This is a genomic window from Paenibacillus glufosinatiresistens, assembly GCF_031470375.1.
Taxonomy (GTDB): Bacteria; Bacillota; Bacilli; order Paenibacillales; family Paenibacillaceae; genus Paenibacillus_AQ; species Paenibacillus_AQ glufosinatiresistens.
In genome coordinates, this window is sequence record NZ_JAVFHT010000001.1 from 519,045 (window position 1) to 632,192 (window position 113,148).

At 59.0% G+C, this 113,148-nt stretch carries 111 protein-coding genes, 1 pseudogene and 1 riboswitch (2 of these 113 running past the window's edge); of the genes and pseudogenes, 78 read left to right on the forward strand and 34 right to left on the reverse strand.

What is annotated here, in order from left to right; genetic code table 11:
- The 5 genes from RBI05_RS02350 to RBI05_RS02370 all read left to right on the forward strand — a co-directional run.
- A protein-coding gene (locus RBI05_RS02350; RefSeq protein ID WP_310549987.1) for a DAK2 domain-containing protein crosses the window boundary here: on the forward strand, window positions 1–462 show its final stretch. 1,314 nt of this gene lie to the left of the window's left edge; the window shows 462 of its 1,776 coding nt (coding positions 1,315–1,776); its start codon lies beyond the left edge, outside the window; the stop codon is at window positions 460–462.
- 30 nt (window positions 463–492) lie between these two features.
- A complete protein-coding gene (locus RBI05_RS02355) occupies window positions 493–1,353 on the forward strand; it encodes a DegV family protein (RefSeq protein ID WP_310549988.1) in 861 nt (286 codons plus the stop codon).
- A gap of 13 nt (window positions 1,354–1,366) precedes the next feature.
- The gene (gene recG / locus RBI05_RS02360) at window positions 1,367–3,418 is read left to right on the forward strand and encodes an ATP-dependent DNA helicase RecG (RefSeq protein WP_150458424.1); all 2,052 of its coding nucleotides are present in this window, start codon (window positions 1,367–1,369) and stop codon (window positions 3,416–3,418) included.
- Between the two features lie 69 nt (window positions 3,419–3,487).
- Window positions 3,488–3,775, forward strand: a complete 288-nt coding sequence (locus tag RBI05_RS02365; RefSeq protein ID WP_150458607.1) for a stage VI sporulation protein F — start codon at window positions 3,488–3,490, stop codon at window positions 3,773–3,775.
- 166 nt (window positions 3,776–3,941) lie between these two features.
- A complete protein-coding gene (locus RBI05_RS02370) occupies window positions 3,942–4,289 on the forward strand; it encodes a DUF2500 domain-containing protein (RefSeq protein ID WP_310549989.1) in 348 nt (115 codons plus the stop codon).
- Window positions 4,290–4,298: 9 nt separating this feature from the next.
- Here the strand turns inward: RBI05_RS02370 and RBI05_RS02375 are convergent, their stop codons facing one another.
- Window positions 4,299–5,252 (reverse strand): C40 family peptidase, encoded by a 954-nt coding sequence (locus tag RBI05_RS02375; protein WP_310549990.1) that lies wholly within the window; start codon window positions 5,250–5,252, stop codon window positions 4,299–4,301.
- Window positions 5,253–5,489: 237 nt separating this feature from the next.
- On the opposite strand from RBI05_RS02375, the gene RBI05_RS02380 reads away from it, so the two are divergent.
- The 10 genes from RBI05_RS02380 to RBI05_RS02425 all read left to right on the forward strand — a co-directional run bounded on the left by RBI05_RS02380 (window position 5,490) and on the right by RBI05_RS02425 (window position 14,780).
- Complete coding sequence (locus tag RBI05_RS02380; RefSeq protein WP_310550074.1) at window positions 5,490–6,524, forward strand: ABC transporter substrate-binding protein; 1,035 nt, start codon at window positions 5,490–5,492, stop codon at window positions 6,522–6,524.
- A gap of 23 nt (window positions 6,525–6,547) precedes the next feature.
- Complete coding sequence (locus tag RBI05_RS02385) at window positions 6,548–7,465, forward strand: ABC transporter permease (protein ID WP_310549991.1); 918 nt, start codon at window positions 6,548–6,550, stop codon at window positions 7,463–7,465.
- Entirely contained in the window at window positions 7,449–8,243 is a 795-nt protein-coding gene (locus tag RBI05_RS02390; protein ID WP_310549992.1) for an ABC transporter ATP-binding protein, read from the forward strand. The genes RBI05_RS02385 and RBI05_RS02390 overlap by 17 nt, the downstream gene beginning before the upstream one ends.
- Before the next feature lie 131 nt (window positions 8,244–8,374).
- On the forward strand, window positions 8,375–9,169 hold the full coding sequence (locus RBI05_RS02395) for an SDR family oxidoreductase (RefSeq protein WP_150458428.1): 795 nt from the start codon (window positions 8,375–8,377) through the stop codon (window positions 9,167–9,169).
- Window positions 9,170–9,404: 235 nt separating this feature from the next.
- Window positions 9,405–10,109, forward strand: coding sequence for an MgtC/SapB family protein (locus RBI05_RS02400; protein WP_150458429.1), 705 nt, complete (start codon window positions 9,405–9,407; stop codon window positions 10,107–10,109).
- A gap of 106 nt (window positions 10,110–10,215) precedes the next feature.
- Window positions 10,216–11,214, forward strand: coding sequence for an aldose 1-epimerase (locus tag RBI05_RS02405; protein ID WP_310549993.1), 999 nt, complete (start codon window positions 10,216–10,218; stop codon window positions 11,212–11,214).
- A 123-nt stretch (window positions 11,215–11,337) separates the two neighbouring features.
- Window positions 11,338–12,009 (forward strand): TraX family protein, encoded by a 672-nt coding sequence (locus RBI05_RS02410; protein WP_310549994.1) that lies wholly within the window; start codon window positions 11,338–11,340, stop codon window positions 12,007–12,009.
- A gap of 69 nt (window positions 12,010–12,078) precedes the next feature.
- Window positions 12,079–13,605, forward strand: coding sequence for a copper amine oxidase N-terminal domain-containing protein (locus tag RBI05_RS02415; protein ID WP_150458432.1), 1,527 nt, complete (start codon window positions 12,079–12,081; stop codon window positions 13,603–13,605).
- A 253-nt stretch (window positions 13,606–13,858) separates the two neighbouring features.
- Complete coding sequence (locus RBI05_RS02420) at window positions 13,859–14,488, forward strand: nitroreductase family protein (protein ID WP_310549995.1); 630 nt, start codon at window positions 13,859–13,861, stop codon at window positions 14,486–14,488.
- A 97-nt stretch (window positions 14,489–14,585) separates the two neighbouring features.
- Window positions 14,586–14,780 carry a DUF2188 domain-containing protein gene (locus tag RBI05_RS02425; RefSeq protein ID WP_150458434.1) on the forward strand — a complete coding sequence of 65 codons (195 nt, stop codon included), beginning with the start codon at window positions 14,586–14,588 and terminating at the stop codon, window positions 14,778–14,780.
- 87 nt (window positions 14,781–14,867) lie between these two features.
- Here the strand turns inward: RBI05_RS02425 and RBI05_RS02430 are convergent, their stop codons facing one another.
- Entirely contained in the window at window positions 14,868–16,052 is a 1,185-nt protein-coding gene (locus tag RBI05_RS02430; RefSeq protein ID WP_310549996.1) for a peptidylprolyl isomerase, read from the reverse strand.
- A 198-nt stretch (window positions 16,053–16,250) separates the two neighbouring features.
- Entirely contained in the window at window positions 16,251–16,589 is a 339-nt protein-coding gene (locus RBI05_RS02435; RefSeq protein ID WP_150458436.1) for a hypothetical protein, read from the reverse strand.
- 187 nt (window positions 16,590–16,776) lie between these two features.
- On the opposite strand from RBI05_RS02435, the gene RBI05_RS02440 reads away from it, so the two are divergent.
- Complete coding sequence (locus tag RBI05_RS02440) at window positions 16,777–17,880, forward strand: lactonase family protein (protein ID WP_310549997.1); 1,104 nt, start codon at window positions 16,777–16,779, stop codon at window positions 17,878–17,880.
- Between the two features lie 58 nt (window positions 17,881–17,938).
- On the opposite strand, the gene RBI05_RS02445 is transcribed toward RBI05_RS02440, so the two are convergent.
- A complete protein-coding gene (locus RBI05_RS02445) occupies window positions 17,939–18,160 on the reverse strand; it encodes an RNA chaperone Hfq (protein WP_150458438.1) in 222 nt (73 codons plus the stop codon).
- A 230-nt stretch (window positions 18,161–18,390) separates the two neighbouring features.
- On the opposite strand from RBI05_RS02445, the gene RBI05_RS02450 reads away from it, so the two are divergent.
- From RBI05_RS02450 to RBI05_RS02460, 3 genes are all read left to right on the forward strand, one after another.
- A complete protein-coding gene (locus RBI05_RS02450; protein ID WP_310549998.1) occupies window positions 18,391–19,410 on the forward strand; it encodes an FUSC family protein in 1,020 nt (339 codons plus the stop codon).
- A 135-nt stretch (window positions 19,411–19,545) separates the two neighbouring features.
- On the forward strand, window positions 19,546–21,900 hold the full coding sequence (helD, locus tag RBI05_RS02455; RefSeq protein WP_310549999.1) for an RNA polymerase recycling motor HelD: 2,355 nt from the start codon (window positions 19,546–19,548) through the stop codon (window positions 21,898–21,900).
- A 61-nt stretch (window positions 21,901–21,961) separates the two neighbouring features.
- On the forward strand, window positions 21,962–23,254 hold the full coding sequence (locus RBI05_RS02460; protein WP_310550000.1) for an MFS transporter: 1,293 nt from the start codon (window positions 21,962–21,964) through the stop codon (window positions 23,252–23,254).
- Window positions 23,255–23,493: 239 nt separating this feature from the next.
- Here RBI05_RS02460 and fsa read toward each other — a convergent pair whose 3' ends face one another.
- Window positions 23,494–24,153: a fructose-6-phosphate aldolase gene (gene fsa / locus RBI05_RS02465; protein WP_310550001.1), complete on the reverse strand. Its 660-nt coding sequence runs from the start codon at window positions 24,151–24,153 to the stop codon at window positions 23,494–23,496.
- 242 nt (window positions 24,154–24,395) lie between these two features.
- Here fsa and RBI05_RS02470 point away from each other — a divergent pair, with 242 nt between their 5' ends.
- From RBI05_RS02470 to RBI05_RS02485, 4 genes are all read left to right on the forward strand, one after another.
- Window positions 24,396–25,136, forward strand: a complete 741-nt coding sequence (locus RBI05_RS02470; protein ID WP_310550002.1) for a metallophosphoesterase family protein — start codon at window positions 24,396–24,398, stop codon at window positions 25,134–25,136.
- A gap of 82 nt (window positions 25,137–25,218) precedes the next feature.
- Window positions 25,219–25,803 carry an O-acetyl-ADP-ribose deacetylase gene (locus RBI05_RS02475; protein ID WP_310550003.1) on the forward strand — a complete coding sequence of 195 codons (585 nt, stop codon included), beginning with the start codon at window positions 25,219–25,221 and terminating at the stop codon, window positions 25,801–25,803.
- A gap of 1 nt (window position 25,804) precedes the next feature.
- Window positions 25,805–26,479, forward strand: coding sequence for a ribose-5-phosphate isomerase RpiA (rpiA, locus tag RBI05_RS02480; RefSeq protein WP_310550004.1), 675 nt, complete (start codon window positions 25,805–25,807; stop codon window positions 26,477–26,479).
- 95 nt (window positions 26,480–26,574) lie between these two features.
- Complete coding sequence (locus RBI05_RS02485; protein ID WP_150458445.1) at window positions 26,575–27,015, forward strand: GNAT family N-acetyltransferase; 441 nt, start codon at window positions 26,575–26,577, stop codon at window positions 27,013–27,015.
- Window positions 27,016–27,204: 189 nt separating this feature from the next.
- Here the strand turns inward: RBI05_RS02485 and RBI05_RS02490 are convergent, their stop codons facing one another.
- Complete coding sequence (locus RBI05_RS02490; protein WP_150458446.1) at window positions 27,205–27,876, reverse strand: tetratricopeptide repeat protein; 672 nt, start codon at window positions 27,874–27,876, stop codon at window positions 27,205–27,207.
- A 184-nt stretch (window positions 27,877–28,060) separates the two neighbouring features.
- On the opposite strand from RBI05_RS02490, the gene RBI05_RS02495 reads away from it, so the two are divergent.
- Window positions 28,061–28,219: a hypothetical protein gene (locus RBI05_RS02495; RefSeq protein ID WP_191089574.1), complete on the forward strand. Its 159-nt coding sequence runs from the start codon at window positions 28,061–28,063 to the stop codon at window positions 28,217–28,219.
- A 67-nt stretch (window positions 28,220–28,286) separates the two neighbouring features.
- On the opposite strand, the gene RBI05_RS02500 is transcribed toward RBI05_RS02495, so the two are convergent.
- Window positions 28,287–28,496: a hypothetical protein gene (locus tag RBI05_RS02500; RefSeq protein ID WP_150458447.1), complete on the reverse strand. Its 210-nt coding sequence runs from the start codon at window positions 28,494–28,496 to the stop codon at window positions 28,287–28,289.
- Between the two features lie 277 nt (window positions 28,497–28,773).
- On the opposite strand from RBI05_RS02500, the gene RBI05_RS02505 reads away from it, so the two are divergent.
- From RBI05_RS02505 to RBI05_RS02515, 3 genes are read left to right on the forward strand one after another with little or no spacing between them, the layout of a single operon-like run.
- Window positions 28,774–30,504, forward strand: a complete 1,731-nt coding sequence (locus RBI05_RS02505) for a cache domain-containing sensor histidine kinase (RefSeq protein WP_310550005.1) — start codon at window positions 28,774–28,776, stop codon at window positions 30,502–30,504.
- A gap of 34 nt (window positions 30,505–30,538) precedes the next feature.
- Window positions 30,539–31,885, forward strand: a complete 1,347-nt coding sequence (locus RBI05_RS02510) for an ABC transporter substrate-binding protein (protein WP_310550006.1) — start codon at window positions 30,539–30,541, stop codon at window positions 31,883–31,885.
- 17 nt (window positions 31,886–31,902) lie between these two features.
- The gene (locus tag RBI05_RS02515; RefSeq protein ID WP_310550007.1) at window positions 31,903–33,501 is read left to right on the forward strand and encodes a response regulator; all 1,599 of its coding nucleotides are present in this window, start codon (window positions 31,903–31,905) and stop codon (window positions 33,499–33,501) included.
- A gap of 158 nt (window positions 33,502–33,659) precedes the next feature.
- Here RBI05_RS02515 and thiE read toward each other — a convergent pair whose 3' ends face one another.
- From thiE to RBI05_RS02545, 6 genes are all read right to left on the reverse strand, one after another.
- Window positions 33,660–34,403, reverse strand: coding sequence for a thiamine phosphate synthase (gene thiE, locus RBI05_RS02520; RefSeq protein WP_310550008.1), 744 nt, complete (start codon window positions 34,401–34,403; stop codon window positions 33,660–33,662).
- Entirely contained in the window at window positions 34,396–35,319 is a 924-nt protein-coding gene (gene thiD / locus RBI05_RS02525) for a bifunctional hydroxymethylpyrimidine kinase/phosphomethylpyrimidine kinase (RefSeq protein WP_310550009.1), read from the reverse strand. The genes thiE and thiD overlap by 8 nt, the downstream gene beginning before the upstream one ends.
- Complete coding sequence (thiM, locus tag RBI05_RS02530) at window positions 35,316–36,131, reverse strand: hydroxyethylthiazole kinase (protein ID WP_310550010.1); 816 nt, start codon at window positions 36,129–36,131, stop codon at window positions 35,316–35,318. Before thiM ends, thiD begins: the two co-directional genes overlap by 4 nt.
- Window positions 36,132–36,230: 99 nt before the next feature.
- The gene (locus RBI05_RS02535) at window positions 36,231–37,343 is read right to left on the reverse strand and encodes an ABC transporter substrate-binding protein (RefSeq protein ID WP_310550011.1); all 1,113 of its coding nucleotides are present in this window, start codon (window positions 37,341–37,343) and stop codon (window positions 36,231–36,233) included.
- Complete coding sequence (locus RBI05_RS02540; RefSeq protein ID WP_310550012.1) at window positions 37,340–38,176, reverse strand: ABC transporter permease; 837 nt, start codon at window positions 38,174–38,176, stop codon at window positions 37,340–37,342. The genes RBI05_RS02535 and RBI05_RS02540 overlap by 4 nt, the downstream gene beginning before the upstream one ends.
- 103 nt (window positions 38,177–38,279) lie before the next feature.
- Window positions 38,280–38,380, reverse strand: a riboswitch (TPP riboswitch).
- A gap of 75 nt (window positions 38,381–38,455) precedes the next feature.
- Window positions 38,456–39,142, reverse strand: coding sequence for an S-layer homology domain-containing protein (locus RBI05_RS02545; protein ID WP_310550013.1), 687 nt, complete (start codon window positions 39,140–39,142; stop codon window positions 38,456–38,458).
- Window positions 39,143–39,335: 193 nt separating this feature from the next.
- On the opposite strand from RBI05_RS02545, the gene RBI05_RS02550 reads away from it, so the two are divergent.
- Both RBI05_RS02550 and RBI05_RS02555 read left to right on the forward strand, forming a co-directional pair.
- A complete protein-coding gene (locus RBI05_RS02550; protein WP_310550075.1) occupies window positions 39,336–39,806 on the forward strand; it encodes a Fur family transcriptional regulator in 471 nt (156 codons plus the stop codon).
- A gap of 87 nt (window positions 39,807–39,893) precedes the next feature.
- Window positions 39,894–40,298: a hypothetical protein gene (locus tag RBI05_RS02555; RefSeq protein ID WP_150458456.1), complete on the forward strand. Its 405-nt coding sequence runs from the start codon at window positions 39,894–39,896 to the stop codon at window positions 40,296–40,298.
- Between the two features lie 260 nt (window positions 40,299–40,558).
- Here RBI05_RS02555 and RBI05_RS02560 read toward each other — a convergent pair whose 3' ends face one another.
- Window positions 40,559–41,353 carry a helix-turn-helix domain-containing protein gene (locus RBI05_RS02560; protein ID WP_310550014.1) on the reverse strand — a complete coding sequence of 265 codons (795 nt, stop codon included), beginning with the start codon at window positions 41,351–41,353 and terminating at the stop codon, window positions 40,559–40,561.
- Window positions 41,354–41,520: 167 nt separating this feature from the next.
- Here RBI05_RS02560 and RBI05_RS02565 point away from each other — a divergent pair, with 167 nt between their 5' ends.
- Window positions 41,521–42,288, forward strand: coding sequence for a sugar phosphate isomerase/epimerase family protein (locus tag RBI05_RS02565; RefSeq protein WP_310550015.1), 768 nt, complete (start codon window positions 41,521–41,523; stop codon window positions 42,286–42,288).
- Between the two features lie 53 nt (window positions 42,289–42,341).
- On the opposite strand, the gene RBI05_RS02570 is transcribed toward RBI05_RS02565, so the two are convergent.
- Window positions 42,342–43,262 carry a DMT family transporter gene (locus RBI05_RS02570; protein WP_310550016.1) on the reverse strand — a complete coding sequence of 307 codons (921 nt, stop codon included), beginning with the start codon at window positions 43,260–43,262 and terminating at the stop codon, window positions 42,342–42,344.
- 161 nt (window positions 43,263–43,423) lie between these two features.
- Between RBI05_RS02570 and pdxR the strand changes: the two genes are divergently transcribed.
- From pdxR to RBI05_RS02625, 11 genes are all read left to right on the forward strand, one after another.
- Window positions 43,424–44,863, forward strand: a complete 1,440-nt coding sequence (gene pdxR / locus RBI05_RS02575) for a MocR-like pyridoxine biosynthesis transcription factor PdxR (protein WP_310550017.1) — start codon at window positions 43,424–43,426, stop codon at window positions 44,861–44,863.
- Between the two features lie 15 nt (window positions 44,864–44,878).
- On the forward strand, window positions 44,879–45,841 hold the full coding sequence (locus RBI05_RS02580; protein ID WP_310550018.1) for a phosphotransferase family protein: 963 nt from the start codon (window positions 44,879–44,881) through the stop codon (window positions 45,839–45,841).
- A gap of 87 nt (window positions 45,842–45,928) precedes the next feature.
- Window positions 45,929–46,996 carry an ABC transporter ATP-binding protein gene (locus tag RBI05_RS02585; RefSeq protein ID WP_150458462.1) on the forward strand — a complete coding sequence of 356 codons (1,068 nt, stop codon included), beginning with the start codon at window positions 45,929–45,931 and terminating at the stop codon, window positions 46,994–46,996.
- 181 nt (window positions 46,997–47,177) lie between these two features.
- On the forward strand, window positions 47,178–48,617 hold the full coding sequence (locus RBI05_RS02590; RefSeq protein ID WP_408638276.1) for a glycoside hydrolase family 43 protein: 1,440 nt from the start codon (window positions 47,178–47,180) through the stop codon (window positions 48,615–48,617).
- Between the two features lie 132 nt (window positions 48,618–48,749).
- On the forward strand, window positions 48,750–49,541 hold the full coding sequence (locus RBI05_RS02595; RefSeq protein ID WP_310550019.1) for an exodeoxyribonuclease III: 792 nt from the start codon (window positions 48,750–48,752) through the stop codon (window positions 49,539–49,541).
- A 3-nt stretch (window positions 49,542–49,544) separates the two neighbouring features.
- A complete protein-coding gene (locus tag RBI05_RS02600) occupies window positions 49,545–50,774 on the forward strand; it encodes an aminopeptidase (protein WP_310550020.1) in 1,230 nt (409 codons plus the stop codon).
- A gap of 190 nt (window positions 50,775–50,964) precedes the next feature.
- The gene (locus RBI05_RS02605) at window positions 50,965–51,975 is read left to right on the forward strand and encodes a FecCD family ABC transporter permease (protein WP_310550021.1); all 1,011 of its coding nucleotides are present in this window, start codon (window positions 50,965–50,967) and stop codon (window positions 51,973–51,975) included.
- Window positions 51,972–52,979, forward strand: a complete 1,008-nt coding sequence (locus RBI05_RS02610; protein WP_150458466.1) for a FecCD family ABC transporter permease — start codon at window positions 51,972–51,974, stop codon at window positions 52,977–52,979. The genes RBI05_RS02605 and RBI05_RS02610 overlap by 4 nt, the downstream gene beginning before the upstream one ends.
- Before the next feature lie 408 nt (window positions 52,980–53,387).
- Window positions 53,388–54,299, forward strand: a complete 912-nt coding sequence (locus RBI05_RS02615) for a glycoside hydrolase family 43 protein (protein WP_310550077.1) — start codon at window positions 53,388–53,390, stop codon at window positions 54,297–54,299.
- A 156-nt stretch (window positions 54,300–54,455) separates the two neighbouring features.
- A complete protein-coding gene (locus RBI05_RS02620) occupies window positions 54,456–55,385 on the forward strand; it encodes an MBL fold metallo-hydrolase (RefSeq protein ID WP_310550022.1) in 930 nt (309 codons plus the stop codon).
- Window positions 55,386–55,446: 61 nt separating this feature from the next.
- Entirely contained in the window at window positions 55,447–55,800 is a 354-nt protein-coding gene (locus RBI05_RS02625) for an antibiotic biosynthesis monooxygenase (RefSeq protein WP_150458468.1), read from the forward strand.
- Window positions 55,801–55,946: 146 nt separating this feature from the next.
- On the opposite strand, the gene RBI05_RS02630 is transcribed toward RBI05_RS02625, so the two are convergent.
- Both RBI05_RS02630 and RBI05_RS02635 read right to left on the reverse strand, forming a co-directional pair.
- Window positions 55,947–56,852, reverse strand: coding sequence for an aldo/keto reductase (locus RBI05_RS02630; protein ID WP_310550023.1), 906 nt, complete (start codon window positions 56,850–56,852; stop codon window positions 55,947–55,949).
- A 138-nt stretch (window positions 56,853–56,990) separates the two neighbouring features.
- Window positions 56,991–57,401, reverse strand: a complete 411-nt coding sequence (locus tag RBI05_RS02635) for a hypothetical protein (protein WP_310550024.1) — start codon at window positions 57,399–57,401, stop codon at window positions 56,991–56,993.
- Between the two features lie 150 nt (window positions 57,402–57,551).
- On the opposite strand from RBI05_RS02635, the gene RBI05_RS02640 reads away from it, so the two are divergent.
- Entirely contained in the window at window positions 57,552–58,436 is an 885-nt protein-coding gene (locus RBI05_RS02640; RefSeq protein WP_150458471.1) for an aldo/keto reductase, read from the forward strand.
- Between the two features lie 120 nt (window positions 58,437–58,556).
- On the opposite strand, the gene RBI05_RS02645 is transcribed toward RBI05_RS02640, so the two are convergent.
- From RBI05_RS02645 to RBI05_RS02665, 5 genes are all read right to left on the reverse strand, one after another.
- Entirely contained in the window at window positions 58,557–59,582 is a 1,026-nt protein-coding gene (locus tag RBI05_RS02645; RefSeq protein WP_408638283.1) for a siderophore ABC transporter substrate-binding protein, read from the reverse strand.
- A 32-nt stretch (window positions 59,583–59,614) separates the two neighbouring features.
- Entirely contained in the window at window positions 59,615–60,382 is a 768-nt protein-coding gene (locus RBI05_RS02650; RefSeq protein ID WP_150458472.1) for an iron ABC transporter ATP-binding protein, read from the reverse strand.
- The gene (locus RBI05_RS02655) at window positions 60,379–61,326 is read right to left on the reverse strand and encodes an iron chelate uptake ABC transporter family permease subunit (protein WP_310550026.1); all 948 of its coding nucleotides are present in this window, start codon (window positions 61,324–61,326) and stop codon (window positions 60,379–60,381) included. Before RBI05_RS02655 ends, RBI05_RS02650 begins: the two co-directional genes overlap by 4 nt.
- Window positions 61,319–62,278, reverse strand: a complete 960-nt coding sequence (locus RBI05_RS02660) for an ABC transporter permease (RefSeq protein WP_310550027.1) — start codon at window positions 62,276–62,278, stop codon at window positions 61,319–61,321. Before RBI05_RS02660 ends, RBI05_RS02655 begins: the two co-directional genes overlap by 8 nt.
- A 113-nt stretch (window positions 62,279–62,391) precedes the next feature.
- Entirely contained in the window at window positions 62,392–63,939 is a 1,548-nt protein-coding gene (locus RBI05_RS02665) for a helix-turn-helix transcriptional regulator (protein ID WP_310550028.1), read from the reverse strand.
- Between the two features lie 224 nt (window positions 63,940–64,163).
- Here RBI05_RS02665 and RBI05_RS02670 point away from each other — a divergent pair, with 224 nt between their 5' ends.
- From RBI05_RS02670 to RBI05_RS02680, 3 genes are all read left to right on the forward strand, one after another.
- On the forward strand, window positions 64,164–65,321 hold the full coding sequence (locus RBI05_RS02670; RefSeq protein ID WP_310550029.1) for an alpha/beta hydrolase: 1,158 nt from the start codon (window positions 64,164–64,166) through the stop codon (window positions 65,319–65,321).
- 22 nt (window positions 65,322–65,343) lie between these two features.
- A complete protein-coding gene (locus tag RBI05_RS02675) occupies window positions 65,344–65,865 on the forward strand; it encodes a WYL domain-containing protein (RefSeq protein ID WP_310550030.1) in 522 nt (173 codons plus the stop codon).
- Between the two features lie 73 nt (window positions 65,866–65,938).
- Window positions 65,939–66,355, forward strand: coding sequence for a VOC family protein (locus tag RBI05_RS02680; protein WP_150458477.1), 417 nt, complete (start codon window positions 65,939–65,941; stop codon window positions 66,353–66,355).
- Window positions 66,356–66,421: 66 nt separating this feature from the next.
- Here RBI05_RS02680 and RBI05_RS02685 read toward each other — a convergent pair whose 3' ends face one another.
- The 5 genes from RBI05_RS02685 to RBI05_RS02705 form a co-directional block, all read right to left on the reverse strand.
- Window positions 66,422–67,828 carry a serine hydrolase gene (locus RBI05_RS02685; RefSeq protein ID WP_310550031.1) on the reverse strand — a complete coding sequence of 469 codons (1,407 nt, stop codon included), beginning with the start codon at window positions 67,826–67,828 and terminating at the stop codon, window positions 66,422–66,424.
- A 401-nt stretch (window positions 67,829–68,229) separates the two neighbouring features.
- Window positions 68,230–68,427, reverse strand: a complete 198-nt coding sequence (locus tag RBI05_RS02690; protein ID WP_150458480.1) for a hypothetical protein — start codon at window positions 68,425–68,427, stop codon at window positions 68,230–68,232.
- 282 nt (window positions 68,428–68,709) lie between these two features.
- Complete coding sequence (locus RBI05_RS02695; protein ID WP_310550032.1) at window positions 68,710–69,558, reverse strand: sulfurtransferase; 849 nt, start codon at window positions 69,556–69,558, stop codon at window positions 68,710–68,712.
- 94 nt (window positions 69,559–69,652) lie between these two features.
- The gene (locus RBI05_RS02700) at window positions 69,653–70,030 is read right to left on the reverse strand and encodes a PilZ domain-containing protein (RefSeq protein WP_310550033.1); all 378 of its coding nucleotides are present in this window, start codon (window positions 70,028–70,030) and stop codon (window positions 69,653–69,655) included.
- An 84-nt stretch (window positions 70,031–70,114) separates the two neighbouring features.
- Window positions 70,115–70,405, reverse strand: coding sequence for a hypothetical protein (locus tag RBI05_RS02705; RefSeq protein ID WP_223879874.1), 291 nt, complete (start codon window positions 70,403–70,405; stop codon window positions 70,115–70,117).
- Between the two features lie 215 nt (window positions 70,406–70,620).
- On the opposite strand from RBI05_RS02705, the gene RBI05_RS02710 reads away from it, so the two are divergent.
- Both RBI05_RS02710 and RBI05_RS02715 read left to right on the forward strand, forming a co-directional pair.
- Window positions 70,621–72,255, forward strand: a complete 1,635-nt coding sequence (locus tag RBI05_RS02710; RefSeq protein ID WP_310550034.1) for a sensor domain-containing diguanylate cyclase — start codon at window positions 70,621–70,623, stop codon at window positions 72,253–72,255.
- A gap of 176 nt (window positions 72,256–72,431) precedes the next feature.
- Window positions 72,432–73,232, forward strand: a complete 801-nt coding sequence (locus RBI05_RS02715; RefSeq protein ID WP_310550035.1) for a glycoside hydrolase family 73 protein — start codon at window positions 72,432–72,434, stop codon at window positions 73,230–73,232.
- 134 nt (window positions 73,233–73,366) lie between these two features.
- Here RBI05_RS02715 and RBI05_RS02720 read toward each other — a convergent pair whose 3' ends face one another.
- Together RBI05_RS02720 and RBI05_RS02725 are read right to left on the reverse strand one after the other, a co-directional pair.
- Entirely contained in the window at window positions 73,367–73,975 is a 609-nt protein-coding gene (locus RBI05_RS02720; protein WP_310550036.1) for a hypothetical protein, read from the reverse strand.
- A 30-nt stretch (window positions 73,976–74,005) separates the two neighbouring features.
- The gene (locus RBI05_RS02725) at window positions 74,006–74,191 is read right to left on the reverse strand and encodes a hypothetical protein (RefSeq protein WP_150458487.1); all 186 of its coding nucleotides are present in this window, start codon (window positions 74,189–74,191) and stop codon (window positions 74,006–74,008) included.
- A gap of 520 nt (window positions 74,192–74,711) precedes the next feature.
- Between RBI05_RS02725 and rsmD the strand changes: the two genes are divergently transcribed.
- Window positions 74,712–75,314 carry a 16S rRNA (guanine(966)-N(2))-methyltransferase RsmD gene (gene rsmD / locus RBI05_RS02730; protein ID WP_310550037.1) on the forward strand — a complete coding sequence of 201 codons (603 nt, stop codon included), beginning with the start codon at window positions 74,712–74,714 and terminating at the stop codon, window positions 75,312–75,314.
- Window positions 75,298–75,822 carry a pantetheine-phosphate adenylyltransferase gene (gene coaD / locus RBI05_RS02735; protein WP_310550038.1) on the forward strand — a complete coding sequence of 175 codons (525 nt, stop codon included), beginning with the start codon at window positions 75,298–75,300 and terminating at the stop codon, window positions 75,820–75,822. Before rsmD ends, coaD begins: the two co-directional genes overlap by 17 nt.
- Here coaD and RBI05_RS02740 read toward each other — a convergent pair.
- Window positions 75,788–77,020: a nucleoside recognition domain-containing protein gene (locus RBI05_RS02740; RefSeq protein WP_310550039.1), complete on the reverse strand. Its 1,233-nt coding sequence runs from the start codon at window positions 77,018–77,020 to the stop codon at window positions 75,788–75,790. The two genes, coaD and RBI05_RS02740, sit on opposite strands and share 35 nt — an antisense overlap.
- Before the next feature lie 185 nt (window positions 77,021–77,205).
- On the opposite strand from RBI05_RS02740, the gene RBI05_RS02745 reads away from it, so the two are divergent.
- Window positions 77,206–78,243 carry a SepM family pheromone-processing serine protease gene (locus RBI05_RS02745; RefSeq protein WP_310550040.1) on the forward strand — a complete coding sequence of 346 codons (1,038 nt, stop codon included), beginning with the start codon at window positions 77,206–77,208 and terminating at the stop codon, window positions 78,241–78,243.
- Here RBI05_RS02745 and RBI05_RS02750 read toward each other — a convergent pair.
- Window positions 78,233–79,459, reverse strand: coding sequence for a nucleotidyltransferase (locus tag RBI05_RS02750; protein WP_310550041.1), 1,227 nt, complete (start codon window positions 79,457–79,459; stop codon window positions 78,233–78,235). The genes RBI05_RS02745 and RBI05_RS02750 overlap by 11 nt on opposite strands.
- A 139-nt stretch (window positions 79,460–79,598) precedes the next feature.
- On the opposite strand from RBI05_RS02750, the gene RBI05_RS02755 reads away from it, so the two are divergent.
- From RBI05_RS02755 to RBI05_RS02840, 18 genes are all read left to right on the forward strand, one after another.
- Window positions 79,599–80,117 (forward strand): YceD family protein, encoded by a 519-nt coding sequence (locus tag RBI05_RS02755; protein ID WP_150458492.1) that lies wholly within the window; start codon window positions 79,599–79,601, stop codon window positions 80,115–80,117.
- 59 nt (window positions 80,118–80,176) lie between these two features.
- A complete protein-coding gene (gene rpmF, locus RBI05_RS02760; RefSeq protein ID WP_019911234.1) occupies window positions 80,177–80,350 on the forward strand; it encodes a 50S ribosomal protein L32 in 174 nt (57 codons plus the stop codon).
- A gap of 240 nt (window positions 80,351–80,590) precedes the next feature.
- Window positions 80,591–81,196 (forward strand): transcription factor FapR, encoded by a 606-nt coding sequence (gene fapR, locus RBI05_RS02765; RefSeq protein WP_150458493.1) that lies wholly within the window; start codon window positions 80,591–80,593, stop codon window positions 81,194–81,196.
- Window positions 81,180–82,169, forward strand: a complete 990-nt coding sequence (gene plsX, locus RBI05_RS02770) for a phosphate acyltransferase PlsX (RefSeq protein WP_310550042.1) — start codon at window positions 81,180–81,182, stop codon at window positions 82,167–82,169. Before fapR ends, plsX begins: the two co-directional genes overlap by 17 nt.
- A gap of 8 nt (window positions 82,170–82,177) precedes the next feature.
- On the forward strand, window positions 82,178–83,167 hold the full coding sequence (locus tag RBI05_RS02775) for a beta-ketoacyl-ACP synthase III (protein ID WP_310550043.1): 990 nt from the start codon (window positions 82,178–82,180) through the stop codon (window positions 83,165–83,167).
- Window positions 83,168–83,241: 74 nt separating this feature from the next.
- Window positions 83,242–84,177 (forward strand): ACP S-malonyltransferase, encoded by a 936-nt coding sequence (gene fabD, locus RBI05_RS02780; RefSeq protein WP_310550044.1) that lies wholly within the window; start codon window positions 83,242–83,244, stop codon window positions 84,175–84,177.
- Between the two features lie 38 nt (window positions 84,178–84,215).
- A complete protein-coding gene (fabG, locus tag RBI05_RS02785) occupies window positions 84,216–84,965 on the forward strand; it encodes a 3-oxoacyl-[acyl-carrier-protein] reductase (RefSeq protein WP_150458497.1) in 750 nt (249 codons plus the stop codon).
- 54 nt (window positions 84,966–85,019) lie between these two features.
- Window positions 85,020–85,253 carry an acyl carrier protein gene (gene acpP / locus RBI05_RS02790; RefSeq protein ID WP_025334828.1) on the forward strand — a complete coding sequence of 78 codons (234 nt, stop codon included), beginning with the start codon at window positions 85,020–85,022 and terminating at the stop codon, window positions 85,251–85,253.
- Between the two features lie 232 nt (window positions 85,254–85,485).
- Window positions 85,486–86,724 (forward strand): beta-ketoacyl-ACP synthase II, encoded by a 1,239-nt coding sequence (gene fabF / locus RBI05_RS02795; RefSeq protein WP_150458498.1) that lies wholly within the window; start codon window positions 85,486–85,488, stop codon window positions 86,722–86,724.
- 12 nt (window positions 86,725–86,736) lie between these two features.
- A complete protein-coding gene (gene rnc, locus RBI05_RS02800) occupies window positions 86,737–87,441 on the forward strand; it encodes a ribonuclease III (RefSeq protein ID WP_150458499.1) in 705 nt (234 codons plus the stop codon).
- 124 nt (window positions 87,442–87,565) lie between these two features.
- Window positions 87,566–91,135, forward strand: coding sequence for a chromosome segregation protein SMC (gene smc, locus RBI05_RS02805; RefSeq protein WP_310550045.1), 3,570 nt, complete (start codon window positions 87,566–87,568; stop codon window positions 91,133–91,135).
- Between the two features lie 66 nt (window positions 91,136–91,201).
- The gene (locus RBI05_RS02810; RefSeq protein WP_150458501.1) at window positions 91,202–91,786 is read left to right on the forward strand and encodes a GNAT family N-acetyltransferase; all 585 of its coding nucleotides are present in this window, start codon (window positions 91,202–91,204) and stop codon (window positions 91,784–91,786) included.
- Window positions 91,787–91,829: 43 nt separating this feature from the next.
- A complete protein-coding gene (gene ftsY / locus RBI05_RS02815; RefSeq protein WP_150458502.1) occupies window positions 91,830–92,822 on the forward strand; it encodes a signal recognition particle-docking protein FtsY in 993 nt (330 codons plus the stop codon).
- A 361-nt stretch (window positions 92,823–93,183) separates the two neighbouring features.
- Window positions 93,184–94,647, forward strand: a complete 1,464-nt coding sequence (locus RBI05_RS02820) for a circularly permuted type 2 ATP-grasp protein (protein WP_310550046.1) — start codon at window positions 93,184–93,186, stop codon at window positions 94,645–94,647.
- Between the two features lie 33 nt (window positions 94,648–94,680).
- Window positions 94,681–95,634, forward strand: a complete 954-nt coding sequence (locus RBI05_RS02825) for an alpha-E domain-containing protein (RefSeq protein WP_310550047.1) — start codon at window positions 94,681–94,683, stop codon at window positions 95,632–95,634.
- Window positions 95,631–96,494, forward strand: coding sequence for a transglutaminase family protein (locus RBI05_RS02830; protein ID WP_310550048.1), 864 nt, complete (start codon window positions 95,631–95,633; stop codon window positions 96,492–96,494). Before RBI05_RS02825 ends, RBI05_RS02830 begins: the two co-directional genes overlap by 4 nt.
- Before the next feature lie 112 nt (window positions 96,495–96,606).
- A complete protein-coding gene (locus RBI05_RS02835) occupies window positions 96,607–97,416 on the forward strand; it encodes an SDR family oxidoreductase (RefSeq protein ID WP_310550049.1) in 810 nt (269 codons plus the stop codon).
- A 122-nt stretch (window positions 97,417–97,538) separates the two neighbouring features.
- Window positions 97,539–97,925: a DnaJ family domain-containing protein gene (locus RBI05_RS02840; protein WP_310550050.1), complete on the forward strand. Its 387-nt coding sequence runs from the start codon at window positions 97,539–97,541 to the stop codon at window positions 97,923–97,925.
- An 85-nt stretch (window positions 97,926–98,010) separates the two neighbouring features.
- On the opposite strand, the gene gluQRS is transcribed toward RBI05_RS02840, so the two are convergent.
- A complete protein-coding gene (gene gluQRS, locus RBI05_RS02845; protein ID WP_310550051.1) occupies window positions 98,011–98,997 on the reverse strand; it encodes a tRNA glutamyl-Q(34) synthetase GluQRS in 987 nt (328 codons plus the stop codon).
- 187 nt (window positions 98,998–99,184) lie between these two features.
- Between gluQRS and hrpB the strand changes: the two genes are divergently transcribed.
- From hrpB to RBI05_RS02860, 3 genes and pseudogenes are all read left to right on the forward strand, one after another.
- On the forward strand, window positions 99,185–101,701 hold the full coding sequence (hrpB, locus tag RBI05_RS02850) for an ATP-dependent helicase HrpB (RefSeq protein ID WP_310550078.1): 2,517 nt from the start codon (window positions 99,185–99,187) through the stop codon (window positions 101,699–101,701).
- A gap of 156 nt (window positions 101,702–101,857) precedes the next feature.
- Window positions 101,858–102,373 (forward strand): annotated as a pseudogene (locus tag RBI05_RS02855) (general stress protein); the annotation flags it as partial.
- Window positions 102,374–102,850: 477 nt separating this feature from the next.
- A complete protein-coding gene (locus tag RBI05_RS02860; RefSeq protein WP_150458510.1) occupies window positions 102,851–103,216 on the forward strand; it encodes a helix-turn-helix transcriptional regulator in 366 nt (121 codons plus the stop codon).
- A 78-nt stretch (window positions 103,217–103,294) separates the two neighbouring features.
- Here RBI05_RS02860 and RBI05_RS02865 read toward each other — a convergent pair whose 3' ends face one another.
- Window positions 103,295–103,861 (reverse strand): TraR/DksA C4-type zinc finger protein, encoded by a 567-nt coding sequence (locus RBI05_RS02865; RefSeq protein WP_310550052.1) that lies wholly within the window; start codon window positions 103,859–103,861, stop codon window positions 103,295–103,297.
- Between the two features lie 173 nt (window positions 103,862–104,034).
- Between RBI05_RS02865 and RBI05_RS02870 the strand changes: the two genes are divergently transcribed.
- The 6 genes from RBI05_RS02870 (at window position 104,035) to RBI05_RS02895 (ending at window position 111,061) form a co-directional block, all read left to right on the forward strand.
- On the forward strand, window positions 104,035–104,406 hold the full coding sequence (locus RBI05_RS02870; protein WP_150458512.1) for a DivIVA domain-containing protein: 372 nt from the start codon (window positions 104,035–104,037) through the stop codon (window positions 104,404–104,406).
- A 95-nt stretch (window positions 104,407–104,501) separates the two neighbouring features.
- Window positions 104,502–107,168: a CHASE3 domain-containing protein gene (locus RBI05_RS02875; RefSeq protein WP_310550053.1), complete on the forward strand. Its 2,667-nt coding sequence runs from the start codon at window positions 104,502–104,504 to the stop codon at window positions 107,166–107,168.
- A gap of 78 nt (window positions 107,169–107,246) precedes the next feature.
- Window positions 107,247–107,771 carry a cysteine hydrolase family protein gene (locus RBI05_RS02880; RefSeq protein ID WP_150458514.1) on the forward strand — a complete coding sequence of 175 codons (525 nt, stop codon included), beginning with the start codon at window positions 107,247–107,249 and terminating at the stop codon, window positions 107,769–107,771.
- Between the two features lie 134 nt (window positions 107,772–107,905).
- Window positions 107,906–109,042, forward strand: a complete 1,137-nt coding sequence (locus RBI05_RS02885) for a zinc-dependent alcohol dehydrogenase (RefSeq protein ID WP_150458515.1) — start codon at window positions 107,906–107,908, stop codon at window positions 109,040–109,042.
- 85 nt (window positions 109,043–109,127) lie between these two features.
- Window positions 109,128–110,108, forward strand: coding sequence for a DMT family transporter (locus tag RBI05_RS02890; RefSeq protein WP_310550054.1), 981 nt, complete (start codon window positions 109,128–109,130; stop codon window positions 110,106–110,108).
- A gap of 65 nt (window positions 110,109–110,173) precedes the next feature.
- Window positions 110,174–111,061, forward strand: a complete 888-nt coding sequence (locus tag RBI05_RS02895; RefSeq protein WP_310550055.1) for a class I SAM-dependent methyltransferase — start codon at window positions 110,174–110,176, stop codon at window positions 111,059–111,061.
- A gap of 106 nt (window positions 111,062–111,167) precedes the next feature.
- Here RBI05_RS02895 and RBI05_RS02900 read toward each other — a convergent pair whose 3' ends face one another.
- Entirely contained in the window at window positions 111,168–112,139 is a 972-nt protein-coding gene (locus RBI05_RS02900) for a LysR family transcriptional regulator (RefSeq protein WP_310550056.1), read from the reverse strand.
- A 238-nt stretch (window positions 112,140–112,377) separates the two neighbouring features.
- Between RBI05_RS02900 and RBI05_RS02905 the strand changes: the two genes are divergently transcribed.
- Window positions 112,378–113,148: the 5' portion of a phosphate ABC transporter substrate-binding protein PstS family protein gene (locus tag RBI05_RS02905; protein ID WP_408638284.1), read on the forward strand. Its footprint extends 147 nt past the window's final position; 771 of the gene's 918 nt are visible here — the first part of the coding sequence; it begins with the start codon at window positions 112,378–112,380; the stop codon falls past the right edge of the window.

Below are 113,148 nucleotides of genomic sequence, written 5' to 3' on the forward strand. Positions count from 1 at the left end.
AAGGATCTGCTGGAAGGAGAGCGCGAAATCACGGTTCTCCCGAGCAAGAGCATTCCGCAAGGCATCGCGGCTGCGTTCGCATTCCATGAAGACCAGCCGGTCGAAGTGAATGCTGATGCCATGCTGGATGCCATCGCCCATGTGAAGTCCGGACAGGTCACCCATGCCGTCCGCGATACGGTCATCGATCAGATGGAGATCAAGGCAGGCCAGTACATCGGCATTTCCGGCTCCAAGATCGTCGCCGCCGATTCCGATCTGCTTCAAGCGAGCCAGGCTCTGCTGAGCGTGATGCTGGAGACCGGCGAGGAGATTGTTACGCTCTTGACCGGCGAGGATGCGCAGGATGCAACGACGGAAGCGCTGGCTGCCTGGCTGCAGACGGAATATCCGGATGTGGAGCTTGAGATTCACGAAGGCGGCCAACCGATCTATTACTACCTGTTCTCGGTTGAAGCTTAAGATACCGGGAGCTTGAAGGGAGGAAGTTTTGTGAGTCGAACGGTCATCGTTACAGACAGCACGTCCGACATTCCGCCGGACCTGGCGAAGGAATACGGAATCGAGGTAGTGCCCCTTGCCCTAATGTTCGGCGACGAAACTTACCGCGACGGGGTAGATATGACGCCCGAGGAGTTCTATGAGCGGCTGCCCCGGACGGCCCAGCTGCCGACAACGTCGCAGCCGTCCCCGGTCGAATATATGAAGGTCTACCAGGGGATTATGGCCCGGAATCCGGGATGTTCGATTCTCTCCTTCCACATCTCGTCCGGACTCAGCGGAACGTACCAATCCGCGCTTCTGGCCAAGTCGATGCTGGAGGAGGAAGGCGAGCGCATCAGCGTGGTGGACAGCCTGTCGGCTTCGTACGGCTTCGGTTTTATGGTGGTGCATGCTGCGCGGCTGGCTGCGCAAGGGCTTGAACCGGCCGCGATTCTGGAGTCGGCCGAGCAGCTCCGCCAATTCCGCAAGCTGTACTTCCTGGTCGATACTCTGGAATATCTGCAAAAAGGCGGCCGGATCGGCAAAGCCTCCGCCTTTCTCGGCACTCTGCTGAACATCAAACCGATTCTCTCCATCGATCAGGAGGGCATTATTTACGCGGTAGAGAAGGTCAGAGGCCGCAAGAAAGCGGTCGCCCGCATGATAGAGCTGTTCAAGAATGACTTGAAGGGCATGGATACGGTCAACGCGGCCGTCGGCCATACCGCGGAACCCGACTCCGCCAGAGAGTTCCTGGAGGAGCTCTCCCGGCATTTTACGGTGAAAGAGAAAGTGCTGACGAATGTCGGACCGGTCGTCGGCAGCCATGTCGGCAACGGGACGCTGGCCGTATTCATCTGGCCCGCCTGAGTAGGAGATGAATATGACGCTTACTTTGAATGATATCGAAGTCAGAGCCATCGCTGGCGTGAGCGCCTCCAAGCAGGAGGAGCTTCACGCCTTTGGCATCTTTACGGTGAAAGACCTGTTGGAGTACTATCCGTTTCGTTATGAGGATTACCGCCCCAAGACGCTCTCCGAGGTGAAGCACGGGGAGAAAGTGACGGTGGAGGCGAAGGTTATCGGTCTGCCGGTGCTTCAGCGGTACGGCGGGAAGTCGCGTCTGAGCTGCAAAATGGTTGCCGGCCCCTGGATGTTCACGGCCACCTGGTTCAACCGGCCGTTCGTCCGGGATCAGCTTGCCGCCGGCCGGGACGTGGTGGTCACCGGCAAGTGGGACCAGAAGCGTTCGCAGATTACGGTGACAGACCATGAGTTTCCCGACCGCGGAAGCGTGAAGACCGGCACGCTGCAGCCGGTCTATTCCGTCGGCGGGAAGATCACGCAGTCTTGGCTGCGCAAGACCATTCTCCAGGCGCTGGAGCAGTACGGCGCGATGATACCGGAAATTCTGCCGCAGTCGATTTTGCGCAAATACGATTTGATGCCCCGCAGCCGCGCCATCGCGACGATCCATATGCCGGAGGATACAAGCGACGGCTCGGCCGGACGGCGGCGGATGGTCTATGAAGAATTGTTCCTGTTCCAGCTCAAGGTTCAGGCCTTCCGCGTGCTGAACCGGGGACGCATGGACGGGGTGGTGCATACGGTGGACAACGCTACCGTCCGCCAGTTCGTCCGCAGTCTTCCCTTTGAGTTGACCGATGCCCAGAAGCGGGTGGAACTGGAGATTCTCCAGGATATGCGCTCTCCGTACTGCATGAACCGGCTGCTGCAGGGAGATGTCGGCTCCGGCAAAACCGTGCTTGCGGCGATCGCTCTCTTCGCCACGGTCCGTTCCGGATTCCAGGGGGCGCTGATGGTGCCCACCGAAATACTGGCCGAGCAGCACCTCCGGTCGCTGCAGCGCATGTTCGAGCCGTTCGGCATCACGGTGGGGCTGCTGACGGGCAGCGTGAACGGGCGCAAGCGCAAGGATCTTCTGGCTTCGCTGCAGATGGGACTGACCGATGTCGTGGTCGGGACGCATGCGCTGATTCAGGAGGATGTGTTCTTCCGCGATCTCGGACTCGTCGTGACCGATGAACAGCATCGCTTCGGGGTCAATCAGCGCAGCATTTTGCGGCGCAAGGGTTACAATCCCGATGTGCTGACGATGACGGCGACGCCGATCCCCCGGACGCTGGCTATTACTGTATTCGGCGATATGGATGTCTCGACGCTGTCGGAGCGTCCGAAAGGCAGAGTGCCAATCTCCACGTACTGGGCCAAGCCGGGGCAGATGGACCGGGTGATCGGGCTCGTTCGGCGGGAGACGGAGCAGGGGCGGCAGGCCTACATGATTACGCCGCTGATCGAGGAGTCGGACAAGCTGGATGTGCAGAATGCGATTGATCTGCACATCACGATGACCCAAGCGCTTCCCACAGTGCGTATCGGACTTCTGCACGGCAGAATGACGCCTTCGGAGAAGGATGAGGTCATGCGCCGTTTCTATTCGGGCGAGATTCAGGTGCTGGTCTCCACGACAGTGGTCGAGGTCGGCGTCGACGTCCCCAACGCTACGCTGATGGTGATTATCGACGCCGACCGGTTCGGACTGTCCCAACTTCATCAGCTTCGCGGACGGGTCGGACGCGGCGAGCACGCTTCGTTCTGCGTTCTGGTCGCCGATCCGAAATCGGAGATCGGCAAGGAGCGGATGATCGCCATGACGGAGACCGACGACGGCTTCGAGGTCTCGCGCCGCGATCTGGAGCTTCGCGGGCCGGGCGACTTCTTCGGCACGAAGCAGAGCGGCCTGCCGGAGTTCCGTCTGGCCGATATGACGGCCGACTTTGACGTGCTGGAGCAGGCCCGCGGCGATGCCGCGGAGCTGCTGAGAGACGGCCATTTCTGGACGTCTCCGGAATACGCGCCGCTGCGCGATTTTCTGCAGCGCGAGCAGATTTTTCAGGGAGATCTGATGGACTGATGGCACAGGTGCCCGCCTTCCCGCATAGAGTAAGAAAGACTGGATATGACGGGAGGTAGCTGCATGAATATGAGTTATCAGCAGTACGGCATCAGCACGCAACTGGTGGAGCGGATCAAGACGAAGATGAAGAATCCTCCGACCAAGGAACGGATCAAGGGTCTGGTGAACGGGCTGGGCAAGCAGGAGCTTCAGGATGCTGCGGTGGTGCGCAGACTGGTGCGCAACGCTTCTTCCATATTGGGCGAACGGCTGACGGCCACCCAAGAGGAAGGCATCGTCCGGTTCGTAATCGCCCAGAAGATCGATCCGAAGAATACGTTTCATTTGATTCGGCTGTGGGGGATGTTCCGCTAGTCTGACGAAGCGTAGAATGTGAACCGATCAAGCTGTTCCCTTCAGGATTTCGGTGCGAATGAACCGGTCCTGCCGGGGAATGGCTTTTTTGGCATCCACGATTTGGAAACTCTATCCTGTAGAGTGCGTATAGAAGGGTGCGAGAGAACGAAAGGAGAGGGTGAAATTGGTTATTAAATTGGTTTTTGTATTGATTATCCTGTTTCTGGTATTTTGGCTCGGAGCGCTGCTGTATAACCTTGTAAGGGGCCTCCGAAGATGGTCGTTCAACAATGCCAGTCCGCTTGAAGAGGTGTTCTGCACAGCGGTAACCAGACGAGCCCGGGTAACGGGAGGTGCGTATAACCGGCCGAATCATACGGATTACTTCATTACGTTCGAAATGGGAGACGGGCAGCGTCTGGAGCTGAGAGTGCCCGACGAAGAATACGGTGGAATTGTAGAAGGCGACAGAGGCGTTCTTACGCATAAAGGAACGCGCTTCAAAGGCTTCCGCCGCCATTCTGCCGGGTGAAGGCGAAAGCTATATAACCCGCTGCATATGCAGCACCACATTGCTCCAGTAGCCGCTGTCCAGCTTGCTGATCTGGACGCCGGGATCTCCCCAGGTATGGATGAACTGGCCGCCGCCGATGTAGATGCCGACATGTCCGGGCACGGCGTCGCTCTCGAATCGGCCGGGAACGGTGAAGAAGATCAGATCGCCGGGCTTAAGATCGCTGCGCTGCACCCGGGTTCCCCGGTTATCCTGATCGCGGGCAAGCCGGGGAAGACTGACTCCGAACTTCTTGAAGACATGCTGGGTGAACGAGGAACAATCAAATCTGTGGGATACATCATATGGCTCGGCCCCGAAATCATAAGGAACGCCAAGGAATTGTTTGGCATAGGCGACGAGTTCATTCGCCTCGGAAGAAGAAAGGCTCTGAATGCGTATGGTTCCGCTGTCCGATCCGGCAGATGTGCCTCCGGCGTTTCCGGATGGGCTTCCGCTTGGCAGCGGCGAGGAGCTGCCCTCGCCTTCGGTCGGCGTATCAATGGCGATCTCGCCGCTCTTCGGGTCCCAGCCGACTACCGTCCGGAACAGCCGGGACATGGACTCGGGCGTCATGTATACAATGCCTTCCAACCGCTCCGGCGGCTGGGGAAGGGTAAGAGGTTCACCCATGGACTGCGCCGACGTGTCACCGGGCTTCAGGCGGAACATGACGTCCGTGTATCCGATGAGCACCTCGCCGCTCTGACTCTCCTCCATCCGGTAGCCGAGCGACCGGACGGCGGGCTTAAGCGGCAGCAAGGTCTGGCCTGAGCCGTCCCTGATAGAGCTGCGCTCGGTGTAGGACTGGATGACAGGCCCGGTTCCAGGGGAAGTGGTGGGCACCGGTTCGGCTGAACGGGTATTGCCGCAGCCCGCGGCGGCCGAAAGAGATACCGCTGCGACCAGGCAGCCGGCGGCAAAGCCATACATAGGTTTCATGGGACACTCTCCATCTTGAGCGGATTTGTACGGAGAGTATGACCCAAAGCAAGTGAAATTATGAATTGACGGAACTTGCGGGCGCCGTTACTATTAGTTTATTAACCGCTGGTAAGCAGTCTTCGCGTCCTTTTCGCTTTAATGCGAAGAAGCGACAGCGCATCTTCGCGATTATTGGGTTAAGCGAAGAAGCGAATTGCGTACGGACGGTAACCACAGGAGAAGGGGAGTCGGATGATGAAGACAAAGAGAACGGTATGGAGTCTGGCGCTGGGCCTGCTGCTCATCGCCAGCAGCGGTTGCGGCAACAATGAGAACAGCGGCGCGGCATCAGGCAGCGCTGCACCGAAAGCGAAGACCTACAAAATCGCCATTGCACAGTATGTGGAGCATCCGTCGCTGGATGCCACCCGGGAGGGCATCCTTGCGGCGCTGAAGGATGCCGGAATTACGGAGGGAGAGAATCTGACCGTCGATTACGAGAATGCGCAGGCGGATTCTTCCAATAATCTCTCCATCGCACAGAAGCTGGCCGGCGACAAGAACGATCTGGTCATCGGGATTGCTACGCCGACTGCCCAGGCATTGGTCCAGAGCCTGGGCGACAGCACGCCGGTCTTGTTCGCCGCCGTAACCGATCCGGTCTCCTCGAAAATTGTGAAGGACATGGAGCATCCCGGCGGACAAGTCTCGGGAGCGTCCGATACGAACCCGCAGGCCATCGTCCGCCTGATGGATTTCATCGCCGCCAACTTCCCGAATGTGAAGAAGCTGGGCGTTGTGATCAATGAGGGGGAACCCAATGCCGTAGTGATGGCTGACCAGGCCAAGAAGGCGCTGGCCGGACATGGCATTGAGCTGATCAAGGCGCCGATCACGAACACCTCCGAGGTCAAGCAGGCCGCGGAATCCCTGGTAGGACGAGCCGATGCTATCTACATTACGCTGGATAATTCGGTAGTCAGCGGGGTGGACAGCATCATCCAGGTCGCGAACAAGAACAAGCTTCCCTTCTTCTCCAGCGACCGCGATACCGTGGAGAGAGGCGCTCTCGCTACAGTCGGGTTCAAGTATTTCGATCACGGCTACCAGGTTGGCGAAATGGCCGCAGACGTCCTGAAGAACGGCAAGAAGGTCGGGGATATGCCTGTGAAGATGCAGGAGAAGCTGGACCTGATTCTGAATTTGAAAGCCGCCGAGGCCCAGGGCGTCAAGGTGACGGATGCCATGAAGGCGGAAGTGGCCGATCAGACCAATAATCTTATTCAATAGCAGGCTGAAGGGAGCGGCGCGTCATGTTCGATTCAATACGGGGAGCGGTAGAGCTTGGCCTTCTGTACGCGTTTATGGCCCTCGGCGTATATATCACCTTCCGGATTCTGGATTTTCCCGATCTGACGGTAGACGGGAGCTTCGCCACCGGCGGAGCCATTGCCGCAGTACTCATTGCGCACGGCTATTCGCCCTGGCTGGCCACGGCAGCCGCCCTGGCCGGCGGCCTGCTGGCGGGCCTGTGCACCGGTCTGCTGCATACCAAGGGCAAGATCAACGGGCTTCTGTCTGGCATCCTGATGATGATCGCTCTTCATTCCATTAACCTGCGAATTCTCGGCCGTCCCAATGTGTCCATCATGGGCGAGCCCTCCGTGCTGGATACGCTCCATCCGCTGTATGCGATGCCCTTCGCGGTGCTTGCAGTCAAGCTGCTGATGGACGGCTTCTTCAAGACCGACCTCGGTCTTGCGCTGCGGGCGACCGGAGACAACGGCCGCATGATCCGCAGCCTTGGCGTCAACACCGACTTCACGAAGGTGATCGGAATCAGTCTGTCCAACGGACTCGTCGCTCTCTCGGGCGCGCTGATTGCCCAGTCTTCTTCCTTTGCCGATTCTTCGATGGGGATCGGGATGATCGTCATCGGCCTGGCTTCGGTCATTATCGGCGAAGCGATCTTCGGTTCTTCCACCGTGTTCCGGGCCACGCTTGCTGTGATTCTGGGCTCGGTGGTCTACCGTATTGTGGTCGCTCTGGCCCTTCGGGTGGAATGGCTGGAAGCTTCGGATCTGAAGCTGATTACGGCACTGATCGTGATTGCGGCGCTGGTATTCCCCACAATCCGGCGGCACTATAAGTTCAAGAGCAGCGCCCGCAGACGAACTGCGGAGCTGTCGGCCGGAATGGGAGGAGGTGCGGGCCATGCTGAGATTAACTAATGTGACCAAGCTGTTCAATCCCGGAACCCCCGATGAGAAGATTGCATTGCTTGGACTTCATCTGCATTTGGCTCCCGGCGATTTCGTAACGGTCATCGGCAGCAACGGGGCCGGCAAATCCACCCTGATGAATCTCATTTCGGGGGCGATGCAGCCGGACGGCGGGGAAGTGGAGATTGAGGGGAAGAATGTAAATTCCATTCCCGAGCACCGCCGGAGTCCCTGGATAGGCCGTGTCTTTCAGGACCCCATGGCCGGCACTTCGCCGCATATGACCATTGAAGAGAATCTGGCCATGGCGTTCATGCGCGGACGGCGGCGGGGATTGTCGCTGGGGATCGGACCGAAGCGACGGGCCGGCTTCAAGGCCGAACTGGAACGGCTTGGCATCGGTCTCGAGAACCGGCTTGGCGCGAAGGTCGGACTGCTCTCCGGCGGCGAACGGCAGGCGCTCAGTCTGCTGATGGCGACGTTCACAAGTCCCCGCATTCTGCTGCTGGATGAGCATACGGCTGCGCTTGACCCGGCCCGCGCTGAACTGGTTACGCAGCTGACGGATACCATTGTCGGCGATTTGAAGCTGACGACCCTGATGGTGACCCATAATATGGAGCAGGCCATTCGCCTGGGCAACCGCCTGATTATGATGGATAAAGGACGCATCATCCTTGACCTGGATTCGGCGCGGAAGAAGAACCTCAGCGTCGAGTCGCTGACGAGCGAATTTGAATCGATCAGCGGACACCGGCTGACCGATGACCGGATGATGCTCGGCTGAACCGCTCCTCTAGCGTCAGCTGTGCGATTCATCCTCCTGTCCGGACGTTTAAAAAGGTAGGGAAGCCTTGACTGCTCCGCCTGTAAGATCAGCGGCGGAGCCGGGCGTGAGACGACAAGGAGGATGCACCCATGACAGAACAGAGGCTCGCAGGCAAAGTGGCGGTTATCACCGGCGGAGGATCGGGGATCGGCAAGGCATCGGCGCTGGAGTTCGGAAGACACGGCGCCAAGGTTGCCCTGCTGGACCGGACGCCGGACAGCGCCGAGAAGGTGAAGAAGAGCATTGAAGAAGCGGGCGGAACCGCTATGGTGGTGGAATGCGACATCGAACGACCGGAGATGGTCCAACAAGCCATCGACCGCGTTGCCTCCGAATGGGGGCGGCTGGACATTGTATTCGCCAACGCAGGCATTAACGGAGCGATGGCGCCAATCGAGACCATGGATATGGACGATTGGAACCAGACCATCCATATTAATCTTCGCGGCACGTTCGCGACGGTTAAATATGCGATTCCGCATCTGAAGGCGGCGGGCGGAGGCAGTATATTGATCACGAGCTCGATTAACGGGAACCGCGTATTCTCCAACATCGGCTTCTCGGCGTACAGCACCACCAAAGCGGGCCAGGTGGCCTTCATGAAGATGGCGGCGCTGGAGCTGGCGCAGTTCGGCATTCGCGTCAACGCGATCTGCCCGGGTGCGATTACGACCAACATCGACCAGAATACCTTCCCCCAGGAGGATCTGGAAGAAGTGAAGATTCCCGTAGAGTTCCCGGAAGGCGATCAGCCTCTGGAGAATGGCCCGGGCAAGCCGAAGCAGGTGGCCAAGCTGGCCTTGTTCCTCGCTTCCGATGATTCCGATCATATTTCGGGAACCGAGGTCTACTGCGACGGGACGGAGTCGCTGCTTCACGGATAAACCCGGCAGGAAGCCTCCTTGGAGATCACGCCTGACAAGGCCTTGACCGATGGTCATGATTCGGCGACAATTTGCATAGGATAAAAGGCGCCGACATCCTCTCCTCGGATCGTCCCCGTCATTGAAGCGGCCGGTCGTCCTGCACAGCAGGCGCCCGGCCGGTTTTTGCATGGGCGGGCAAAACGCGTTAGGATTCCGATTCTATTCCAACGAAGGTGATACTGGAGGCTGTATCATGGAAGTGCACATTGACTCAACAATCAAACTGCTGGTTGCCATGCTGTTCGGGCTCTTTATCGGCATTGACCGTCAGCTCAAGCAAAAACCGCTCGGCATCCGGACCAGCATGGTCATCAGCATTGCAAGCTGCCTGGTTACCCTGGTCTCTATTCATGCATTCGACAAGTTCGCGGGACCGGAGCACCCGAATATGGACCCGATGCGTCTGGCCGCCCAGATCGTCAGCGGCATCGGCTTTCTCGGCGCGGGGGTTATTCTGCGGCGCGGAGGAGACGCCATCTCGGGCCTGACCTCGGCTGCGCTGATCTGGACGGCTTCCGGCATCGGCATCGCGGTAGGCGCCGGATTCTATGTGGAAGCGGCCGTGGCCGTCATTCTGCTGATGTTCGCCGTCAACGCCATTCCGAACCTGATCCGGGCGGTCGGACCGCAGAAGCTGAACAAGCATGATGTATCTTTGAAGATTGTCATGGAAGCGAACGAAGCGCTGAGCGACATTATCCGCAGAATCGAGAACCGGGAGAAGGTTCCGCGGTCCAAGGCCCGGGTCATCCGGCGGATGAAGATCAAGGATCTGGAGGATGGACGACAGATGCTGGACATGGTGGTCTCCGCGCCGGATCATCATTTTATCGCCCAGATCTATTACGAGGTCAAGAATATTGAATATGTGATCAGCGTGGAAGTCGAACAATTGTAAGGGATTGCTTGCAGCCCGGCAGAGCGCGGTGCAATCCGGCCGGGTTTATGTTAATCTAGTAGACGGTGAAAGCATTTTCAACTATAGAATTGAGAGGGTAGAGACTATGGAATTAAGAGCATACGAAGGCATGTATGGAGACGAAAAAGCCATCTGGCTCGAGGCCGGCGACTATGTGGCAGCCATGATTCCGCGCATCGGCGGCAATCTGATTGCCTTCCGGGATGTATCCAAGGATTACCGTTTTCTGCGCGAGCCCGGCGGCGATAACATGGAGGATTTCCGGGACAAGCCCGGCATCTACGGCATCCCGGTGCTGTTCCCTCCGAACCGCTATGAGGATGGCAGCTTCCCTTGGAACGGCGGCGCGTACAGCTTCCCGGTGAATGAGGAAGAGACGGGCAACCACCTTCACGGATTCCTGCATATTACGCCTTGGACCGTTGAGGAATTCGGGACAACGGCCAGCGAGAGCTATGTCATCGTTTCGGTCACCATCGACGAGAACCATGAATCCTACGCCTACCTGCCGCACCGCTACACGGTACGCCTGCGGTATTCGCTGAGCCGGGACGGGCTGTCCCAACATCTTCTGGTGCGCAACAACGGCGACGAGGCGATGCCGTGCCTGCTGGCCTTCCATACGGCGGTCAATGCGCCGTTCGCCCCCAAGAGCACGGCGAAGGATTACCGGGTTAAGGCGACGATCGGACAGCGCTGGGAGCTGGATGAGCGCATGCTGCCTACCGGTTCCTATCAGCCGCTGACCAGCGAGGAAGAGAAGCTTAAGGGAGAAGGCGTCAATCCGTTCTTTGCCCCGATGGACAACCATTACACCGCCGTTCCCCAGAACGGACGCAACCGGATGGAGCTGACCGATCTGAAGGAAGGCATCACACTGGTCTATGACGTGGGAACGTCTTACAAGCAGTGGATGATCTGGAACAACCAGGCTACGGAAGGCTTCTTCTGCCCGGAACCGCAGATTAATCTGGTCAATGCCCCCAAGTCCCAGCTGCCTGCCGAAGAGATCGGTCTGTTCGGTCTGGAGCCGGGAGAGTACTGGGAAGAGACTGCCCGATTCTATGTCAAAAACGCCAAGTAGGCGCGGGCAAACGCCGATAAGCGATTTGCCTGTACGACAGCCCGGCCGCGCAGCGGACCGGGCTTTTGGCTGAGGACCGATCTTTGATATAATCGGTCTATCTTTGGTTCGGGAGGCCTTTCCTTGCAGATTATCGCGATGCTTACCATGCTGATCGACCATATCGGCCTCATCTTTTATCCGGGCGAACCGGGCTGGAGGGAAGTGGGCCGGCTGGCTTTTCCCATCTACTGCTATGCGCTGGTTCAAGGTCATCTGCACACCTCGTCAAGGCCGCGCTATTGGCTCCGGCTGCTGCTGATCGCCCTGCTGGCCCAGATCCCCTATCAGCTCGCGCTGGTGCCCGGCGGACTGAACGTGGTGTTCACCCTGCTTGCTTCCGGCCTGGTGCTCGCTCTGCTGGATACGCTGCCGCCGAGCCCGTGGCTTCGGCTTGGAATAATCGCAGCCGCTTGCTGGCTGATGGATCTTCTCCCCATGGATTACAATGCCTACGGGCTGCTTCTGGTTCTGGTCTACCGTTATTTCCGCGGCTATCGGCTGATCGCAGCTCATCTGGGACTCAATCTGGTCTACTTCTTGCTGGGCTGGCATGGACAGATGCTCAGTCTGGTGCCAACCTTGGCGATGGTTCTGGCACCGAGCGCTTGGAGCAGGCTGGAAGGATGGCGCGTTCCGCGCGGGGTGTGGTGGTCTTTCTATCCGGTCCATCTGCTGCTGCTGGCAGGAGCGAAAGCAGCGTCCGGCAGGCCCCTCCCTGAGCTGGAATGGCCGCACGAGCTGCTATTCTGGTGATTTACAAAACCTTCCTCACTTGAGATAATGGATTATCTTTAAAATCGTTACAGGAAAGGGAGAGGATTATTGAAGAAGCTGAGGAGACAATGGAAAGGGCTGTCCGCCCTGCTGGCGCTGGTCATGATACTGGCGGGCTGCCAGAGCGCCGCCGGTCTGGATGTGACCAAAGCTCTGCTGGGCAACCTGGATGTGCGCTCTTCCGAGAGCAGTCTGACGCTCACCGTCAAGGCTGATCCGGCAGTGGGGATCGATGAAGACAGCCGGCGAGCGGTAGAGCTGATCAATTCGCTCTCGGTGCGGCTGGATACGGTGAAACGGCAGGAGAACGGCGAAGTGTCGGCAACAGGCAGCCTGGGGCTGAAGAATTACCGTGTTCCGTTCCGCATGTATTTGAATAACGAGGTCATGGCGATTCTTCCGGAGGGTGCGCGGCATCCGTATTACATAGCGCTGGCGGATGCGCAGGAGCAACTCGGGGGATGGAAGCCCGATGCGAAGAAGACGGAAGAAATCGGCCGGGCGCTGACTTCGCTCGTTGTCCGCAATCTTCCGAACCCGTCCGTATTCTCGGTTACGCCGGTGACGGAGAATGTGTACGGCCGCTCGCTCTCCTTGGCCAAAATTCATGGAGAGGTAACAGGCGACGAACTGCCCGCCCTGCTGAAAGGGTTCCTGAAATCGGTTTCTAAAGACCCGGAAGGCTTGAATCAAGTGGTCGGTGGCTTGTACGACTACCTGCTTCCGCTGCTCAAGCAGGAAGCTGTATCGAAGGAGCTGGACAGTATCGGTCTGAGCGGGATTCCGCTCGATAACAAAGAAGAAGTGGTAGCGGTTCTGCAGGATGCGCTGAAGCTGGGCCTGGACTCATTGATTCTCATGTACGACAAGGGGAAGGAAGAGTTGTTCAAGAACACGCCGGAGCTCAATACGGTGCTGTCGAAGGATACGAAGCTGTCCGCAGATCTGTATGTGGACTCCGGCCTGCATGTGCGCAAGGAAGCGTACCTTCTGCATATCGCCCTGCCGGGCAATTCGGAATTGCCGCTGCGATCCCTTGAAATCTCGGCCGAGAGCCAGGTGTGGAATTTGAACGGGTCCGACTCGGCGATTCAGGCGGATGCGATTGCAACCGATGGCGGATTGGAGCTGGGAGCGGAGGAGCCGACGCCGGGCACTCTGCTGCGCAATCTGGACAGCCAGTCGGATTTATACCGTCTCCTGAAGGGTGAGATGGGACTGACGGCGCGCACGCTCTATGTGGACCCCGTCTATGACGATTATTACGAGACCGTCAATGTGAAGGGAACCCTCATGATTCCGATCCGCTATCTGGCGGACGATCTGGATGCAACCGTTCAGTGGGACGCGGGGAGCAAGACCATTACGGTAACCGACGATGTATACGGGTCGACGCTGGTCTTCAAGCCCGGCGCCAAGACAGCCGTGATCGACGGCCGGACGGTATCGCTGCCTGTTCCGGTATTCTTCGATGAATACGGAACCGGATATGCTCCGCTGCGGACGCTGGCTGCCGGTCTGCACGCCGAGATTAAGACGGATGAAGAAGGCTGGATTGTGGTATCTCGTAAGTAGAACGCGGCCCGAATAATAGCTTACAGCAGTGACCGCGGTGGAAGCGGAACTCGAATCAGGCTCCCGGCTGAAGAGGCCGGGAGCCTGATTTGCATGCGGAAGATCGGACAGCCGATTACGCCATGTATAAATCCGGGTAAGCAAGCGACAATAAAAAAGAAAAACGGCTATTCCAGAAACAGGTTGCGTTGCAGGAAGAAATGTTTTAAGATATAAAAAAGTAAGTTGCTAAATATTAAGGAGGTAATTAACCATGAACGAGTACACGCTGAGCCAGGAATTGAAATCCGCCGATTATCTGAAAGCTGTTCAGGCAAGACGTTCCGTCTATGCGATCACCAAGGAATCCCCGGTATCCGATGACCGGATCCGGGAAGTCGTGGAACAGGCTGTTCTGCATTCTCCCTCGTCCTTTAACTCGCAGAGCGGAAGAGTTATTGTTCTGCTGGGCGGGGAGCACGACAGACTGTGGGATCTGACCACGGAGACTCTTCGCAATATCGTGCCTGCCGAACAGTTCGAAGGCACAGCGCAGAAGATGAACTCGTTCAAGTCCGGATACGGCACGGTGCTCTTCTTCGAAGATGAAGCCGTTATTCAGGGACTTCAAGAGCAGTTCGCCCTGTATGCCGACAATTTCCCGGTATGGGCCAACCAGTCCTCCGGTATGCTGCAGCTCGTGGTCTGGACGGCGCTGTCCGCCGAGGGACTTGGCGCTTCGCTTCAGCACTATAATCCGCTGATTGACGAAGAAGTCAAATCGACCTGGAGCCTTCCCCAGAGCTGGAGACTGATTGCCCAGATGCCGTTCGGCGGTGTAGGAGCCGCTCCGGGCGAGAAGCAGTTCCAGCCGGTTGAAGAACGCGTACGGATCGTGAAGTAATTACGTTCACGGATTGTGGTTCACCCCGCACAGGGACTGGCTAATTAGAGTATAACGCCGGAATTGCCTTAGCAACCCTGTGAGAGGAGGAAGCTTCATGCCATGGAACAAGGAGAATTACCCGGATTCCTTGAAGAATTTTACCGCACCGGTGCGCAATAAGGCGGTCGAGATTGCCAATGCGCTGCTGGAAGAAGGATATGAAGAGGGGCGCGCGATTGCCATCGCAACGTCCCAAGCCAAAGAATGGGGAGAGAATCACGACCAACCGGTTCGCCGGAAGGAGGATTAGCCTCCTGTTCGCTCGGCAGAAATCAAAAAGAGGAAGAGCCCTGGGCTCTTCCTCTTTTTGTACCGGAACGTTGTCCGGCTGCTGCGCTTACTTGGCGGCTGCTGCGCTTGCGCTCGGAGCAGCGGACGCGGCCGGGGAAGCCGACGCGGCCGGAGCGGCGGAAGCTTCCGCCTTGTCGGTCAGCGTATTCTTGATCTTGGACTTGCTCATGAGATCCTGAAGCCAGGTAGAGGACTTCTCCTGAACCTTGTCGGAGATCAGCGTCTCGCGGATTTCTTCTTTCTTCTCAGCCAGAGTCGCTTCATGGGCGTCCTTGTGGTCAGTGACCTTGATAATGTGATAGCCGTAGTCTGACTTCACCGGCTCGCTGATTTCGCCTACCTTCATTTTGAAGGCGGCATTGGCGAATTCGGCTACCATCGAGCCGTCGTTGGCGAAGAAACCGAGGTCGCCGCCTTTGGAGGCGGAACCGGTGTCGCCGGATTTGGTTTTGGCCAATTCGGCGAAATCGGCACCATCCTTAAGCTGCTTGTAGATGGCATCCGCTTCTTCCTTGGTCTGCACGAGGATATGGGAGGCCCGGACCTCTTCCTTGTTGCCGAGCGACTCTTTGTTCTCGTTGAAATAGTTCTGGATGTCTTCGTCGGTGACTTTGATCTGCGGAGTCAGAATCTTGCGGAGCTTCACCTGGGAAGGAATCTGCTCCTTCAGGTTGGCCAGCGTCATTCCGCTCTGACTCAGCGCATTGTTCAGCGCTTCTTCGCCGCCGAGACGGTCCGTGATCTTCTTAAGTTCTTCCTCAATGTCCGCGTCGGTCACGGTTACCTTGGCCTTCTCGGCTTCCTGATCGATCAGTCTCTCGGAAATCATGGACTGGACGATAGACTTCAAATTGTCTTCGCCGGCCGTCTTCTTCAGTTCATTATACAGGTCTTTCTCGGTAATCTTCTCTCCATTCACGCTGGCTACGGTTGTGTCATTGTCAGCTTTCTGGAAAGGGGGGTAGATCAGCACGATCACCAGGGCAACGGCCAGAATTGCCGATACAATCATCCAGCCCATGCCTTGACGGGAAGGTCTCGGACCCTTGGGAGGCGCAGAATTACCGCCGTCCACCTTGTTCATCACCGGTACAGGGTTCGCTTCGTGGCTGGAACCCGCTCCCTCGAAGACATCGGGGGAAGCGGCAGTGCTTGTCCCGGCATTCTGTTCGTCTTCCGGTGTAACTCCGTTCTCCTGATGATCGTTCTCGTTGAAATCCTTCTTGTCCATTATAATAATGACTCCCTTCAGAAATAGGTGTTGCCTGTCCTTTATACAACTTTACCAGAAAATGAGGCTTCAAACCTTAAGAAAGTATAAAAATACAGACCGGGGCGTTTAAGACATCCTTAAGCAAAACGGCAAAAGCCGGAAGGAACGGGAATCCCGTCCGCTTCCGGCTTCAATCCCGCAACCAGGCGAAGCTGTTCAAGCAAGGCGTCCATTCAGCAGATGAAGAATCTGCTCCTTCTTGCGTCTGGGAATCCGTACCCGTTTGGCATACCAGCCCTTCTCGCCGAAGTACACGCAATCGTCCTCAATGGTTGAAATTTTGTTGAGGTTGATGTAGCAGCCGGACTGGACATAGAAGTACGACGGATTAGACAGAAGGCGGCTCAATTGCTCGGCAGTCATTCTTTTTCTGATATTGTAGTTTCTGCCGTGAAAGATAACCTGGTCATGGTCTCCGACCTTAAAGAACAGAATGTCCGTTTCCACCTCGAAGTCCTCATATACATTTCTGGCCTCCAGCAGAATGCTGCTCATTCGTGTTCCCCCTTTTAAAAATAGTAAAAACTCACTGTCTTGTTAGCGCTTTCATTGTATCACAGCGTTTTGACCTTGAAAAGACTTATTTTTAAAATATTATGGATAAAGTTCCAAAGGGATTTGTCACAGCCCACGAAAAACGGTAAAGTAAAACAAGCAAACTTCATACAAGGAGGCATATGTCTTGAACGATACATCTCAACTGCTGCTGTTCATCGGTTCGTATGCGTCGGAGGAGGAAGAGGGGGTTCGCATCTTCCGTTTCAACGCCGCGGCCGGCGGCACGCTGGAGCCTTCAGCTTCGGCCGGGGGCATCTCCAACCCTACCTTTCTCGCAGCGGACCCCGAGCGCCGGCTGCTCTACGCCATCGGGGACCGGGCGAACGGCGAGGGCGGCAAAGAAGGACTGGTAGCGACGTATGCCTACAGTGCGGACGGAGGGGAACTGACCGAGCTTGGACGCGCCGGAACGATGCCTGCCCATGGCCGGGAACAGACCACGACCTGCCATATCTCCCGGGACCCGAGAGGCCCTCATCTGGCGGTAACCAGCTATCACGGAGCCCGGATCGGCCTTATGGCACTCGATGAGAACGGAGTGGCCGGACAGCTGCTGGATACTGCTGTACATACGGGACGGGGAACCCACCCGGAACGCCAGGACCGTCCGCATCCGCATTCCGCCATCTTCAGTCCGGACGGACGCTTTATGCTGGTCTCCGATCTTGGCCTCGACCTGATCCGGACTTACGAGATCGACGAGGCGGCGGGGAAGCTGATGCTTCGGTCCGAAGCGGCCGTTCATCCCGGAGCGGGACCGCGTCATTTGGCATTTCATCCCGGCGGACAAGCGGCTTATGTAATTAATGAAGTGGATTCGACCATTACTTCATTCCGTTATCACGCCCGGGAGGGACAGCTGGAGGAAGCGAGAACGGTAAGCACGCTTCCCGCTCTCTATACCGGGGACAACATATGCGCGGAGATTGCCGTATCGCCCGATGGCCGTTATCTGTACGGCTCGAACCGGGGACATGACAGTATCGCAGTATTTGAAATCGGCGGAGAGACGCTGACAGAGCTTGCGGCGGTCGGTCATGTGCCGACCCATGGCGGGCACCCCCGGCACTTTGCCCTGACTCCGGACGGAGGCTTCTTGATTGCTGCGAATCGGGACGCCAATCTTCTGGCCGTCTTCCGGATAGAGAAACCCAGCGGCATTCCGGTGTTCACCGGCCATACCGCAGCGGTATCCAGACCGGTCTGCGTCGTGCCGATTCAGCTCTAGTCCCGGACACAAAAAACACCGGACAACAAAGTCCGGTGTTTTTTGTTGAGGGGCCCGATCAGCGAAGCGATACGGGTCTCAGCGGAACGATGGTGGACACCGCCGATTTAAAGAGCACGCTCTGTTTGCCGTCGGCCTGGCCTTGCAGTGTGATCGTATAGGCATCGTAAGAAATCATGCGGCCCTGAATTTTGACGCCATTGGTAGTGAAGACGGTAACGGGCACTTTGGTGCTCACGAACTGGCTTAACATACGTTCCTGCAGCTTTCCACTTTCCACTCGGCAGCACTCCATCTTTGTAAGGGTATAAGATTCCGTCTTGAAAGGAATTCATCAGGATATGATTCCATTATACCACGGCCGCAGCCGGGCTGGAAATTAAAGAGGGGACCGGGCGGCCGGCGATTTGCCGGGACGCGTTAAACCCGCAGCCTCTTTGGGGTAATAATGTCAAGTAGCGGCAGGCCGGAGAGTCGGCAGCCTGGCGCGCACACGGGAGGGGAGTGAATATGACTTTCGGCGCACGCGTTCTCAAGACCGGTCTTGCGGTCACCTTAGCTTTATATCTGTCTACTTTATTAAAGTTCCCTTCGCCGGTCAGCGCCGGAATTGCGGCGATCTTCGCGATGCAGCCGTCCATTTACCGGTCCTGGCGGCATTTTCTGGAGCAGGTTCAGTCCAGTACCGTCGGCGCCATCATCGCGCTCGGCGCCGGCGTGCTGCTGTCGAACGAACCGCTCATTGTCGGGCTGGTCTGCATTCTTGTCATTATGCTGAGCATGAAGATGAACCGTTCCGATACCATCGGCCTGACGCTCGTAACCGTCATCTCGGTCATGGAAGCGTCCGGTCAATGGCAGTTCGCGCTGAACCGGTTCCTGATGCTGATGACCGGGATTGTGTCGGCGTTTGTCATTAACGTTGCCGTGTTTCCGCCCAAGCCGCGCAAGCAGTACATCAACCAGCTTCAGAATGTATTCAACAGTCTGTCGCTGCTGCTGCGGACTTCCATATCCCACGAAATGAAGGAGAGCGTGTTCCGCGATCAGAAGAACGGGCTGGAGAAATCGATCCGTTCGCTCACCGATAAATATGCCTTGTTCGAGGAGGAGCAGAAGAAGCTGAAGCGTCCGAAGCTCAGCCAGACCAAGCAAATGGTCGTGTACAAGAACCTGCTGAATTCGCTGCAGAGAGGCTACGAGGTGCTGGATGCCATCGACCGACATTATTTCCAGTCCGAACGGGGCGAAACCACCGACATGCTCTTCGACAGCCATCTGGAACAACTGATCCGGTATCACGAGCATATCTTGCTGAAGTTCGAGAACAAAATCAAGCCCGGCGTCTCGGAGACGGAGCCGCTGGAAGCGGCCAACGACGCTTTTCTGGAGCGGGCGATCCTCAACTATACGGGACCGGAACAGCTGCGCCTGTCCATTGTGGCGGGCGCCATCTACGATTATGGCTATCAGCTGGAGAGGCTTGATAAGGTGGCGGATCAGATCAACCGCGCGGAAGAGCGGGACTGAGACGGCGGCCTTCCAACAGCTCCTGTCCCTTGCCTAGTCCGGATGGGCAGGCATATAATTGGTAAATAATAATGGATTAAATAGTAGATTTTTGCACGCTGGTTAAGGTGTGTCAACCTCAAAGGGGATGTAACCATGTCCATCAGTGAGAAGGAATGGAAGAACGAACAGGAACGCGTTCGGCGCGTTACGGGGATTTTGGCGGGACATATCCGTCACCTGTCCGAAGAACTGGGATTGCACCGGACCGACGTCGTCGAGCTGCGCAAGGATTTCTGGGAAGAGGTTACGGTCAATTTCAGCAGCCCGGATGATCTGGGCGAGACCTCGACCAGCCTCCGGCAGCAGGCTCAAGTGCTCTCGGAAAGAGAACGCCATCATCTTCAATCCAGCAAGGCCCTGAAGAAATACCGCAAGCTTGTCGTTTCGCCTTATTTCGGGCGGGTGGATTTTGCGGAGCGGGAGGGGGAAGAAGCCGAACCGATTTATCTCGGTATCGGATCGCTGATGGAGGATGACGGCACGTTCCTGATCTATGACTGGCGGGCTCCGATCTCCAGTCTCTATTACGACAGCGCGCCCGGACCTGCGGTCTATACAACGCCGGTCGGAACCGTTGAAGGCGTCATGCGTCTGAAGCGGCAGTACGTGATTGGCGACGGGGTCATTCACGTTATGTTCGATACCGGGATGACCATCGGCGACGAGTTGCTCCAGCAAGTGTTGAGCCATACGGCCGATGACCGGATGAAATCAATCGTCGCTACGATTCAAAAGGAGCAGAATGCCATCATCCGCAATGACAGCAGCCGGATGCTGGTGGTTCAAGGTGCCGCCGGCAGCGGCAAAACCTCGGCGGCTCTCCAGCGGGTCGCCTACCTGCTCTATAAATACCGGGACAGCCTGCAGGCCGACCAGGTGCTGCTCTTCTCGCCGAACCCGCTCTTCAACAGCTATGTATCGACGGTTCTGCCCGAGCTTGGGGAAGACAATATGCAGCAGACGACCTTCCAGATGTATCTGGAGCATCGGCTGGGACGCGAATTCCAGCTGGAGGATATCTTCAGCCAGACGGAGAGCTTGCTGAATGAACCGGACGGAGAAGCGGCGGACACGCGCAGGCAGGAGATTGCCTATAAATCGTCCGTGCCATTTTTGCGGGCCATCCGGGCCTATGCTTCGCAGCTGGAGAGCGAGGGAATGCGCTTCAAACCGCTTGTCTTCCAGGGCAAGACGGTGGTAAGCCGGGAAGAAATGGTCCGGCGGTTCTACAGCTTTGATCCTTCGATCCGGCTGGCGAACCGGATTGATCTGATGATCGGATGGCTGCTCAAGCGGATTGCGGAATTCGGCCATGAAGAACGCGGGGCGGAATGGGTGGAGAATGCGATTGAACTGCTCGATTCGAGCGAGTACCACCGCGCCTATCAGACTCTTCGCCGCAAGCAGCACGGCAAGGACCAGTCCTTCAGCGATTTTGACGAGGAGAAGGATATTCTCTCCCGTTATATTGTCAGCCAGCGGCTCAAGCCGCTGCGGGGCTGGGTCAAGCGCAGCCGGTTCGTGGATGTCAAGGACCTGTACGCCTCCCTGTTCCGGGATCGGGAAATGATGGAACGCCTGAACGGCGAGGCACTGCCGGAGCGGTGGGAGGCCGTCTGCCGCCGGACGCTGTATGCGCTGGAACAAGGAGAACTCGCTTACGAAGATGCCACGCCCTTTCTGTATTTGAAGGAACTGAGCGAGGGCTTCCGGACCAACACGCAGATCCGCCATGTCTTTATAGACGAAGTCCAGGATTATTCGCCGTTCCAGCTGGAATTCATCCGTCGGATCTTTCCCAGGGCGAAGATGACCGTGCTCGGGGATCTCAATCAGGCTATCTATGCGCAGGGCGAGACCCTCGGCGATCTCGGCGGATTGGTCGGCATCTATGGCCCGGAGAATACCGAAGTGATTTCACTTACAAAAAGCTACCGTTCCACTTACGAGATTGTGGAGTTTACGCGCCGCATGATTTCCGGAGGCGAACGGATTATTCCGTTCAACCGCAGAGGCGACGAGCCGCAGGTGATAGAGCTTCACGGACGCGGGGAACTGCTAAGCGCCGTAGAAGCCGACATCCGGGACCTGCATGAACGGGGCTATGCCTATGTGGCGGTAATCTGCAAAACGGCGAAAGAAAGCGCGGAAGTGCATGAGGCGCTGAAAGACCGGCTTCCGGTGCGCCTGGTGACGAAGGAGACGCCGAATTTTCAGAAGGGAACCCTCATTCTGCCCGCTTATCTGGCCAAAGGAGTGGAGTTCGACGCCGTCTTGATCTGGGACGGATCGGCGGAAGCCTATTCGCGGGAGAGCGAAAGGAAGCTGTTCTATACGGCTTGCACCCGGGCCATGCACGTTCTGCATGTGTACTGCGACGGGCAACCGAGCCCGTTCCTGCCGTCCCCGGCGAAGGAAAAGGCGGGAACCCGGGGAGATCAAGTATAAAGCGACCGGAATCAACCAAACTAAAGGAGGTGCGACGAACTCAGACAAAGGTGGTCCGACCATGAAAAAACACAAGTGGGAGCTGCTTGCGCTTTCTTCCATACCGCTGATCATGACGCTGGGCAATTCCATGCTGCTGCCGGTCCTGCCCCAAATTGCCAAAGAGCTGTCCATCAGCTCCTTCCAGGTCAGCATGATGATTACGGTGTACGGGATCGTGGCCATTATCCTGATTCCGGTTGCCGGCTACTTGTCCGACCGGTTCGGCCGCAAAGCCGTCATCCTTCCGAGTCTGATCATCGCCGCGCTCGGCGGCGCCGTGTCGGCGGGAGCAGCCTGGTGGCTGGAGGGGAACGCCTCCTATGCGGTCATTCTGGGCGGCCGGTTCCTGCAGGGGATCGGGGCGGCAGGGGCTTTTCCCATCGTCATTCCGTTTGTCGGAGATTTGTTCAAGGAAGAGGAAGAGGTCAGCAAGAATCTCGGCATTATCGAAACCTCGAATACGTTCGGCAAGGTGCTGAGTCCGATTCTCGGGGCGCTGCTGGGCATCTGGATCTGGTTCGCGCCCTTTCTGGCTATCCCGGTGCTGTGTCTGCTTTCTTTTGCTCTGGTGCTGTTTCTGGTGCGCAATCCGAAGAAGAAAAAGAGCGGAGAGGACCTTCCTTCGTTCCGTGAGTTCGTCAAGGGAATTGCCGCCATTCTGAAAGAGAAGGGGCGATGGCTGTACTCGATCTTTGCCATCGGCTGCATCTGCATGTTCGCCACCTTCGGCGTTCTGTTCTACCTGTCGGAGACGCTGGAGAAGCGGTACGGGATGCACGGCGCCACGAAAGGGCTCGTCCTGGCCATTCCGCTTGCGCTGTTATGCCTGTCTTCTTACGGGGCCGGCAAATTGATCGGCGAGAACAAGCCGCGGATGAAATGGCTGGCTTTCGGAGGAATGGTTCTGCTGACGGGGGCCATGCTTCTGGCGGGAATCAGCAGCGGGGTCTGGTATGTGCTTGCCATGCTCAGCGTAGCCGGCATCGGGATCGGAACGGCGCTTCCCTGCATGGACGCCCTCATTACGGAAGGCATCGACAAGGAAATGCGCGGCACGATTACCTCGCTCTACAGCAGCATGCGCTTCATCGGCGTCTCTCTCGGTCCGCCCGTAGTGTCGCTTCTGATGAAGGGCGGACATTGGGCCCTCTTCGGAACGATGGCAGCGGTTGGCCTGATCGGCGGCCTTCTCGCTCTTCTGGCCATCCGGCCAAGCAAAGATAAAGGGAAAGGCAGGAGCGGCGGAAGCCAGGGCAGCAGGTTCCACCGGCGTCATCCGGCTCCGGGCCGGAGGGCGCGGGCAATGCGCTGAGGTCCCGGAGAACCGGGAGATGTATATCCGGCGGGATGGAGAACGGGTATGGACCCGGAAGTAGACCGGAGAAATCATACCGTTTAGTTAGACAAGCCGACAGCCGCGGTCCTCTAAGGGGGAACGCGGCTGTCGGCTTGATGGCCCGCAGGGGGAAGCAGGAGAGATGCAGGAGAGATGCAGGAGAGAATGGCCGCTGAAGCCGGGGAAATTCTCCCCGCGTTTGGGCTGCCGGTTCTTCAGCTCTGCTTGGCCGCCTGCGGAACGCTCTCCCAGTCCTTCAGGAAGCGGGCGATGCCGATGTCGGTAAGCGGATGCTTCCACAGCGACGGAAGAAGGGAGCCCGGAATGGTCGCAATATGGGCGCCGGCGAGAGCCGCCTGTTCAACGTGCGCAATGCTGCGGATACTGGCCGCGATAATCTCGGAAGCCAGACCGTAGTTGGCAAGAATGGTCTTCAGTTCGCGGATCAGCTTCATGCCGTCGACGCCGATGTCGTCGAGCCGTCCGACGAACGGGCTGATGTAGGTCGCTCCCGCCTTGGCCGCCATCAGTCCCTGGGTTGCGGAGAAGATCAGGGTCACATTCGTCTTAATGCCTCTCTTCGTCAGTTCATAGCAGGCTTCCAGCCCGTCTTCCGTCATGGGCAGCTTGATGACGACATTCGGCGCCCACTCGGCAATCTCATAAGCTTCTTCAAGCATCTGGGCCGCTTGCAGTCCGATGACTTCGGCGCTGACGGGTCCGGGAACGATTTCTACGATCTCTTTGATGACGTCCTTGAAGAGACGGCCTTCCTTCGCGATCAGGGACGGGTTGGTGGTCACGCCGTCGACCAGACCGAGCTTGACAATGCGCTTGATTTCTTCAATATTGCCGGTGTCCAGGAAAAATTTCATGATGAACGTATCCTCCCTTTGTGGCATGTATTGGTAAATCCTGCTGACAGATTCATTATGGGACAAGGGTTGCAGAGATTCAACTGTTATTTTGAGTATTTCAAAATAACTTTTATAGAATCGGCCGCCAATGGCCTGCCGGACGGCGGAATGCGATTGGCCCGGCCTGTCCCCGGGTATTACGTTGTAACGGAGAAGGAAGCACAAGCCCGTCTCCAACTCAGCGGAAGGCGGTGATCCGGATGCAGCGGGTCGCGATTATTTCAGATATACACGGCAATGTGCCGGCGCTGCGGACGGTTCTGAAGGATATCGGCAGCCGCGGCATCGGCCGGGTTCTCTGTCTGGGGGATATGGTCGGGAAGGGACCGCAGCCGGCGGAAGCGCTGGATCTGGTCCGCGAACATTGCGGGGCCGTGGTCGCGGGCAACTGGGAGGCGATTGTAGCCGACCCGGAGCAGCAGGAAGCGGACGAGCCGGCGCGCTGGCAGGCGGAGGCGCTGGGCCGGGAGCGTCTGGCCTGGATTGCCGGGCTCCCGTTCGCGCTGGACTACCTCGTAGGCGGGAAGAAACTCCGGCTGTTCCATGCTTCGCCGGACAGCGTCTATACCCGCGTCCAGCCGTGGGCGCCGGAGAAGGACCGGCTGAGGCAGTTCGCCGAATCCCGGGCGCTTGCCCAGGCCGGCTGCACGGGGCGCCCGGACCTGGTCGGCTATGGCGACGTGCATCACGCTTTTATGCAGACGCTGCAGCGCCGGCTGCTGTTCAATGCCGGAAGCGTCGGTACCCCGCGGGATATGCCGCTCGCCTGCTACTGCATTCTGGAAGGCGAGTGGGATTCGGATCAGGAGGCCCCGGCTTCGCTGCAATTCGTCCGGCTTCCTTATGACATTGCGGAGGCCGCCCGGATTGCCCGGTCCTCGGATATGCCGGGACGGGACATCTATCTGCGCCAGCTGACGACGATGCGGCCCGGAGGCTGAAGTTCGGCCTTTTGTGCACGTTATCGTTCTGGTATAGTATAGAACGTCAAGAACCGATTGTCCTGGGAAGGCGGGAGTCGAAGTGAGAGTGGAGATTAAGGGAACGGGCATTGAAGCGATCCGGGGCGACATCACGGCCTGGGGAGGCGACGCCATTGTCAATGCCGCCAATTCGGGATTGTTCGGCGGAGGCGGCGTGGACGGCGCTATTCACCGCGCAGGGGGGCCGGCAATTGCTGAAGAGTGCGCCGAAATCCGGCGCAGGCAGGGCGGCTGTCTGCCGGGCGAAGCGGTCCGCACCGGACCCGGCCGTCTTGGCGTGCGCCATCTGATACATACGGTGGGACCGATCTGGAAGGGCGGCAGCGCAGGCGAGCGGGACATTCTGGCGCGCTGCTACCGCAGCAGTCTGAAGCTGGCGGCGGAACTCGGAGCCCGATCGGTTGCTTTTCCCAACATATCGACAGGCATTTACGGCTTTCCGAAGGACGAAGCCTGCGGCATTGCGCTTCGCACGGTCGCCGATTATCTGGCAGCGGCGGAGGAGGAGACACGCCCGGAGGAAATCGTCTTTATCTGCTTTGAGGCGGATAATCTGGCTCTCTACGAAGAGCAGATGAAGCCTTTCAAGCAATCAGCAGACCATAAGGGTAACAGGGGGAAATGAGATGAACACGAAGCAGATGGCGGCGGAACAAGCCGTTCAGTACGTGCAGGACGGGATGAAGGTTGGACTGGGTACAGGTTCAACCGCTTACTGGGCGATCGCCAAGCTCGGCGAACGCGTGGCGGAAGGGCTGCGGATCACGGCGGTCGCAACATCGGTAGCTTCCGAGGAGCAGGCGCGCGGACTGGGCATCCCGCTGCTTGGCTTCGGCGAGATCGGACGGCTGGACCTGACGATTGACGGAGCGGACGAGCTGAACGACCGTCTGGAGTTGATCAAGGGCGGCGGGGGCGCGCTGCTGCGCGAGAAGATCGTCGCGATGAACAGCGACCGTATGATTGTGGTCGCGGATGAGAGCAAAGCGGTGCCTAAGCTGGGCCGGTTCCCGCTGCCGGTCGAGATCGTGCCGTTTGCCTGGGAATGGACGCTGAACTCCATCCGGGCTCTGGGCTGCACGCCGGAGCTCCGCAAGAGCGGCGACCAGCTCTACCGGACCGACAACGGCAATTATATCGCCGACTGCCGGTTCGGCGAGATCGCTTCTGCCCCGCAGCTGGCGGACGCGCTTTCGCGCATTCCCGGCGTGGTCGAGCACGGGCTCTTCATCGGCATTGCCAGTCTGGCGGTTATCGGCCACAGCGACGGCCGGATCGAAGTGAAGGAGCCCGCCGTCTGAATGGCGGGCCCCCTTAAGGCTGCGGACCGGGACATTCGCTGCCGGGAATGGTATACTGTTTCTTCTGGAAAGAGAGAAGAAGGAGGCTTTTTACAATGTTGGTTGATTTGATACCGAGACTCGAAGAGCCGGTTATCCCGGAACTGCTCGGGTATGCGGTGGCGGGCGAGCCCGAGCTGCTGCGGCAGGCTGGGCTCGATTATGCGGGAAGCGATGACTTGCGGCTGGCGGGCTGGGAGGAAGACGGAGTCGTGGTCGGTCTGGTCGGCTACGAGGAGACGGAGGACGGATCGCTCGTGATCCGGCACATCGCCGTTCTGCCCGAGAACCGGGGCCGGGGCTACGCCCGGGGCATGCTGCTGGAGCTGATGCTGGAGCGCAACCCCAGGTTTGTTCTGGCGGAGACGGGCGACGAGCTGGCTGCCGACTTCTACCGCCGCCTTGGATTTATGGTCTATTCGCTGGGAGTCAATCCTGCGGGTGTGGAGCAGTTCCGCTGTGTCTATGAAGTGGAAGAAGCTCAGGACGAGGATTAACAAGGGAGCCAGGATGCCGGAAGAGCCGATGGAGAGATCGCGCGGAACCGTCCAAGTTAATGCCGTGCGGCGCTTTCGCGGCGACAAGAGCGCCGGCGGTGAAGATTCAGCCCTCAAGATGTAGCGTTTCGCCTGCAAAAAGTCCTGTCCGGCATGCCGGACAGGACTTTTTTGGGATTACTGCCGGACTCAGCGCAGACCGGCGAACCAGCTGCGGAGCGCCCAGCCCCGCTCCTGACGTTTCTTGTAGCGGGGCAGCGACCGGTAGACAGCTACCGACTCCCTGAACGACCGCTTGGCTTCTCCGGAATTGCCGAGTGTCCGGTACATCGAGCCCAGCAGGTAGTAGGACTGGCTGGAAGAGGAATGAACGGCTTGAAATTCATGAAGATAGCGCATCGATTTATCGCGGTCCGTATGGCGGAAGGCTTCGGCAAGGCGAAGATAAGGCTCGCCGTAACGGGATTTCGGGTTCAGCTCAAGACCTTGAAGGACCCGGCGTTCTCCCTCTTCCAGCCGGCCCAGCTTCAGATCGACCATACCGAGATCGACCCAGTAATCGGCGGACTGCTCATAACGGTCTTCAATGCCGGCGAGCAGCTCCCGGGCCTCGGCATACTTCTTGCGCTCGGCAAGCAGCCGGGCCAGCTCGTACCGGGAAGAAACGTCATTCGGATTCATCGAGAGCGTGCTGCGCAGCCGGGAGATTTGTCTTCCCCGCTTAAAAGGACGCACAATGCTGGGGAAGATGCCGACATAGCGGCGGTCCAGAATATAAAGAATGGCGATGAGAATCAGCAGCGCCAGAACCGGGTTGCCAACCAGATTCCATAGAAGCACAAAACCAATGAACTTACCCAATCCGACCCCTCCAGAATCAATATGCGCCCATAATACCACAAAAAAGGAAAAAGGCCGACCGGGAAAATTAAATCTAAAATTTTATAAATTTTTTCACTCAAAATTGTTTAGGACTGGAAACCTTGGGGTAAGTATGAGAAAACATTGCGTTTGACGCGCAGCCAATCGAAGGAGGAAGGTTGAAGTGAGCATGACTGTACATAACCTGATGGCATTCAATCAGCAATACTTTAGACCCGTACCCCCTCTCGCTCCCAAGCGTGAGAACGCAGACGAGAAATCGCAGAGTTTTCAAGCCATCCTGAATGAAAAAATGAACGCGAACGCCTCGCTTGCCCGTTAAGGGGCAGGTTCGGGCCTTATATCGCCAAACAAAGGGGCCGTCTCAAAAGACGGCCTCTTTGTTTGGGTTATTTCACTTCGAAGAACTCGCAGCTTCGCCGCGAATAATAAGTCAAGTCGCTGACGCGGTTCTGAATGATAATGTCGGAGTCGGTAAAACGGACGACGGTACCTCCGGAGAGAACGAGATGGTCGTTCTCGAAGACCCGGACGGGCAGCCGGCGGTCCATCGCTTCCTGGAAGTCGCTGTCGTTCAGCAGCGGACGGTTAATGGGCATGGAACGGTTGCTCCTTTTCTGATAAGAATAGTACCAGTATACACCGGAAATATTTCCACCCCAAATCGGAAGTTTGCCTCGTCGGCGGACTTCCGGTTTTGCTCTAGACTGGAGAAGGAGGACTGGCTCCGCCGAACCCGGCTGCTGCGCGTGAAGGCTCGCCTTCCAAGGGGCAGCCGCAGGACCGGGTGCCCGCCGCAGGAATCCGGCTTTCTTGCGGCGAATAGATTAACCGGGATAGAATAGAACGCTTACAATACCGGAAGGGAGACGGGGAATGAAGCTTCGCCGCAAAATTCTGTTCGCCATTATTCTGCTGGTCTTCATTCCCGTCATTCTTATGGGAACGGTGACGTATATCAGCTTCTCGAACGCCATGGAGAGCAAATCGAGCAATTTCTACTGGATCTCGCTGCAGGAAACGGACCGCAAGCTGGGGTTCGCTCTGGGCGAGATTTCGTATGTTACGAATTCCGCGATCCTGCAGACACCCATTCAGCAGGCGCTGAAGCAGCCGGGTTATGCACTTACATACGACCGAAAGCAGGATATCAACAATCTGCTGATCAATCATGCCATGGTCAGCTCGTTCAGCCTGTTCGGCAAGGACCGGACGATCTATCAATACAACAATGCTTCGTTGTCCTTTGCCGATCTGAAGAAGCAGCCCTGGTATGAGGCCATGATTCGGGCGGAGGGCCGCCCGGTCTGGTCGGGACCCGGGGAGAACGGTTCGGCGGCATCCGGGCAATCTGTTCTGATTCAGGCGCGGGTCGTCAAGGATTACTACTCGCTGGAGGATATCGGTTATCTGGTCGTCTATGTCAAGCCTGAGCTGCTGGATCAGATCATGTGGGAGGCTGCGACCCTCAAGAAAGGCGATATTCTGCTTGTGAACCGCCAGGGCAATATCGTCTTCAGCAAGTCGGGTGAACATTTGGGGGAGCAGACCGCTTTTCCGTTCCTGCAGAGTGGATATAAGCGGGAGAAGGATCATTATATCGACCGTTACCAGAACGAACGATCCCTGATTACTTATCTGCCGTCCGAGAATGCCGACTGGTACCTGACCGCCATTACTCCGATGAACCTGATTACGGCGGAGACGGCGCCGATCCGCAATATCGCCATTGCGCTCAGCCTGATCTCGCTGCTGTCGGCCTTTCTGTTCGACCACTATTTCGTGAGGAAGCTGATCGCGAGCATCAGCGGCGCAGTGGCGGGCATGAAGCGGGTGAAGCAGGGAATCTTTCTGCCGATAGCGAGACCGGAGCCCGCGAACGACGAGAGCGATCATCTGATCGACGGCTTCAACCGGATGAGCGACCAAATTCAGAGCCTGCTGCAGCAGGTGGAAGCCGAGCAGCTTCGGAAGAAAGAAGCGGAGATGCAGGCGCTGATGGCCCAGATTAATCCGCATTTCATCTATAACTCTCTGGAATCCATCAATTCAATGGCGGTTCTGCACGGCAATCGGGATATCAGCCGGATGGTCGTTTCGCTCGGCAAGCTGCTGCGCATCAGCATCAGCCAGAACCAGGAACTCATCCCGCTCGGCATGGAGATGGAGCATGTCCGGCATTACCTGGATATTCAGAAATTCCGGTTCGAGGACAAGTTCTCCTACTCCATCGCGGTAGAACCGGAACTGAAGACGTATATGACCCAGAAGCTGATCGTGCAGCCGATCGTCGAGAACGCGCTGTATCATGCCATTGAGCCGATGGAATCGCCCGGCACGATCGACATCTCCATTCGGCAGGCCCCGGGCGGGGATCTGCTTATCCTGATCGCCGACAACGGCCCGGGATTCGATCTCTCCGCACTGTCCGAGGTCTGGGAGAAAGACAAGAGCGGGCAGAAGAAGTACAATGACCGCGGCGTAGGCCTGAGAAATGTCCATGACCGGCTGAACCTGCGTTTTGGCCCGGTCTACGGCATTATGATCTGCTCGTCGCCGGGCTGCGGTTCGGTGATTCGGCTGCGAATTCCCTGCGTTCTTCCCTAAGCGGCCGAATATGAACAAGGAAGGAGGCTAGGGTATGAAATGGTTGTCAAAGTGGGGATGGCTCGCGGCCTATGCGGTGCTGATGACCGGAGCGGTCCTGGTGATTGTCCGGGGGGAGTCGGCGCCTGCCGAGCCCAATCCGCCGGACAAAATCACGCTGAGTTTCCGTCATTTCTGGGTGAAGGAACATGACCGGTCTCTGCTGGAAATCTTTGAGCAGACCGTCGAATCATTTCAAATGAGCCACCCCAATATCAAGATCAGTGTCGAAGGCATCGACCAGACCACACACCGGGAGCAGCGGCTCAAGGGAGAGATGGTCACGGGCACGCCTCCCGATATGTTCGTGCTCTTCGGGGGGGCCGAGATCGAACCTTATGTCCGCTCGAACCGGCTTGCGGATCTTACCGGCTTTCTGCGGGAGAACGGCCTGGAGCACCAGTTCAAGGACCTGCAGCTCTGGACGTTCGGCGGGCATGTCTACGGGCTGCCGATTGAAGGCAATGCCGAGCCGCTCTACTATAATCAGGCGCTGTTCAAGCTGCTCGGCATTGCGCCGCCGCAGACGCTGGCGCAGCTCGACGAGGCGATTGTGCGCCTCAAGGCGGCCGGATATATTCCGTTCGCCCTCGGCAACGAGGACAGATGGCCTGCCGGCATTTTTGCCCATTATCTGCTCGACCGTTACGCAGGACCCGAACCGATTCGGGGGATTGCCGCAGGCGTGCAGGGGGCTTCCTTCCGCAATGATGCCTATCAGTCGGCTTATGCGCATCTGGAGCGGTGGATTCGGGAAGGCGCCTTCAGCCCGGATGCGAATGCGCTCTCTACGGAAGGAGCCGTCCGCCAGTTCACGAGCGGGCAGGCGGCCATGTACCTGAACGGGAATTGGGACATCAATCTGTTCGGCGGAATGGGTGCGGCGGAGAACTTCGGGGAGCAGGTCGGAGTTCTGCCTTTTCCGGCTCTGCATGAGGGCGGAGAGCGATCCGTAGCCGGCGGCTATACGATCGGGATAGGATTGTCCTCGAACTTGTCGGGCGCCAAGCTTGAGGCGGCGCTGGATTTCATGAAGGCTTTCTACACAGAGGAAGTCCAGAACCGGATCGTCTACGAAGGACGGCGCATCCCCTCTATGGAGGTAGCGTTCGATCCCGATCAGACCGGACCGGTCTTCGCGCAGGTGGCGCGTATGCTGGCCGATAGCCCGGACAGCTTTGTGCCGTATGACAATATGCTGTCGCCCGAGGTGAAGAAAGCCTTCCTGAACGGCCTGGGGGGGATGCTGGACGGGACGGAGAATGCAAGACAGGCGCTGGAGGAGACCGAGCAGGCTTCGGTGCGGTACTGGCAGCTGATACGAAGCTCGGGAATGCCATAATGGAGGAGGGAACAGTGATGAGAACGCCCGTGGAACGCGGAACGGAACGGTATAAAGCGCTGCTCGTAGACGATGAGCCCATCATTCTGCGGAGCCTGAGGGCCGCCATTCCGTGGGAGGAGCTGCGAATCGGAATTGTCGGCGAGGCCAGGAATGGCGAGGCTGCACTGAAGCTGATTGAAGAGACGGCGCCCGATATTGTCATCAGCGACATCCGGATGCCCGGAATCGACGGGCTGTCGCTGATGCGCGAAGTATTGAGCGCGAACGACCGCCTGCTGTTTATCTTTATCAGCGGATACGGCGAATTTGAATATGCCCGCGAAGCGCTGCGGATGGGGGCGTTCGATTATCTGCTGAAGCCGATCGATCACGACGAGCTCGAAGTCATGCTGGAGAGAGCGGTGGAGAAGCTGGATACCCGGCGCGAGAACGATCAGCTGCTGCACTCCGCCCGGGCGCTCTCGGAGCTGGCGCGGGAGCGGCTGTTCGCCGGACTGATCGAAGGCCGTGACGGACCGCTGCAGCAATTGAAATGGCTGGAGCGCGGCGAACTGGAGGACAGCTATTTCCTGATCGCCGTTCAACTGGACGGCTATGCCGGCTTGGGCAGCGCATGGACGGACGAAGAAAAACGTCTGTGGCTGTTCGCCATCCGCAACATTCTGGAGGAATGGTCAACGGGCTGGCGGGGCTTGGCCCTGTTCCCCTACCACGGAGGAGAATGGGTGCTGCTGTTCCCCGGAGCCAATCCGGGTACCCGCGAAGAGGTGGCGGCGGACCTGATCGAGACCATCCGCCGGTATGCCAAGCTGAGCTGCTCGGCGGGCATCAGCCGGGAGCATGCCGGGCTCGGACAGCTGTCCACCGCTTACGCCGAAGCATCCAAGGCGCTGGTCCGCCGGTTCTACGACGGTCCCGGACGCGTCTATGCTCCGGTGGAAGAGCGCGGAGCAGCGGGATCGGCCGCTTACCCGATGGATGCGGAGCGGGAGCTTGCGGAGAGTGTCCGCCAGCTGGACGCCGCACGGCTCCGGAACGGGCTGAACCGGTTCCGGGAGGCGCTGTCGGCCGCTTCGGCAACCCGCGAACAGGCGGAACGCCATTTGACGGAGCTGCTGGTCGTGCTCTACCGGGGTCTGGAGGAATGGACCGGCTCTTCCCCGGGGTCTCCGGATGTGCTGCTGGACAGACTTCGCAGGCTGGGGACGCTGGATGAAATGATGGCCGAAGCGGCGGCGGAGCTGACGGCGGCGATTGCGTCGGCCGTCCATACTGTGCCGAAGGACGATCCCCGCAGTATCGCCGACAAGGTGCGGCGGTTCATCGAATCGAGCTACAGCAAGGAGATCGGCGTGGAAGAAGCCGCAGAGGTAGCGGGCTTGTCCGTCAGCCATTTCTGCACGCTGTTCAAGAATACGACCGGTTATACGTTCTTGGAGTATCTGACCCACTGCCGGATCGAGAAAGCCAAATATCTCCTTACGAGCAGCGAAGTAAAGGTATACCGGATTGCTCCGCTTGTCGGCTATCAGGACCCGCGCTATTTTGCCCAGGTGTTCAAGAAGGCTACTGGAAAGACGCCGACGGAATACCGCGAGGCCGGAACTTCCTGAATGAACTGAACGGCCTGAACGAGCTGAATGAACTGAACGAACCCCAAAATAAAAGAACAAAGCCCTGATGAGCGGGACTTTGTTCTTTTTGTTCATTCCTTAAGGACGAAATTAAGCCGCTTCAGCCTGGCCGCCATGACCGCTCCGCAGGGCCTCCATCAGCGGCCACCGCCGTACAGGCGGGCTAACTCGGCCGCGGCCCGCCGGGGATTCTCCGCCGCAGCGATGGCGGAGATGACGGCCAGTCCGTCCGCTCCGGCTGCAAGCGCGGGGGCGGCATTGCCCGCCGTCAGTCCGCCGATGGCGGCCATCGGAAGGTCCGGCTCATACCGCCGCAGCGCGGACAGAAGCCCGGGGCCGCAGGCGGGCTTCGCGTCGGGCTTCGATCCGGTGGGGTAGACCGGCCCGACGCCGATATAATCGGCCCCGTCGGCGGCAGCCCGGCGGGCCTCTTCCGGCGTGTGCGCAGACACGCCGAGGATGGCGGCGGGACCGAGCCGCTGCCGCAGCCCGGCGGCAGGAGCATCCTCTTGGCCGACGTGGACGCCGTCGGCACCGACGGCGAGCGCGAGTTCGACGTCGTCGTCGACCAGGAACGGCACGCCGCTCGCCCGGCAGATCGCCCGCAGCTCGCGGGCGAGCCGGAGAAGGGGCGGCCCGGTGAGGGCGCCCGCTCCTTTTTCCCGGAACTGGAACAGGGTGACGCCGCCGGTGATCGCTTCCCGCAGGACGTCTGCGGGCGGACGGCCCCGGGTATCGGCGCTGCCCATAATGAAGTAGACGCGAAGAAGCGGAGCGATCTTACCCCTGCTCCAGCGGCGGGCGAGTTCCCCGGAGGCCCCGAGTTCTGCCACCTCCGGGCTGTCCGGACTGGTGAAGAAGCGTTCGGAGAACTCAGACATGCTCTTCGCGCTCCCTTCGGGCCATTCGGCGCTTGTAGGCAAAATGATTGGTCGGCCCGTGTCCGCTCCCAAGGCCGAGCCCGTCTTCGATCGCCGCCTGCACGAACGCCTTGGCGGCCGCTGCGGCCTCCGGGACCGAAGCGCCTCGCGCCAGTTCGGCGGCGAGGGCGGCCGAGAAGGTGCAGCCGGTGCCGTGCGTATGCCGGGTGGCAATCCGTGGGCTCTCCAGCCGGAGGAACCCGCTGCCGTCATAGACGAGATCGACCGCCCGGTCTCCGTCTTCCTCGGCGTGTCCGCCTTTCAGAATGACGAACCGGCTCCCGAGGGAGTGAATGGCGGCCGCGGCCCGCTCCCGGTCGGCGAAGCTGCGAATCGGGAAGCCGGCGAGCAGCTCGGCCTCCGGGACATTCGGCGTCACGGCCAGCGCAAGCGGCAGAAGCTGCCGCCTCATCGCTTCCAGAGCCTCTTCGCGCAGCAGGCGTGCGCCGCCCTTGGCCGTGATGACCGGATCAACGACGAGCTTCTTCCATCCGTACCGGACAGCCCGTTCGGCGACCGTCTCGATAATCTCTCCGCTGAACAGCATTCCGGTCTTGACGGCATCCGGAGGGAGGTCGGCAGCGACCGAATCCATCTGCATGCCGACCTGTTCCGCCGCTACCGGAAGCACGCCCTGAACGCCGAGCGTATTCTGGGCGGTAATGGCGGTCAGCGCGGACGTTCCGTAGACGCCGAGCTCCTGGAACGTCTTGAGGTCGGCCTGGATGCCGGCTCCGCCGCCGCTGTCCGATCCGGCTATGGTGAGAGCGACCGGGACCGAGCAGGCATCGGCTATTGATCCGCCGGAGCCGAGGGCACCGCCTAGAGGCAGGCCGCTCTGCATCTCCCGGCATTCATGGTGACCATCCCGGTTCATGGCGTCACCCGGTCCACCTGCTCGCGCTCGCGGATGAGCGCCAGCTCCCCGATGCTGCCGGATTGCAGGGTGGACAGCCGGTTCAGAAATTCAATCTGGAAGCTGCCCGGCCCCAGATCGGCCGCCGCCTCGGCGGCGAGGGAAGCGGCGGAGCCGTAGAAGGCCGCGGCCTCTGCGGCCGCCTCCAGGACGCCGCCTCCGGCAACAGCCGCGAAGGCGCCGATGACGGCGCTCAGCAGGCAGCCCGTGCCGGTTACGCGGGTGAGCAGCGGATGACCGCTCCGGATAAGGAGCGTTCGCTTGCCGTCCGTTACGACATCCTCCCGTCCGGTCGCGATCACGACACAGCCGTAGAGGCGGGCAGCGCGTTCAGCGGCCGGAACGATGTCTCCCGCACTCTCTCCGGCATCCACTCCCTTGCTGGCCCAGGCTTCTCCGGCAAGATTCGCAATCTCTGCCGCATTGCCGCGGATGGCCGCAAGCTTAAGACTGCGGGCCAGCAGGGAAGCCGATTCGGTCCGGTAGGCCGTGGCGCCGGCACCTACAGGATCAAGCACGACCGGAACGCCGCTCCGGTTCGCGGACTGGCCGGCGCGCAGCATGGCTTCCAGCGAGAGCTCGTCCAGCGTGCCCATATTGAGCACGACGGCCCCCGCCATCGCGGCGGCTTCCTCGACTTCGGGCAGGCCGGCAGCCATGAAAGGGGAAGCGCCGATAGCGAGCAGACCGTTCGCGCTGAAATTGGCGACAACAATATTCGTGATGTTGTGGACAAGCGGGTTGACTTGTCGAACTTGATCCAGGTAAGACATGGGAAATCCTCCTTGTGAATAAGTTGAGAACCTGTTTGCGTTGCAAGAGCGTAATTCTGCCGCAGAGCGAGAAGCGAGAGGGTACAGAGAAGGGCAGGCTCACGGAGCAATCAGGCGATTGTCGGAACCGGCCTCCTTCGGGTCGATATTTCCGGGCAGCAGCTTCCGGTCTTTAAGCCAGCTCCCGATCGGGTCCCAGGATTCCGGGCCGAGGTAGCCGTAGGGCTCGTCTCCGAAATCCATCAGCGGCAGCAGCAGGGCAAGGCTGGCCCGCTCAATCTCCGGATCAAGCGGAGCGGCGGTCTCCTCATGCTTCAGCAGAATCGCCAGCGCTTCCTGCGGATGGCCTTTGACATAGGCCTGTCCTTCCGCAGCGGCGGCGAGAAACCGCCGGATCACTTCGCCGCGTTCGGCCAGGGTCTGCTCGCTGGCGGCGAAGACCAGCTCGGCATAATCGGGTACGCCGAAATCCGCCGGATTCAGCGAGAGAACGGGACAATGCTGCTTGTCCAGCAGCAGCTCTTCGTGGTTGACAAATCCGCCGATTACGGCATCGGTCCGTCCGGTGGCGAGAGCGGGAATCAGGTCATAGCCGACATCGACCAGGTTCAGCCGGGAAGAGTCGCCGCCGTCCGCTTCGACCATGGTACGGAGCATGGCGTCATAGAGCGGAATAGAGGAATACCCGATCGTCCGGCCAGGAAGCTCTCGGGGCCGTGTGATTCCTTCTTCATCTGCCCGGATCAGCAGCCGGTTCAGCGGATGGCGGACAACGGCGGATACCGCTTTGACGGGAACGGACGCCCCCCGCGCCATCAGAACCTGCGGCTGATAGGTCAGAGCGAGATCGACTTGGCCGGCGGCGGCCAGTCTCAAGGCATCGTTGGTTTCAGCGGGCATCCGCAGTTTGACTTTCAGATTCCTGTCGGCAAAATAACCGTTCTCCTCCGCCGCATAAAGAAACGAATGCACCGCGTTCGGATACCAGTCCAGCATGACGGTCAGCTGGTCGGGCCGGGACCTGCTCTCGTCCGCCGATCCCGGCCGGGCGGCATCCGCCGCGTTCTGGGCGCTTGCCGGATCGCCCTGAACCGCTGCGCCTTGAACCGCTGCACCCGTCATCCGGCCACAGCCTGCTGCGGCCAGCAGGAGGCCAAGCACCACGGCTAGGAGCAGCGGGCCGCCTCCCGAACTCCTCAATCTTGAATTCATCCTCTCATCTCCTTGTAATCTTCTATCCGCCCAAGGCTGCTTCTCCGGCAGATGACAGCTTCCGCCAGCCGGACAGTCAGCAGCAGCGAGAGGCCCAGAGCGGCAAGCAGCACGACGGCGGCGAACATATCGGCGCTTCGGAGGCCGGAAGCCATACGCCGGCAGTAGAAGCCGAGTCCCCGGCTTCCGCCCAGCCATTCCCCGATTGTAGCTCCGATTACGCTGTAGACGGCGGCCAGCCGAAGACCGCCGAAGAAAGCAGGAAGGGCGGCCGGAATCTCCGCCTTGATCAGAACCTGGCGCCGCCTCGCCCCCATCGCCAGCATCAGCCCGCGATATTCGCTTCCTGCCCGGCGGATTCCGTCATGCAGCCCTGCCATGATCGGATAGAACGCCGTCAGCAGCACCACAAAGGCTTTGCTCCACAGCGAATAGCCGAACCAGAGAATGAACAGAGGCGACAGAGCGACAAGCGGAATCGTCTGGCTGAAGACGAGCAGCGGATACAGCGCCTTCTCCAGCGCGGGACTAAGCGCCATTCCGAGTCCAAGCGCCATTCCGGCGACCAGAGCCAGGAGAAGGCCAACCGCCGCTTCGCCGAGCGTAGCGGGCAGATGGACCATGAACAGCGGCCCGGCTTCCTGGGCCAGTGCGCGAAGAACGGCGGTCGGAGGCGGCAGGATGTAGGCTGGGGTTCCCGCCGCCCGAACTCCGGCTTCCCAGACGGCAAGTCCCGCCGCAACCGCCAGAAGCGGGGGGATGAACGTCTTGCTTAGCGGCGGCCTCTCGCGTTGTCCGGGAGGCGGGGTTCTGAGCTCCGGATCCGGATTCATCGAATTTCCTCCTTTCAGACCCAACAAAAAACCCGTCCGCTTCACAGGGAAGTGGACGGGTTCATGAAGAGAACGGCGAAGAAACGCGCGCTTTCAATTTCATCGAATCCTCGTATCACTTCCCTACGCTGGTATGATCCAGATCAGGTTCCAAGGGTCCGGCTCTCGCCGTCTCAGTCCACGCGGACTCCCCTAGTGAAGAACGGGTCTATTTGATTTTGGGATAAAATGCCTCTCGACTATATCACGCCGGAAGCCGAAGAGGCAAGATAGAAAGATTCAGGAGTTGTCGGCTGCGGCGGGAGCGGGATGCTGGCGGAGATAGTCCAGGGCATCATAGAGCATAACCGCCGCTTCGCCGCGGCTGATCTCCCGCTTCGGGTCGAACCGGCCGCTGCTGTCGAGCTGCGTAATGCCGTATTTCAGCGAACGGACTACGGCGCCCTGATACTCGGGCGTCAGGCTGCTCTCATCGGCAATGCCGGAAGGCTTCACGTTGATAAGAGGCAGAGACCCCGCCTGTTCCATTCCCCGGACGAGCAGGAAGGTGAACTGCTCCCGCGTCAGCCTGGACGCGGGATCGATGTCTTCGGGCACGGGGACGCCGTTATGATAGACGCCGAGGAACGCCTCCGTATACCATTGGCCGTCCAGTACTTTCGTGAAGACCTGCGCGGCCTTCGGCTCCTGGATGAACCGGATGGCGTCGAGACTGAACTGGAAGCCCCCGGCGATCAGTTGTATGCCTTGTGCGGCGGTGAGCGGAGCCTTTGGCGCGAAGCTTTGGGCGTTCATGCCCTGAATGATCCCTTTCGAATGCAGCGATTGGATTTTGTCGCTGCCTTCGGTTGTTCCCAGATCTCCGAACGGGGCGGCAGCCGCGTACAGGGACCCGGCCACGGAAAGGCTCAGGAGAGCGGTGAGCGCAAGCGAAGCGAAGGTTATCGAGCCTGCTTTCTTTTTCATCCTATTAACCCCTTTCATTCAGACGGTTGAGGAATCTGATGTCCGTATAAACGATTCAGGAGGAATAAAGGTTGCAGGCGGGAACGCCTCCTCCTTTTCAAGAGCCCAAATATTTGATATTATTACTATATGATAATTATTATAATTAAGAATCGGCGGCTTAAGCGGCCCGGAGAGGATGGTGCGATCCTTGATGACCATGAGTGATATTGCGGCCCAGTTCGCCGCCAGACAATATAAGCTGACTTCCCAGCGCGAAGCCATTGTTCGGGTTCTGCTGGAGAATGAGACGGAGCATCTTACGGTGGAGGATATCTATCTGAAGATGAAGCCCGACCATCCCAATCTGGGCATGGCCACGATTTACCGGACGCTGGATCTTTTGTCCGAACTGCATATTGTCGAGAAAATGAATTTCGGGGACGGCCCTGCCCGCTACGATCTGCGCGGGGGAGGGCAGGGACATATGCACCACCACCTGATCTGCGAGGATTGCGGAGAGCTGACGGAGATCAAGGAAGACTGGCTGGCAGAGCTGGAAGCGCGTCTGGAACGGGAGTACGGCTTTCTGGTGACTGATCACCGGCTGGACTTCAAGGGACGCTTCAAGACCTGCGAGCGGCATGACTGCCGATCCGCCCGAACCGGGCGGCAAGTGGGCTGAGATCTTCGCTGCGCGCTTCGGGTATACGGATTAATGACCGGGCAATTCGGTTATAAAAGGAGTACAACCACGAGGGAGTGATGCTCGATGAAGAACCGAACGAAATCCTCTTATATTGCTGTACTTACTGCTGCTCTCCTGCTGACGGTACCAATTGTATCCGGAGCCAGCGCCGCTTCCCCGGGCACCGCTCCGGCCGGCAAGGTTGCCGCCGCGAAGCTGCAAGCGCCGCTACCGCTGAAGCACGGGTCCGGCATTTATAACGGGCTCGCCGACGGCCACACCGTCGAGATCGACGTCTACGGCGAAGCGACCTCTTTTCAGTTCAGCGATGAATTGAAGGCCGCGGCAGCCTCACTGGAAGAAGGGGAGACGGTGGATTATGTCTATACCGAACGGCGATTGGCCGGACGGCCTGAAGTCAGATTGCTGACGCTTGCAGCCATCAAGGTTCGCAGCCTTGACGGGGACGGAGACGCTCCGGTACACTGACAGGTGTAAGCTGAAGCGGGACCCATAGGAGAGTGAGAGAAGAAATGGCAAGAACGAAGAGCCGCAAGGCGCTGCTGCAAGCGCAGCGGCAGGGCGGATGGAGTCCGGTGATGAACCGGAGAACGAACGGGGATTACGCCGATATTTCCCAGCATGTCCGGGTGAAGCCGGATAAGCGGGCACAACTGAACAAAGCCATGCGGAAGGAGCGGATCACTTATGATGACGCTCCTTTTTGCTGCCCGGATTTTCTTTTGCGTCTAACGGACGGATTCCCGGTAACGGGCCGGAGATACGCCGTATCGGCGGCGGAAGAGCCGGAAGAAGTAGGTATAATTTGCGAATCCGCAGGTCTCCGCCACCTGCTCCAGCGGCATCGGGCTGTACATCATCCGCTCCTTCGCCATTTCCAGCCGTACCTCATTCGCATACTGAATAATGGTTAGACCGTAAGCCTCCTTGAAGAGCCGGACGGCGCGCGAGACCGACAGACCGGTATGGGCGGCCACTTCCTCCAGGCGCACGACGCCAGCAGCATGCTCTTCGATATACTGCTTCATTCCCCTTGCTGCGGCTTCCGAAGAATGGGCCGGCGGCGCTTCCTCCGAAATCCGGTCAATCTCCATGCACAGAATCTGCAGATAGGAAGCCGAGATGTCGGCTGAATAGGCGGAGTGCCGCCGCTGCTCCTGCACGAGGGTGCGGAACAGTCCGGCAATGGCTCCGTCGGCCGGAACAGACTGAAGAGAAGGGCGGCTCGCCCTGTCCCGCCACGCATCGAGCCACGGTCCTTCCGCGAAGATGAAGAAGTCCCCGCTGGCTGTAAGCCCCGGCTTGCGCTGCGAATGCTCGATAATCAGCTGATAAGGCTCTCCGGGACAGATGACGAGCAGATCCCCTGCATACATGGGAGCAGAGGAGCCTCCGATCAGGGTAGAACTGGTTCCTTCGGTCTGAAGCCGGAAGAGATAATAAGGCAATCCTTCGGGAACGGAATACTGGAATTTCTTGCGGTGCAGCGAGAAGCCCGCCGACAGAACGGTACAAGCCGGCATGATCCGGTAGCGCCTCCTTGAGTGAATGAAATAGGAGCAGATTGTTCAGGTTGAAATCAGATTCTTCATTCTATTATAACCGCTTTCATATTACTATGGGAAGGAAGACGGATCAGTTGCTCCGTCATTCGGCATGTATATTGTTCAGGTGAAGGAGTGTAGCGCGGGTGCTGAAGATTGGATTGCAGCTGTATACGCTGCGGGAGCAGCTTGAAGAGGATTTTGAAGGGACCCTCCGCCAAGTGGCGGCTATGGGATATGCCGGGGTGGAATTCTTCAACTATTTTGGACGGAGCGCCGGGGAAGTCAAGGCGCTGCTGGACGAGACGGGGCTTGTGGCCGTAGGCGCCCATCGTCCCTATCAGGCGCTGCTGAACGACACGGAAGCCGAAATCGCCTATAATCAGGCCATCGGCAACCGCCGCCTGATCATCCCCTTTCTGTCGGAGGAAGAGCGCGATTGGGCGGCCGTCATCGCGAATCTGAAGATCATCGGCGAACGGGTCAAGGCGCAGGGCTCTCAGCTGCTCTATCATAATCACGATTTCGAGCTGCTGGAACGGTACGAAGAACAGACGGCCTTCGATGCCATCTATGCCGGAGTGCCGGCCGATGTGCTTCAGGTCGAAATGGATACCTGCTGGGTGCATCATGCGGGATACGATCCGGTGGCCTACATGGCGGCTTACGCCGGCCGGCTGCCGATCATCCACCTGAAGGATATGAAGAAGAATCCGGACGGAACTGCGGAGACCGTCGTTCTCGGTGAAGGCGAAGTGGATCTGCCGTCCATTCTGTCGGCCGCCGAGACGCACGGTGTGGAGTGGGCCGTTGTAGAACAAGACTTCTGCAGCCGTTCGCCGCTGGAGAGCGTTCGCGACAGCATGGCCTGGCTGAAGGGTTACGCCGGGAATGAAGGCCAACTCCGGGGCTGACGGCAGCACGCGGAAGAAGTTGCGGCAGGAAGGAAGCAGAGCCGGCTCCGGGATCACCGGGGCCGGCTCTGCCGCGTTCCGGGGAGAGCGCCGAGCATCCCTATGCCGGCCATCACCACGGCTCCGCCGGTCCATTGATAGACATTGACCCGCTCCCCGAGCAGCAGGGCGGACAGAATCATCGACGTCAGCGGCAGAAGGCCGGAGAAGGCCGCTACCGTGTAGGCGTCGCAGCGGCGGACGCCTGCATAGAAGAGCGTGAAGGAGAGCCAGGTCACGATCCACCCGTACCAGGCGAGAGCCGCCCATTCCTCCGCTCCCAGAACCTGCAAGGAGCGGACCGGGTGCTCCAGGGAAGCGGGCAGGAGGCAGAGAAGGAAGGCCATCGCGGCGACGAGCAGCGCCTGTATGCCCGGACGAAGTCCCTCCAGGGAACCCGCGCCGTATTTGCGGGCGAGGATGTTGAAGGTAGCCTCGCTCGCAGCCGCGGCCAGTACGAAGGCATTTCCCGCGAGATGCTGAAGAGAGATTCCGCCGGGCTGCAAGCCCGCTCCCTGCAGCAGCGCAATGCCGGCCGCCGCCGCAGCGATGCCGACGATTCGCCGGGCGGTGAGCTGCTCGCGCAGGAAGAGCCAGGCCAGCAGCGCGGTTATCGCCGGGGCGGCGCCGGTAAGAATCCCTGCCTCGGCGGCGCCGGTAGATTGCAGGCCCAGGAACAGCAGCGCCCGGAAGAGAACGATGCCGAGCAGCGCCTGCATGACAAGCATGCGCCAGTCGGCGGCGCGAAGACGGCGGGCCGTGTGCAGGAAGGCCCCTGCCCGCAGAGGCAGCGCTGCGGCCAGAAGCAGCCCGAGGCCGGCGGCGGCAAGAGTGAAGGGTTCGAGCTCGCCGGCAAGCAGCCGGCCTGCGACGGGCGAGGTGCCGGCCAGAATGAAGGCGAGCGCCAGAACCGGTCTGCCGTTGTTCTTATTCATAGTGAAGTGTCCTTCCCGGAGGGCCCTTCCGTACCATTAACGATTCGTTAGTAGTATTATAGCAACCCTGCTGGTATGCTTGAAGCGCCAGTTGAAGCGGTTATTGACCGGACCAGTTGGAGCAGTCATGAAAAGCATGATTAAAGGAAGGAGAGACGCCGGTGTGGGACATTGAGCTGAAGCCTCAATCGGAGACCGGCCTGTCCGTGCAGATCTTTCGGTCCTTCCGGAACCGGATGCTCTCGGGCCGCATTCAAGCCGGAGAAGCGCTGCCCTCGACCCGGGAGCTGGCCCGGAGTCTCGGCGTGTCGCGGAATACGGTCACCGAGGCGTACGAACGGCTGGTTGCCGAAGGGTATGCGGTAACCTCCCAGGGCGCTCCGACCCGGGTGGCGGAAGGTCTTCGGACGGAGCCGGGCCGAGAAGAGACGGAAGAAGAGGCGCAATCGAAGCCGGCGGACGGCCTTCCGGACTGCGCAGCGGAGGCAGCGGCGCCGCTGAAATGGGATTTCAAGACCGGACAGCCGGATTTGACCCGGTTCCCGTGGAAATCCTGGACCCGGGCGCTGCGCGAGGCCCAGGGGACGCTGAGCCCGGCCGGGTTCGGCTACGGAGACCCGCAGGGCTACGGTCCGCTGCGGACGGAAATCGCCGGCTGGCTGCTGCGCAGCCGGGGCATAGAGGCCGACCCGGCGGACATCTGTATTACTTCGGGTTCAACCCAGGCACTCTACCTGCTGGCCGGGATTCTGCATAAGGAAGGATGTCCCTTCGCCCTCGAAGATCCCTCCCATCCGGGCATCCGCACCATCATGCAGCTCGGCGGGCGGCCGGTGCACTGGATGCCGGTGGATGACCGGGGCGCGCGGGTTGATACTCTGGAGGGCAAGCCGCTCTCGGCGGTCTATGTAACCCCGTCCCACCAGTTCCCGCTCGGAGGAATTCTGCCGGCAAGCCGAAGGGCATCCCTGGTAAGAATGGCGGCCGAAGGCAGCTATTATGTAATCGAAGATGACTATGACAGCGAATTTCGCTACCGGGGCGCGCCTGTAAGCCCGCTGTATGAAATGGACCCCTCCCGGGTCGTCTATGTCGGCACTTTCAGCAAAACCATGTTCCCTGCCCTGCGAATCGGCTTTGCGCTGCTTCCTCCTTCTCTCAAGAGCCGGTGGCTTCACCGGCGGACTTTCCTCGACGTGCAGAGCCCCCTGTTGGAGCAGGCTGCGCTGGCGCTGTTCCTGCGCGAACGCCTGCTAGACCGCCATGTTCGCCGGATGCGCCGCATTTACGGAACTAAGAGACAGACTCTGCTCACCGCGCTGGAGACGGCGTTCGGGGACAACGTCCGGGCGCAGGGGGAAGCCTCCGGCCTGCACACGGCGGTCCGCTTTCCCGAAGGGACGGACGCCGAGGCGCTGGAGGCGGCCTGCCGGAAGGAAGGGATCGGCGTTTACGCGCTGACGCGGTATGCTGCCGTCTGCGGGGAAGCGGACCGAAATACGCTGCTGCTCGGCTACGGCCATCTGGAGCCTGAAGCCATCCGGGAAGGAATAGCGGCCCTGGGCGCGGTCTATGTCGGTATCCGGGCTTATCACGATTGATGAAGGAGAAGAAGGATGGAGAGCCATACGAAATCAAGAATCGGCTTTGATCTGCAAGCCGCGCTGGTGGAATCGAGCCTGGGAAGAGACAAAGGCCTGCTGCTGAAGTCGAAGGAGCTGACCGGCGGGTATTTCAACTCCGCTTATGAGGTTGCGCTGACCGACGGTTCGGCCCTGATTCTAAAAATCTCGCCCATGGACGGCATCGCCACCATGACCTATGAGCGGGACATTATGCGCGCCGAAGTCGCGGCGCTGCGGCTGATGGCGGAGACGGGCACGGTGCCCGTTCCGCGGGTGCTGGCCTACGACGACAGCCGGCGGCGGCTGCCGGCGGATTATTTTATCATGGAGAGAATCGACGGAACGCCGTACAATGACCTCAAAGGGAGCTTGACCGCCGAGGAACGGGCCGCCATCGAGCGCGAAGCGGGACGGCTGAACCGGGCGATCAACGAAATCGGGGGCGAACAGTTCGGACTGTTCGGAGGGCAGGGACCGACAGGAAGCTGGCGGGAGACCTTCGCCTGGATGATCGGCATGGTACTGGAGGATGCGGACCGCCTCGGCGGCTCGCTGCCGATGCCGGTGGAAGAGGTGCGGCGGGCCATAGAGGAACGTCTTCCGCTGCTGGATGCGGTCACGGAGCCACGGCTGGTGCACTGGGATCTGTGGGATGGGATTATTTTTGTAAAAGACGGACGGATCGCCGCGCTCATTGACTGGGAGCGGGCGCTCTGGGGCGATCCGCTGATGGAGTATTACTTTCGCTATCTGGAGAATTCGCCGGCATTCTTCGAGGGGTACGGCAGCTTCTGCAATTCCCCGGATGAGCTTCGCCGACGGAAGCTGTACGATTTCTATCTGGATCTGATTTATTATGTAGAATGCTTCTCCAGAAAGTACGAGAGCCGGGAGCATCTGGAGTGGGCGATGGACACCATTAAGAACGGCTGGGAGCGTTTCCTGCAATCTTGACTTGTATTTGGACCCGCTTTTTGTCTATACTATTGATAATTATTATCAATATTAACTTTCTACGATAGAGCGGAGATGGAGACAAGAATGGAACGCCTGCTAGAAGTCAAAGATTTAGCCATATCCTTCCATACGCGCGGCGGCGAGGTTCAGGCCATCCGCGGCGTCAGCTTTCATGTGGATAAAGGGGAGACGCTGGCGATCGTCGGCGAATCGGGCTCGGGCAAGAGCGTCACGTCCCAGGCGTTGATGAAGCTGATTCCCACGCCTCCCGGCCGTTATAAGGGCGGAAGCATCCTGTTCGACGGACAGGAGATCATTACGAAGAGCGAGAAACAGATGCAGTCCATCCGCGGCAAGGAGATCGGTATGATCTTTCAGGACCCGATGACGTCGCTGAATCCGATGATGAAGGTCGGCAAGCAGATCACGGAAGTGCTGCACAAGCACGAGAACATGTCCCGCGGAGCCGCCGTCAAACGCGGCATTGAGCTGCTTAAGCTGGTCGGCATTCCGTCACCGGAGCGGCGGTTCCAGCAGTACCCGCATGAATTCAGCGGCGGGATGCGGCAGCGCGTCGTCATCGCCATGGCGCTGGCGGCCAACCCGAAGCTGCTGATCGCCGATGAACCGACCACTGCGCTGGACGTTACCATTCAGGCCCAGATTCTCGATCTGATGAAGGAACTCCAGAAGAAGATCGGAACGTCGATTATCTTCATCACACATGACCTCGGCGTTGTGGCAAGTATGGCCGACCGGGTAGCTGTCATGTATGCCGGGCAAATTGTCGAGATGGGAACGGTCGAAGAGATCTTCTACGATCCGCGCCACCCGTATACCTGGGGTCTTCTCGGCTCCATGCCGAGCCTCGAGAGCAAAGGCTCCATGCTGACGGCCATCCCGGGAACGCCGCCCGATCTCATCAAGCCGCCCAAGGGCGACGCCTTCGCCATGCGAAGCACGTATGCCATGGCGATTGACTATGAGAAGGAGCCGCCACTGTTCAAGGTGTCGGATACGCATTATGTCAAGTCCTGGCTCCTGCACCCGATGGCTCCGGCCGTAACCCCTCCGGACGCGGTTCTCAAGAAGCATCGCAAGCTGCCGGGAACGTATGAGCAGCCGGTGCAGGTCGACAACTACTTTGAATAATCAGGTTCTTAAGCGTGCGGTCTCTCTGGAGGCCGCACTTTTTTTGGTGGAGAGAGCAGCAGGGAGCTAAATTTATATTTAGTAATACATGAAACAAAACATATACATCTAAATAAAAGTATTGACGAACCCGCCATCCCGGGCGCAAAATGTAAGGGTATACATATGGAGGTGGACCCTTGTGAAGAAACCTGCGTTCGGCGCTCTGGCCGTTCTGCTCCTGCTTGGCGCCTGCTCGGGGCCGGCCGGCAACCAAGGCGGCGGAGAAGCGCCGTCTAGTCCCGAATTTACCAACGTGTCGGTGCATGACCCGTCCGTAATCCGGGTGAAGGACACGTATTATGTGTTCGGCTCGCATCTGACGGCTGCCAAGACTACAGACCTGATGAACTGGGAGCCGATTGCATCCGGTGTGCATGACGGGAACGCGCTTATTCCGAACGTCACCACCGAACTGGAGGAGACGCTCTCCTGGGCGCAGTCCGATACGCTCTGGGCCCCGGATGTCATTCAGCTGGCGGACGGCAAGTTCTACATGTACTACGACGCCTGCCGGGGCGATTCCCCGCTGTCGGCGATGGGGGTCGCCGTTGCGGATTCCATCGAGGGCCCTTACCGGAACAAGGGCATTATCCTGAAATCCGGAATGACCGGCATTTCGGATGACGGCACGGTCTATGATTCCACCCAGCATCCGAATGTGGTGGACCCCGATGTGTTCTTTGACAAGGACGGCGGGCTGTGGATGGTCTACGGTTCGTACTCCGGCGGGATTTATATCCTGAAAATGGACCCGGCCACCGGCCTCCCGCTGGAAGGGCAGGGCTATGGAACCAAGCTGCTGGGCGGCTATCACGCCCGGATCGAAGGCCCGTACATGCTCTACAGCCCGGAGACGGATTATTACTACCTCTTTCTCTCCTATGGCGGCTTGACTGCCGACGGCGGGTACAATATCCGCGTTGCCCGGTCGAAGAATCCGGACGGACCGTTCGAGGACGCGGAAGGCCGCAAGATGGCGGAGGCGCAGGGGACGCCGGGGCAGCTTTTTGACGATCCCGCCTATGCGCCTTACGGAGTCAAGCTGATGGGGAATTTCGAATGGTCCGCGGAAGGCGCGAAGAATCCGGACGAGACGCTGGGATACGTATCGCCGGGTCGCAACTCCGCCTATTACGACGAGAAGACAGGACAGTATTTCCTGATCTTCCACACCCGCTTCCCCGGCAGGGGAGAAGAGCATGAAGTCCGGGTGCACCAGCTCTTCATGAACAGCGAGGGCTGGCCGGTGGCGGCCCCGGAACGTTACAGCGGAGAGAAGATCGGCCGTTATAAAGGGAAGCAAATTGCCGGGTCGTACCAGTATATAAGCCACGGCAAGGACATTACGGCTGACCTTGTCGCCTCCCAGGCGATAAAGCTGAACGAAGATGGGGCAATCTCCGGTGCCGTCTCCGGGACCTGGGAGCTGACCGGCGGGCACGGTGCGCGGCTGACTATTGACGGCAACGCATACGACGGGGTATTCGTCCGGCAGTGGAACGAGCGGACGCAGCGCATCGGAATGAGCTTTACCGCCGTGTCCAGAGAAGGCGTAGCAGTCTGGGGAAGTTCCTTCTAGGTGTTGCCCGCTGGATTCAAAAGACCGGGGAGACAGCTCCCCGGTCTTTTGGCGTTTCTCTTCCGGCAGGCAAATTGACATCTCCCGCATCAAAGGGAATAATGTCTAGAGGACAAGGGGGAACCGAAAGACATGAAGCTGGTGTCATGGAACGTCAACGGCCTCAGGGCCTGTGTGAACAAGGGATTCAACGACTATTTCGCCGCCGCCGGCGCGGATGTGTTCTGCGTGCAGGAGACGAAGCTTCAGGAGGGCCAAATCCGGCTTGAGCTTGGCGGGGAATACCGGCAGTACTGGAATTATGCCCACAAAAAGGGCTATTCGGGTACGGCGGTGTTCACACGATTGGAGCCGCTGTCTGCGGCTTATGGCATGGAGGGCATGGAAGAAACGGAAGGCCGCGTGATTACGCTGGAGTTCGACTCCTTCTACCTGGTCAATGCCTATTCGCCCAATGCCAGACGCGACCTCTCCCGGCTTGCGTTCCGGCTGGAATGGGAAGACCGGTTTCTTGAACATCTACTGCGGCTGGATGCCGTCAAACCGGTGATTGTCTGCGGCGATCTGAATGTCGCCCACCGGGAGATTGATCTGAAGAACGCGAAGGCGAACATCGGCAATTCGGGCTTCACGGACGAGGAGCGGGGCCGGATGACCCGATTGCTGGAGTCCGGCTTCATTGATTCCTTCCGGCATTTGAACCCGGATACAGAGGGTGTCTATTCCTGGTGGAGCTATATGCCCAAGGTGCGAGAGCGGAACATCGGCTGGCGGATCGACTATTTTCTGGTGTCAGGCCGCCTTGCGCCCTCGATTGCCGGAGCAAGCGTCGATTGTCAGATTATGGGCAGCGATCACTGCCCGGTGGTGCTGGAGCTGGATCTTCCGGCGACGGTCGTACCCGCAACTAAGAAGGAGGAGTAAAGAATGAAAGATTGGAATACGATGCTGGAACGCTACGCCCGTCTGGTCGTCAAGGTGGGCGTGAATGTCCAGCCCGGTCAGGTGCTGATGGTGCATGCGCCTTTGGAGACGGCGGAGCTTACACGGAAGATTGTGGCAAGCGCTTATGAAGCCGGAGCCAAATATGTCCTGGTGGACTGGGAAGACGAGCAGACCAGCCGGATCCGGTTCGAGAAAGGCCCGGACGAATCGTTCGATTATTATCCGAAGTGGCAGGCGGATATGCTGGAGAAGTTCGCGGAGGAAGGCGGCGCAGCGCTTCATATCAAGGTGCCGAATCCCGATCTGTACGACGGAATCGACTCGGAGAAGGTCTCCCGTTCGGTCAAGGCGGCCGCGGTGCTTCGCCAGAATTATCAGGCCTATACCCGCAACAACCGGATCAGCTGGGCGCTCATCAAGGCGCCGACGGCGGCTTGGGCTAACAAGGTCTTCGCGGATCTTCCCGAAGAAGAGCGGATTCCCGCTATGTGGGAAGCCATCTTCCGGATGAACCGGGTGGATACGCCCGATCCGGCGGCGGCATGGGAGAAGCATCTGGAACGGCTGCGGCAGAGCGAAAGGAAGCTGAATGCCAAGCGCTACCGGAGTCTGCATTACCGGGCCCCGGGAACGGATCTGCGGGTCGAGCTGCCGGAAGGCCATATCTGGCGGGCGGCGGGCGGATTTAACGACCGGGGTGTGCATTTTGTGGCCAACATGCCGACCGAGGAAGTCTACTCGATGCCCAAGCGTACGGGCGTGAACGGTACCGTATCCAGCACGCTGCCGCTGAACCTGAACGGACGGCTGGTCGACGGCATCCGCCTGACCTTCAAGGACGGGCGGGTGGAATCCTATGAGGCCCGCAGCGGCAAGGAGCATTTGACTTCCCTGCTGGCGACTGATGAAGGCGCATCCTATCTCGGAGAGGTAGCGCTGGTGCCGCATAATTCGCCGATCTCGCAGATGAACCGGGTCTTCTACAATACAGGGATCGATGAGAATGCTTCCTGCCATTTTGCGCTTGGAAGCTCCTACCCGGTCAATCTGGAAGGGGGCGCCGGAATGAGCCGGGAAGAGCTGCTGGAACGGGGGGCGAACGTCAGCCTCACGCATGTGGACTTCATGATCGGCTGTGCGGAGCTGGATATCGACGGCGAGCTGCAGGACGGCACCTGGGAGCCGGTGTTCCGCGCCGGGAACTGGGCCTGATTCTCCTTCCTTCGTTTGACCTCAAGCCGGACGGACGCTCACTCACGGGCGCTCCTTCCGGCTTATCGGCATGGTGTTGAGGGCTGCGCTATCCGCGGACGAAGAAAAAAGTGGACAATTCCCGGTTTTAACGTAATAATGAGAATCATTATCATACATAATGGATGACGTTTTTTTACAAGGGGAATTTATGGATACGACCAAACGACTCCAACACTCATTTCTGTTCCAGCTGCTGACGGCGCTTGCCGTACTGCTTCTGTCCTTCGCCGTGTCGCTTGTTCTGGGCGCGCGCACGACCAGTCTGCATGAGGCCTGGATGGCGCTGACCGGCGGCGGAACCGGCGACAATGCCACCATGATTCGCGAAATCCGTCTTCCGCGCATCGCCGCCGGACTGCTCGTAGGCGCTGCCCTGTCGGTTTCGGGCGCTATTATGCAGGGGCTGACCCGCAATCCGCTGGCCGATCCCGGCCTGCTCGGGATCACCTCAGGCGGCACTGCGGCCATTACCGTGGCGCTGGCTTTGATGCCTTCGATGACCTACCTTGGCCTTACGGGCGCCTCCTTCATCGGAGCGGCCGCGGGGGCCGGTCTGGTCTTTGGCCTGGGGCAGCTGTCCCGCACGGGGCTGTCGCCGCTCCAGCTTGTGCTGGCCGGCGCGGCGGTCTCCGCGCTGCTGATCGCCGTTACGCAGGGCGTCGGCTTAATATTCCACGTCTCCAAGGATGTGACGATGTGGACGGCCTCCGGCCTGATCGGAATCGCCTGGGCGCAGGTCCGGTCGGTTGCGCCGGTCATTGCGGCAGGCATCGCGGGAGCGCTGCTGCTCTCCCGCCAGCTCTCGATCTTAAGCCTGAACGAGACGGCTGCGACCGGACTCGGCGTCAATGCCGGACGGGTCAAATTCGTTCTCTATCTGCTCGTCGTGCTTCTGGCCGGCGCCTCGGTGGCGTTGGTCGGCAATATGGCGTTCCTCGGACTCATGGTGCCGCATATCGTCAGGGCGGCGGCGGGGACGGATTACCGTCGTATACTTCCGCTGTCGGCAATTGCGGGCGCGGCCTTCATGGTGCTGGCGGATACGCTGGGACGAATGATCAACGCTCCGTTCGAGACGCCGCTTGTGGCGATTGTCTCCATGGTGGGGCTGCCGTTCTTTCTTATCATTGTGCGCAAAGGGGACAAGCTGCTGTCATGACTACAACCGGCTGGATAACCAAATACCGTCTTCTCCTGGCGGGGCTGGGAGTGCTTCTCCTCGCGACGCTGCTGGCCGGTATGGGCATAGGAAGCGCCTCGGTATCGTACAGCCGCATCCTGCCGACCTTATTCGGGCACGGGAGCTTCAAGGATGACTTTGTGCTGTTCTCGGTTCGGCTTCCCCGGATGCTGGTTACGGTGCTGGGCGGGATGGCGCTTGCCCTGTCCGGGTCGGTGCTCCAGGCCGTAACCCGCAACGATCTGGCCGATCCGGCGCTGGTGGGCATCAATGCGGGAGCGGGAGTAGCAGTGGCTGTCTTCTTCCTGTTCGTGCCGGTTGAGGCGGCCTCGTTCGCCTATATGCTGCCGGCCGTAGGCTTCGCCGGCGGCCTTGCCGCCGCCGTGCTCATCTATCTGCTGTCCTACTCCCGGGAACAGGGCATTCAGCCGATCCGGCTCGTTCTGACCGGAGTAGGCTGCTCGCTGGCCTTGAACGGAACGATGATTGTCATCATCTCATCGACGGACCAGCGCAAATTCGATTTTATCGCGAACTGGCTGGCCGGCAGCATCTGGGGGACAGACTGGCCGTACATCGGAGCGCTTCTGCCCTGGCTGGTGCTGCTGATCCCCTATATTCTGTATAAATCGAATGCGCTCAACCTGCTGGCTCTCGGAGAGCCGGTGACCGTAGGTCTGGGTGTGCCTGTGCAGCGGGAACGGCTTCTGCTTCTGCTGGCGGCGGTGGCCCTCGCTTCGGCGGCGGTCTCGGTTACCGGCTCGATTTCCTTCGTCGGCCTGATGGCGCCGCATATTGCCAGATCGCTTGTGGGCCCCCGGCACCAGCTCTATGTGCCCGTGTCGGTGCTGACCGGCGGCTGGCTGCTGCTGGTCGCCGACCTCATCGGCCACAATGTGGGCGATGCGGGGGGCATACCCGCCGGAGTCGTTGTGGCGCTGATCGGCGCGCCTTACTTTGTATATCTGCTGCTGCGGAAATAACGCAGCGGGCAGGAGGCGGCGGCTTCCGGAGCCGCCGGTTATCGCTATCGAAAGGCGCTGCAGCGGCGGCGCCTTTTTATTTTTAAATAAACTAAAATAAAAAACGGATTAACTGGAAGGAGAGTAGAGTAGTAAAGATCAATAATATAGAGTCAAGCTGAACAAAAAAGATATTGACATGGAAGAACAAAAGACGTAATTTTAATTCGGAATTAATGATTTAATTAATTCCTAAATAAATGTGCGCAGGGAAGGAGGGAAACGAGCGCATTACCGGACCATTATGTAAGCGGTAACATAGAGAGGAATCGTTATGGAGCTGACAGGGAATCCATCACACTTCGCCCAGGAGAGTGATTGCTAGTGTCCAAAGTCCGCAGAACGAAGTATGCCGCCTGGCTGCTCGCCATGTTCCTGCTGGTCTCATCCGCTTTTCCCGCTTCCGCCGCAACCTGGTCTCTGACCGGAGATACCAATGTGCATGATCCCGCCTACATCAAGGAGGGCAATACGCACTGGGTCTTCAGCACAGGCTCGGGTCTGCAGGTTCTCTATTCAACCAATGGCACCCATTTTGTTCGCTCGCTTCCGATCTTCGCTTCCGAACCTTCCTGGTGGGATGCCTATGTGCCGAACCATCCGAATCTCGACGTATGGGCGCCTGATATTTTCTATTCCAACGGCACGTACTACCTGTACTATTCCATCTCCACCTTTGGTTCCAAGGTATCCGCAATCGGACTGGTCACGACGAACTCGATTAGTGGCGGGGTCTGGAAGGATCAGGGGATGGTCATCAGTTCGAACGATGCTTCCAGCTACAATGCCATTGATCCCAATCTTATGCAGGATGCCAAGGGGAACCTGTGGATGGTGTTCGGTTCGTGGAGCAACGGCATCTATGTTACGGCCATCAGCAAATCCACGATGAAGTCCACAGGCAACGCCTACCGGCTTGCGACGAAATCGGGCGGCATTGAAGGCGCCAGTCTTGTCTACAACAGCAGCACGGGCTATTACTATCTGTTCGTCTCCATCGGGGCCTGCTGCCAGGGGGTGAACAGCACCTACCAGATTGCCGTCGGACGTTCTGCCAGTGTAACGGGGCCCTTTTACGCCAAAGACGGAACAGCAATGAAGGACGGCGGCGCAACGGTGATCGACAGCGGGAACGCCTACTGGAAAGGACCGGGCGGCCAGGACATCTCGGGAACGAACCTGATTGTTCGGCACGCTTACAGCGTTGCCGAGAATGGTGCGCCGAAGCTGCTTATCAGCGATCTGTACTGGGATTCGAACGGCTGGCCTTACTTTAATTAGCTCATCCTTCATACACCGGCGGCCGCAGCGCGGCCGCTTTTTGGCGTGATGCTGCACGCGGCAGAGGGAAGCTTTATTTCTCACAGACAATCTTGGACGTCCCGAATAACATTGAAACCATTCATCCGGCTAGCGGATGGGAAGGGAGCCGTAGAAATGAGGAACTCACCCTATTTTGAATGCCATTCTCTGGCGGACGGTGTCTATGTGCTGGAAGCCAAGCGAGCGTGGGGAGCCATGAGCAACGCCGGTGTTATCGACATGGGAACCTATACGCTTGTCTGGGATACGTTCAATACGCCTGCCGCAGGCGCTGACCTGCGCTTGGCGGCGGAAGAACTGACCGGCAAGCCGGTCAGGTATGTGCTGAACAGCCATTGGCACGGCGATCATGTAAGAGGCAACCAGCATTTCAAGGATGCCGTCATTGTCTCGACGACACGGACCCGAGCGCTGATGTTGTCCAGACAGCAGGAATGGCTCTCACGGATGAGCGCCCTTCTACCCCAATTGGAGAGGGACATTGCCGATCTGCGGCGTGGCGCCGCAGACGGCGCCGAAGCGGGGAAGGACACTCAGCTTGAGATGCTGGAGGACCTCAAGCGTTCTATTATGGAACTGGAGATTACGCCGGCTGCGTTAACCTTTGAATCGGCCCTCCATCTTTACGGCGGGCGTAGAATGGCTTCCTTCATCTCGGTGGGGGCCGGACACACCGAATGTGATGCTGTGCTCTACCTGCCCGAGGAGTCTATTCTGTTTACCGCCGATCTGACGCCTGTTGGCAACCATCCGCTGCTGGTGGACGGGAACCCGGCCTCCTGGCTCGAAGCCTTGGACCGGTTGGAGACTTACGGTGCGCAAAGGATTGTGCCGGGTCATGGCCTGGTTGCTGACGGAGCCGCTGTGCATGTCACACGGACGTATATCCGTGAACTGACGGAATACAGCCGAATACCGGCAGATGTACGAGAAGAGAAGATGCCGGATCAGTACGCCGGATGGGCCGCGGCGGAGAATTATACCCGCAATCTCACTTGGTTGAGAGAAAGAGAAAAGGGAAGTCAATCAGAAAGAATAGATTGAAGTTGATAATCATTATCATTTATAATGATAATGAAATCATTTTGCCGGGAGGAATGCTCGAGTGTTTATTGTAATGAGAACAACCATCGTCGATGCCGGATTCAGCGACAGAATTGTCGAGCGGTTCCAGGCGCCGGGTCCTCTTCAGGAACGGGACGGGCTGTTGGATATTTCCGTAATGGTGAACCGGAAGGCGAAAGAGACGGAAGAAGTCGTTACGATGATCCGCTGGGAGTCGGAGGAAGCCTGGAAGAATTGGGAGAAGAGCGAAGAGCATATTCAAGGGCACCGGAATAGCCGGGGCCAGCAGCCGCTTGAATTCATCCGGTCTGTAGCGGTTCAGATGTACAACGTCCGCATGGTTAAGGAAGGTAAGGCTTTCGGGTCGGGGTCGGCGCGGCAAGCCGCAGAATGAGCGTCGGAGCCGACGTCCGTCCGGCTCTGGTCAGACAGCAGTCAAAGAAGAATGAAGAAGGGTTCCGTCCCGCCGGTATCGGCGGCTCGGAACCCTGTTTGTGCTCTCGGCCCTGCTTCGGCACTACAAGTCCGGGCACTCGGCCGCTATCGGTGCTGCCGATAGCGGTTGGCCTTGCTGACGCTTCGGATGAAGGCCAGCTCTTCCTCGCTCAGCGGCGGGCAGTCTGCCGCCGAGAGGTTCTGCAGCAGCTGCTCCCGCGAGCTGGCGCCGGGTACGATTGCGGCAACGGCCGGATGGCCGAGCGGATAGCGCAGAGCTACCTGTGTCAGATTGCGTCCGCTGGCGGCAAACTTCTCTTCCAGCACCGTGCGCAGCGTCTTCAGCTCATCCAGCTCATAATCGGGAACGCCCTTCAGCGGTTCCCGTCGGGCGGCCAGAGCGCCGCTGTGCAACGGCCCGCGTCCGATGACCCGGATGCCCCGCTGCTGAAGCAGAGGCAGCACCTCCTCTTCGGCGCGCCGGTCGACGATGCTGTAGGGATTCATCACGCTGACGATCCCCGACCGCGCCGCATATTCGCGGATAACGTTCGGGCGCAGGGAAGAGATCGCATATTCCCGGATCAGTCCGTCCCGTTTCAGCTCCTCAAAAGCTTCGATCGTGTCTTCGATCGGATCGTCCATCGTCCCGCCGTGAAGCTGGTATACGTCGATGTAGTCGGTTCCGAGCCGGCGGAGACTGTCGCGTACTGCCTTGCGGATATAAGCTCCCGAAGGGTCCCAGACCCAGCCTTCCTGTCCCGGAATCCGGCGGTTGCCGACCTTGGTCGCAAGGATCACCTGATTGCGGCGGCCCTGAATGGCGCGCCCTACCAGCTCCTCATTGCGGCCGCTGTCGTAGAGGTCGGCGGTATCCAGCAGCGTAACTCCGCGGTCCAGCGCTTCATGGATGAGAGAGACGGCCTGCCCCTCCTCGGTTCCAAGCGACATGCAGCCCAGCCCGATCTCGCTGACTTCGATGCCGGATGCGCCCAGACGGTTCTTCTTCACGATTCATCGCTCCTTGTGTTTTCCAATCTTCGGCTATTCTCTTCTTCATTATAGCATGAAACAGGAGAGCCCCTGACGGGAGCTCTCCTTAACTGAGCGAAGAAGACTTGCGGTTCGGATGCGGCTTGTCCGAACGGGTCAGCGGGCGATGGAGGTGGCGCTAAGCGTTACCGGACCAACCACATAGGCCGTGCCGGGCGTCTGGCGCTCGATGGATACGGCATAGTCATGAGGCCCGGGTGCGACGTTCTGATCAATGTGCTGAATGGTGATAACGGCGAATTCATTGTAGAATTCCTCCACGGTGTAAAGCGCATAGAAGATTGTCTGCGAATCCCGCAGGAAGCGGAGCAGCACATTGGTGGAAGCGTCGCCGGCCTGAACGCCGACGGTTGCGACAAGCTGAACGGCATTGGGCGCAGCAGAGACGTTGACTCTGGCGAAGGCCAGACCGACGCCGGCCGGAGCCAGAGGGACGGGAGTGACAGTGCTGTCCGCCGTAGTAACCGGCGTGGGAACGGATGAGGCAAAATCAACAAGACGAGCCATGTTGGATCACTTCTCCTTTTCGTTGGGATACGATAATATATGAATAAGAACTGGTAATGATAGAGTCAAATGGAAGGCAGCAGCAGCTGATTTTTGGAAGAAGCAGGCGAGAAGAGCAGCAGACATTAAGGCTTAAGGAGAGGAATCAACATGCAACTGCGTCCTTACGGAACAACGGACATGAAAGTCAGTATTCTCGGATTCGGCGGGGCTGAAATTCGGAACTCGGACCAGGCGACCGCCGACCGGCTGCTTCACAGCGCGCTCGATGCCGGTCTGAATATCATTGATACCGCGGAATGCTACGGGAACAGCGAAGAGCTGATCGGCCAAGCCCTCTCGGGACGGCGAAGCGATTACTATCTGTTCACCAAATGCGGGCATACCGCGGGTCTGGAAGGAGCCGACTGGGACCCGGTTATGCTGCGTGAGAGCATCGACCGCAGTCTGAAGCGTCTGAACACGGACTATGTCGATGTAATCCATCTGCATAGCTGCACCGAGGAGATTCTTCGGCGGGGCGAAGTCATTCAGGTGCTGCAGGAAGCCAAGCAGGCCGGCAAAACGCGCTATATCGGCTACAGCGGCGATCACAACGATTCCCGCTACGCGGTCGGGACCGGCGTATTCGACAGTCTGGAGACTTCTATTAATATCGCCGATCAGGAATCCGTCGCCATTATTGCAGAAGCGGCCCGGAAAGGCATGGGCGTAACCGCGAAGCGGCCGATTGCCAATGCCGCATGGGCTTTCGATTCCTTCAATGAGGATGACTACCCTTACGTCTATTGGAGACGCCTTCAGGAGCTGAAATACGATTTCCTGGGCGATGTTCAGGAGGGGGTAAGCGTCGCGCTTCGCTTCGCTCTGACGGTTCCCGGAGTCAGTACAGCCATCGTCGGTACGCGCAACCCGGACCGGTGGGTCCAGAATGCGAAGCTGCTGGAGCAGGGGATGCTCCCGGAGGAGCAGTACCGGAGCATTACCGCCCGCTGGGCGGAGACAGCCGGACCGGACTGGGTCGGCCAGCGTTAATCCGGTTAGGGGCACAGCTTCAAGCTAACCGCTTCAATAAAACAACGGACTGCCGGAAAGCCGGCAGTCCGTTGTTTTTGCCATTCTATAAAAGCAGAGAGATAACGCTCATACGGCCGGTTACTTCAACGCGGCTGCAACCTCGTCAACCATAGCGGCGACCGACTCAAGGCCGCCCCCGGACAGATACCAGTAATTGGCATCCAGATAGACAATGTGGCCGTTCTTATAGGCATTCGTTCCTTTGACCAGCTCATTCTCGACGAGTTCCTTGGAGGCCGGGGCGTCTCCCGACATGGCCGCGCCGCGGTCTATGACGAAGAGATAATCCGGGTTCTTCTCGGCGACATACTCGAACGTGACGCTCTGCCCGTGCGTCGAAGCTTCAATGTTCGCGTCGGCTTCCTTGAATCCGAAGACATCATGGATCATGCCGAACCGGGAACCGGAGCCGTAGGCGCTGATATTGCCCTCATTGGCCAGAATAATCAGCGCATTCTTGCCTTCCGCGCTGACCTTGTCCTTGAGCGTCTGAATGGAGTCCTCCACCTTCTTCAGCTCCGCTTCCACTTCTTTCTCCTTGCCGAAGATCCGGCCGAGTGTTTCGGTATTCTCTTCAAAAGAATCCATATAGCGCGCGGAATCGACACCCATGAAGACCGTCGGGCCGAGCTTGGACAGCTCCTCGTAGTAGTCCGATTGTCTGCCGGAGATCAGGATCAAATCCGGGTCAATCGCGCTGATCTGCTCCAGATCGGGTTCTTTCAGGCTGCCGACATTGGCATAGTCCTTGCTCTCGTATTTGCTCAGGTAAGGAGGGATGTTAGCTTGCGGTACGCCGGCAACTTCGACGCCGAGCTTGTCCAGGGAATCGAGAACGCCGAAGTCGAAGACGACGACCTTCTGCGGATGATGCTGTACGGCAGTCTCGCCAAGCTGATGCTTGATGGTCAGCTCCGCCGGTGCCGCGCTTGCGGCCGGAGCGGCAGAGGAGACCGGAGAAGAAGCCGGAGAAGCCGCTGCGGCCTCTGCCTCGCCGCCCGCTTCGTTGTTGTTGCCGCAGGCTGTCAGCGCCAGGCCAAGTAAGGCTGCAAGCGCTCCTTGTGTCCAACGTTTGCTTTCTGATCCGTTCATCGTCATTTTCATTGTCACCATAACCCCGCCTTTGTCTGATTCGTTTAAAAGGATGCGGCAAAATACACGCCGATTCGTTGTCCCCGGATATTCTCCACCGGAATGTCCATCTCATAGATCTCCCGAAGGGCTTCGGGAGAGATCATTTCCTCCGCTGTGCCTTCCCTCACCACCTTTCCGTGCTTCAGCGCCACAATCCGGTCGGAGTAGCAGGAAGCGAAATTAATGTCATGCAGCACGATGACGACCGTCTTGCCAAGCTCGCCCGACAAGCGGCGAAGCACCTTCATAATCTGGACGGCATGCTTCATGTCCAGATTGTTCAGCGGCTCGTCCAGCAGCACATAATCCGTATTCTGGGCCACCGTCATGGCGATATAGGCCCGCTGGCACTGCCCGCCGCTGAGCTGATCGAGATAGCGGTCCTGCAGTTCCTCCAGCCCCAGATAATGAATCGCTTCGTCGATGGCCGCCCGGTCCGAAGCGTTGAGCCGTCCTTTGGAATAGGGGTAGCGGCCGAAGCTGACTAGTTCCCTGACCGTCAGTCGGACGCCGATCTGGTTGGTCTGCTTCAGGATGGAGACCCGTTTCGCCAGCTCCCCGCTGTCCCAGCGGTCAATCTCGCGGCCGTCGATCAGCACCTCTCCGGAATCCTTGCCGCTCAGCCGGCTCATCATCGACAGCAGCGTGCTCTTGCCGGCGCCGTTCGGACCGATGAAGCTGGTTACCTGTCCCTTGGGAATCGTTAGCGACACATCGCTGACGACAGGTCTGCCGCCATAGCGCTTGGTTACATTTCGGATTTCAATCATACGCGGTTCTCCCTCAGCAGCAAGAATAGAAAGTACGCGCCCCCGGCAAAATTGACGATTACGCTGATCGTAGTCGAGAAGGTGAACACCCGCTCGACCAGCAGCTGGCCGCCGGCCAGCGCCGCGATTGCGGTCAGAATCGAACCGGCCAGCAGCGGGCCGTGCCGATAAGTCGCCAGCAGCGGGTAGACAATGTTCACGACCAGAAGTCCCAGGAACGTGATGGGACCGACCAGCGCGGTCGAGAGCGAGACGAGCACGGATGCGATGACGAGCTGTCTTTTGACGGTCCGGTCATACGGGACGCCCAGGTTCAGCGCATGCTCCCGGCCCAGCGAGAGCACATCCAGCACGCGCAGATCGCGGAGTCCGTAGAGCAGCGTGCCGAATATGACGGCAATCGCCAGCGGCAGCAGGTCGGTATTGACCCGGTTGAAGCTCGCGAACATGCGCCCCTGAAGAACAAGGAACTCGTTCGGATCAATCAGCACCTGCATGAAGGTGGACAGGCTGCCGAACAGGGTGCCCATCACCAGACCGACCAGGAGCAGCAGATAGATGTGCCGGGCTTCCCCTTTGAACATGAGCCGGTAGAGCAGGCCGACGAAGAGCAGCATGCACCCCGCCGACAGCAGGAAGTTCAGCTCTGGGGAAGTGACAAGCCGGCTGGCCGAGCCGAACACGAAGACGACGAACGTCTGGACCAGCGTGTACAGCGAATCCAGGCCGATGATGCTCGGCGTGAGAATGCGGTTGTTCGTCACCGTCTGAAAGATCAGGGTGGAGTAGGCGATGGCCGCGCCCGTTACCGCGATGACGGCGATCTTGGACAGCCTGAGCGGGAAGATATAGTCCCAGCGGCCGACCCGGTCGGTGAACAGAAAGAGCGAGATCAGCGCAAGAGAGAGCAGCGACAGCAGGCTGATTTTGACCGCGTTATTCATAGACCCTTCTCCTTAGAAGCAGATACAGAAAAATCCCGCCCCCCACGACCCCGACCGTCAGGCCGATCGGAATCTCGTAGGGATAAATGACGACCCGGCTCAGAAGGTCGCAGCCGAGAATGAACACGGCGCCGAGCAGGGCGGTGTGCCCCAGGCTCTTCTTCAGATGATCGCCGTGCAGAATCGAGACGAGGTTCGGAATAACCAGCCCGAGGAACGGAATGGTGCCCACCGTGATCATGACGACCACCGACACCAGCGACACCAGAATGAGTCCGATATGGACCACCTGCTTGTAGTTCAGGCCCAGGTTGACCGCGAATTCCTCGCCCATCCCGGAAATCGTGAATTTGTCGGCATAGATATAGGCAATTGCCACGAGCGGAATACTGAGGTATAGAAGCTCGTAGCGCCCGCTCATCACCAGCGTGAAGCTCCCCTGAAGCCAGGACGACAGACTCTGAATCAGGTCATGCTTATACGCCAGGAAGGTGGTGAGCGAGCTGATCATATTGCCGAACATGAGACCGACCAGCGGAATCAGCACAGCGTCCTTCAGCCGGATCCGGTCCAGCAGCTTCATGAACAGGAAGGTGCCGGCCAGGGCAAAAGCAAAGGCGATCAGCATCTTCGCCATAGGCCCCGTGCTGCCGAACAGAAGCATGGAGACCAGAATGCCGAGCCTTGCGGCATCGTCGGTGCCGCCGGTCGTCGGCGAGACGAATTTGTTGCGGCTGATCTGCTGCATGATGAGTCCGACCACGCTCATGCTGATACCGGCGACGATCAGACTGATCAGCCGGGGAACCCGGCTGACCCACAACACCTGAAGCTGGCTGTCGCTCAGACGGAAGAGGTCCTGCGGGCGGATCTCCCTGACGCCGACGAACAGGGAAGCGGCGGACAGAAGCAGCAGGGCGGCTGTCAGAACCTTGGTGTTGAATATGCGCACAGGGACACCTCGCTGCCGTTATGTATTCTCATTGATAATCATTATCAACATGTTTATTACTATACCGGAAACTTCCCGGCAAGTGGCATGGACATTTCTGCAAAAGGGATGGATTATTCCATCTGCCGGAGAAGTTGCTCCAGCGCTTGGCCCAAGCAGCCGGCATTGGACTCCGGCTCCGATTCGCAGGGAAGGAAGAGGCAGTGCCATCGGCCATGCGGCGCAAGAACGCGCCACTCCTGTTCCAGAGCGGCCAGCCGGCCTTGACCGGCTTCCGGGGGAACCAGCACAATCAGATGGCAGCCGCTTTGCCCGGCCCATTCGGCCAGACTGCCTGCCGGGCAGACTTCCATGGGCCGGGGGCGCAGCGGCGGAGCCACTCCAAGTTCTTCGTAGAAGAGGACGCTGAGCTTATGGCTTCGCCTGCCATAGACGGCCATGCCATGCGGACAGGCTTCGGCGAGCACAGCCGGTTCGCTGCCCCAGCGTTCGCGGAGACGCTTCCTTGCATTCTCCGCCATCGCTTCGAACAGCCCCGTCCAATGCTCGGCAACCGGTGCAAGCTCCAGCCAGGCGGCGGCTTCGGCCAGACGCCTCCTCCAAGGATCTTCGGGGCGTAAGATCAAGGTGGGGGCAACGGCTTCCAGCTCACAAAGCACCGCATCGGGTACCGGACCGCTCAAGATGCGGTCGGGAGCGGTCCGCCGCAGCTGTTCAAGCGCTTCCTCCGCCGGCGCGGTCCCTTCCACATCGAGCGTTAGACAGGGCGCGAGACCGAGCGGGGCGAGGTCGCCCGAGAAGACGGGAGACAGTACGGCAATCCGGCGGCGGGCGGCCTGTCTGTAGAGGCTCGGAGGAAGACCGAGCTGCTTCTTGAATACGCGGCTGAAATAATGCTCGTCCGCATACCCTGCGGCGTGCGCGGCTTCGGCGACGGAAGCGCCGTATTCGGCAAGGAGGCGCATGGACGCCTGAAGACGCGCTTCGGTCGCGAATTGAAGCGGGCTTAAGCCGACCTGCCGGCGAAAGGCCCGGTAGAAGCGGCCGGAGCTCACGCCGGAGGCCTGCGCCAGTTCTTCGATATCCATGACCTCGTGGCAGTGCTTGACGATATGTTCCCGGACATGGCGGACATAGGCCTGCAGGTCGGAGCCGGCCGCCTTCGGCTGCCGGACAGCGTCCATGAAGCCGGAGAGAATCAGGTATAGATGCGATTGCAGCCGGTAATGCTGGGCGAAATCCCCGGGAGTGCAGCCGCGAGTAAAATCGGACATCCAGATGCCGGCCTGCGGCATCCGGAACGAGCGAATGCGCTCCATGGCCAAATATTCGCGCTGAAAGCTGCGGATGGCCTCCAGGGTGCCTTCCGGCCCCCGGATAATAAAGCGGACCAGCAGCGCTTCACCGGCGCGCCCGCCGTCATTGCCCAGCGTGCAGGAGCAGCCCGCCGGCACCAGCATGAATTCGCCGGCTGCGATATCGTCGGCAAGGCGCGACGGGCCGCCCTGCAGGGCGGCCTTCAGCGGAATGCCGGCCGCGTACAGCACAGCGGCTTCGCCCGGGGCCGGCGACCACTCCCGCCGGCTCCGGGCGGGAAGGAGAAGCTTCTCCGTCCCCTGGTAGGAGAAGATCAGTTCATGCATGGCTTGGGCCGGAACCATGAGGGTCGGAAGCCTCCTTTTCAAGATAAATGATAATGATTATCATTGTTAACGAAAACCGGACGGATTGCAAGCACAGGTAATGCCAAAGAGAGGGGCGCAGGGCAGACAGGGACCAAAATGTGAAAGTTTTTGGAATCGTTTTCCTCCGTTTCTATTCCTGATATAATAGGTTCTTGTAACCTGTGAAAACGTTTGAACAACTTAGGAAGCGAGGGAATGGAATGGTTAAAAGATGGATGTGCAGGCTAAGCTGCCTGGGGCTGGCCACCTTATTTATGTTAGCGCTTACGGCTTGTAACGGGAATAACAAGGAGTCCACCGGTGCGCAGCCTTCGGCAACCCTGAAGGCAAGCCCGGCTGCGGCTGCGGCCAAAGGCACCGTGAGCATCGAGAAGCTTGGGGAACGAAGAATCTTTGTGTATCTGCCGCCCGGTTATGACACCGATACAGACCGTTATCCGGTCGTGTATATGAACGACGGCCGGAATGTGTTTCACACCGGCACCAGCTCTTTCAATAAAGAGTGGCTGGTTGACCAGAACGTGGACCAGCTTGTCGGAGAAGGCAAGATGGAGAAGGTCATTGTCATTGCGGTTGATGCAGGGGAAGGAAACGACCGGGGAAATGAATATGTTCCTTTTGCCAATGATAAAGTCCTTTCAGATGGAATCGGAGCGGAGAAATTCACCCGTTTCTTCCTGGACACGGTAATTCCTTATGCAGATTCAACCTACCGGACGATCCCGGACAGGGACCACCGCATGATTATAGGATCGTCCTATGGCGGTGTGCAGGCGTTCTGGATGGGCTATCACCATCCCGAGACATTTTCGATGATCGGGGCGATGTCGCTCCCTATATGGGTAGCTAACGGACCCGCCTATGAAGCGTGGGCGAAAGAGTCCGGGAAGCCGGATGTGAAGATTTATCTGGACATGGGTGCGAAGGAAGAAATGGGTATTGATCCTCTGGTAGATATGCTTATGGCTAAGGGATTTCAATACGGAAAAGATTTATTCTATCTGATGGACCCTGCGGGGGTGCATGATGAGACCTCCTGGTCCAGACGCGTACATAATCCGCTTATCCTGTTCACCGGGAAGGCAGCCGGCAGACCGGTCAAGCTGGAAGTTAGCCGCTATCTGTCCTACACGATGACAGGAACGTTCCACCGGATCAATCCGGTCGTTACGATGGAGAATGGAATGGAATATTCCGTACCTTCCGAAGCTTCCTATAAGGTGCTGAATCCCGAAGTGGGACGGGTGGAGCCGTCGGGAATCGTGACTTTCCTGAAGCGGGAGAATCTGCGGGTGGAAGTGACGTATCAAGGGTTGACCCAGTCCTATGAGATGGCTCCTGCGTTTGACTTGAAATAGCATGAATCTGTAAATTACGGGTATGAACAAAACCGATCGTATGCTGGCCATTGTACTGGAGCTGCAGCGCAGGAGAATCGGCATGGCGGATTCGGCGGAGAGCCGTCACAGCGAACGGACCGCCGCTCCCTGCGGGCTTGCCCTTGTGGAAGGTTCCTGGATGCTTGTGGCGTGGTGCGATCTGCGCCAGGCCATCCGTCATTTCCGGCTGTCCCGCATGAAGGATTTGATTGTACTGGAGGATCGGTTCGAGCTCCCGGAAGACTTTGACTTGAAGAAGTACACGCCTTCCGATGACCGGAACATAGAAGTGCGTCTGCGGTTTAATCTTGAGGCCGCAGACCGGGTGAAGGAATCCGGCTATCCGTACTTGGAGGAAGTGGAAGAGCATCCTAACGGGCTGGATGCGGTCCTTCGTGTTCGCCGGCTGGACGATCCGGTGTCCTGGGTGCTGGGCTGGGGCTCGGACGTCCTTGTGTTGGAACCGGAGTCCTTGCGGGCCCGGATTCGGGAGGAAGCCCAAAGAATAGTTAAACGCTACTGACATAACGTTGTCAGTAGCGTTTTTTATAATGGGTATGTCAAGACAAAGAAGAAAAGGAAGGATGATATCGGATATGAACTTTGCTTCAGCAAGAATCATTACGGACCACGTGGATCGTCTTGTCGAGTTCTATGAGAAAATTACGGGAGTCAGCGCCCAGCGACCCGCACCCGTATTTGCTGAATTTGTTCTGCCTTCATGCACTCTGGCTATCGCCCACGCCCAGACGGCGCAGCTGTTCGGCCCCGGTTCTGTGGAGGCCGGCAGCAACCGCACTGTCATTCTGGAGTTCCGCGTTGACGATATCGAAGCCGAGTTTAGACGCTTGCAGCCCTGGGTCGACGATTGGGTCTTGGACCCGACGACAATGCCCTGGGGGAACCGTTCGATGCTGTTCCGCGATCCCGACGGCAATCTGCTTAACTTCTTCGAGCCGGTGAGCAAGGAGGCGAAGAGACGGTTCTCATCCCGCGAGAACCTCGGCCGGTAAGCAGCAAGCCCGCGCCAGGCGCGGGCTTCTTCGTGCTTGCTATCCGGCTTATGAGGCCGCTTTTGGTTAATTGGTTTTGGAATCGTTCGAGGCTTTGGAAATCGTCCAGAGCCCGGAGAGGATTTCAATGGCATCGGCATAAGTTGTCGCACCTGAAGGCTGGAAGGTGCCGTCAGCATAACGGCGGATTTTGTTCAAGAAGGATGCTTTCAGAATGGATGCTTGGGCCCAGCTTGGCACTTCCGAACGATCTTTGTAAGATAACTCTGCTAATTCCGTATTCACTGTACCATGCAGTAGTTCGTAGGCACGAATGAACATGGTGGTCATCTCCGCTCTCGTAAGGATCGTATCTCCCTTGAAGCTGTTGTCAGACAACCCGTAAATGATTCCTGCTTCACGTGCGGCGCGGATATCGTCATAGAACAGACTGGCGGGTGCGACATCAGAGAAGGTCTTGCCTTGCGGTGAGGCTTTAAGACCAAGCTCGCGAGCCAATAAGGATGTGAACTCGGCTCTTGTTACAGGTCTTCCCTCATTAGCGGCATTATCCGCTGCCAATTGATTATAAACGGCTTTTGCAATTTGCTGCACAACCGGATTGCCTAGTGCCTGGGCCTGGTCGAAATCATCTGTAGTCGTAACCTCGGTCATTACACTGATCGCCAGCTCGCGTCCGGGCAGGAGGAAGTAGCCGGCGTCATGGGTAACATTCGCATTCTCACCGGTTTTGTGGGCGATGGGGGCATCAGGTAGAGCAGTCCCGAATTTCGTGTTAACCTCCTGCGCGGCCATCCAGGTTATAATCTGGTTCCGGGATGCGGTGGTCAGGAAGGTTCCGTCATAGATTTTCTCCAGAAGCGTAACTAAGTCCGCGGCATTGATATAGTTATCCTGTTCCGGTGTCGGAGCAGAAGCGAACATTTTACGTCCCAGGTGCATAACCTTCAAGCCGAGCTTATCCATCAGGGCTTGTACCTTGTCCAGACCGACAACGTCAATGAGTACATTGGTGGCTGTGTTATCCGATTGTGTAATCATAAGCCGGGCCAAACGTTCAAGCGTCACCTCTTTCGGAAAACTCTCCTTTTGGAGAGAGCCTGTCCCACCTACTACATCGGCAGGTTCAACTGTGACTGTATCGCTTAACTTGAGAGTTCCGTTATCGACTTGCTGCATAAGCGCGGATACCAGGGCCATCTTTATGGTACTGGCGGGTTTGTATGTATCGTCTTTTCCGAGCACCATTCCGTCGTCCGCATACGAACCGCTCAAATCCTCCATCCCGACGGATACACGTATACCGTCTTTCCAGGCCTTATCAATAATGGGTTGTACGACTCCGGCAATTGCGGATAAATTGGCAGCTGTGGCATTTGCAGAGACTGTGGCCGGTTGAAATCCGGGCAGAAGCGAAACCGTAAGGAGAGAAGTAATGAGTGTGATTTTGAAAATAGAGGATTTGTTGGTCATGGTTAGTCTGGGCTCCTTTGAGTCATTCTGTAAACAATGTAAAGTATTCTTACATATTTGGCGACGGATACAACGAAAATATATATCGATGTCAGTTTTTATTACAAATTTTAAAAGTGCGATGAAAACGATTAAATGCGCGTTTATCTCCAAAATTCTCGCTTTTTGATGAGATCGCTGACAAATATAAATTTTAAATGAATGGAGCGGTATGGTATAAATATACAGCCGGTCGATAACCTCCCGCAGTCCGCTAAGCAGACTTGTCAGGCGCCAGGGTAGGGAGGGAGATTCTGACCTTGTCGTCGTTAAGGATTAAAAAAACAAAGCCCGCAATCAATGCGGGCTTTGTTTGGTATAGATGGTGCGGCCAACCAACTTCTCGGGCGGCCGCTGAGGTCTTAATTTTGACGTTTAATTACTTCCTTGTCTCGAACTCCATTCAATTCATGTTCATTCTGATGAAGTTCCTTAATCATATTCTGGAACATATGGGCTTCTTGACGATTGAGTCCGTCACGGTTATCCTTCAGTACCCAGTTTTCGACCGTTTTCTTCAGAATTTCACTCTTCCGTTCCAACATTTCCGTATAACTCAATGTCCTTCATCCTTTCTGATTCCGTGATTCAGCCGCTTTATGAACTTGGTTTACCTGTCAGTTCGTTCGTGTAATCTCACATACGACGTAACTTTTACCATTATACCGGAGATTCTGATCGAACCCAACGCGTATACACTGTATTCAGAAAAGGTGAGGAGGACTCCGAATGGAAGAGAGGTCCTGAGCGGACGGCTTCGAAGAAATGCGGCCGGATGCTCCGGGATGCTAGCCGTTGCTCGCTTATCTAACAATTGATTCACATCCAGAACCGGACAACTCTTATGCTTCTCCAGTCGCCACCGGGTTCTCCTCATACGAGATCCAGTCACTCCAGCTTCCGCCGTACAGCCGGACCTTCTTGAAGCCAATCCGCTTCAGGGCAAGCGCGTTCGGGCAGGCGGAGACGCCGGAGCCGCAGTAGACGATAACTTCTCGGTCTTTGTCCAATCCGGAGAAATGTTCATTAAGCTCCTCCGCACTCTTGTAACTGCCGTCTGCATGCTGCGTGTCTTTCCAGAAATAATTCACTGCACCGGGGATATGGCCTGCTTTCTTATCCATAGTCTCGTTCTCGCCCCGGTAACGGTCGTTAGCCCGGGAGTCGATCAGGACTGCGCCGGAAGCGGCTCCTTCCGCGGAGATTGTCCGGATCTCCCCGATTTCTGCCAGCAGCTCGGGCCGGGGAGCAGGCTCATAGCTGGCCGGGATGGTTACCGGCCGGTGATCGGTGACAGGGAAGCCGGCAGTCTTCCAGGCGCTGTAGCCTTGATCCATGACACAGGCCTGTTCATGTCCGAGATATTGAAGCAGCCACCAGAGGCGGGAAGCGTAGAGGCCGCCCTGATCGTCGTAAGCGACAACGAGGCTGTCCCGGGAAATGCCTGCCCGCCCGAGCGCTGCCGCAAGAGATTCAGGGTCCGGCACCGGGTGGCGTCCGCCGTGTTCGCCCACGGGAGCGGACAGATCCTCGCCCAGATGAAGGTAGACGGCACCCGGAATATGGTCCCGGAGATAAGCGCCGCGTCCCTCTTCGGGATCGGCGAGATTGAACCGGCAGTCTGCAATGACAAGTCCAGGCTCATACATGCGGGCCAGGAGCCAGCGGGGAGTCACGATCGGATCATTCATAAGAAAGCCTCCTTATTATAGAAAGTGATGGCCTGAACAAAGGCAGAAAGACAGCAAAAAAGGCGGGTGGATTCCCGCCTTTTATCCGGCTGCCTTAACGGCTCGCGTCGGAGCCGAGTGTCCACTGCTCCAGCTCGCGCATGAGAATATCTTCTTCTTCATCGGTGAGGTCAAGCCGGATGCCGTATTGATATTCACCGATTCCGTACATCCAGCCCCAGCGGACACTTCCCTCAAAAGCGAGCATCTGGTCGTTCAGTTGGAAGTGGATGGTGATCTTTGTATCCCCGGAAGTGAATCTTACGTTCAGTGAACTGCGTACCTTGCAGCCGGAACGGCTGATATCGAGCAGAACACCCGGGGTTCGCTTGCCCGCGCCCGGGCCCGGATTGCCGGCAGGGACTTCAAGCCAGCATTCGATTGGCTGGTTCATTACATAACGGAATGGTTCTTTTCTGCTGGCAGCGCCCATAAATTCCCTCCGCCCGTTTTTAGTCATTATAAACGAAACGGACAGAGCAGGACAATGCGAACGCTCTTTCGAATTGCAAAAAATTCAGCCGATTGCATACAGGGACGCCATGCAGTCCACGAACATGCGGTTGTACTCGGAGCGGCTGAGGTCACGGGAGCAGGCGATATCCCGGCCAAGGAATTCAAACCAGGTGATTTCCGTGCCGTCTTTTTTGTAGAGAAACCGTTCGTTCTGAAGGGCAAATACCTCGTTGCCGTAATCGGGAACCTTCTCGTACGCCAGCGGAACTCCTTGTTTCTCTGCAACCAGGGTAGCGAGCAGAATCAGCATTTTGAACGGGTCGTCGTACATTTCAAATTGTTCCTCGGCCACCATTGTTCACTCCTTCGCAAGCTTGGAATCCGTCTTGATTATAACGCGGCGGAAGCCGGATGACAGGGCATCCCGGCGAAGTCAGGATGATTTTGCTACAACTCAGCATATTTCCCAAGATTGCTGCCCGCCGGGCGTGGCGCGCCCTTCATAAATCAAGGCGAATCACCGATAAAGGAAGCATGAGATCTGTTTTAGTATAAGGAGAATGCGAATTGTTTTTTAGACTCCGGTCTGTCTTTGCGGGGGCTTTCGCGGTCATCATCATTCTGTTGACACTGCTGCTCAGCTGGGTGATCGGCAGCGAAGCGACCCGTTCGTCCGAAACCAGCGTCGGTCAGTCCTTGTCCGAAGTCGCCTACCAGATGTCGGAGAGCCTGGACCAGTTCATGTGGGCCCGGGCCGGTGAAATCGAAACGATCAGCCGGCTTCAAGCGTTCCAGCAGCCGGTTGATCCCAATGAAGTGACGGCCCTGTTGAACCAGCTGAAGCAGAGCCTCTCGGTTTTTACCTGGGTTGGTTATCTGGATACCAAAGGCAAGGTGACGGCTTCGACGGACAATATTCTGCTGGGGCAGAATATCAGCCAGCGCCCGGTATTTCAGGAAGGAATGAACGGTCTGTATGTCGGGGATGTGCACGATGCGGTTCTCCTGTCCAAGTATCTGCCCAATCCGGACGGGGAGCCCTTGCAGTTCGTCGATGTCAGCGTTCCGGTCTATGGGCCGGACAATGCCAAGGTCGGCGTGTTGGCGGCGCACTTAAGCTGGGAATGGTCGCGCCAGGTGGAAGAGTCGATTATTTATCCGCTTCGCCAGCATACGAAGAATGTCGAGGTGTTCGTGGTCAGCCGGTCGGGCCATACGATTCTGCTCGGTCCCAAGGAACGGGTCGGCCGGAAGATGGACCCGGAGACGATGCTGCAGGCTCTGAATCTGGGGAATTCGTGGTTCGTCGAGAAGGATAACGGAAGCAGAACGGGATATTTGACCGGTTATGCCCGCAGCAACGGCTATTTGGATTATCCCGGCCTTGGATGGACTGTTGTCATCCGCCAGCCGGCGGATATCGCTTTTGCCTCCATCCAGGAATTGAAGCGGACGATTGCCCTGTCGGGAATCAGCGTCTCGGTTCTGTTCGCTATCGCAGGCTGGTTCCTGGCCGGCTGGATCGTCGGTCCGCTGCGGCGAATCGCCGCAGCCGCGGATGAATTGAGCTCGGGTACGGCAGTGGAAATTCCGAATCAGTCCCGCATTCGCGAAGTCCGCCACCTGTCGGATTCCCTGCGCAATCTGATCGCTGCGCTGACGCATACGGAGACCGAACTGTTCCATATGTCGGATGCGGCTCGCCACGACCCGCTGACCGGGCTGCCCAACCGGATGGCGCTGGATGATTTTCTGGCGCATGCGGTCAGCCGGGCGAAGCAGAACCACAGTACGCTCACGTTTCTGTATCTGGACCTGGACGGGTTCAAGAGGGTGAACGACGCCAGAGGGCACGCAGTCGGCGACAAGCTGCTTCAGGAGGTGGCGTTCCGGCTCGTGGAATCCACCCGGGACAATGAGATTGTCACGCGGATCGGAGGAGACGAATTCGTCGTCGTTCTTCATACCTCTCTGCAAAAACCGATGCAGGAAGCCGAGACGGTCGCCAAACGCATTATCGATGCGATCAATCGTCCGTTCCTGATCGAGAATCAGCCGATTCAGATCGGCTGCAGCGTCGGAGCGGCCATCTGGAGCCCCGATTCGCAGGACACGAGCGAGACGCTGCGGCTGGCCGACGAGGCGCTCTACATTTCCAAGCGGAGCGGCAAGAACCGGATCACCTTCGAGAGCGCTTCTTGAGAAGAGAGCCGTGAAGACCATAAAGACAGGAAGGGCGTCCCGAAAGGGCGCCCTTTTTGCGCATCTGTTCCTTCCGGCCGATTAATGGCGTGCCATCCGCACAGGCTGCCGGAGAAGGACGTGCATTTACTGGTAGAGGAACGTGAAGAATGATGCTATACCGAGGGGGTTGGAAGATGAAGCCGGCTTCATTTATCGCCAAGCTCGCGCCGTATGCGATGCAGGATATGATCCGGACGGGAGTGCCCGCATCGCTGACGATTGCGCAAGGCGCACTGGAATCGGCCTGGGGGGCCAGCGGCCTTGCGGCCAGAGCCAACAATCTGTTCGGCATCAAGGGGAACGGACCGGCCGGAAGCGTAACGATGGCGACCACCGAATATGTGAACGGCCGGGCCGTTACGATCAATGCGGCCTTCAAGGCGTATCACAACTGGGGAGAAGCGGTATCGGACCATTCAGCGCTGCTGGTGAACGGAACCTCCTGGAACCGGAAGCAGTACGCGGCTGCGGTTGGTACCGACGGCCGATCTGCCGCAAGGGCGGTTGCGGCGGCGGGATATGCCACGGACCCCAATTATGCGCAGCAGCTTATTCGTCTGATCGACACGTATGATCTGGAGCAATACGATGCCAAGGCGGAGGAGGAGAACGGGATGTCGGCAGAAGACCGAAAACGGCTGGCCGAGCTGGAGAAGCGGCTGGCAGAAATGCAGGAAGGCCTGGCTGCTCTCGGGCAGAGCCGGGATACGCTCAAGGAAGCGCTGAACGAGCAGGGCAACACCCTCAAGCTGGTGCTGGAACGGTTAGTGGCTCTGGAGGACAAAACGTCGATGGAGGTCCCGAATTGGGCGGCAGCAGCTGTCAAGAAGGCTGTAGCGGCCGGGCTGATCGACTCGCCTTCGGGAGCGAGCTATGACTTCTACCGGATTCTGACCGTTCTGAACCGGGCAGGTCTGCTGGCCGGAGATCATTAGAGGATTTTCGGTTTTTTGACAAAAAACTGCCGATTTGGCGATTCATACCCGGAATGCGGGGGTAGTTATTAACATGACCCCCCCTTTTCATTATAGCTTTGGACGCTGCCGCAGGCAGGGTCCCTTTTTTTGCTTCAAGACTTGTCCGAAATCAGAATGAACCGCTCCGCAAAAGCGTTTCTTCCTTCAGGAGTAGCCCAAGCCGGTTCGATGTCTTGGACATTCGGACTGCTTGAATCAAAGCTCTTGAGGCTTCCCTGGGTAATGGACAGCAAATAAAGGGCTTGACCGGGTCCGTGTGCATAGATTTCTATCGTAGCCGTGACCGGGAACTGTCTGAACAGAGAAGCGGACTGCTGCATCAGCAGGCTGATCAGGGAGTCCCTGGACTTGAAGAGACGGTTGTATTCCGGCTCGGCGTCGGGGAGATGCGGATGAGCGAGGGCATAGTTCTGGTAATCGGCGTAATAGCGGATTTCAATCCGGTCGGCATCCGTCTGAAGACGCTCAATGAATCGGGAGGAAGGCAGGGTGGACAGAAAAGCGCAGACTTCGCTGTAGATGAGCGGCAGCCGGTCCGGCGGAGCCGGAGAAAGGGAGGCGGCGGGAATGGACCCGCCAGGAAGGGAGGAGGACAGCGAAACTTCCGGCTGCCGGACGGCGCCGATCAAATGGACCGCGCCCCACAGGACGACCAGACACAGACCCAGCTGCCGCCAAAAGCGGGAAAACCAATGTTGCATTGAACCTCATCTCCTATCCGGAATGCAGGCTCAGGGAAGCAGACGTTTGATAGTCCAGGCCGGCAGCACCAAAGTATCGGTTCCGGTAAGGACCGTCAGCCTCTCGGTTCCATCGTTATAATCGCATATTCCGCGGTAGGTTTCGCCGCTGACCAGGTGAACGGTGACAGGCTGCCTCCGCTGCATGGCTTCTCTGATTTCTTTTTGTATGTGCATTCCATATCATCCTTTTCGCAAGCACCCGCTAAAAGCTGTTTTATTATCTGTCTTATTAGTAACTTAAACGATTCTTTCGCATTTTAACTTGCAGCAGATGAAGTTCCTGTCCATTTCATAAAGAATTTTAAGCAAGTTCGCTGAAAAATTCAATCTTTGTTCGTCATAAAGAATGAAATCTATCTATTTCATAGTCTGCTCTGCCGATTGGCCAACCATTCCCGGAGGGTTCGCGCAAAAAATCGGGGCCCTCTTGCGAGAGCCCCTTTCATGGGAGAGGAGAAACCGGACGAAGGGCTTATGGGGAAGCGTAAGCTGGCTTCGCGGTTATCTGCGGCACCCCGTGAAGGATGCCGTTGATAGTATCATTGCCTCCGGACCGGCAAGGTATACCTGGCCTGCATCTTTTTTTTATTTAGCGCCGGGTTTGTGATACCATAGGCTCATGGCAGAAGCAGGACGAAGGCGTACAGCCGGCGTATGCGTATGCAAAGGTCTAAACAGAACGGGAGAATTCAGCATGAGAGTGGTATCGGGCACTGCCAAGGGCAGACCTTTAAAAAGCGTACCCGGGACGGGGACGCGCCCAACGACCGATAAGGTCAAGGAAGCGGTATTCAGTATGATCGGTCCGTATTTTGAGGGGGGAGCGGCGCTGGATCTGTTCGCAGGGACCGGCGGCTTGGGCATCGAGGCTCTCAGCCGCGGAATGGAACGCGCCGTCTTTATAGATATGGAGCCGCGGAGCATTGAGACGATTCGGGCGAATTTGAAGGCAACCGGCATGACGGAGCGGGCCGAGGTGTACCGCAACGACGCGGTCCGGGCGCTGGCAGCGCTGGAGAAGCGCGGCCGGGCGTTCGATCTGGTCTTTCTGGACCCCCCTTACCGGATGAAGCACGGACACGAGCTGATGGCTTCGATGGACGCCAAGGGTCTGCTCGCCGCAGACGCCGTCATTGTGCTGGAGCATGAATCGGATTATGAGTATCCGGAGACCCTTCCGGGCTTTGAGCGGATCCGCCACAGCAAATACGGAGAGACGGCCATCTCGCTGTACCGCTATGCCGGGGAGAAGACGGAAGGAACCCCAGAGGAGGAGCAGAATGAAGCCGGAGAATAGAAAAGAACGGATCGCCATCTATCCGGGAAGCTTCGATCCGGTAACGCTGGGGCATCTCGATATTATTAGACGGGCGGCCAAGCAGTTCGACAAGCTGATTGTCGCCGTGCTGAACAATCTGAGCAAGAATCCGCTCTTCTCCGTACAAGAGCGGGCCGATCTGCTGCGCCGGACGACGGCGGATATACCGAACGTCGAGATTGATACGTTCCGCGATCTTCTCGCCAATTATGCGAAGGAGCGGGAAGCGCAGGTGATCGTCCGAGGCATTCGGACGGTAACGGATTTCGAGTACGAGCTTCAGATTGCGACGATCAACAGCAAGCTGAACCCGGACGCGGAGACGATCTTCATGATGACTCATCCGAAATACTCCTATCTCAGCTCCAGCGTAGTGAAGGAGATCGGGCATTTTGGGGGCCATTTGTCCGCTTTTGTAACCCCGGAGGTCGAGGAGGCGGTCCGCGCCAAGTTCAGGGTCTCCGCTGAAGGCGGCCCGCAAGACTGAGCGCCCCCGAGAGCAGCAGCATCCCGAGGATAAGAATGGCGAGAAGGAAGCCCAGCCGGGGCAGCCATTCCAGTGCGCCGTGCAGGGAGCCGTTGCCGGTTCGGGCGCCGGGGGAGAAGACCGAGGCGGCAGTAGGAGACAGGGGAACCACTGTCCGGAGCAGGAGCAGGAAGATGGCGGCAAAAGCGGCGTGCAGGAGCCGATGCAGCGCAAACGCGCGGTAGCGGACCGCGATTCCTGCCCTGCGGAGCGCGGCCAGGGATTGCAGCTGGGCGCTGAGCCCGCTCCAGCCGAGCGCGGCGGCGAGCAGCGCCATCGGCCACATGCCGGTGGCCCCACCGGCATAGCCGGCGGCCGCTTCGGCGATCCGCTGGGCGCCGAGATGGACCTCCAGCGCGGCGGACGCCAGCGCGCCGGGCAGAACCGGAACGGCGGTCCGCACAATATGGACCGCCACGGCAAAGGCGATGATGAAGCCGCCGGCCATCATCAAGCTCTGGACGGCGGCGGCGACGGAATCGCCGAGCAGCCGTCCGAACGGGCGGCCGTCGCGCGCCCGTGCCTCGGCGGCGGCGTTCAGAGCCCGCCGCGCCGTTCCCGGGGGCCGGGGCGCGGCCGGGCGCCCGCCGGGTGAGCCGGAGCGGCCTGAACGCCGGGGCCGCTCCGGCTTGGAGCTTCGCCGGGCCAGCACGGCCCCGGCGGCCAGGCCGGCCAGCCAGTGGCCGGCCAGCAGCAGGTACCCGGCTGCCGGGCTGTGCAGCAGGGCAGTCCCGGCCACGACCAGAACCGTGACCGGGCTGGCATAATGCGAGAGGGCCGCCAGCCGGGCGGCCTCTTCCTCGCTGAGCAGCTCCTGCCGTCTCAGCTCGGCCGCGCTGAAGGCGCCGGCGGGACAGCCTGCGGTCATGCCGAGCGCCAGGCCCCAGCCCGCGCAGCCGGGCAGGCGGAAGACTCTGGTCATGAGCGGTTCCAGAAGGACGCCGGCGGCGTGAACGGCTCCCGAAGCCGCCAGCATCTCCGACAGCATCAGAAAAGGCAGCAGCGCGGGGAAGACAACGGTCCACCACAGCTCGAGCCCCTGAAGCGACGCTTGAAAAGAGCTGGCCGGCGATGCCACGATGGCCGCGGCGAAGGCGACGGCAAGTCCGGCGGACAGGTAGGGGGCCCAGCCTGCGGACCGGGGCGGTCTGGCAATCATGTTCGCTTCCACCTCTTCATAGCCTGGAATAACGGGCAGGCCGCAATTTGGGATTCCCGGAATTTATCATCGGAATCTGTAATTATACTATCCTCATCCTATGCGGGACGGGCAGGGCTCATGCCTCGTAAAAGCTGTCCTGAGAATTGGGGTTCAATGCTGAAGCGGAAGGAGGAGAACTTAGCGTGAGACCCATTAAGCGCCGCACGGGCATGCGAATGGCGCTCTATCTGTTCACGGTCGTTGTGCTCATCTATGTGATTATCTTCATGGATACGCCTTATGTCGTGTACCGGCCCGGCAGCGCTTCGGAAGTGGCGCCGATGATCCGGGTGGAGAATGCGGACCCGGCGGAGCGCGGCACCTTCATGATGACAACGGTATCGGCTAGCTATGCCAATGTAGCGCTGCTGGCCGTGTCCTGGTTCGATTCCAATGCGGAGATCATCAAGAAGAAGGAGCGGCTCGGGGATCAGAGTGAAGCGGAATACGCCGCGGAACAGGTCTACTACATGAGCAGTTCCCAGTCGAACGCGGTGGAGGCGGCTTACAGCGCTGCGGGAGTCCCTTATAAAGATGTGCCGGAATATACTTTTGTCTTCTCCGTGCCCGAGAAGGGCAATCAGACCAAGCTGCGTCCCGGCGACAAAATCCTGGCAGCCGACGGAGATGCCGTTCGTTCACCCGATGATCTTACAAAAGCGCTGGCCGGACACGGAATCGGCGACCGGATTGAAATCACCGTCGGCCGGGGAGCGGAGAAGATCGACGAGGAAATCACCCTGGTGCCGATTCAGAATAAAGAGGACGCCAAGCCGAAGCCGGGTCTGGGCGTTACCATTGGAGCGATCCAGAAGGTGGAGGCTGCCGAGCAGGGAAGAGGCGTGCAGTTCACCAGTACGGAGGTCGGCGGCCCGTCGGCCGGACTCATGTTCACGCTGGAGATCTACAACCGGCTGACGCCCGGAGATCTGTCCAAGGGTTACCGGGTCGCCGGAACCGGTACGATGGATGCCGAAGGAACGGTGGGGGCCATTGGAGGAATTGCGCACAAAATCGTAGCGGCGGACCGTAAAGGCGCCGATTTCTTCTTCGTGCCTGCGCGGAATTACGACGATGCGAAGAAGAAGGCGGACGCCATCGACACGCAGATGAAGCTGATCCGGGTGGACCGGCTTCAGGATGCGCTCGATTATCTGAAATCGCTGCCGGTCAAATCCTGACCGGCGGCTCCAGGTAATCGGCGAACAGGCTCTCTCTTCCGGGCGCGCCGAACCCGGCGGCATAGGCCATGGAGGCCTGCCGGTCCAGCAGAAGCTCCGGCTGGCCGCCGGCGGGGAACTGCAGCACGACGGGCAGCGCTGCCGCGTGCTTCATCTCTCTCAGCAGGCTGCGCCCGCTCTCGCGGAAGCCCAGCACCCGTATATATTGGGGACCCCGGGCCAGAAGCTCCGGCGAGAGGGCCTCTCTGGAATGGTTCAGCAGAATATGCAGCAGCATGCGCTGGAGCCGGGTCCGTGTGTAGCGCTTGGCTTTGAGGGCATCCAGAAGCCCGCCGACGCTGAACACCGGCAGCAGCGGCAGAACCCGGCGAAGCCGGTGTTCCAGGCCTTCATTGACGTCCTGAATGCCCGCCAGCTCGGAATCGGTGCGGACGGCCAGCTGGTGCAGCAGGCTTCGCCCGTAGCACTCCCAATGCATCGGGAAGCGCCCCTGCTCTCTTTCCCGTTCGAGAATATCGAGGACATAATCCGGCATATAGCCCGCCGCAGCCGAAAGGTCTCCGTCCGTCAGCAGCTTCCGGACGGCGGTTGCGCTGGCGATCGAAGCCCCGGGAACCGCGGAATCATGGAACCCGGCGCCCCGGCGGGGGATGGTCAGCGGCCGGATCTTCGCCCCCAGTCTGCGGAGCGCGATGAGATAATGCAGGCCCAGCGCATTGTTGGAGCCGCGAAGCAGCTCGCCGGCGCTGCTTGTCCCGCTGCCGAGAACGGTCTGGACGGCGGCGCTGTAGGCTGCGGGAAAGCTCATCCCCCGGCCGAGCAAGGCCGCGAGCTCGCTCTGGAGCTCCGCGTCTTCCAGGACAAGCCGGTCGGCAAGGGCTTCCAGAGGTCCCAGGTCTCCGCTCTCGGTGCCGAAGCAGAAGCTGTCCACAATACCGGCGGCGGCCAGAACGGCGACAGCGCCGTAGCCGAACCACTCCGCGGGCTGGACTGCATAGGCGACCGGCAGCTCCAGCACGAGGTCCGCCCCCATGCGGAGCGCCATCTCGGTCCGGGCTCGCTTGCCCGCAATGGCGGGTTCGCCCCGCTGGGTGAACGGACCGCTCATGACGACTACGGCGCGGTCTGCGCCGGAGACTGTTTTGGCTTCAAGAAAATGGTGGACATGCCCGTTATGCAGCGGGTTGTATTCGGCAATAATTCCTACTGTCGTCACTGAACATTCACTCCGTTACGTTCTGGTTATGTTCTCATCATAAGCCGATGCTTTCTCTGAAACAATATCAAGGATAAAAGGTTGACAAAGAGCGGAAAGAGTAGGTATAATAAATTTTGTTTGTTTGGAGTGATTTGGTATGAAGTTTTACTTTCGCAAAATTGCCAATGCCGATGGCGCACTGCCGATTCACGGCGACGTGGACGTCAGCGCGGCTGTGAAGGGACGCAAGGACATTGTGGCTGTCTCGCCGATTAAGGCGGACCTGAATGCGCTGCCCGCCGGGACCGATCGGGTGTCGGTGGCAGGGAAGCTTCACGGAGAGGTAGACATGCTGTGCGCGCGTTGCCTGAACCCAGTCAAGACCCATCTGGACATTCCTTTTGCCGAGACCTTCAGATGGACGAAGCAGGCCGCCGAACCGGCGGAGGAAGAAGAGGATGAGGAACGGATTGACGTTTCGGAAGAAATGGTGGATCTGGAACCTTATGTGGAAGAGAGTTTCCTGCTGCACCTGCCGCTCTCGGTATTGTGCGCGGACGACTGCCGCGGCCTCTGTCCGACTTGCGGCTCCAACCTGAACGAAGGCGGCTGCGATTGCGACAATGTGGTAATCGACCCTCGGCTTGCCGGGTTGAAGGATTTTTTCAAGAACTGAGCAGATGAACCAACACACCGCCGAACAGGCGGGTTGACTTGAATAAGGAGGTGGAACACATGGCAGTACCTCAACGTAGAACGTCCAAGACACGCCGTGACAAGCGTCGCACTCACTTCAAACTGGTTGTGCCGGGCATGGTGAAATGCGAGCAGTGCGGAGAACTGAAGCTGGCTCATCACGTATGCAAAGTGTGCGGAACGTACAAGGCTAGAGAAATCATCAAGCAATAGTCTTCAGCCCGGTTGGCGGCGCTCTTCTCCTTTTGGGAGGGGGCGCCGTTTTTGATGTTATCGTCCTTTACAGCTTAAGGCTGAAAGCCGGCGCGTAAAATGCAGGCTTTCTTTTTGGGCGGCTATCCTTTATACTACATCTTAGTACCAGGTTCTAAGTTCGGTGCTCGGCGACGAGCAGCCGGACGGGAAGAACCGATTCAGCGGTTGCGGAGTGCAAAGGCCGGGAGGTGAGCCGTTATCGAGCGTTTATCCAAGAAAGAGCGGCAGCGCCGGCTGCTGCAGATCATAGCGGACAATCCGTTCGTAACGGACCGGGAGTTGACCCGGGAGCTGAAAGTCAGCATTCAGACGATAAGGCTGGACCGGATGGAGCTTGCCATCCCGGAGCTGCGCGAGCGCGTGAAGCAGATGGCGGAGCATTCGTACGATCAGGTTCGCTCGCTGCCCGAAGTCGAGGTGGTCGGCGAGATCGTCGATCTGCAGCTCGACAAGAGCGGGATTTCGATCTTTGAAATACGCGACGAGCATGTATTCTCCCGCAACGGCATCGCCCGCGGGCATTATGTCTTCGGCCAAGCCAATTCGCTGGCTGTGGCGGTTATCGACGATGAAATCGCATTGACGGCTTCTGCGGACATCCGGTTCGTCCGGACCGTCCGTCTTGGCGAGAAATGCATTGCAAAAGCCAATGTGCGCTCGCAATCGGGCCGCGGGGGCAAAGCGGAGGTCGAAGTGATTACTTACGTGGGCGAAGAAATGGTGTTTCAGGGCCATTTTGTCGTCTATCGCTCCGCACCGGCTCAGCATAATGAAGGAGGAAACATCATTGCGGATCGCCATTGACGCCATGGGCGGCGACCATGCCCCCGGATGCAACGTAGAGGGTGCGCTGCTCGCGGCTGCGGAATGGGAAGACATAGAGATTATACTGGTGGGCGATGAGGAGAAGCTGTCGCCCCTTTTGAAAGAGAAGCCGAAGCGGATATCGATCCGTCACGCTTCCGAAGTTATCAGCGGGGAAGATGAGCCGACCAAGGCGGTTCGCCGCAAAAAAGACTCGTCCATGGTCGTGGCCGGACGGATGGTCAAGGAAGGCGAAGCCGAAGCGATGATCTCCTCCGGCAACACCGGAGCGCTGATGACTACGGGCCTTCTCGTAGTCGGACGAATGGAAGGAATCGCCAGACCTGCTCTGGCGCCGATGATTCCGACTCTGGACGATGTCGGCGTACTGGCGCTGGATCTGGGCGCCAATATGGACGCGAAGCCGGAGCATCTTGCCCAGTATGCGATGATGGGCAGTGTGTACCGCAGCAAGGTGCACGGCATGGCAGAGCCGCGTGTCGGACTGCTGAATGTCGGCACGGAAGCGGCGAAAGGCAACGAACTGACGAAGGCGGCTTATCCGCTGCTGGAGAATCTGCCGGGCATTCGTTTTGTTGGCAACGTTGAGGCGCGGGATGTTCTGATGGGCGCCTGCGATGTGCTGGTATGCGACGGCTTCGCCGGCAACATCCTTCTTAAGACGCTGGAAGGGACGGCGGGCGCCATGTTCGCCCTGCTGAAGCAGCAGTTCTCGAAGTCGCTGAAGACGAAGCTGGGCGCGGCGATGCTGATGCCGGAGCTTCGCAGCCTCAAAGGAAAGCTCGATTACAAGGAGCACGGCGGAGCGCCGCTGCTGGGACTGAACGGTCTGGTGGTGAAGGGGCACGGCTCTTCCGACGGCAACGCCGTCAAGAATGCGGTGCGCCAAGCAAGAATCGCCATCCAGTCGGGGCTTGTAGACAGCATAGCCAAGGAAATTAGCGGGAAGTGAGTGGAGACATGAACAATTTACGGCCTGTGGGCATTATCGGTACGGGCAAGTATGTGCCCGAACGCATTTTGACGAACAGCGATCTGGAACAAATGGTCGAAACCAATGACGAGTGGATCGTAAGCCGGACGGGAATCCGCGAGCGGCATATTGCCGCTCCGGAGGAAGCTACCTCGGATCTCGCCTACCAGGCTGCGCTGAAAGCGCTGGAGACGGCGAACATGAAGGCTGAAGAGCTGGATCTCATCATCGTCGCAACGATTACGCCGGACACCTCCTTTCCTTCAACGGCCTGCATTCTTCAGGATAAGCTCGGGGCGTGCCGGGCAGCGGCATTCGATCTGTCTGCGGCCTGCTCTGGCTTCGTATACAGTCTGGCTACGGCAGTCGGCATGATTCAGAACGGGATGTACAACAATGCGCTCGTGATCGGGGCGGATACGCTGTCGCGGATTACGGATTATACGGACCGGAACACCTGCGTGCTGTTCGGAGACGGAGCCGGGGCGGTCATTATCGGCGAAGTTCCGGAAGGCCGCGGATTCCGTTCTTTCGATCTTGGCGCAGAGGGAGCCGGCGGCTCGCTGCTGAAGCTTGAGGGCGGCGGGTCTCGCCTTCCTGCCTCTTCCGAGACGGTGGAAGGCAAGAAGCATTTCATTTATATGAACGGCCGCGAAGTGTTCAAATTTGCTGTCCGCGTCATGGGCACTGCAACCGAAAGAGTGCTGGCCAAGGCCGGTCTGACCAAAGCAGACATCGACCTGTTCGTTCCGCATCAGGCCAACGTCCGGATCATCCAGTCTGCGATGCAGCGGCTTGAGCTGCCGGAAGAGAAATGCGTCGTGAACGTGGACCGCTACGCCAACACTTCGGCGGCGTCGATTCCGCTGGCTCTCGTTGAGGCTGCCGAGCAGGGCCGCATGAAGGAAGGCGATACGGTTCTGATGGTCGGCTTCGGCGGCGGTCTGACCTGGGGCGCTTCCGTCCTGATCTGGTAAACGGGCGCAAGAGGCGGCGCATCGGCGCTGCCTCTGCCGGGTGATTCGTATGAGGAAAGGAAGTAAGGGCGACAATGGGAAAAATCGCATTCATATTCCCCGGCCAGGGGGCGCAATCGGTCGGGATGGGCAGAGATGTCTATGAGACTCTTCCGGAGAGCCGCGAAGTGTTCGAGCAGGGCAATTCAGCGCTTGACCTGAAGCTGACGGATCTGATCTTTGAAGGACCGGAGAGCGAGTTGAAGCAGACGGCGAATACGCAGCCTGCCCTTCTGACCACCAGCATCGCCTATCTGCGGGCGCTGGAAGCGGCGGGCGTGCGAGCCGATTATGCAGCCGGACACAGTCTCGGCGAATACAGCGCTCTTGTAGCAGCCGGCGTTCTGGCCTATGAAGACGCGGTCCGGCTGGTCCGGCTCCGCGGCCAATTCATGGAAGAAGCCGTTCCCGGCGGCCAGGGCGCGATGGCGGCGGTGCTTGGCGCTCCGCGCGAAGCGCTGGCCGAACTTTGCCGGGCAATCTCGGAGGGGGGACATGCCGTCGAGCTCGCCAATGTGAACTGTCCGGGGCAGATTGTTGTCTCAGGCAGCAAGGAAGGCGTCTCGGCGGTGGGCGAACGCGTGAAGGAGATCGGCGGCAAACGGGCAATCCCGCTTGAAGTCAGCGGCCCGTTCCATTCCTCGCTGATGAAGCCGGCCGCGCTGCGGCTGGAAGAAGAGCTGGCCCGGGTGCAGTTCCGGAAGCCCGCCGTTCCGGTCGTCGTCAATGCGACCGCTTCGGCCGTCAGCGACCCCGAGGAGCTTCGTTCTCTGCTGGTGAAGCAGGTGTACTCGCCTGTGCTCTGGCAGGACAGCGTCGAAGAGTTGATTCGCGCCGGAGTGGATACCTTTGTCGAGATCGGACCCGGCAGTGTGCTGACAGGGCTGATCCGCAAGATCGACCGCAGTGTGAAGCTGCTGAATGTGAACAGCCTGGAGAGCGTGGGCACACTCCGGAACGAGCTGTCTTAAGGCGGAGTCAACCAACTATGGCGAAGGAGAGTGGAAGCATGTTCTCAGCTTTGCGGGGTCAGACCGCGCTTGTAACGGGAGCTTCCCGGGGGATCGGGCGCAGCATCGCCCTGTCGCTGGCGGAGCACGGGGTCAACGTGGTCGTCAACTACTCCGGCAGCGAAGCGGCTGCGGAGGAGACCGTCCAGGCGATCCGCGCTCTCGGCGCGGAAGCCGTGGCGATCCGCGGCAATGTAGGCCGCGCCGATGAAGCGGAGGCGCTGGTCAAGGAAGCGCTGGGCGCTTGGGGACGCATCGACATCCTGGTCAACAATGCCGGCATCACGCGTGACAATCTGATTATGCGGATGAAGGAAGAAGAGTTCGACCAGGTAATCGAGACCAACCTCAAAGGCGTATTCAACTGCCTGAAGGCGGCGACGCGTCCGATGATGAAGCAGCGCTACGGGCGCATCATCAATATCTCGTCCGTGGTGGGCGTAACCGGGAATCCCGGCCAAGCCAATTACTCGGCCGCCAAGGCCGGCATCATCGGCCTGACGAAGTCGGCCGCACGGGAACTCGCTTCCCGGGGGATCACAGTCAATTGCATCGCGCCGGGTTTCATTGATACCGACATGACCCGCGCGCTGCCGGAGGAAGCTCGTACCGAGCTCTCCAAAGGCATCCCGCTGGCCCGTCTGGGCCAGCCGGAAGAGATCGCTTCGGCGGTGCTTTTCCTGGTCTCTTCCGGGGCTGCATACATGACCGGCCAGACGCTTCATGTCGATGGCGGCATGTATATGTAAGGATGGCATTTTGGAAACATATCTCGTATAATACTCGAAGAGGAGGTGAACCGGATGTCCGACGTATTGGAGCGTGTAAAACGCATCGTAGTCGATCGCTTAGGAGCCGACGAAGCCGAAGTAACACTGGAAGCGTCTTTCAAAGATGATTTGGGTGCTGATTCTCTCGACGTAGTGGAATTGGTCATGGAATTGGAAGATGAATTCGATATGGAAATCTCTGATGAAGATGCAGAGAAGATTACGACCGTGGGTGAAGTTGTGAATTACATACAATCTCATACCTAGTGTCTATGGTGAATCAAGTCCCGTACCTGCTTAAGGCGGGACTTCTCCTTATTTATTACGGCTTTTGCATCTGTCCCCTTGCAGGGAAGGCCAGGCCGTCAGCTTCTTGAATTCCGAAAATAAGCTACGTTCGCCGCAGGCGATTGCCATTTATATAGAAGGCGGCCGCTCGGCCGCAGGTAAGCAGTCAATACAGACCGTGCCCGGCACGGTCGGCAGACGGGGTGAGTGTGTGAGTCATCGAGTAGTGGTCACCGGCATGGGAGTTATGACTTCGCTGGGACAAGATTTGGAGACGTTCTGGAGCAGCCTGATGGCAGGCAAATCCGGCGTTTCTTTAATAGAAGCTTTTGATGTGAGCGATTATCCGACCCGCATCGCAGCGGAGATCAAAGATTTCAACGCCGAAGAGCGTTTCGGCCGCAAGGAAGCGCGCAAGATGGACCGATTCGTCCAGTTCGCGCTGGCGGCGAGCGAATCGGCTCTGGCGGACAGCGGCCTCAAGATCGGCGAGAACGTGGAAGCGGAGCGAATCGGCGTATCGGTCGGCTCCGGCATCGGCGGTCTGGGCACCTGGGAAGATCAGCACAATCTGCTGCTGGAGAAAGGGCCGAAGCGGGTCAGCCCGTTCTTCATTCCGATGATGATTGCCAATATGGGCTCAGGTCAGGTATCGATCAGCCTCGGAGCCAAAGGGCCGAACACGACGATGGTGACCGCCTGCGCAACAGGCAGCCATTCCATCGGCGATTCCCTCCGTCTGATTCAGCGCGGCGACGCCGATGCAATGATCTGCGGCGGCGCAGAAGCAACGATCCGCCCGACCGGGATGGCCGGCTTCTGCTCCATGCGGGCGATGACCACCCGCAACGATGAGCCGGAGAAGGCGAGCCGTCCATTCGACAGCGACCGCGACGGTTTTGTCATGGGCGAAGGAGCCGGAATTCTGATCCTGGAATCGCTGGAGCACGCTACTGCCCGCGGAGCGCATATTTATGCCGAGGTAATCGGCTACGGATTGAGCGCAGACGCGCACCACATGACCGAGCCGGACCCGGACGGAGCGGCGCGCTGCATGAAGATGGCGATCCGCGATGCCGGCATTGAACCGGAAGCGGTGGATTACATCAACGCCCACGGTACTTCGACTCCGGTCGGCGACCGGTCGGAGACCATTGCCGTGAAGAAGGCGCTGGGCGACCATGCGTACAAGGTAGCCGTCAGCTCGACCAAGTCGATGACCGGCCATTTGCTGGGCGCAGCCGGCGGCGTGGAGGCGATTATCTGCGGGCTGGCCTTGCAGAACGGCGTCATTCCGCCGACGATCAACCTGGATCATCAGGACCCGGAATGCGATCTGGACTACGTGCCGAATGTGCCTCGCCAGGCGGATCTGGAGATCGCCATGTCGAACTCCTTTGGCTTTGGCGGGCATAATGCAACCATTGTCCTCAAAAAATTCAATCCGTAAGGAGAGCGAGCGGTGAACGGAGACTTGAAGCAACTTGAGCGGCAACTTGATATCCGGTTTCACGACTCCTCGCTGCTGAAGCAGGCTTTCACGCATGCTTCGTATGTGAACGAGCACCGCTTCCACCAGCACCAGGACAACGAGCGCCTGGAGTTCCTGGGCGACGCGGTGCTGGAGCTGACCGTATCGGAATATTTGTATACTCTCCTGCCGGACCGGCCGGAAGGCGAACTGACCAAGCTGCGGGCTGCGATTGTCTGCGAACCGTCGCTGGTCAAATTTGCCGAGCACTTGGGCTTTGGCCGGTTCGTCCTGCTGGGCAAAGGCGAGGAGCAGACCGGAGGCCGCACGCGTCCGGCGCTGCTCGCCGACGTGTTCGAATCGTTCGTGGGAGCGCTTTACCTGGATCAGGGACTGGAGGCGGTTCGGGGCTTCCTTAACCAGCACGTCTTTCCGAAAGTGGAGACCGGCGGCAAGCTTCAGGTCGGCGTGAGCGATTTCAAGACCGAGCTGCAGGAACTGATTCAGCATCACGGACTCGGCAATCTGGAATACCGGATTATCGAAGAACGGGGTCCTGCGCATGAGCGGGAGTTTGTGTCCGAAGTGATGATGTCGGGCCGTTCTCTGGGCCGCGGCAGCGGTCGGTCGAAGAAAGAAGCGGAGCAGCAGGCGGCAGCAGCTGCCCTTCAGCAGTTGAGAGCCAGCGAAGTCTGAGGCAGCGGATACGCCGGACGGCCGATCCTCCCGAGCGGGACGATCGGCCGTTTTTGCCTTTATACGGGGCGGTCCGGCCGGCGGACACTTATGATATAATCGGTTCAGAGGTGAGAGGGACAGTATGTTTTTGAAACGGATCGAGCTTGCGGGCTTCAAATCGTTCGCGGACAAGACGGAGATGGAGTTCGTACGCGGCATTACAGCGGTCGTCGGACCGAACGGCAGCGGCAAGAGCAATATTTCCGACGGCATCCGCTGGGTGCTGGGGGAACAGAGCGCCAAATCGCTGCGCGGCGGCAAGATGGAAGACATTATATTTGCGGGAAGCGACGCGCGCAAGGCCGTCAATTACGGCGAAGTATCGCTGACGCTGGACAACGAAGATCATACGCTTCCGCTCGATTTCAGCGAGGTGACGGTCACCCGCCGGGTGCATCGCAGCGGAGAGAGCGAATATCAGATCAACAAGCAGGCCTGCCGCCTGAAGGACATTACCGAGCTGTTCATGGATACGGGGATCGGCCGGGAAGCCTATTCGATTATCGGACAGGGCCGGATTGAAGAGATTCTGAGTACGCGTTCGGAAGACCGGCGTGGTATCTTTGAGGAAGCTTCCGGAATTGTAAAATACAAATCGCGGCGCCGGGACGCCGGACGCAAGCTGGATGAGACGGAGCAGAACCTGCTCCGCATTCACGACCTGGTCAGCGAGCTCGAGGATCAGATCGGTCCGCTGCGGGAGCAGTCCGAGAAGGCAGCCCGCTTCAAGGAACTGAAGGAACAGCTGAAGCGGCTGGAGATTTCGGTATACGTGCATCAGATTGAAGGAATTCATGCCTCCTGGCAGGAAGGCAGCGCCAAGCTGGAGGTCCTCGGCCGGGAGCAGCTGGAGCTGTCGACGGTCGTTTCGGCACACGATGCGAAGCTGGAGAGCGGCCGGGCCGAGCTCCGCAAGCTGGAGGAAGAGATCGAACGCCTGCAGGAACAGCTTCTGCGGTACAGCGAAGCCTACGAGAAGAGCGAAGGCTACGGTGAACTGCTGAAAGAACGGCGGCGCCATCTGGAGAATAACCGGGAGCAGCTGCTGCAGGCGCTCGGCTCTGTAGGAGAACGCTCCGAGGACAGACTGCGCGAGCTGACGGCCTTGGAGACGAGCCTGGCACAAGCCAGGGGACGGCTGGAGACGCTTCGTGGCGAGATTGCGGCGGAGGAAGAACGGCTGGCCGGAATGGCCGGGGGATTAAGCCAGAACCGGGAGGAGACTCTCAAGAGCGGTCTGCTCGACCTGATGAACCGGATGGCGCAGGCGCGCAATGAAATCCGGTACGCCGACCAGCAGAAGGAGAATCTGGAGCGGCGGATGAACCGCAGTGAGGAAGAGAGCGGCAAGTGGAGCTCCCGCCTGCGGGAACTGACGCTGGAACGGGACAAGCGGCGCAAGCTGATCGAAGAGCTCGGAACAGAGCTCGGCAAGCTGCGCAGCGCCTACATTGCGGAGAGCGAGAAGATCTCCGCCCGGCACAAGCTGCAGGAGGAGAGCGGCGCGAGTCTGCGGAAGTGGGAGCAAAAGCGGGAAGCGCTCGTCTCCCGTCTGGAGACGATGAAGGAAATGCAGGACGACTTCGACGGCTTCATGCTGGGCGTCAAAGAAGTGCTGAAGGCATCGCGTAAAGGCCAGCTTGCGGGCGTGCAGGGCGCGGTCGCGGAGCTGATTGCCGTGCCCGAGAAGCTGGAACTGGCTCTGGAGACGGCGCTCGGCGCTTCGCAGCAGCATATCGTCATGGACAACGAGTCGGTCTCCCGGCAGGCGATCGCTTTTCTGAAGCAGCGCCAATTAGGCCGGGCGACCTTCCTGCCGATGGACGTTATCCGTCCGCGGCAGATCGGCGCGAGCGACCGCCAGCTTGTGGAAGGGGCAGAGGGCTTCGTAGGGATCGGGGCCGATCTGGTCGGCCATGACCCGAAGTACGCCGGCATTGTCGGCAGTCTGCTCGGCAATGTGGTGATCGCCGAAACGCTGGAGCAGGCGAACCGGATCGCCGCCCGCTGCCAGTACCGTTACCGGGTAGTCACGCTGGAGGGCGATGTAGTGAATGCCGGCGGTTCGATGACCGGCGGCAGCCAGCATAAGAAGAACAGCAGCCTTCTGGGCCGCAAGCGCCAGCTGGAACAGCTGGAGGCCGAGATCAAGGACGCCGAGGCCCAGGTGTCGAAGCTGCGGGAAGCGCTGGCCCGGCTGCGCGCCGAACAGGACAAGGCCAACACTCTTATGGAGAAGCTGCGCCAGGACGGCGACGAGAAGCGTCTGGACGAGCAGCGGGCAGCCGGGGATTTGAAGCAGCTTGAACAGGAGCTGCGGCTCGTAACGGAGCAGGCGGACAGCGCCGGAGCGGAGAAGAGCGGCTTCGAGGACGAGCTGAAGCAGCTTGCCGCCGCGCGAGAGGCGGCGGCGTCCGAGTTGCAGCGGCTGGAGGCGGAAGAGAAGCAGGCCCATGAAGAGATCCGGCTCGCCGAATCCGCCCGCAAGGCGAGCGAGAATGAGAAGGAAGAGCTTCAGGGCAAGCTGACGGGCATGAAGGTGGCGGAAGGCAAGCTGGATCAGGAGATCTTCTCGCTGGAGGAGCAGCTGCGCAGACTCCGTCAGGATGCCGGCTCCCAGGACCGGGAGCTGCGCCAGAACCGGAATCTGCTGGCGACGATGGAGCAGGATCTGGAGACCAACGCCGCCGAAGCGGTGAAGCAGGTCGAAGACCTCAATACGTTCCGCCTGCGCAAGGAAGAAGCTGCTTCGAAGCTGGACCTCTCCCGCGCGGCCCGGGCTTCGCTGACCCGGCGGCTGGAGACGGAGGAGAACGAGACGCGCGAGCAGCGCCAGGCGCTGCGCTCCGTCGAGGAGCGGCTGCGGGCAACCGAGGTGGCCGTCGGCCGTCTGGATGTCGAGCTGGACAATATTCTTCGCAAGCTGAGCGATGAATACGAGCTGAGCTATGAACTGGCGAAGCAGCGCTATCCGGTGCCGGAGGATGTGCCGCAGGCACAGGCGGAGGTGCAGCGGCTGCGCCGGTCCATCTCCGCGCTCGGAGAAGTGAACCTCGGCGCGATCGAGGAGTATCAGCGCGTGCATGAGCGCTTCACCTTCCTGAGCGAGCAGAAGGACGATCTGGTGGAAGCGAAGACAACGCTGTACCAGGTCATCCGCGAGATGGAGGAGGAGATGTCGAAACGGTTCAAAACGACCTTCGATGCCATCCGCCGTGAATTCGGAACAGTGTTCAGCAAGCTGTTCGGCGGCGGCCGGGCCGACCTCTTGCTGCTCGATCCCGACGATATGCTCGGAACCGGGATCGACATTGTCGCCCAGCCGCCCGGCAAGAAGCTGCAGAACCTGCAGCTCCTCTCCGGCGGAGAGCGGGCGCTGACCGCAATGGCTCTCTTGTTCGCCATTCTTCAGGTCAAGCCGGTTCCCTTCTGTGTGCTGGATGAAGTGGAGGCAGCGCTCGATGAGGCGAATGTCGTCCGCTTCGCGCAGTATCTGCGCGAATTCTCGGAGCAGACGCAGTTCATCGTGGTCACCCACCGCAAAGGAACCATGGAAGAGGCCGATGTGCTTTATGGCGTGACGATGGAAGAGGGCGGCGTGTCCAAGCTGGTCTCCGTGAGACTGGAGGACGAAGAAGCCGTTATCGCCTGATCGGTTAGACCTGAACGGTTGTCAGACTGAACGGCTGTCAGACCGATCCGTAGAGGAGGAAGCTGAATGCCATCTATCCGGATACGCAGACCGGAGCCTCAAGACCTGCCGGCGCTCCAGGAATTCTTCCGGCTGGTCATTGAGGATACGTTTGCACGCGAAGGCTTATCTCATATGGCGGCGGATATGGAAGCCGAAGTGGAAGAGAAGATAGGCCTGCTTGAAGACGATCTCGCGAGCGGCGGGAAGGAGCGCTTGTTTCTGCTTGCGCTGGACGGCGACAAGCTGGTCGGCACGATGCAGTTCGGACCCGGCAAGGGGCTTATTGCCGAAGTGCTCGGAGAGGAAGCAGCCGGCCTCACCGAGGTGGGGGGCGCATTGATTCATCCCGATTACCAAGGCAAGGGAATCGGTTCCCTGCTTTGGAATGCGGTGCTTCTGGCTATGCTGGGAAGAGGCATCGAGCAGTTCTGCTTCGACAGCGGGTACCCGCGGGCCCAGCAGCTGTGGACCCGCAAATTCGGCGAACCGGACCGGGTGCTGAATGACCGCTGGGGCCCGGGACACCACCATTTGATCTGGATTCGCAAGGTTCGTGAAATTCCGCTTCGTTTCAGCCTGGATCCGGACAAAGATCCAGACAGAGGATGAAAGCCGGTAGCGGAGCCGTTATACCATTTACAGGGAGGTTACCATGAGCTTTTTTCGCAAATTGAAAGAGAGCATTGCCGGGAAGACCGAGAGTGTAACGAAGCAGTTCCGGGACGGGCTGGAGAAGACCCGCAAAGGTCTGGTCGAGAAAGTATCCGATCTCATTATCCGGCGTAAGAAGATTGATGAAGAATTCTACGAAGAACTGGAAGAAATTCTGATCGGCGCCGATGTCGGAGTGAACACGGTGCTGAAGCTGGTCGAAGATCTGCGCGCCGAAGTGAAGAAGCAGCGGATCGAGGATGCGGCCGAGCTGCAGCCGATTCTGTCCAGCATGCTGATGGATCTGCTGCGCGGGGACGACAATGTAGCGCTTCGGGAGAATCCGGACGGCATTACGGTTATCCTGTTCGTAGGCGTCAACGGCGTCGGCAAGACGACTACGATCGGCAAGCTGGCCCACCGTTACAAGTCGCAGGGCAAGAAGGTTCTGCTGGCTGCAGGAGATACGTTCCGCGCCGGCGCCATCGAGCAGCTTGAAGTGTGGGGACAGCGCGCCGGCGTCGATGTAATCAAGCAATCGTCCGGCTCCGACCCGGCGGCGGTGATGTACGATGCCGTCCAGGCGGCGAAGCAGCGGAACGTCGATATTCTGATCTGCGATACGGCAGGACGTCTCCAGAACAAGAACAATCTGATGGAAGAGCTGAACAAGATCTACCGCGTGATTCAGCGCGAGATTCCGGGAGCGCCGCATGAAGTGCTGATGGTGCTGGATGCCACAACCGGACAGAACGCGCTGAGCCAGGCGAAGCTGTTCGGCGAGAAGAGCGGCGTAACCGGGCTGGTCCTGACGAAGCTGGACGGCACAGCCAAGGGCGGGATTGTCATCGCCATTCGCCAGGAATTGAACCTGCCGGTCAAGCTGGTCGGCCTCGGCGAGAAGATCGATGATCTGCAGCCGTTCGATTCGCAGCAGTTCGTGCATGCGCTGTTCTCGGGTCTGATTCCGGAAGAAGAGAAGACCGAAGACTGAGCGGGCAGAAGACCAAAGACTGCAGGGGGCCGTAAGGCAGCCGGCAGATGGAGAAGGCGGCGGGAACGAAAGTTCCCGCCGCTTTTTCACTTTTTCATCAATATTAACGTCATCCTTCAACATATGAAAAATTCACAAAAGAACATCAAACCCGGAATATCCCGCCCGCCCCGCGCATACCATTCAGTATGCCCCTTCCGTCTGTCCACGCCGCCTTCAATGCGGAGTTTATAAATGTGAAAATGATTGTTAAGTATATTGACATGAACAATAAGGTTTACGTATGATGGAAATAAGTTTAGTTCCAAATCTTCAGCTAATGTGTTATTGTACCTAACACTTGTCGAAGGGAGTCGGGCTTATGTCCAAACTGGACCCTCTACCTGGTCTGTCTCCATACCCGCTGCAAGATTATTATGACGAAATGTTCGCGGATGCCCGCCGTGTTCGTCCGCACTATGGCCCGGTTAACCGGATGTTCGCCGGGATGAGCCCGGAGGAACTTCAGGCCAAGCAGCGTCAGATCCAGCGCAGGATGATGGAGGAAGGCATCACATTCACGCTGTACAATCCGGCCCAGGATCAGCCGATGGAGCGAACGATCCCTTTTGACATGATACCCCGCGTTATCTCCCGGCAGGAGTGGGATACGCTCGAAGCCGGCATTGTCCAGCGGATTACCGCACTCAACCTCTTCATTCATGATGTGTACCATGAGCAGTACATCGTCAAGGACGGCGTCATTCCCAGACGCTTCATTCTCTCCAATGTGTATTTCCGGCCGGAAATGGCCGGACTCCGCGTACCCGGCGGCTCCTACATCACGACTTCGGGAATCGATCTGATCCGCCACCGCGACGGCCGCTATTATGTGCTTGAGGATAATCTGCGGACCCCGTCCGGCTTCTCTTATCTGTTCAAGGGCCGCTCGCTGATGAACCAGCTGTTCCCCGAATTATCGCTGTCCAGTTCTATCCGGGATGTGGATCACAGTCTTAACCGCTTCCTGTCCGTGCTCCGCAGTTTGTCGCCATCCCGCTCCGGCGATCCTGTCATTGCGCTGCTGACACCGGGCGAATACAATTCCGCTTATTATGAACATGCGTTCCTGGCCCAGCAAATGGGAATCCATCTGGTAGAAGGACGCGATCTGGTGGTCCAGGACCATAAGGTCTATCTGAAATTCATGAACGGCCTCCGCAAAGTGGACGTGCTCTATCGGCGCATCGACGACGATTATATCGATCCGCTGGCCTTCCAGCCGAATTCGCTGCTCGGCGTGGCAGGGCTGATGAACGCCTACCGGGCGGGCCATGTTGCGATTGCCAACGCTCCCGGAACCGGGGTGGCCGATGACAAGGCAATGTATACGTATGTGCCGGAGATGATCCGCTATTATCTGCGCGAAGAGCCGATTCTTCCCAATGTGCCGACCTATGTGCTCTCTCGTCCGGAGGAGCGCCGCTTGGCACTGGAGCATATAGAGGAGATGGTCATCAAGGAGACCTCCCTCTCCGGGGGCTACGGCATGCTGATCGGCAGCGAAGCGACCCGGGAGCAGAAGGAAGAGTTCCGGCTGAAAATTCTGGCTGAGCCCGACCGCTATATCGCCCAGCCGATCATGTCGCTCTCCCGCGCTCCCGTCCTGACGGACGGAGTAATGCAGCCCCGGCATATTGACCTTCGGGCCTTTGTCCTGATGGGCGCGGACCGCAAGCCCCACGTCATTCCGGGCGGATTGACCCGGGTCGCTATGCGGGAAGGGTCGCTTGTGGTCAATTCTTCTCAGGGAGGCGGCGTCAAGGATACCTGGGTTCTGGCCTAAAGCAGCACAATCTGAGGACGAGGGAGTGGCGAGATGCTGAATCGGAACGCAGAGGCTTTATTCTGGATCGGACGGTACATGGAGCGAGCGGAGAATCACGCCCGTCTGATCGATGTGCATTATCATATTCAGCAGGAAGAAGATTTCACGGAGGAAGGCAGCCGGTGGTCAAGACTCATTGACGCGCTCGGGGCCCGCAGTGATTACTTGAAGCAATTCGACAGCTTCTCGGAAGGGGATGTGCTGGCGTTCATTACGCTGGACCTCGGAAATGCCAACTCGATCTTCTCCTGTGTGCACCAGGCCCGCAACAATCTGCGGACGCTGCGGCAGCAGCTACCGAGCGAGCTGTGGGACATTGCCAACAGCTTCAATCTGTGGCTGGAGGAACGCTCGGTTGCCGATATCATGAACGGTCCGCATGCCTTCTATCAGGAGGTCAAGGAACGGGCGGCTACGTTTATGGGGGCGGAAATGTCAGTCATGCTGCGCGGCAACGAATGGCGCATGATCGAGAGCGGACGCTTTCTGGAACGGGCGGAGAATACGGTCCGGATTCTGACGGACGTGACCGGCTACTGCGGCGGGAAGGACCCGAATGCCATCTATCCGCGCCTGCAGGCGGTGCTGAAATCGGTCAGCGGCTATCAAGCCTTCCGAAAGTATTATGCCGACGCCGTATCCTCCGAATGCATCCTGGAGTTCCTGATTATGAACGGAGCCTTCCCCCGGTCGGTCCGCTATGCGTTCCGCATGCTGGAGGAGCATCTGAACGGTCTGGAACTGGAGACGGAGGGACGGTCTGCCGGCAGTGAACGGGTGATCCGGCAGACCGGCAAGCTGCGGGCGCAGCTTGACTATATGGAGAAGGAGGACCTGGAGCCGGAGCGGGTCGACGGCGTGCTGGCCGCGATGATGAACGCCATCGCCCGGCTGGGCCGGACGGTGGAAGGCGCTTTTTTTCGCCATGAGGGGGTCCGGGCATGAAGATTCAGATCCATCATACGACCCGGTATACGTACCCCGAGCCGGTTACGGACAGTGTCAATGAGATCCGGCTGACCCCCCGGACGAATTACCGCCAGTCCTGTTATCATCATGAGGTCGAGGTCTACCCGCCCGCCCACCTGCTGACCTACGAGGATTTCTTCGGCAACCGCGTCCACGCGTACTCGGTCAACAAGCCGCACACGGAAATGGTCATCCGCACGCGGGCGACCGTGGTAACGGTGGACAAGGAGCAGGGGGCCGATCTGCCGCGGCTGGAGCTGGAGGAGCAGCTTCGGGTGATGCACGGAGAGGAATTCCAGAACCGTTATATCGAATTTGTGCTTCCGACCCGGTATACGGAGGTGACGCCGGAACTGGTGGAGTTCGCGTCCCAGCATCCGTTCAGTGAAGCTTATGACCTCTATGAGTGGGCGCGCAAGCTGTCCTCCACGATCTATGAACAGTTCACCTATGATCCCGAAGCGACCAGCGTCAATACGACGGTCAAAAAAGCGCTGAAGCTCAAACGGGGGGTCTGTCAGGATTACGCCCACCTGATGATCGCAGTCTGCCGGAGCGTAGGCATGCCGGCCCGGTATGTGAGCGGGTATCATTTTGTGGGGGACCTGCAGAGAGGGAACGCCGATTTCGAGCAGGCTTCGCATGCCTGGGTGGAGACGCATATTCCCGGGACAGGCTGGCTGGGCTTCGATCCGACGAACAACACCGAGGTGAACTGGCGCTATGTGAAGCTCGGCCACGGCCGGGACTACAAAGATATCGTTCCGGTCAAAGGCGTATACCGGGGCGGGGGGGGACGGCTGGAGGTCAAAGTGGATGTATGCCGCCTGGATTAGGCCGGGATGAATCTTGTTCCTCGGGGTGATTATAAAGGGTACGGAAGTGGGTAATCTTGAGACAGGAAATGAGTTGTTACCATCCCACAGCCGTATGAAAGGAGAGGTATTCATGAGCCCCAATGTCCAGTCTAAGCTTCGGTTTGCCGGTAAAACAGCTATTATCACAGGTGCGGGCTCGGGAATCGGCCGAGCAGCGGCCATCCAGTTGGCCAGGGAGGGCGCCAATGTCGCTCTGTTCGATCTTGTGAATGATCGCACGTCCATAGTAGAACGAAAGCTGAACAAGATGCGAGAGGGATGCGCGCTTGCCGTCGATGTGGATACATCCGATCCCGCCCGGATGGAAGAGGCCGTTAGACGGACGGTCGAGCATTTCGGCGGAATCGACATCGTCTTCGCGAATGCCGGAATTAACGGCTCCATCGGTCCGATTGAGGACCTTAGCGTCGAAGACTGGCAGCGCACATTGTCCATCAACCTTACCGGAACGTTTCTCTCGCTGAAATATACCATTCCTCATCTCAAAGCCAGAGGCAAAGGCAGCATCATCATTACAAGCTCGATCAACGGCAACCGCCGGTTCACGAGCTTCGGCTGGTCGCCGTACAGCACGACCAAGGCAGGGCAGGTCGCTTTTGCCAAAATGGCGGCACTGGAACTGGCCAAGTTCAAGGTCCGGGTCAACGTCATTTCGCCGGGCGCCATTTCGACCAACATCGACGAGACGACAGAGCCGATCGAGGAGCTGGACGCTATCACCATTCCGATCGAATTCCCGGAAGGGCAGCAGCCGCTGGCCGACGGTCCGGGCAAGCCGGAGGATGTTGCGAGATTGGTTGCTTTTCTGGCTTCGGACGATTCCAACCACATCACCGGCGCGCAGATTGTCATTGACGGAGCCGAGTCGCTGCTGACTTGAGTTCCGACCGTCGTCCATCTCTACAATCGCCCTTTCGCATCCTGCGGAAGGGCGATTGCTGTTCCCCGGGCCGGGTATGATACAATTACCGGATAAGAGCAAGATGGCGGGAGGAGATGTTCATGGAGGGAATGTCCTGGCTGGCGGAACAGCGAATTCAGGAAGCGATGCGGCAGGGCCAGTTCGATCATCTGCCGGGCAGCGGCCAGCCGCTGGAGCTGGAAGACCTTGCCGGGGTGCCGGAAGAATTAAGAATGGCCTACAAGCTGCTGAAGAATGCCGGGGTACTGCCGGAAGAGTTGTCTCTTCGCGCGGAGTGCGCTTCGCTGGAACAGCTGCTGGCTGCATGCCGGGACGGCGAGGACGACCGGCGCGCGGAATTGAAGCGGAATCTGACGGGCAAAAGACTGCGGTTGCAGGAGTTGCTGCGGGAACGCGGCCTGGATCAAGGCGCTGCGTATGCGATGTACGGGGAACAGGTGCGGCGGAGACTGGAAGGGGAAGAGTAGAAGAATAAAAGATAAAAGGGACCTGGCTTCCGCTCGGCGGAGGCCAGGTCCTTGCTGCCCTGAGCCGGAATCCGGGACCCGGCATTCAGTTCGTAAGCCAGGCGAGCATACCGGGCGTCACCGTAATGCTCTGCCGGGCGATCCGGCTCTGATCATAAAATGCGATCAACTCGCGGGGAGTCCGCTCTTCGGGCTCTTCAAGCAAGCCCGACACCCAGGCCAGCCAGCCGGCAACCCGCTCGGCCTTCACCCCCGACTCCCGCAGCTCCGCAAGCGTAATGCCGCCGTGGCGTTTGGCCAGGCGGCGCCCGTCCGGACCGATCAGCAACGGAGAATGCGAATATCTTGGCGGGGACCAGCCGAGCGCCTCGAACAGCATCAGCTGTCTCGGGGTGGAGTCGAGCAGGTCGAAGCCGCGCAGCACCTCGGTTATTCCCATCAGAGCATCGTCGACGACGACGGCAAGCTGATAGGAAGGGATACCGTCGGCCCGGCGGACGACAAAGTCTCCTCCGTCAGCCCGCTGCACCGTCTGCTTGCCGGCGATTCCGTCCGCAAAGGTCAGCTCCCCTTGCGTAACGGCGAACCGGAGAGAAGGCGATTTGACGGCGGCCCGCAGCGACCGCTCCTGGGCGGAGAGCCGGCGGCACGTTCCGGGATAGACCGGCCCTTCGGCGGACAGGCCGTGCGGAGCCGCCGCTGCCTGAAGCAGATCGTGGCGGCTGCAGAAGCACGGATAGAGCCGCTCTCGTGCGGAGAGCCGGGTCAGGGCCTCTTCGTAGAGTTCCATCCGTTCGCTCTGGGTATAGGGCCCGAACGGTCCGCCGATATCGGGGCCTTCGTCCCAGTCGAGGCCGAGCCATCGAAGGTCCCCGGGGATGCGGCGGGCGTATTCGGGGCGGCACCGGGCGGCATCAATATCTTCCATCCGCAAAATATAGCTTCCGCCGCTGCGGCGGATCTGGAGCCAGGACAGCAGCGCCGACAGGGCGTTGCCGATATGAATATCCCCGGACGGCGAAGGTGCGAACCGTCCCCGGGGGAGGCCGGACGTGCAGGGTTGGACGAACATCGGATTAACCTCCTTGACGCTATTCATTGTAACGGACCGTCCCGGAGATTGCCAAGCGGAGAGCGATCCTGATTTAATAGAGAATATAGAAGAAGCTGACGGAACGGGCGAAGGATTGTTGCCCGCTGACCGCAATCCGAGGAGAAGCGAGGTAAGCATGAACGAAGTGAGCAAGAACGAAGTAAGCATGACCGAACTGCCGATTGCCCGGGTTCTCCCGGATGTGAAACAAGCCTTGAACCATTCCGCTTCCGCGGTGCTGATCGCCGAACCCGGCGCAGGGAAGACGACGGAGACGCCGCTTGCCCTGCTGGATGAACCGTGGCTGAAGGGGCTTAAGATTCTGATGCTGGAGCCCCGCCGCCTCGCAGCACGCTCGGCCGCCGTCTATATGGCGGGACGGCTCGGCGAGAAGGCCGGAGAGACGGTGGGCTACCGGATGCGGCTCGATACCCGGTCGGGCCCAAAGACCCGGATCGAGGTCGTGACCGAAGGCGTGCTGACCCGGATGCTCCAATCCGACCCGGGGCTGGAGGGAGTCGGGCTGATCATCTTCGATGAATTCCATGAACGGAGCCTGCATGCCGACCTTGGGCTGGCGCTTGCTCTGGAAGCGCAGAGCGTGCTTCGGGATGACCTTCGGCTGCTGGTTATGTCGGCGACGCTCGACGGCGAGCGCGTGGCCGGTCTCCTTGGCGGGGCGCCGGTGATTACCTGTCCGGGACGAACGTTCCCTGTGGAGACGGTCTATGTGGCTGCCGGTCGGGAACTGGCCCCGGAGAAGGCGGCCGCGAACGCCGTCCGCCGCGCGCTGGGCGAACAGCCCGGGGATGTACTGGTCTTTCTGCCGGGCGAGCGGGAAATTCACCGTCTCCGGCGGGAGCTGGAGACGGGTCCGCTTCCTGCGGGCACGGACGTGTATCCGCTCTATGGCCAGCTGCGCCAGGAGGAGCAGCTGGCGGCGGTAGCTCCGGCCGCTGCAGGAAGACGGAAGGTTGTCCTTGCGACTTCGATCGCCGAGACGAGCCTGACGATCCAGGGCGTGCGAGGCGTGGTGGATACCGGTCTGCGCCGCACCCAGGTCTTCTCGCCGCGGACCGGCATGCCGCGGCTTGTGACTCTTCCCGTATCCCGGGCGTCCGCCGATCAGCGGCGAGGGCGCGCCGGGCGGACCGCGCCGGGCGTATGCTACCGGCTCTGGAGCGAGGAAGAGCATGCCCGGCTCAAGGAAGCAAGCGAGCCGGAAATCCGCGAAGCGGATCTGGCCGAGCTTGCGCTGGAGCTGGCTGTATGGGGCGTCCGCGATGCCGCCGAGCTCCGCTGGCTGGACGCGCCGCCGGCCGCGCCGCTCGCCCAGGCCGGCGAGCTGCTGCGCCGCCTCGGCGCGCTGGACGCCGCCGGCGGGGCGACGCCGCACGGCCGCCGCATGGCCGCGCTCGGGACGCATCCGCGCATAGCGCATATGCTGCTGCGCGCCGCCGAGCTCGGAGCGGCTCCGCTCGCCTGCCGGCTGGCGGCGCTGCTCCAGGAGCGGGACCTCCTGCGGGGTCCCGCCGCTGCCGGCGCCGGCAGCGACCTTACGCTGCGCGCGGAGGCGCTGCTGCGCCGGGATGCCGCCGGCTGGGCCGCCGGCGGCGAAGACACTGCTGCGCTCCGGGCCGCAGAGCGCACGGCCCGGCGGCTGGAAGCGCAGCTTCGCGCCGCCGCGGGAGACCTGCCGCCGCAGAAGCGGCAGGAAGACCCCGCCCTGAGCGGGCTGCTGCTCTCCTTCGCCTACCCGGACCGCATCGGCCAGCGCCGCGGAGAAGGCGCCTTCCTGCTGTCAGGCGGCCGCGGCGCAGCCATGAACGAAGGACAGCCGCTGGCGCGCAGTCCATACGTGGTCGCCGTTGCCGTCGACGACCAGGGCACCCAGAGCCGGATCCAGCTCGCCGCCGCGGTCTCGGAAGCGGACCTGCTGGAGCATCATGCCGGCGAGCTGCGGGAAGTCCGCGAGGTGTACTGGGACCGGCAGACCGCCAGCGTCCGCGCCAGACGGCGCGTGCTTCTCGGAGAGCTAGTCCTGAAAGAAGCTACCCATGAGCAGCCCACGGCGGAAGAGACCTCGCGGGCCTTGCTGGAGGCGATTTCCGGAGAGGGACTGGAAGTGCTGCCTTGGGATAAAGCGACAACGCAGCTTCGCGAACGCATGGCCTTCATGGCCCGGCATGTGCCGGATTGGCCGGATATGAGTCCCGAAGCGCTCCTCAGCGGGATGGAGGAATGGCTGCTTCCGTATCTGGACGGCATGCGTTCGCTGCGCGACCTGCAGCGGGTTCCGCTCAGACAGGCGCTGGAAGGCAGACTGGACTGGCAGCAGCGCCAGCGGCTGGACCGGGAGGCGCCTACGCATCTCACGGTGCCGAGCGGCTCGCGCGTGCCGGTCGATTACAGCGATCCCGAAGCTCCGGTGCTGGCCGTCCGTCTCCAGGAGATGTTCGGGCAGCAGGATACCCCGAGGCTGGCGGAAGGCCGGGTGCCGGTGGTGCTGCATTTGCTGTCCCCGGCCAGACGGCCGGTTCAGGTCACCTCGGATCTGGCGAGCTTTTGGGCTTCCGCCTACTTTGAGATCAAGAAGGACCTGAAGGGCCGCTATCCGAAGCATTACTGGCCGGATGACCCGACCGAAGCGGTGGCGACGAGCAGAGTCAAGCCGAGATTGTAAACGAAGCGCGGAGGCGGGCCGGCTGCTGCGGTGGAGGGCCTCCGATCATCGGTACCCGTATTCTTCCTTCCGGCCGTCAGGCCGGCGTCAGGTTAGAGGATGCGTTCCAAGGGTAATATGGTAACGTAACCCCAACTCTGAAGGAGGTCGATTGACGTGACCAGAAAAATTGTAGGTGTATTCGACAGGGAACAGGAAGCTACCCATGCCATTCAGGCATTGCAGGCCAAAGGAGTACCAAGCGACGACATCTCGGTGGTGACGCGCGAGCGCGATGATCTCCGTGAAATAACGAAGGAGACGGGAACGATGGCGCCGGAAGGCGTAGCCACCGGCGCAGCGACAGGCGGTGTGGTCGGCGGCGTAGCCGGCCTGCTGGCGGGCATCGGCGCTCTGGCCATCCCGGGCATTGGCCCGATTCTCGCGGCCGGTCCGATTGCGGCGGCGCTGACCGGCGCTGCGGTGGGCGCCGGAGCGGGCGGCTTGGTCGGAGGCCTGATCGGACTCGGCATTCCGGAAGATGAAGCGAAAGAATACGAGAGCTATGTGGACAACGGCAAAATACTGGTATTGGTGGACGACAAGAGCGGGGAGCGCCAGGTGTATGACGTCTTCCGCACCCACGGATCGCTGAATGCGGACCGGTACGCGCCTATCGATCAGGACCCGGCCTATACGCCGGGGATGGCTGCCGGAACCGGTACGCCGCTTACGGATCGGGGCCCGACAAATCCGGGGCTGGTTCAGGACGAGACGATGGCCGGCAACACGCTGGGGAACCGGGGAGCGATGAATGCCTCCGTCAATCCGGATGACGTGGACCGGAACCGATATTAAGAAGAGAATTGGGCAGATGCCGCAATCTTCTTGGAAAAGACAGCTGACTTTCTGCTTTCTGCAGAGAGCCGGCTGTTTTTTTGTGCGGCGGTGCCGGTTACCGAACCCAATTTCTCTTATTTCAAAATATGAAAAATTCACAATAGAATAACTATCCGACAACCCTCTCCCTTGGTCATTCACACAAATCCATACATTTAAGCTCCGACAAACACAGGTTCCAGAAAAAGAGGTTCTCTTCGGCTATTGTGAATCCTGCGAAACAATGATTAGATAAAAGAAACGACATTACCAAAGAAGGGGGAGAGTGGTTTGGCTTTTATGATCGCACAACGGGCCTTCCTTAAAGTCTATTTGATTACCTTGGTCGAACGCCATCAGGGGTACGGGTACCAAATGCTGGAGGACCTGCGGAGAGACTTCAAGAATTACGGCTACTCTCCGCCCCAGAGTGAAGTATACCGCGCGCTGCACGAACTCGTTCAGCAGGGTATCCTGTACCGGACAAAGCAGCTCAAAGGGAATGACCCCAAGGTGGATTTCCAGGAGATTGTGTTGTACCACTTCACGCCGGACGGACAGGAGAAAGCGAAGCTCTACAAGAAACAGATCAAGACCGACCTGGACCGCTGCCTGGGACTGCTTCACAAGGCAGTTGCCGACAATTACGGTCCGTGAAGGAAGCGCCGCAACCGACACAAAGACAGCCTTTCATCCGGAGACGAAAGGCCGTCAGGCTCGGTAACGGAGCCGATATTAAAGATCGTTATAGTCCTTGACATCCCGCTTGGCCGCCATCGCGGGAGAATCGGAGTTGCCGTATTCTTCCGCGGTTTCCCAAGCCTGGGCATCGTCGAAGCGGCCGCTGTGCTCCTGCCGTCCTTCTCCGGCCCCGCTTGGCGGCCGGGTCATGACCTGTTCCTCAATCGGGCGGTCATCCGATACTTCACGCACCGGCGTGTGTTCGACGGTATAGGCCGTCCACGGAATTGCTTCCAGACGCTCGAACGGAATCTCTTCGCCGCTTGCCTGGCAGATTCCGTAAGTTCCTTCGTCCATTCGTTCCAGCGCGGCGTCGATTTCCGACAGTTCCCGGATCAGATTCTCATTGATCGCGAGATCCCGGCTGCGTTCAAAGGTCTCGGTTCCGACGTCGGCAGGATGGTTGTCGGCAGCGGACAGCTCGCCGGTCGAAACGCGGAGCGAATCGCCCAGCAGGGTATTCTCTTCATCGTTTTGTTCAAAATGCTGCGTCAGCTCGTCCCTGCGTTCGAGCAGCTGTTTCTTCAATTGGGAGAGCTGGGTGTCGCTCAAGTGGCTCATATCCGGTCTTCCTTTCTTGTTCGGAGTAGGGTTCGGTTTATAGTCTCCTTACCCGAATCGGACCGGCGGCAATCAGCGGCCTTCCCGGCAAGGCTGTATTTCCTAAGCCTCCGGCGCCTGTTATAATAAGTTTGGCCGACATATACAGTCTACATCGTGAGGAGCGGACAGAAATGGATGAACATATGAAACGCCGGCTGGACAAGCAGAGAAAGCTGTTCAGCCAGCTTGGAATTGCGCTCGATGCGCTCACTATCCATGAGAAGGAGTTCAATTTGAAGCTGCGCGGATACGATCCGGAAGAAGTGGATACGTTCCTCGACAGCGTCATCAAGGATTATGAACGCTTCTATGCGACAATTGCCGATTTGATGGACAAATGGCAGGAGCAGCAGATTACGCTGCGCGAACTGAAAGCTGAATCCAAGCCGGAGCCGCCTGTCGTCCAGGGAATTGATCCGGCCGAGCTGGAAGAAACCGTGCTGCGGCTGGAAGAGAACGTAAGGCAGCTCAAGAGCCGCATTCAGCGGGCTCCGATGCTCTAGGAGCGGTTGAAGACGGCCGGGCGGAAGGAGAGGTTCTCATTAACGGAAGACGTTGGTCGATAAAGATCCGCGGCAAAATCGCCGCGGGCTACTTGATGATTCTCCTTCTTCTGGGGTTGTTCCTGCTGATTGTGTCGGGACGGATCTCCAGTCTGGAGCAGGAGACGGTTGTGATCAGCGATCACGACATTGAGGTTCATGATCTCACCAACATGATTGAGAAGAATGTGCTCGATATGGAGACCGGTCAGCGCGGCTACGCTCTTACGGGAGATGAGCGTTATTTGAGCCCTTTCAATGAAGGGATCACGGACTGGAAGATCAATTATTCCAAGCTCGTCCGGCTTATCTCCGGCAATGACGACCAGCTTCGCAATCTCCAGGAGATTCGGGCGAATATCGAACTGTGGATTGAACGAGCGGGACAATATGTCGTCGATCTCAAGCAGGAAGGGAACGACGCCGAGGTTGAGGCGTTCTTCCGCAATAACGACGTCGGCAAAACGCTGATCGACCAGATCCGCTCCCAGGCTCAGTATTTCCGGGATACGGAGAAGGAGCTTACGGCAGATCGCATCGTCAATCTGAAGGAAGGCAACCGCCGCCTGCTGATTACGATGTATGTGCTGTGGGCCCTTGTAGCGGCGGCGGCTGTGCTGGCCGCTCTCGTGATCTCCAACAGCCTGGTCGGAACGCTGAAACGGGTGATAAAAGCCGTAGACCGGATTGCCGGCGGGCGCGATATCGACGAGCGGATTGAAGTAAGGACCCGGGATGAAATCTGCGATCTGGCGATGGCGACCAACCGCCTGCTGGATACAATGGAGAGGGAACGGCACAGCGTAGAACAGGTCAATGCCCTGTCCATGCAGCTTCAGGAGAGCAGCGATGTGTCCGTGCTGAGCCGGAGTTTCCTGCAGAATACGGCTCTGGCGCTCGAAATCCAGTACGGAGCCGTCTATATTGCGGAAGAGAGCAGGCCGCTGCTGGTCCGCAAAGCGGTATATGCAGGCGGAGCCGAAGAAGCGGAGGAGCTTCCTGCCGCCAGCGCGGCGTTCGGAGAAGGATTGCTTGGCCAGGCGGCCGCCGATCAGCGGATGCTGGTTCTGGAGAATCTGCCGGACGATTATTTGACCGTTCGCTCGGGGCTTGGCAGAACGGCGCCGAGACAGGATGTTATCGCACCCATTGTTTTTGAAGGCTACACGGTCGGTGTGGTTGAACTGGCCTCGATTACCAAATGGTCGGCGCATCAGTTCCAGCTTCTCGGTCAATTCCTGGAAGTGTTCGCAGTTGCCGTCAATTCCTCCATGACGCGGATGCAGCTCTTCCGGCTGTACGAAGAGTCGCAGAACATGAACGAGAAGCTGCAAGCCCAGTCCGAGGAGCTTCAGACCCAGTCCGAGGAGCTGCAGTCGCAAGCCCGCGAGCTCAGCCAGTTGAATGTACGGTTGGAGAAGCAGAAGCAGGTTGCCGAGAATGCGGCTGCCCGCCTGGAGCAGAGCAATATCGAACTTCGGCAGAGCTCGCGCTACAAGACGGAGTTCCTTGCGAATATGTCCCACGAGCTGCGGACGCCGCTCAACAGCATGCTGATTCTGTCTCAATTGCTGACGGAGAACCGGGCCGGTTCGATGTCTGAGGAAGAGTTGGGCTACGCGAATGTAATCTATGAATCGGGCAGCGAGCTGCTGGCGATGATCAACGACATCCTCGACCTCTCCAAGATGGAAGCCGGTAAAATGCAGCTGGATCCCGGCCCTGTCGATCTGACAGAGCTTCCGGTCGTGCTGGAGCGCACGTTCGGGCCGCTTGCGGAGAAACGCAAATTGACCTTCTCCGTTATACGGGAAGGGAATGTTCCCGACTTGATGGTCACGGACGGTCTGCGCCTTCATCAGATTCTTAAGAATCTGCTGTCCAATGCGCTGAAATTCACCGAAGAAGGCTCGGTGTCGCTGCGCCTGTTCCGGAGCGAATCGTTTCCGGATTCCGGCAAGCCGGCGAGCGGAACGGTCATCGGCTTTGCCGTTGCCGATACGGGAATCGGCATCTCACGTGAGAACCGGGAACACATTTTTGAAGCGTTCCGCCAGGCCGACGGGTCTACGGCGCGGAAATACGGCGGAACGGGACTCGGTCTGTCCATCTCCCGCCAGCTGGCCGAGCTTCTCGGAGGCGTCATTACGCTCGACAGCGTGGAAGGACGGGGTAGTGTGTTCACCCTGTACCTGCCCAGCAACGAGAAGTGGCTGGAAGAAGGGGAGGACATCGGCTATGCGGAATCGGCGGCAGGAGAAGAAGAGGCGCCGCAGGCAAGCCGGGATTCCTCGCCGGCGCTGGCCGGACTGACAGCCGAAGCCAGATCGCGGTATGAACGCTGTCTGGAAGGGCGGACTGTGCTTGTCGTGGACGACGACCTGCGGAATATATTCGCCATGCAGCAGGCGCTGGGGTCTTTTGGCATGACCGTGCTGGTGGCCCAGAATGGCTATGAATGTCTGCAGATGGTCCGGGAGAAACCGTCGATTGATCTGATTCTGCTGGACATCATGATGCCTGGCCTGGATGGCTACGATACGCTGTCCATTCTGCGGGAAGAGCTGCTGCGTCATAACTTGCCGATCATAGCCGTATCCGCCAAGACGAGCGTGGAGGATCGGAAGAAATGCCTCGAAGCCGGTGCCAGCGATTTTCTTGCCAAGCCGGTGCAGATTCCGGATTTGCTGGCTCTGATGTGCAAGCTGATGGCGGAAGCCTAATTTTTGCTTGCCACCCGGACCGTTCTGCTATAATGAATACGAATGGAAGAGGTACCATGCGAAAAGGGGGAGTCGGAGTTGGGGAAATCCGCTTTGCTGCTGATCGATGTCCAGGAAGCCATGTTCTCGTATCCGGATGAGAAGCTGTTCGATGAGGAAGGCGTAATGGAGCGGATTCTGCTGCTGCTCCGCCGTGCGCGGCAGGCTAACGTTCCGGTCGTGTTCGTCCGGCATACCGAAGAAGAGGAATTCGCGGAAGGCTCGCCGACTTGGGAGATCAGCGCCCGCCTGAATCCGCAGCCCGGGGAGGCGATCGTGAACAAGACCGCTTGCGATTCCTTCTACAAGACCGAACTTCAAGACAAGCTGCGCGCTCTGGGTGTCGATCATCTTGTAGTGGCCGGCATGCAGAGCGAATTCTGCGTGGATACGACCACCCGACGGGCGTTCAGCCTGGGGTACCGGGTTACCCTGGTGGAAGACGGCCACAGCACCTTTGGCAACGGCCGGATGACCGGCGAAGAGATCGTCCGTCATCACAACGGCATTCTCGGAGGAGGCCGGTTCGCGAATCTGGCCCGGGCAGCCGAGATTGAATGGTAATTTCGAAGACCCGTGCAACAGATTTAAGGGCGGGCTGGATAAACCGGCCGGATTTGGGGTTATAACATACTAGTGCGCAATTTCGGCGTACCGGCATGATATTACCTACTTTTCCGGAGGAGGAAGAGCTATTTATGAAAGCCGTAACTTACCAAGGCAAGAAGAGCGTTGAGGTAAAAGACGTCGCCGACGCCAAACTCGAGAAGAAGGATGATATTATCATCCGGGTAACCTCCACCGCAATCTGTGGTTCGGACTTGCATATCTATAACGGCAATATCCCGGGAATGTACAAGGATTACGTCATCGGCCACGAGCCGATGGGCATCGTGGAAGAGATTGGACCGGAAGTTACCAAGGTCAAGAAGGGCGACCGGGTCATTATCCCGTTCAATGTCGCCTGCGGCCACTGTTATTTCTGCCAGCACGACATGGAGAGCCAATGCGACCATGCCAATGAAGCCAAGGACACGGGCGGGTTCCTGGGATACTCCGAGTCCTACGGCGGATATGCCGGAGGTCAAGCCGAGCTGCTGCGCGTTCCGTACGGCAACTTCGGTCCTTTTGTCGTGCCGGAGGATGCGGAGATGGAAGACGAGAAGCTGCTGTTCCTCTCTGACGTCATTCCGACCGCCTGGTGGGGCGTGGAGAACGCCGGGGTGAAGCAGGGGGATACGGTCATTGTTCTGGGCTGCGGGCCGGTCGGTCTGATGACGCAGAAATTCGCCTGGCTGAAGGGCGCGTCGCGCGTCATCGCCGTAGACAATGTGCCGTATCGCCTGCAGCATGCGAAGGTAACGAACAACGTGGAAATCTTCAACTTCGACGAAGTGAAGGACCTGGAATCGCATCTGAAGGAAATTACCCGCGGCGGAGCTGACGTTGTCATTGACTGCGTCGGTCTGGACGCGAAGAAGACGGTGGTGGAAGCGGTCGAGACTACGCTGAAGCTTCAAGGCGGCTCGCTCGGCGCGATCCGCATCGCCGCCGACGTGGTGCGCAAGTTCGGGACAATTCAGCTTATCGGCGTCTATGGTCTGATGTACAATATGTTCCCGCTCGGGCATCTGTTCGAGCGCAATATTACGCTGAAGATGGGCCAGGCCCCCGTTATTCACTATATGCCTCAGCTCTACAAAATGGTGAAGGAAGGCATCTTCGATCCGACGGACATTATCACCCATCGGGTGCCGCTGTCCCGCGCCGAACACGCTTACGAGGTGTTCAGCAAGAAGGAAGAAGACTGCATCAAGGTCATTTTGAAGCCGTAACTCGCATCTGCGCGAAGGCCGGCTGGAGAATGAGAAGACCCGGCCCCTAGGGGGGCCGGGTTATTGCTACGGAAAGGAAAGTTGCATGAAATCGCACACACCGCCGGTTCCCGTACCGGTATTGATGCTGGTTGGCATCACCGCCATATCGTTCTCTTCCATCTTCATTAAATGGTCCGCCGCGCCGGTATCCATTCAGGGGATGTACCGGCTGTTCTTCACTTCACTGCTGATGCTCCCGTTTGCCCGGCCGTACACCGGCTCGGCCGCCCGGCTGAAACGCTCGGACTGGCTGCTGCTGCTGGCATCGGGAACCCTGCTTGCGCTTCATTTTCTGCTATGGATGGGATCGCTGCGTTACACCTCGGTCGCCAGTTCGACGATGATCCTTGCGCTGGAACCGCTCTTTATCATGATTGGAGCCTATGTCTGGTACAAGGAACGAACGCCGTCTTCCGCCTTGCTCGGTCTGGGAATTGCCCTTGCGGGCATCGGTCTGATCGGCTGGGGCGACGTTGGCCTGTCCTCGGACAATTTGAAAGGCGACCTGTTCTCTTTGGGCGGAACCGCTGCGGTAGCCGGTCATTTGCTCATCGGACAAAAGCTGGCGAAGCGGATGCCCTCGTACCTCTACAGCCTGACAGTCTTCGCTGCCGCTGCGCTGGTGTTCGCAGCCTATAATCTACTGATGGGGATTCCCTTCTTCGATTACCCGATGCGGGAGTGGGGAATCTTCGTCTTGCTGGCCGTCGTGCCGACGGTCTTCGGCCATGTTCTGTTCAATTGGCTGCTCCAGTTCGTCTCGGCGGCGACCGTCTCGATGAACATTCTCGGCGAGCCGGTCGGCTCCAGCATCTTGGCCTTCTTGCTGCTCGGAGAACGTCTGGGCGCTCTTCAATGGAGCGGAGGCCTGCTGGTCATCGGAGGACTGGCCTATTATCTCTATATTGAAGGGCGCAACCGGAGAAGCCGGGCCCAGGAAGCGGGTCTTGCCGCAAGCCGGACAGGAACGGCTGTCGAAACGCCGGAGACGGCGGAAGAGCAGGCCCGACCGGTGCCTCTTTAAGCTCCCTTGCAAGTATGTCGCTGAACAAAATGAACTCAGATTGAGTGCAATCGGAAAGGAAAGATATGAACGAGAATGTGAACGGGCCGCAGGCAGGCGGCAGGCCGGAGAAGGAGGGCCTCTTCGCAGCAGAAGAGGGGCGTCAGAGCCCGGAGCCTGGTGCCGGCGCCTCCGGCCACAGCGAGGAAGTCTGGAATGAAGATACCTATTCAGCCTGGGTTCGCCGGTTCGGAACGCCGGAAGAAGCGGCGGAGAAGCTGCGCGGCAATCCTGCGATTCGTCTGCGTCCGCTGGACCGCCATTTCGGCGATGTCCGGGGCAAGCGGATAATGAATTTGATGGGCTCGAACGGGATGAAGGCGGTAGCGCTCGCTCTGCTTGGCGCAGAAGCGTCCGTCGCCGATTTCTCCGAAGGCAACGCTGCCTATGCCGAGCGCTTGGCAGAGGCGGCGGACGTCCCGCTGCGCTATTATGTCTCCGATGTCCTGAAGCTTCCGCCCGAGGCGGCGGAGCGGGCGTATGACATCGTGTTCGCCGAGCAGGGAATTGTGCATTATTTTACGGACCTTAGGCCTTTTATGGAAACAGCCTTTAAGCTGCTGCTGCCGGGCGGCACCTTTATCCTTCGGGACTTTCATCCCGTCTCGACGAAGCTGATTCACTCGCGGGGTTCAACGGCAAAGGTGCGCAAGCACAAGGTGGACGGCGATTATTTTGACGAGAGCCTGGAAGCGAAGATGGTGTCCTATTCCAAGTATTTGCCGGGTGGAGCCTTGGGACAGGCTGAAGAACGGACGGTCTATTGGCGGCGCTGGACGCTCGGTGAGATTGTCACCGCCGCCGCCGAAGCGGGATTCCGGATACAGCGGCTTGAAGAGGAGCCCAATCTGTCGTCCGATACGTTCGACAAGGGCATTCCGAAGACGTTCACGCTGGTAGCGCACAAGCCGTAAGCAATCCGGTAGACAAAGGTAAAATCAACGATGCCGCCTGGCTGCAAGCGATCCGGTTCTATCCGGAATCTGCTTGTGGTCAGGCGGCATTTTATTTGATCAGATATTATTGATTTGGCTGCCCGCAGGCATCCATCAGCGCCTCCTGCAGCGGCGTAAGCTCCTGGTCCCTGCGCCAGGACCAGCCCCACGGGCAGGCCGCCGCCGGTTCCCCGGGCAGCGGAATGCCGCGCAGCCGTCCGGCGGCCAGCTCCGCCGCGGCCGCGGCGGCGGAGCAAATCCCGGGGGAGCCGTCCGCCAGGACGAGGCCCATCAGGGCCTCGAAGCTTCCGGCCTCCCCCCGGGCCATCAGCGCGACGCCGTTGCGCGCCGCCCAAGCATCCGCACTCTGGCGGATGCAGGAGCCGGCTTCCGGCAGCCATAGCGGCAGCGCCGCCGCCTGCCCGGGCGTGACGGCCGGGTGCTCCGCCGGAGCGGCGAGCCCGGCCGCCGTGCCCGCCGGGAGCCCGGGCGCGGCCAGGTCTCCCGGCCGGTCCAGCGCATGGCCGGGCGGGAACACCAGCACCGGCTCGTCCTGACCGGCGGGCCGGAAGTGCAGCGACGCGTCGCCCTGCGGCGGGCTGCCGGGCGGCAGCGTCAGCAGGGCCAGCCCGATCTCGCGGCTGCGCAGGCGCTCGCGCAGCACATGCTCCGGCAGGATGGACAGCCGGAGCCGGACTTCCGGCCGCTCCCGCAGGAAAGCGGCGGCGGCCGAAGGCAGCCAGCAGCCGCCGGGCACAGGAGCGGCGGCCAGCGGTAGCGGACCCTGGCCCTGCTGGTCCGACATCGCCTTGACGCTGCGCCCGGCCTCTTCGGCCAGGGCAACGATTTTGATGGCATAGGGCAGCAGGGCCCGTCCCGCTTCCGTAAGCAGCACGCGTCCGCCGCGCTGCTGAAAGAGGGAGGTGCCGTACTCTTTTTCGAGACTCTTCATATGAAAGGATACCGTCGGCTGCTTCATTCCCAGTGCGGCTGCGACATCCGTTACCTTCTTGTATTTCTCGATCCCCGCCACGATCTGCATCTTGAGCACATTCATTTGCTTGCCTCTCCTTCTGGATTCACCATTCCGCCGAAATGTCATCTGTTTTCTTATTATAGATTATTTATATGAGACTATATATAAATTATTTGTATTTTTATCGCACGGTTTACACAATGACGACATTTGTCTAACGAACGAGCCCTAGAATTAGAAATGTCAGAAAGAGATCATAACGATAGACATGAAGCAGAAATTGCAAATTATCCAAAAGGGGAGAAACCATCTCATGCGTTTGACGAAATCTTGGATTCTGACTTTGGCTCTGACGGGCGTCGTTGCCCTCGCAGGGTGCGGCAACAATAACAATGCAGTCAGCAATGCTTCCGGCGAGAGCGGCAATTCGGCCAAGCTGAGCGGTTCCATTCTGGCCTCGGGCTCCACGGCGCTTCAGCCGCTGGTCGAGCAGGTAGCCGAGAAGTTCATGGACGATCATCAGGACGTCGATATCCAGGTGCAGGGCGGAGGCAGCGGAACGGGGCTGACGCAGGTGGCCGAGAAACAGGTGCAGATCGGGAACTCGGACGTCTTTGCCGAAGAGAAGCTGAAGGACGCCGACGCGGACAAAGCCAAGGCGCTTATCGACCACCAGGTCGCCGTCGTGGCCATCGCAGCGGTGGCCCATAAGGACACCGGAGTGGACAATCTGACGAAGCAGCAGCTCGTCGACATTTTTACCGGCAAAATCACGAACTGGAAAGACGTCGGCGGCGCCGACCAGAAGATCCAGATCATCAACCGCCCGGCAAGCTCCGGCACGCGCGCTACCTTCGAGAAGTTCGCGCTCGGCACGAAGACGGAAGACCTGGCGGGTTCGATTCAAGAAGACTCCTCGGGTACGGTCAAGAAAATGATCGGCGAAACGCCGGGAGCCATCGGCTATCTGGCCCTGTCTTACCTGGATGACAGTGTAACGACGTTGAAGTACGAAGGCACCGAGCCTTCGATTGACAACGTCACTTCGGGCAAGTATCCGGTATGGGCGTATGAGCATATGTACACGAAC

Excerpts from the sequence above, each read along its gene's own strand:
- smc (WP_310550045.1), top strand. The coding sequence starts at position 87,566 with ATGTTTTTGAAACGGATCGAGCTTGCGGGCTTCAAATCGTTCGCGGAC.
- RBI05_RS02550 (WP_310550075.1), top strand. The coding sequence starts at position 39,336 with ATGACCATGAGTGATATTGCGGCCCAGTTCGCCGCCAGACAATATAAG.
- RBI05_RS02555 (WP_150458456.1), top strand. The coding sequence starts at position 39,894 with ATGAAGAACCGAACGAAATCCTCTTATATTGCTGTACTTACTGCTGCT.
- RBI05_RS02865 (WP_310550052.1), bottom strand. The coding sequence starts at position 103,861 with ATGAGCCACTTGAGCGACACCCAGCTCTCCCAATTGAAGAAACAGCTG.
- RBI05_RS02725 (WP_150458487.1), bottom strand. The coding sequence starts at position 74,191 with ATGCACATACAAAAAGAAATCAGAGAAGCCATGCAGCGGAGGCAGCCT.
- RBI05_RS02365 (WP_150458607.1), top strand. The coding sequence starts at position 3,488 with ATGAGTTATCAGCAGTACGGCATCAGCACGCAACTGGTGGAGCGGATC.
- RBI05_RS02400 (WP_150458429.1), top strand. The coding sequence starts at position 9,405 with ATGGAAGTGCACATTGACTCAACAATCAAACTGCTGGTTGCCATGCTG.
- RBI05_RS02450 (WP_310549998.1), top strand. The coding sequence starts at position 18,391 with ATGACTTTCGGCGCACGCGTTCTCAAGACCGGTCTTGCGGTCACCTTA.
- RBI05_RS02460 (WP_310550000.1), top strand. The coding sequence starts at position 21,962 with ATGAAAAAACACAAGTGGGAGCTGCTTGCGCTTTCTTCCATACCGCTG.
- RBI05_RS02675 (WP_310550030.1), top strand. The coding sequence starts at position 65,344 with ATGAACAAAACCGATCGTATGCTGGCCATTGTACTGGAGCTGCAGCGC.
- gluQRS (WP_310550051.1), bottom strand. The coding sequence starts at position 98,997 with ATGTTCGTCCAACCCTGCACGTCCGGCCTCCCCCGGGGACGGTTCGCA.
- RBI05_RS02720 (WP_310550036.1), bottom strand. The coding sequence starts at position 73,975 with ATGCAACATTGGTTTTCCCGCTTTTGGCGGCAGCTGGGTCTGTGTCTG.
- RBI05_RS02755 (WP_150458492.1), top strand. The coding sequence starts at position 79,599 with ATGAAGTTTTACTTTCGCAAAATTGCCAATGCCGATGGCGCACTGCCG.
- RBI05_RS02505 (WP_310550005.1), top strand. The coding sequence starts at position 28,774 with ATGAAGCTTCGCCGCAAAATTCTGTTCGCCATTATTCTGCTGGTCTTC.
- coaD (WP_310550038.1), top strand. The coding sequence starts at position 75,298 with ATGAAGCCGGAGAATAGAAAAGAACGGATCGCCATCTATCCGGGAAGC.
- thiE (WP_310550008.1), bottom strand. The coding sequence starts at position 34,403 with ATGTCTGAGTTCTCCGAACGCTTCTTCACCAGTCCGGACAGCCCGGAG.
- RBI05_RS02895 (WP_310550055.1), top strand. The coding sequence starts at position 110,174 with ATGAACGAGAATGTGAACGGGCCGCAGGCAGGCGGCAGGCCGGAGAAG.
- RBI05_RS02810 (WP_150458501.1), top strand. The coding sequence starts at position 91,202 with ATGCCATCTATCCGGATACGCAGACCGGAGCCTCAAGACCTGCCGGCG.
- RBI05_RS02740 (WP_310550039.1), bottom strand. The coding sequence starts at position 77,020 with ATGATTGCCAGACCGCCCCGGTCCGCAGGCTGGGCCCCCTACCTGTCC.
- rpmF (WP_019911234.1), top strand. The coding sequence starts at position 80,177 with ATGGCAGTACCTCAACGTAGAACGTCCAAGACACGCCGTGACAAGCGT.
- RBI05_RS02870 (WP_150458512.1), top strand. The coding sequence starts at position 104,035 with ATGGATGAACATATGAAACGCCGGCTGGACAAGCAGAGAAAGCTGTTC.
- RBI05_RS02540 (WP_310550012.1), bottom strand. The coding sequence starts at position 38,176 with ATGAATCCGGATCCGGAGCTCAGAACCCCGCCTCCCGGACAACGCGAG.
- RBI05_RS02515 (WP_310550007.1), top strand. The coding sequence starts at position 31,903 with ATGAGAACGCCCGTGGAACGCGGAACGGAACGGTATAAAGCGCTGCTC.
- RBI05_RS02375 (WP_310549990.1), bottom strand. The coding sequence starts at position 5,252 with ATGAAACCTATGTATGGCTTTGCCGCCGGCTGCCTGGTCGCAGCGGTA.
- RBI05_RS02390 (WP_310549992.1), top strand. The coding sequence starts at position 7,449 with ATGCTGAGATTAACTAATGTGACCAAGCTGTTCAATCCCGGAACCCCC.
- RBI05_RS02600 (WP_310550020.1), top strand. The coding sequence starts at position 49,545 with ATGAAAGATTGGAATACGATGCTGGAACGCTACGCCCGTCTGGTCGTC.
- RBI05_RS02435 (WP_150458436.1), bottom strand. The coding sequence starts at position 16,589 with ATGAGCAGCATTCTGCTGGAGGCCAGAAATGTATATGAGGACTTCGAG.
- hrpB (WP_310550078.1), top strand. The coding sequence starts at position 99,185 with ATGACCGAACTGCCGATTGCCCGGGTTCTCCCGGATGTGAAACAAGCC.
- fsa (WP_310550001.1), bottom strand. The coding sequence starts at position 24,153 with ATGAAATTTTTCCTGGACACCGGCAATATTGAAGAAATCAAGCGCATT.
- RBI05_RS02405 (WP_310549993.1), top strand. The coding sequence starts at position 10,216 with ATGGAATTAAGAGCATACGAAGGCATGTATGGAGACGAAAAAGCCATC.
- RBI05_RS02510 (WP_310550006.1), top strand. The coding sequence starts at position 30,539 with ATGAAATGGTTGTCAAAGTGGGGATGGCTCGCGGCCTATGCGGTGCTG.
- RBI05_RS02635 (WP_310550024.1), bottom strand. The coding sequence starts at position 57,401 with ATGGCTCGTCTTGTTGATTTTGCCTCATCCGTTCCCACGCCGGTTACT.
- RBI05_RS02890 (WP_310550054.1), top strand. The coding sequence starts at position 109,128 with ATGAAATCGCACACACCGCCGGTTCCCGTACCGGTATTGATGCTGGTT.
- RBI05_RS02535 (WP_310550011.1), bottom strand. The coding sequence starts at position 37,343 with ATGAATTCAAGATTGAGGAGTTCGGGAGGCGGCCCGCTGCTCCTAGCC.
- RBI05_RS02670 (WP_310550029.1), top strand. The coding sequence starts at position 64,164 with ATGGTTAAAAGATGGATGTGCAGGCTAAGCTGCCTGGGGCTGGCCACC.
- recG (WP_150458424.1), top strand. The coding sequence starts at position 1,367 with ATGACGCTTACTTTGAATGATATCGAAGTCAGAGCCATCGCTGGCGTG.
- thiD (WP_310550009.1), bottom strand. The coding sequence starts at position 35,319 with ATGAACCGGGATGGTCACCATGAATGCCGGGAGATGCAGAGCGGCCTG.
- RBI05_RS02695 (WP_310550032.1), bottom strand. The coding sequence starts at position 69,558 with ATGAATGATCCGATCGTGACTCCCCGCTGGCTCCTGGCCCGCATGTAT.
- RBI05_RS02840 (WP_310550050.1), top strand. The coding sequence starts at position 97,539 with ATGGAGGGAATGTCCTGGCTGGCGGAACAGCGAATTCAGGAAGCGATG.
- RBI05_RS02500 (WP_150458447.1), bottom strand. The coding sequence starts at position 28,496 with ATGCCCATTAACCGTCCGCTGCTGAACGACAGCGACTTCCAGGAAGCG.
- RBI05_RS02385 (WP_310549991.1), top strand. The coding sequence starts at position 6,548 with ATGTTCGATTCAATACGGGGAGCGGTAGAGCTTGGCCTTCTGTACGCG.
- RBI05_RS02615 (WP_310550077.1), top strand. The coding sequence starts at position 53,388 with ATGTTCCTGCTGGTCTCATCCGCTTTTCCCGCTTCCGCCGCAACCTGG.
- RBI05_RS02570 (WP_310550016.1), bottom strand. The coding sequence starts at position 43,262 with ATGAATAAGAACAACGGCAGACCGGTTCTGGCGCTCGCCTTCATTCTG.
- RBI05_RS02430 (WP_310549996.1), bottom strand. The coding sequence starts at position 16,052 with ATGGACAAGAAGGATTTCAACGAGAACGATCATCAGGAGAACGGAGTT.
- RBI05_RS02830 (WP_310550048.1), top strand. The coding sequence starts at position 95,631 with ATGAAGATTCAGATCCATCATACGACCCGGTATACGTACCCCGAGCCG.
- RBI05_RS02595 (WP_310550019.1), top strand. The coding sequence starts at position 48,750 with ATGAAGCTGGTGTCATGGAACGTCAACGGCCTCAGGGCCTGTGTGAAC.
- helD (WP_310549999.1), top strand. The coding sequence starts at position 19,546 with ATGTCCATCAGTGAGAAGGAATGGAAGAACGAACAGGAACGCGTTCGG.
- RBI05_RS02715 (WP_310550035.1), top strand. The coding sequence starts at position 72,432 with ATGAAGCCGGCTTCATTTATCGCCAAGCTCGCGCCGTATGCGATGCAG.
- RBI05_RS02395 (WP_150458428.1), top strand. The coding sequence starts at position 8,375 with ATGACAGAACAGAGGCTCGCAGGCAAAGTGGCGGTTATCACCGGCGGA.
- RBI05_RS02420 (WP_310549995.1), top strand. The coding sequence starts at position 13,859 with ATGAACGAGTACACGCTGAGCCAGGAATTGAAATCCGCCGATTATCTG.
- rpiA (WP_310550004.1), top strand. The coding sequence starts at position 25,805 with ATGAACACGAAGCAGATGGCGGCGGAACAAGCCGTTCAGTACGTGCAG.
- fabG (WP_150458497.1), top strand. The coding sequence starts at position 84,216 with ATGTTCTCAGCTTTGCGGGGTCAGACCGCGCTTGTAACGGGAGCTTCC.
- RBI05_RS02640 (WP_150458471.1), top strand. The coding sequence starts at position 57,552 with ATGCAACTGCGTCCTTACGGAACAACGGACATGAAAGTCAGTATTCTC.
- RBI05_RS02650 (WP_150458472.1), bottom strand. The coding sequence starts at position 60,382 with ATGATTGAAATCCGAAATGTAACCAAGCGCTATGGCGGCAGACCTGTC.
- RBI05_RS02610 (WP_150458466.1), top strand. The coding sequence starts at position 51,972 with ATGACTACAACCGGCTGGATAACCAAATACCGTCTTCTCCTGGCGGGG.
- RBI05_RS02620 (WP_310550022.1), top strand. The coding sequence starts at position 54,456 with ATGAGGAACTCACCCTATTTTGAATGCCATTCTCTGGCGGACGGTGTC.
- RBI05_RS02885 (WP_150458515.1), top strand. The coding sequence starts at position 107,906 with ATGAAAGCCGTAACTTACCAAGGCAAGAAGAGCGTTGAGGTAAAAGAC.
- RBI05_RS02560 (WP_310550014.1), bottom strand. The coding sequence starts at position 41,353 with ATGCCGGCTTGTACCGTTCTGTCGGCGGGCTTCTCGCTGCACCGCAAG.
- RBI05_RS02655 (WP_310550026.1), bottom strand. The coding sequence starts at position 61,326 with ATGAATAACGCGGTCAAAATCAGCCTGCTGTCGCTGCTCTCTCTTGCG.
- RBI05_RS02700 (WP_310550033.1), bottom strand. The coding sequence starts at position 70,030 with ATGGGCGCTGCCAGCAGAAAAGAACCATTCCGTTATGTAATGAACCAG.
- RBI05_RS02380 (WP_310550074.1), top strand. The coding sequence starts at position 5,490 with ATGAAGACAAAGAGAACGGTATGGAGTCTGGCGCTGGGCCTGCTGCTC.
- fabD (WP_310550044.1), top strand. The coding sequence starts at position 83,242 with ATGGGAAAAATCGCATTCATATTCCCCGGCCAGGGGGCGCAATCGGTC.
- RBI05_RS02900 (WP_310550056.1), bottom strand. The coding sequence starts at position 112,139 with ATGAATGTGCTCAAGATGCAGATCGTGGCGGGGATCGAGAAATACAAG.
- acpP (WP_025334828.1), top strand. The coding sequence starts at position 85,020 with ATGTCCGACGTATTGGAGCGTGTAAAACGCATCGTAGTCGATCGCTTA.
- RBI05_RS02585 (WP_150458462.1), top strand. The coding sequence starts at position 45,929 with ATGGAACGCCTGCTAGAAGTCAAAGATTTAGCCATATCCTTCCATACG.
- RBI05_RS02685 (WP_310550031.1), bottom strand. The coding sequence starts at position 67,828 with ATGACCAACAAATCCTCTATTTTCAAAATCACACTCATTACTTCTCTC.
- RBI05_RS02605 (WP_310550021.1), top strand. The coding sequence starts at position 50,965 with ATGGATACGACCAAACGACTCCAACACTCATTTCTGTTCCAGCTGCTG.
- RBI05_RS02470 (WP_310550002.1), top strand. The coding sequence starts at position 24,396 with ATGCAGCGGGTCGCGATTATTTCAGATATACACGGCAATGTGCCGGCG.
- ftsY (WP_150458502.1), top strand. The coding sequence starts at position 91,830 with ATGAGCTTTTTTCGCAAATTGAAAGAGAGCATTGCCGGGAAGACCGAG.
- RBI05_RS02835 (WP_310550049.1), top strand. The coding sequence starts at position 96,607 with ATGAGCCCCAATGTCCAGTCTAAGCTTCGGTTTGCCGGTAAAACAGCT.
- RBI05_RS02485 (WP_150458445.1), top strand. The coding sequence starts at position 26,575 with ATGTTGGTTGATTTGATACCGAGACTCGAAGAGCCGGTTATCCCGGAA.
- RBI05_RS02425 (WP_150458434.1), top strand. The coding sequence starts at position 14,586 with ATGCCATGGAACAAGGAGAATTACCCGGATTCCTTGAAGAATTTTACC.
- RBI05_RS02580 (WP_310550018.1), top strand. The coding sequence starts at position 44,879 with ATGGAGAGCCATACGAAATCAAGAATCGGCTTTGATCTGCAAGCCGCG.
- RBI05_RS02665 (WP_310550028.1), bottom strand. The coding sequence starts at position 63,939 with ATGGTTCCGGCCCAAGCCATGCATGAACTGATCTTCTCCTACCAGGGG.
- RBI05_RS02775 (WP_310550043.1), top strand. The coding sequence starts at position 82,178 with ATGAACAATTTACGGCCTGTGGGCATTATCGGTACGGGCAAGTATGTG.
- RBI05_RS02680 (WP_150458477.1), top strand. The coding sequence starts at position 65,939 with ATGAACTTTGCTTCAGCAAGAATCATTACGGACCACGTGGATCGTCTT.
- RBI05_RS02545 (WP_310550013.1), bottom strand. The coding sequence starts at position 39,142 with ATGAAAAAGAAAGCAGGCTCGATAACCTTCGCTTCGCTTGCGCTCACC.
- RBI05_RS02825 (WP_310550047.1), top strand. The coding sequence starts at position 94,681 with ATGCTGAATCGGAACGCAGAGGCTTTATTCTGGATCGGACGGTACATG.
- rsmD (WP_310550037.1), top strand. The coding sequence starts at position 74,712 with ATGAGAGTGGTATCGGGCACTGCCAAGGGCAGACCTTTAAAAAGCGTA.
- thiM (WP_310550010.1), bottom strand. The coding sequence starts at position 36,131 with ATGTCTTACCTGGATCAAGTTCGACAAGTCAACCCGCTTGTCCACAAC.
- RBI05_RS02820 (WP_310550046.1), top strand. The coding sequence starts at position 93,184 with ATGTCCAAACTGGACCCTCTACCTGGTCTGTCTCCATACCCGCTGCAA.
- RBI05_RS02875 (WP_310550053.1), top strand. The coding sequence starts at position 104,502 with ATGATTCTCCTTCTTCTGGGGTTGTTCCTGCTGATTGTGTCGGGACGG.
- RBI05_RS02645 (WP_408638283.1), bottom strand. The coding sequence starts at position 59,582 with ATGAAAATGACGATGAACGGATCAGAAAGCAAACGTTGGACACAAGGA.